This window comes from Vibrio sp. 1F279 (assembly GCF_041439815.1).
GTDB classification, from domain to species: Bacteria; Pseudomonadota; Gammaproteobacteria; order Enterobacterales; family Vibrionaceae; genus Vibrio; species Vibrio tasmaniensis_A.
On sequence record NZ_JBGOOU010000002.1, the window covers coordinates 115,344 to 216,034 of the forward strand.

Consider the following 100,691-nt stretch of genomic DNA (forward strand, 5'->3'; position numbering starts at 1 on the left):
TGGAACTGAGCATTCCTGCCATTTACGGCATCGGTGAAAGCCTGCTCTATTTTGTGGATCGTTATGGTAAGCAGAGTATCTACGACGTCGACTTCCGATTCTATGACGATGCGGAACTGCGCATGGCCGAAGCCAATGTTGGTTTGTATGAAATCGACCACCTCACGCACAACGTTAAGCAAGGCAATATGGATGTGTGGTCTGGGTTCTATGAGCGTCTTGGTAACTTTCGCGAGATTCGTTACTTCGACATTGAAGGCAAGCTGACAGGCCTTGTGAGCCGCGCCATGACCTCACCGTGTGGCAAAATCCGTATCCCTATCAATGAGTCTTCCGACGACAAATCACAAATCGAAGAGTTTATTCGCGAATACAACGGCGAAGGTATCCAACACATCGCACTCGCAACGGATGACATCTACAAAACCGTGAAGACTCTGCGTGATCGCGGTATGGACTTTATGCCAACCCCTGATACCTACTATGAGAAAGTTGACGATCGTGTGAAAGGCCACGGGGAAGACACTGATTTGCTGCGCGACCTGCGTGTTCTGATTGATGGCGCGCCGACCAAAGACGGCATCTTGCTGCAAATTTTCACACAGACGGTAATTGGGCCTGTGTTCTTTGAAATCATTCAGCGCAAAGGCAACGAAGGCTTTGGTGAAGGTAACTTCAAGGCGCTGTTTGAATCGATTGAAGAGGACCAGATTCGTCGAGGAGTATTAGACGATGCATAAATGGATCTCGTTTCCTCATCGGGAGGGGGTGTGCTCTAAACAAGCGCACGCCGACTTCCCCGAAGAGGCAATTTATGAGCGAGAAGCGGGCCGAAGTGGATTCTTTGGCCCTGCCGCTCACTTTCATCACCAGCATGCCCCAACAGGTTGGTCGGAGTGGGAGGGGGATTTACGCCCTCGCGCTTTTGATTTTACGCTGGTGGAAAAAGCCAGCCAGATAACCCCTTGGGCGGTGCCTTATCTTTTGCACAATGCGGACTGCAAAATCCGCGTATGGCGCATGGATGAGAAGATGGATTTCTTAGTGCGTAACTCTGACGGCGATGAGCTGTTGTTCATTCACCAAGGCAGCGCCGATCTCTATTGTGACTATGGTCATCTAGCAGTGAGTGAAGGGGACTACGTGATGATCCCGCGCTCGACCAACTGGCGTTTAGAGCCAAGCGAGCCGATGTTTATCTTGATGATTGAGAATACAGACGCGGCTTACTCCCTGCCAGAGAAAGGCATGGTCGGCAATCATGCGGTGTTTGATCCGGCGGTACTCGATATCCCTTCAATCAACGATCAATTCCGCGCTCAGTATTCAGAAGATCAAACCCAAGTTCAGGTGAAACGCCACGACAAAGTCAGTGTGATCACTTATCCGTTCAATCCATTGGATGCAATTGGCTGGCATGGTGATTTGGCCGTGGTGAAAGTGAATTGGCGCGATATCAGACCGCTGATGTCACACCGCTACCACTTGCCACCTTCTGCGCACACTACGTTTGTTGGCGCAGGCTTTGTGGTGTGCACCTTTGTACCACGCCCGATTGAGAGCGATCCCGGTGCGCTGAAAGTGCCGTTCTACCACAACAATGATGATTATGACGAAGTGCTTTTCTATCACGCGGGGGACTTCTTCAGCCGCGACAATATTGAAGCAGGCATGGTGACTTTCCACCCCGCGGGCTTCACTCATGGACCTCACCCTAAAGCCTTTAAGGCAGGTCAGGCGCATAAGAAGAAGTTTACCGACGAAGTGGCGGTGATGATCGATACTCGCCACGCGCTGCAGTTCTCTGATGAACTCGATAGCGTTGAGAACAAAGAATATGTCTACAGTTGGCAAGAGAAGTAAGGGGCAACAAGGATGAAATTAGCAAGCAAGAAAAATGGCACTCGCGACGGTCTACTGATGGTCGTAAGTAAAGATCTTAAACAATGTGTAGCTGCCACCGAAATCTTCCATGCGATGCATCTGGCGGCAACCATGCAAGTAGCTTTGGATAACTGGGATAGCGTTGCTTCTCAGTTAGAAGAGTTATACACCTCGTTAAACAACGGGCATGTGACAGGCAGTGAAGTGTTTGCACCTCAGTATTGTGAATCGCCTCTGCCACGTGCTTATCAATGGGCTGATGGCAGCGCGTATGTAAACCACGTTGAATTGGTGCGTAAAGCACGTGGTGCTGAAATGCCAGAAAGCTTCTGGGTCGATCCATTAATGTATCAAGGCGGTTCAGATGCCTTTATCGGCCCTCGTGACAACATCGAGTTTGCCAGCGACGAGTGGGGCATCGATTTCGAAGGTGAGGTTGCGATTGTCACCGGTGACGTGCCAATGGGTGCCAGTGCTAAACAGGCGCACGAGTCGATTCGATTACTGATGTTGGTGAACGATGTGTCGCTGCGCGGTTTGATTCCGGCTGAGCTCGCGAAAGGCTTTGGTTTCTTCCAGTCTAAGCCTTCTTCGGCGTTCTCCCCGGTTGCGGTAACACCTGATGAGCTTGGCGAGCAATGGAAAGGCAGCAAGGTACATCTATCGTTGATATCGACCTACAACGACCAACCTTTTGGTTGTCCGAATGCGGGCGTCGATATGACTTTCAACTTTGCTGAACTAGTAGTCCATGCTGCGAAAACTCGCCCACTATCGGCCGGTGCAATCATTGGCTCGGGCACGGTTTCCAATAAACAAGGTACTGACCACGGCACCTCAATTGCTGAGGGCGGTGTAGGCTATTCATGCATTGCTGAAGTACGCATGATAGAGACGATTCGAGATGGCAAACCGTCGACTCAATTCATGTCGTTTGGTGACTCGATCAAGCTTGAGATGTTCGATGTAGCGGGTGACTCCATTTTTGGTGCGATTGACCAGAAAGTCAGTCAATATCGAGCGCTATAGTCCACGTAATAGGATTTCTGTATGAGCGAGAGCATCGTGAACAAGAACATTATACTTTACGGTTATTGGCGCTCTTCGGCTGCCTATCGAGTACGTATTGGGTTGAACCTAAAACAACTCAACTATGAGTCTAAATCGGTGCACTTGGTGCGTAATGGCGGCGAGCAGCATGACCCACAATATCGTGATCTCAACGCCAGTGAATTAGTGCCCGTGCTGGTGGATGGTGAAGTTCAACTCAATCAGTCACTGGCTATTCTTCAATATCTCGATGAACACTATTTGTGTGAAAGCAGCCCAGACTCCTTGTTGATTCCTGAGCAAATACCACAGCGCTATCAAGCGTTGGCGATGGCTCAGGATATTGCGATAGAAATTCATCCTCTTAATAACTTGCGTGTGTTGCAGTACTTGGAGCGAGAGTTGTCGTGTGAGCCAGAGGCAAAAATGGACTGGCTACACTATTGGATGAGCCAAGGTTTTTCGGCGTTAGAAGAGAAGCTGACTAAGCACAGGAAAACACATGGTGACTCGGTGTATAGCCTCTCGGATTCTCCCTGTATTGTCGATATCTGCTTGGTGCCGCAGGTGTATAACGCGCTGCGCTTTGGCGTTGATATGTCGCCGTATCCGTTAATTAACTCGATTGTCGAAGCGTGTAACCAGTTACCCGCTTTTATCGAGGCGATGCCAGAGAACCAAGCGGATGCGAATGCACCGATGTGAACGTATTGAATTCTTTTCAATGAACTGGAAACGTTATTTGGATTAAATTACGTTATAATTACGATTTGGTATATTTAAAGATATTATGTATTCATTCTTTTCAGGTTTAATTTCCAATTTTATGAATATTTATCTCATCTAGTATTAAACGGTCCGAATAAAATAAGCCTCATTATTATTAAATAAGAGGCCTGTTTAATGGGTTTATATTAGTGATGGTTATCTCTCGATAACTTTAGTAATAAACAATACCTTCGCCTTTTGTAATCAGAGTACCAGCTTCATTGGTGATTATTTTATCTAAATCAAATAATGAACCAATCGCCGCATTACCCAATCCAGCTTCAACGAATTTACAAACGGCATCAATTTTTGGCCTCATAGAACCAGCAGGGAATGAAAATTCTGCTAAACCAGCAGGCGTTGCTTGCTTCATTTCTGCTTGGTCTTCTTTACCGTAGTTACGGAAAATCGAACCATCGGTTAAGATAATAAATAAGTCGGCATGGATTTTTTCAGCCAGTAATTCAGCCGTAAGATCTTTGTCAATGACGCACTCTACGCCAGTACTCTTACCTTGCTCAATACTCACGGGAACACCGCCGCCGCCACAAGCGATAACAAGGTTTTCTGTATCTAGAAGTGTTTCAATTTGCTGAATTTCAACAATGCTTTTTGGCATAGGAGAAGGCACAACGCGTCGGTAGTACTCGCCATCAGCTTTAAACTGCATTGTGCTTTGAGCCATTAATTCTTTAGCTCGTTGCTCTGTATATACAGGGCCAACAAATTTAGTCGGGTTAGCAAACGCAGGGTCTTTTTTGCATACTTCAGTTTGCGTGACTAGCGTCGCTACGTCTAATTCAGGGTCAATGTTTCTGAGCTCTTGTTGTAACATGTAGCCCACCATGCCACAGGTTTGAGAGCCGAGTACATCCATTGGGTATGGTGTCGTCTCTGGCGAATATTCGCTATAAGCCGCGTTTTGTTCCATCAACAAACCTACTTGTGGGCCATTACCATGAACGATAACAATCTCATGCTCGCGTGCTATCGCAGCAATACTCGCCGCTGATTTGATTATATTTTCACGTTGGTTCTCAGCCGTTAATGCTTGGCCTCTTGCTAAAAGAGCGTTACCGCCTAAAGCTAATACTATGCGCATGATAATGTCTCCGATCATTTAATAATGATTTTATTTATTTTACGTAGGGATTAACCGCTTGTTTCTAATTAAATTCAAGCTTATTAATAGGAGTGACTAGTTTTTTAATTACTCTTAAGTAATTAACATGCCGAGATAGTATGGGAAAATAACTGTTCTAAATGTGATAGCTATCAAATTATCATTTCACTAGAAATGGAGCTGTGGAAACGGGAGTTATTGTAATTCGATTAAATATCCATAAGCTTGGATACAATCCAGTAGTGGACTCTTTTTTTGTATAAATGATTCGTCTTTAGTGAATATTATCTCTGGCTATAAAATGATTAATTTTCAAATTTTGTTTTAAATATGACGTTCAGATCGCATTAAGAGCTTTAGAAAAGATACGGAGCCAAATTGAAGCGGGGAGGACATTAGCTTAAATAGTGGTTTTGATTCGGTTTTTATTGGCGAAAATAGTTTTTCAAAGGCTGATTTAAGACGCAGCTCGGTCCTTTTAGGTCTAGGTATAAGTCGTATGATTCATTGAAAAAATACGATGTCTCTATTGTCATTTATTGTGCCTGAAGCGTACTTGCGCCCTACTTCTAGATTAGCCGAATGTAATTACACGTATCGGCAAATCAAGAGCGGCTTAAAGTGTTCAGTGTTTCTCCCGTTGCTTGCTTCACGAAGTTATGGGTTTTCAATCGGCAGCGGCCGTCGACGATTTAAGTCACACGGCAACGAGACGTGAAGAACTATCATGAAATGCCTGAAAGAAGGGTGTCACTAGCTAACTTGTCGGGTGACACCGCATTACATCATGGAGTAAGGTGCTTGTTATGGTGCTCTGTTGAAATTAGTTAGAGCAAATGATTACTTGTCGGAACGTTCCCCTATGACCACCTCGGCTCAAAGACGTGAAGAGATCCTTCACTACATTCAAACTCACCAAAAAGGTGAAGTTAACCATTTTTCGGAACTGTACAATGTTTCAGAGGTTACGATTCGCAATGACCTTAACTATCTAGAAAAGAAAGGCTGTTTAAAAAGGTGTTATGGCGGTGCTGTGCTCAATAATCAGTTTGCCTTTGAGCGACCACTCAATGATAAAAAGCAGCTCAACAACAATACTAAAGCGAAGCTAGGAGAGTATGCAGCATCACTGATTGTAGACGGTGACAAAGTCATTCTTGATTCAGGCTCGACTACAGAGCAAATTGCTTATCATCTGGAAGGGAAGCAAGATTTGGTTGTTATGACTAACGGTATTAACATCGCTTACCATCTTGCTAATCAAAGTAATGTATCAGTTATGGTCACGGGGGGAACTATGCGTGACAATTCTTACTCGGTACATGGGACAGGCGGCGAGGACTTTTTGACGGTTTTTCGATTCAACAAATTGTTCTTAGGGGTTGATGGTTTTGACAAGACATCTGGCATTACAACTCCTCATCAAGGTGAAGCAAACATCAATCGAAAAATGCTTGAAGCAGCACAAACTGTGATTGCAGTGACAGACTCATCGAAGTTTGATCGCCATAGCTTTTGTCTGATTGCTAGTCCTGAGCAGATCAACATGCTAATCACAGATAGCGGAATTCCTCAGACTTACGTCGACCAGCTCACTGATCTTGGTGTTGATGTGCGAATAGTGGATTAACTCAGCTTTCCAACTTCCTACCTTTTAGCCAAATCAGTGCTACAAGAACGAATAGAACCAGCCTGAACGAGGCTGGTTTTGCATTTCGCTAACCACAAAAATATCAGCAGATAATCCAGTTTGTGATCTCACGCAGGCTGGGCTTCGAAACTCCACCAATCGAGTCAGTTTCTCACTCTCTTTCACTTGTTAAATTGCGAAAGTCAGCCTTTATGGCTCTTTCAATGCGTAATCCTCAATCATAAGTGAAAGTAAATACTTTCACTTATCCTAAAGTGAAAGGTTTTTTAGCCTGAAATCGAAAGCTAATTGGCTGTGATCTAGGTTTCACTTTTTTATTATTTGTCCTGCTTTAATACCAACCAAAAGAAAGTCGAAACATTTCATGCTTAAAGTGAAATGAAACGTAAGAGGTTTCGTATATGAGCAGTGCAGAACGAAGACAGCAAATTATGGCGCACATACGTAGCCATGGCTCAGGCAAAGTGGATGAGTTTTCAGACCAGTACAATGTTTCCGCAGTCACGATTCGACATGACCTCAATTTGCTCGAAAAAGAAGGCTGCGTATTTCGTTGTTATGGTGGCGCAACGCTTAACCCTAACTTTGCATTTGACCAACCTTTGTACCGCAAAGATCAGCTTAATCGCAGTGCCAAGCAATCCATTGCTCAAGTAGCAGCGAATCTTATTCACGATGGTGAGGCGGTTATCTTAGATTCAGGTACCACAATAGGTCTTATGCCTCAGTATTTGATGAACAAGCAGCAATTGGTTGTCATGACCAATGCACTCAATACTGCTTATCAACTTAGTAAATTCGAAAACATCGACCTTCATGTTGTCGGTGGAAGCCTTCGCCGAGCGTCTTGTTCATTGATTGGAAATCATGGAGAGCAACAAATCCGCTCTTACCTTTTTGACAAGCTGTTCCTGGGCGTGGACGGATTCGATCTACAGGCTGGAGTGACCACGCCGGACTCTCAAGAAGCACAAGTTAACCGATCTATGTGCGAAGTCGCTCGCCAAATTATTGCTGTTACGGATTCAAGCAAATTTGGGCGAAAGAGCTTTTGTATGATCCGCGCAGCAAACCAAATCGATGTATTGGTAACCGATAGCAATATTCCCCACGCAACGCACCGAGCGCTCATTGAAATGGGTGTTGAAGTGATTATTGCCGATCAAACTGTTAACTAGGAATAAATATGAAAGCGTTACTTTCTTTAATTGAACAGCATAAGCAAGGCCAATCAACTGGTATTTACTCTGTTTGCTCGGCGCACCCGCTAGTTCTTGAAGCCGCCATTAAACAAGCGGCACAAGATAAACAATTGGTGCTCATAGAAGCGACGTCTAATCAGGTGAATCAATTTGGTGGCTACACCGGAATGACACCGCAAGATTTTTCTAGCCATGTGTTCTCTTTAGCTGAACGTCTCAATTTTCCTGCAGATAAAGTTGTGTTGGGTGGTGACCACCTTGGCCCAAACTGTTGGCAAAACTTATCTTCAAGTCAGGCAATGGAATATTCAGCTCAGATGATACATGACTATGTTTGTGCAGGATTTAAGAAAATTCACCTCGACTGTTCAATGCCTTGTGTTGATGACCAACTGCCTCTTAGTGAAGAACTAATGGCAGATCGTGCCGCAAAGCTGTGTGTGGTTGCGGAGCAGGCATGGAAAAGTATTGGCGGTGAAGCGCCTGTTTATGTAGTTGGAACGGAAGTACCTACTCCAGGCGGTGCACTTGACTCGCTGCAGGAAGAGTGTATCGAAGTGACTAAGCCAGAGAAGGCGTTGGCAACATTGGATGCTCATCATCGGGCATTCAGCGATGCTGGACTTGGTTATGTCTGGCCGCGAGTTATTGCTTTAGTTGTTCAGCCGGGCGTTGAGTTTGACCACCATATGGTGCACCACTATCGAAGTCATGAGGCTCAATCACTGAGTAAGATGATCGATAGTCAGCCACACCTTGTGTTTGAAGCTCACTCTACCGACTACCAGAACCCACCAGCCTACCACCAACTAGTGGGTGACCATTTCGCCATTCTTAAAGTGGGTCCTGCTCTGACATTTGCTTTGCGTGAAGCTCTCTATGGCCTTGAACGCGCCGAAAAAGAATGGCTGGGAACTCATCACTCTTCGCATTTACGTGACACCATTGAACAGGTAATGCATGAACAACCAAGTTATTGGCGCTCACACTACTCAAGCAAAGGCCACCAGCAATTCCTTGATTGCAGCTACAGCCTGAGCGATCGCATTCGTTACTACTGGACTCATCCAGAAGTGAAAGCATCGCAGAAGGCTTTATTTGACAACCTGGCTGCCAGTCCGTTGCCAGTAACGATCCTTAGCCAATATTTGCCAAATCAGGCTAAGGCCATTTCTCAAAATCAAATTGAAAACCATCCCGCTGACATCGTAATTCACAAGGTTATGGAAGTGACTGAGGTCTATTCCGCAGCCTGTTATTCAAATGCAGTGGTTTGTAAGGAGACGATTTAATGAACCTATTTTTAGGCTACGAACAGCCATGGCTAGAGCAACATAATGGTATTCATACAGCGAAAGAAATCAGCCATCAGCCACGCTTATGGCGTGCATTGGCCGATATTTTGGAGCAACAACATGATGCGGTAAGTGCATTTTTGAATCCACTGTTACAACACTCTGACTTACGCATCATTTTGACAGGTGCAGGTACGTCAGCTTTTGTTGGTGATGCAGCCGCGCCGTTTATTCAACAAGGAGTTGGTTTCCAAGTGACGTCAATTCCAACGACCGATTTAGTGTCAAATCCTGAGCAGTACCTTGACCCATCTCGTCCGACCCTGCTTGTCTCTTATGCACGCTCTGGCAATAGTCCTGAAAGCGTCGCCGCAGTGGCACTGGTCGAACAATTGGTTAGTGACTGCCACCACCTGTTTTTAACCTGTAATGGAGAAGGGAGGCTCTCTCATTATGCCCAAACTGCTGATAATGCTTACTGCATGCTGATGCCTGAAGGCTCCAACGATAAAAGTTTCGCAATGACCTCTAGTTTCAGTTGCATGTTGATGGCGACATTGACGCTACTTGGTGGGCAGTCGCCAAGCCAATGGAATGAACAAATCGCCGCGACAGCAACCTTGTGTGAAGACAAGCTAAAACAGTGGCAACCAGCTATTAAAGCACTGGCATGCATGCCTTATGAACGCCTGGTTGTGTTAGGCAGCGGTGGCTTTTCCGGCTTAGCGCGAGAAGCTTCATTGAAATCGTTGGAGCTCAGCGCGGGTAAAGTGATGACGACTTTCGATTCATCGTTAGGTTTTCGTCATGGTCCCAAATTTACCATTAACGACAAAGCATTAGTTATTCAGCTACTTTCTAGCAAGTCGTACACGCGTCAATACGATATGGACCTGTTCAATGAAATCCGTCGAGACAAACAGGCTCTCGGCCATGTTGCTATCTCAGAAGTCGCGCTCAATGAAGAAGGGGTTTTTGAACTTGGGATATTGGGCTTTGGCGATCAGTGGCTGTGCTTCCCTTTCATTTTGTTCTGCCAAATGTTGGCATGTGAAAAATCACTCCAACTTGGTTTGGGACCAGATAACCCATGCCCAACTGGTGAAGTTAACCGTGTGGTGCAAGGCGTCACAATATACCCATTCAATCAGTAAAGAGTTCTATAAGGAAATTAGACCATGCCAAATATCGTTTTAAGTCGTATTGATGAACGCCTTGTTCACGGGCAAGTAGGTGTGCAGTGGGTGGGTTTTGCAGATGCCAATATTATAGTTGTCGTTAACGATGAAGTAGCAGAAGACACTATTCAACAAAACCTAATGGAAATGGTCATCGCTGATGGTATCGCAATCCGTTTCTGGACAGTAAAAAAGGCTATCGAAACCATCCATAAAGCGGCTGTTCGTCAGCGCATTCTATTGGTTTGTCGTACTCCCAAAGATTTCCGTCAATTGGTCGAAGGCGGCTTACCAATTAGCAGTATCAACGTAGGTAACATGCACTACGCCGAAGGTAAAAAACAAATTGCTAAAACAGTTTCAGTTGATGCTGAAGATGTGGCGGAATTTGCACGACTAAAAGCACTTGGGGTGACATGCACAATTCAAGGTGTACCAACTGAAAGTGCAACTGACATTTTTACTCTTATCTAATAATAAGGACACCAATCATGGAAATAGGACTCTTACAGGCGGTGATGCTCGGCATCCTAGCCTTCTTTGCGGGCCTTGATATGTTCAACGGTCTGACTCACTTCCACCGTCCAGTAGTACTTGGTCCGCTTGTTGGTCTAATTTTAGGCGACTTGCAAACCGGTATTTTAGTCGGTGGTACGCTAGAACTGATCTGGATGGGTCTAGCTCCGCTTGCTGGCGCTCAGCCACCAAACGTTATCATCGGTACTATCGTTGGTACGGCTTTCGCAATTACCACTAAAGTTGAGCCTAATGTCGCGGTTGGTGTCGCTGTTCCTTTTGCGGTTGCAGTTCAAATGGGTATCACCCTACTGTTCTCTGCAATGTCAGCTGTTATGTCTAAGTGTGATGAGTTTGCACAAAACGCAGATACCGACGGTATTGAACGCGTGAACTATATGGCGCTTTCCGTACTAGGTTCATTCTACTTTTTATGCGCTTTCTTACCTACCTACCTTGGTGCAGAGCACGCTGGAAAAATCGTTGAAGTCCTACCAAAAGACCTTATCGACGGACTAGGTGTTGCCGGCGGCATCATGCCAGCTATTGGTTTCGCAGTACTGATGAAGATCATGATGAAGAATGCTTACATCCCTTACTTCATCTTAGGTTTCGTTGCGGCAGCTTGGGTACAACTCCCAATTCTTGCGATTGCGGCCGCCGCGACAGCGATGGCAATCATCGACTTTATTCGTAAAACAGAACCAACTCCTGTAACTGCACCCGCTGAGGACTTTGAAGATGGAATCTAATGTAAGCAACGAACTAGACCTTCGTAAACAAAACGCTGATGTGCAGCCAGCTCCTGGTGTTAGCGCAGATGAATATGAAAACAAAGAAATTGGCGCTGAGCTAACCAAAGCGGACATCAACCGTATGGCATGGCGCTCATTGTTGCTCCAAGCCTCTTTTAACTACGAGCGTATGCAGGCTTCTGGCTGGTTATATGGCCTGCTACCAGCGCTGAAGAAGATACACACAAATAAAGCTGACCTTTCTAAAGCGATGCAAGGTCACATGGGGTTCTTTAATACACACCCATTTTTGGTGACATTTGTAATGGGTATCATTCTGGCAATGGAGCGCTCAAAGCAGAACATCAACAGTATCCAAAGCACCAAGATTGCAGTCGGTGCGCCAATGGGTGGTATCGGTGATGCGATGTTCTGGTTAACACTATTACCTATCTGTGGTGGCATCGGTGCTGACCTTGCACTCCAGGGCTCAATTATGGGGGCAGTGTTCTTTTTCGTTTTGTTTAACGTGGTGCACTTCGGTCTTCGTTTTGGTCTGGCACATTACGCCTACCGCATGGGAGTAGCGGCCATTCCAGTGATTAAAGCTAATACCAAGAAGGTGGGACACGCCGCATCTATGGTCGGAATGACGGTCATCGGCGCATTGGTTGCAACTTATGTCCGCCTGTCAACAACAGCTGAAATTACCGCGGGCGACGCAGTAGTAAAACTACAAGATGATGTTATCGACAAACTGATGCCAGCGTTCTTACCACTTGTTTATACCCTGACAATGTACGCCTTGGTTAAGCGAGGTTGGAGTCCGCTCAAACTGATTGGCCTGACTGTCGCTCTGGGTGTAGTAGGTCGCTTTATGGGCTTCTTATAAAACTTACCTCCACATGATTAACAGGGGCTGAGTAATCGGCCCTAATAAGGGAAATAGAAATGATTGCAGTAATTTTATCTGGTCACGGTGGGTTCGCGTCTGGTCTAGCAAAAGCAGTATTCCAAGTCATTGGCGAACAGCCTCAGTTTAGGTTTATCGACTTCCCGGAAGAGGCAACTACATCACAGCTTGAAAAGGCAATGCGAGAGGCGATAAAAGAAATTGATTCTGGAGAAGGCATTGTTTTTCTGACTGATTTGCTGGGAGGCACACCATTTCGTACCGCATCTCTTCTGAGTCAGAAAAGAGACGACATTGAAGTGGTCACAGGGACAAACATGCAGATGGCTGCGGAAATGTTACTTGAACGCGATGAGCTTAGTCTGATCGAGTTTCGCAAGCAAGCTGTCGAATGTGGGTATAGAGGAATTACTTCATTGGCTGCGGAAATGGAACAAAGAGCACCAATTACAGATACGGTAGAAGAAGATGGGATCTGAACGACACACGAATGTGCGCAATAGCTATCGAGTTCAGCGGATATTACACGGTGAGACTTGGCTTACCAATGCCTTAATCACTATTAATGGCGAGGGGATTATTGACGCTATCGAGCCATTTGAACCTCAGAAGCATATAGATTTTATTGATTTAGGTGATGTTAGTTTACTTCCCGGCATGATTGATAGTCACGTACATGGCTCAAAGGGCTGCGATGTTATGGATGCTAGCCATGACAGTTTGAACACAATGTCACGTTACTTTGCCAGCCTTGGCGTCACAGCGTTCGTTGCTACGACAGTAACTGCGCCAGTGGCAAAAATTCGGGCTGCACTTCAACAAGTGGCTAAAAGCAAGCGACGGGGTGTTGTCGGTGCTGAAATCCTCGGTGCGTATTTAGAAGGGCCTTACTTCACGGAGAAAAACCGCGGAGCACATCCAACCACATGGTTTAGAGATCTATCTGTCGAAGAGCTCGATAAGTGGATGTCTTACAGTGATAACCAATTAATTACAGTCGCGCTTGCTCCCGAAAAGCCAGGGGCGTTGGAAGCTATCCGGTATTTACGAAAACACAATGTAAAAGTGATGCTTGGTCACACCGATGCCAGTTATGAGCAGGTTCAGCAGGCTCTAGAGGCTGGTGCGAATGGCATTGTCCATTGCTACAACGGTATGCGTGGATTGCATCACCGTGACCCCGGAGTGGTTGGAGCTGGCCTTACCCACCCCAACAGCTATGTAGAGATGATCGCTGATGGGCACCATGTGCATTCGGCAGCTATAGATATAGCACATCGCTGCTGTGGTAGACGTATGACGCTCATTACAGACTCGATGAGTGCTACTGGGATGCCTGATGGAGATTACACTCTTGGAGAGTACACGGTGCGCATGAAATATGGAGTAGTAACCACCGATAGCGGCAGCTTAGCTGGTAGCACTTTGACCTTACCGCTAGCGGTACAAAACATTCAGAAGTGGCTAAACCTGCCACTTGAACAAGCATGGTTGATGGCCTCTTTAACACCGGCTAAATCGCTAGGCTTACAACATTTATTAGGCAGTTTAGAAGTGGGTAAACGCGCTTCTATGGTGGCAGTTAAATCAGATTTCTCAATTACTAAAACTTGGGTGAACGGACATCTTGTATTCGAAACTGAATCCGTACCAAGTCAGGAGGCTTTATGTATCTAATCTCTTCTCGTGAAATGTTAAAACGTGCTCAACAAGGTGGTTATGCAGTTCCTGCATTCAACATTCACAACTTAGAAACTGTGCAGGTTATTGTTGAGACAGCATCAGAAATGGGCTCTCCAGTTATTCTTGCTGGCACACCAGGCACCTACGACTATGCAGGCACCGATTATCTAATCAGTATCTGCAAAGAAGCTGCGCATAAACACTCAATTCCGCTCGTTTTACACCTTGATCACCATGAAGATCTGCAGGATATCCGCACTAAGGTGGGCCATGGTATTCGCTCTGTTATGATCGATGGCTCTCATCATGCCTTCGACCAAAATATAGACATCGTGCGTTCTGTGGTTCAATACTGCAACCGCTTTGATGCAAGCGTTGAAGCTGAATTAGGGCGTTTGGGTGGCCAAGAAGATGATTTAATCGTTGATACTGCCGATGCGTTAATGACTGACCCTGCATCAGCTGCTGAGTTTGTTCGTCGTACCGGTATTGATTCGTTAGCTGTGGCAATTGGCACTGCTCATGGTCTGTACAAAGCAGAACCGAAACTCGACTTTTCTCGTCTGGACAAGATCCGATCTGTGGTTGATATTCCGCTCGTTCTGCATGGTGCGTCAGGTGTACCAGATGAAATGGTTCGTCGTTGCATTGACCTCGGAGTTTCTAAAGTCAACGTGGCGACTGAGCTGAAAATTGCATTCTCTGACGCGGTAAAACAGCACTTTGCTGATCATCCCGATGCCAACGACCCACGTAAATACATTACTCCAGGCAAAGCAGCGATGAAGCAAGTCGTGATGGACAAAATTCATATGTGTGGCAGTGAAGGACGCATCTAGTCGATTTTAGAAACCTTCTGCTATATCTCCTGAAGGCTGAAGATTAACACCCTCCCCCCTATCGTCGGTGTTACTTAAGGGAACCTCTAGTCAAGGCTCCCTTTTTATTTCTAGGTCACGCTCTTTTATGTCTCAACACTAGAGCGAAACAACACGCTTTATCTCTTTCAAAACCTCGGCGTTAGCGATAGCCCCGAGGTTTTCTACACTCTTACCATTGATGACCTGTTTCACTGCCAGCTCCACCAGTTTGCCAGAGCGTGTTTTTGGCACGTCGCTGATCGCAAATATCTGGCTTGGCACGTGTCTTGGTGAACAGGATGATTTGAGTTTGCTTTTGATGGCTGTCAGTAACTCATCATCTAGATCCACACCTTGCTGCAGTTGGACAAACAGCCATATCTGCTCGTTGCGGTCGATGTCTTTGCCGACGGCTATCGAATCCACAATGCCTTCAATAGTGTTCACTTGCTGGTAGATCTCGGCAGTACCAATTCGCACACCACCAGGGTTGAGTGTGGTGTCGCCTCGCCCGTAGAACAGGTAGCCACCATGCACGCTCTGTGCGACTTCATCACCGTGATGCCACACATTATCGAACTTGTCCCAGTAAGTGCTGTGGTAGCGCTCTCCGGTGTCATTCCAAAAGCCAGCAGGGAAGTTGGGGAGGGAGTTTGTACACACCAGTTCGCCACGTTCATGATTAACCTTGTGACCAGACGAATTGAACACCTTGATGTCGACGCCGAGCCCTGCCTGTTGGCACTCTCCGCGATACACAGGCGAGATTGGGTTACCTAAAACAAAGCAGCCACAAATATCCGTACCGCCAGAAATTGACGCTAAATGCAGGTTTTGTTTGATGTGTTTGTAGACGTAATCGAATTGCTCAGGGTAGAGCACTGAGCCCGTCGAGCACAGTGTTCTTAATTGAGGCAGAGAGTGGCTGTCGATCGGTGAGAGTTCCGCTTTCTCAATCGCTTCTAGGTACTTGGCTGAGGTGCCAAATGTCGATATATCAGCTCGCTGCGCTAAATCCCACAGAACGTCAGGTTGCGGATAAACCGGGCTGCCATCAAAGATCACTAAACAAGCCCCGCTGGCTAGTGCAGAAACGTGCCAGTTCCACATCATCCAGCCACAAGTGGTGTAATAGAACACGCGATCTCTCGGTTTAATATCGCAATGAAGCTGATGCTCTTTTAGGTGGTTGATGGTAGTGCCACCAACAGAGTGAACAATACACTTAGGCTTTCCGGTGGTACCGGAAGAGTAGAGCACAAACAGCGGATCATTGAAGCCGATACGAACAAATCGAAGAGGTTGTGGCTGATAGTGATGAATGATGCTGTGCCAGCTTTGGGGTGACACATCATGTTTAACGTTGTTCTTCTCTAAATCACGAGTCGGTTTCAAATAACCGATCTCACACACCTGTTTTAGCGCGTTTAAGTGCTCGATGATTTCACGGTTCTTGTCTGCCATATCAAATGTTTTACCATTGAAGGTGTAGCCATCACAGGTTAACAGTACCTTAGGTTTCACTTGGCTAAATCGCTCAATCACACTCTCGACGCCAAAATCAGGCGAAGTCGATGTCCAAATCGCACCCAAGCTAGTAGTTGCCAACATCGCAATCACGGTTTGAGGAAGATAAGGGGTATAAGCAGCAACTACATCACCTTGTTGAACACCTATATCGACAAGCCATTGTTGAACGTTAGATACTTCCTTACACAAGTTTTGCCATGTGTAGCTTTGATGCTCGCCACGCTCATTCTCAAACCAAATCGCAAGCTCGTTTGGTAACGTTTTTGATGAGTGCAGCAAGTTTTCGGCGTAGTTAACTTGAGCATTCGGAAACCACACCGCATCGCGATTCGATTTTGACTGTTGCCAACGGCTCTCGCCTTGAGTTTTGATGAGCTCTCTTTGTGCGTTATCAATACTGTCTTGCGAGCCCACCATTCCACAAAACTGCCAAACGTTCTGCCAAAACGATTCGGGATGTTCCACAGACCATTGATGAAGCTCCGTGTAGTTTTTCCATTCCGTCCCTAGCCTTAAGTCTTGTGGCTTTAATCCTGACAGAGTGAGGCTATCCATAAATCGGGTTACGTTGGCGTGTGCGATACGCTGGTCGCTAGGCTGCCAAACTGGCTTATTGCTTTCGTGCATTCCTTTACCTTTAACAAAACGTTAACGATTTCAGTCTGGTATTTAGGTTTTACAAAGTCAAAAGATCAGCAAAATAAGGGTGCGGCGGAACTGTGTAAATAAAATGTTACACGATCGCTTGTTTCGAAAAATCGCGCAAATTGGCGGATATATGGAGTGGAGATAGGCTTAAAGTGAGACATTCGAAAGGAGGTGTGTAATGACTCAATATCATTCTAAGCCCGTGAGCCAAGAGGGATGGGTTGAGTGGAGCCTCGAAGAAGACGCCATTTGGCACGACTTAGTGAAAAGGCAACTGGACGTCATTAATGACCGCGCATGCGATGCTTATTTGCACGGTTTGACCCTGCTGGATCTGCCATTAGACAGAGTCCCTCAGCTTCCAGAGATAAACAAGGTGCTAATGGAAACAACAGGTTGGCAGGTTCAGCCTGTGCCCGCATTGATCGATTTCGACCGATTCTTTGATTTGCTCGCCAATAAAAAATTCCCAGTTGCGACATTTCTGAGAACGCGAGATGAGTTCGATTACTTACAAGAACCTGATTTCTTTCATGAAATTTTCGGCCACTGTGCCATGCTCACCAATGCCGATTTCGCGGCTTTCACTGAGCATTATGGAAAACTAGGCCAAGCCGCCACATCTAAACAGCGCGCCTATCTTGCCCGTTTGTATTGGTTTACGGTTGAGTTCGGTTTAGTAAAAGAGGGACAAAAACTGAAAATTTATGGCGGTGGTATTCTCTCGTCTCCGGCGGAAACCATGTATGCATTGGGTGGTGATTTGGCGGTTCGTGAGCGGTTCGATCTGCAAACGGTGTTAAGAACGCCTTATCGTATCGACATCATGCAGCCGAAATATTACGTGATCGACGAACTGTCTGAGCTCTTCCAAATCAGTCAGGAAAACCTATTACAGCAAGCTGATCTCGCCATCGACGCGGGGCTACTACCACCACTTTTTGAACCCAAGGAACCAACACATGTTGAATGAACAACAATGCGAAGCCTGCAGTATCGACGCGATTGCCCTAAGTAAAGATGAACAACAATCTTTACTGTTGGAGTTGTCAGACTGGCAGATCATCAAAAGAGACGGCATCCCGCAGCTTGAGAAAGTGTTTAAGTTTAAGAACTACAAACAAGCATGGGCATTCAGCAACAAAGTGTCAGAGTTGGCAGAAGAAGAGTTCCACCACCCTTCGATTTTATTGGAGTGGGGCAAAGTCACCGTCACTTGGTGGAGCCACTCAATCAAAGGCCTACACAAAAACGACTTTATCTGCGCCTCACGCTGCGATGTGTTCGTGGTGAGTGAATAGACTTTTGGGTTTCGAGGAGCTGTCTTTCTTATCTCTGTGATGCGATTATCTGATTATTCAGCTCATAATGTGAGTTGAATAAGTGATACTTTCGCATCAAGGGTATAACTTCTCTCAAACTAGCTTGACCAGCATCAGCGACTTGCTGCTTTCTCGTCCTACAACCCCCACTATTGCTCATAGTATTGGTTTTATGAGGCTGCTCTATGATATATTTCTCGGCCAAGCGTATTACAGACGAAGGCTAATAATGTCTATCAACCTTTCACTCCTCCCACCCAGTGAGAAAAATAAAATCGAACTGGATAAGCAAGCATCGTTTCTTGTATGGAAACTGAAGCAAGCGAAATGTGGCCCTGAAGCCATTGTTGAAGAAGCAATGAAGCTAGGTGATCCAGAAGAAAAGACTTGGTTTGAGCAGTCTGTAGAAAAATACAAACGGGTAATGGGTGTCGCATAAACGCAGATAAACCTTACCCAGCAAAGCTGTTGAATTGAAATGACGCAGTAATTTGCTAGAATTTGCACCGTTAATTGAATCAGAGAGAAGATCCCGATGGGAAGAAGTTTTGAAGTGCGCAAGGCCTCAATGGCGAAAACTGCAGGCGCAAAAATTAAAGTTTATTCTAAATACGGTAAAGAGATTTACGTACTGGCTAAGAACGGCAGCTCTGACCCAGACATGAACCTACCTCTTAAGCACCTGATTGCTAAAGCGAAGAAAGACCAAGTACCCGCTCACGTTATCGACAAAGCGATCGATAAAGCGAACGGCGGCGGCGGTGAAGACTTCCAACCAGCTCGTTACGAAGGTTTTGGCCCAGGTGGCACAAGCGTAATCGTTGACTGTTTAACAGACAACGGTAACCGTACTTTCCAAGACGTTCGCCAATGTTTCGTTAAAACTGGCGCGAAAATCGGTGTTGAAGGTACTGTTTCTCACATGTTCGCTCACCAAGCTGTATTCCAGTTTGCAGGCGAAGATGACGAGATCATCCTAGAAACGCTAATGATGGAAGACGTAGACGTGACTGACGTTGAGCTAGAAGACGGTGTTATCACTGTATTCGCTCCAACGACTGAGTTCTTCAAAACGAAGACAGCACTAAACGCTGCGTTCCCAGACCTAACGCTAGACGTTGAGGAAATCACTTTCGTTCCTCAAACAACTACGCCAGTAGCTGAAGAAGATTCTGAGAAATTCCAGAAGTTCTTAGACATGCTTGACGACTGTGATGACGTTCAGCAGGTTTACCACAACGCTGAGCTGTAATATCAATCTATAATTGATAGCTTTGCTCTTGTGAGTAGAATGTAGAATACAAAAAACCGAGCCTAGTGCTCGGTTTTTTTATGGGCGTAATTCAGACGTTTATCCGTGAGCATGACTCTTTGATCGCAGCCCCTTGATGGCAGCTTCTAGATCATAGCTCCTAGAGCATAAGCCCTTGATCATCGTTCCGTGACCTCAGGTATGCAAAGCGCTCTCGGGCGACAAATCCATGCTGAGAGTTTTCTGATCAAAGGAAGCACGGTGAGGTTGAGCGTGATAGCACACGGCCAAGCAATGAAAAAGCTTTGCAGCCAGATTGGCGGCCACTCGGGGCTGAATCCCATTTTGTAGCCAGAAATTAACCCAGACATGATGGTCGCCATGGTCAGGGAGGATAAAATCGCGGTTACCCAAAATTGTTTGTTGTTCATACTGTGTTCTCCCGTGATTTTCTGTTGTTGATGAGATAAGGTTACATCTATCCATTAATGAGAAAAATAGGCACATATAGAAGTATGAATTCCATATTTGGAAACATTGATGATCTGTTCTTATTCTGTGCAGTGGTTGAAGAGGGCTCTTTGCTATCGGCTTCTAAACGGCTGCAACTCCCAGTGTCGACTATGTCGCGTAGGCTAACCGCATTGGAAGATCGCCTGAATATCCGACTTTTAGAAAAGAAAGGTCGTGAGCTGGTGGCCACCAAAGACGGCGAGGCGGCCTTTTCTGCACTGAGCAGCGGCATGGAGTCGATTCATCAGGGCTTTAATAGCTTGCTAGAAGAGCGTGACGCTATTCAAGGCAAGATAAAGCTCGCCGTACCTCACAACTTCTATAGTGGCTTTTTAAGGTCGATGGTAGAGCAATTCCTCACTCAATATCCGAACGTTCAGCTCGATCTTACCTTGAGCCAGCAACAGTTTATCCCGCAGACCGACCGTGACTTACTGATCACGTTTAAGATCTCAGAGATGGAAGGCATGATTGCTCGTCCACTTTTCAAAGCCAAACACGGATTTTTCGCGAGCCAAGAATACTTAGATTCGCGTGAGACGATTGAAAAGCCGGACGACCTAGAGCTTCAAGACTGGATCAACGTTGATGATGTGTTTGATATGCCGCTCTACAAATCCGACCGCTTAGAGCAGATGATCACGATTAAACCCAAGTTCATCGTCAACGATATTCATGCGGTGGCGGCCGCAGCGCAAAAAGGTTTGGGGCTTGCTTCATTGCCTTTTCGTCATGTATCCCCTGAGATGAATTTGATTCAAGTGCTCCCTGAGTATCATCGGGGTGATCGCCAAGCGTATTTAGTGTACAAAGAAAGAAAATATCAGCCAAAGGCTTTGACCCTGCTTATTGATGCGTTGATTGAGAGTGTTCGATCTTTTCATAGCGATGACTTGGTCAAATAAAAGGAGAAAGAAATGAAAGTAAGTTTTATCGGGCTAGGCGTTATGGGCTTCCCAATGGCAGGCCACCTAGTCAAAGCCGGTTTTGAAGTAACGGTGTTTAACCGCACTCACAACAAAGCATTAGACTGGGCTGATAAACACCAAGGTAAAACGGCAGAATCTGTGGCTGAGTGTGTCGCAGAAGCTGACGTGGTATTGGTTTGTGTAGGTAATGATGACGACGTTCGCAGCATGACAACCAGCGAAATAGGCGCATTGGCAGCGATGAAGCCAAACGCAATTCTTGTCGATCACACCACAACGTCGGCAGTTCTGTCTGAAGAGCTTGAAGTGGCTGCGAAGCAAGCAGGTATTCGCTTTATGGATGCACCAGTGTCTGGTGGTCAAGCGGGTGCAGAAAACGGCGTGCTAACCATTATGTGTGGTGGCGAACCAGATCTATTCAACGACCTTCAACCTGTATTCGAAGCTTACGGAAAATCGTCGGTTCTGATGGGTAAAGTCGGCCAAGGCCAACGCGCAAAAATGGTTAATCAGATCTGCATCGCGGGTGTATTGAACGGTTTATCTGAAGGCTTGGTACTTGCTGAAAAATCAGGTTTGGATATCCCAACTCTGGTTGATTGCCTTAAAAATGGCGCTGCCGGTTCATGGCAGATGGAAAACCGCGCGACCACAATGGCGCAAGATAAATTCGATTTCGGCTTTGCCATTGATTGGATGATCAAAGACTTAGGTTTCTGCCTAGATGAAGCAGAACGCCAAGGCATCCAACTTCCTTTGACGGAAAAGACCAACAACGCCTACAAGACACTGTCTGCCCAAGGACAAGGTCGCATGGATACATCAGTATTGATGAAAGCTGTAGTTGAAGAGACGAAAAAGTAGAAGAAACTAAGAAATAGAAGAGTTTGAATAGTAGACGAGATTAAGTAGAGAGACTAAAAGTCGTCGAAGCTTCGCCCTGTTTTGACAAAATAGCCGCTAACTAGCGGCTATTTTTTGTTTTTAATCAAAAAGTAAAATAACATATTTTTCAACAATGTAAGTGGTTGTAAGCTTATTTTGGTTGAAAGTCCATCAGCACCGTTCGCGTGCTGCGAGATCTGTATCAATTTCGCTTCACTCTATGCTGGTGAATTGTTTAATTGATCAAGTTATGTTGCTATTCCATTACAAAATAGTTGAGGAACGATCGCAGTTTGAACTGGTCTATTTAGGTTGGTTGGTTATAAGTCAATGATAAAATCATTAAAAAGCGTGATACAATTATCATTATTAATAAATTCCCATACATTATTTTTCAGGGTTATATGAAATCAATATCAACAAAGCTTCTTCTAGTTCCACTGTTCTTTTCTATCTTTTTAGTTGTAAGCAACTTAAAAAGCGAAGCTACTTCAAATGAGGTTATGGACAGTTTTCACTCTGTGTACGAGGACCGAGTCATTCCGTTATCTGATTTGAAAAGTATTTCGGATTTGTACGCGGTAAGCGTGATTGATGCGGCGAATAAATACCATGTGGGAATGATAGAGCAGACGGCTTTTTATTCTGGTGTTTCTGTTGCGATGAAAGAGGCTCATGAGCTATTCCTTCATTATCTGGCAACGCAGCTAACAAGAGAAGAAGAGGGGTTGGCAAAAGAGCTTCAACTTAAAATAGACAAGGTGGAGCGAGAAGTACCATTAATTCTTGATAAACATAGAAATATGATGATTGATGATTCTGAGATGATCACTAAGCTTTATCTCCTTGTTGATGATATGGGAGGCGTTCTTGGTGAATTGATCTCATTGCAATTGGACGTCGCTAAGGAAGAATTAGCCCATTCTGATTCAGTTTTAGAGTCCAACTCTTCTTTCTCATGGTGGCTGGTTCTTTTCTCTTCTATCGTTGCTTCTGGCTCATCTTATTTCCTAGTGAAAAGAGAATTGAGAAATTTACCATTGATCGTAAATTGGATTAGAGCCCTTGAGAATGGACGTTTATCGGACGTTAAATTGAAAGAGGGTGGAAATGAGCTCGACACTATTTCAGATTCTTTGTCTCAACTGTCTGCAAAATTGAATGATATCCTGTCACAGGCAGGTGTAAGCATGAATTCAATTAACCAAAAGCAAGAAGAGTCTTTAGCTCTGATAGAGCGATCCCAGAGTAACTCTTTGAATGAACTATCATCGGTAGAGCAAATCGCGACGGCCGCGACTGAGTTATCTTCAACAGCGAGAGACGTTGCTGACAACGCACAAAGAGCTGAGCAGTCAGCAATGGAAGCGAATGACATTATTCAGCTAAGCCATGGAACATTGAAAAACTCAACTGACACGACAGAAGAAATTTCTGAATCAATATCAGAAACTCAAACGGTCGTGAATTTACTTAGAGAGCACTCAGAGCGTATCAGCAGTGTTGTTGAGGTAATTAAGAACATCTCTGAGCAAACCAACTTGTTAGCGCTTAATGCCGCGATTGAAGCGGCTAGAGCCGGTGAGCAAGGAAGAGGGTTTGCTGTTGTTGCTGATGAAGTAAGAGCTTTGGCTGGGAAAACTCAGCAGTCCACTATCGATATCCAAGAGATCATTGCGCAGTTACAAGACCAATCTAAGCAAGCGGATGAATCTATGGTGAAAAACGTTGAACTGATGCGCTTAACAAAGTCTACGACCGATGAGCTTGCTCAATCTTTTCATTCGATATCAGAAAAGGTTTTAAGTATTTCAGAAGTGAATGCCATTGTTGCTACGGCATCAGAAGAGCAAAGTGCCGTTACGACAGATATATCGACACAGCTTGAAAATATGAACGTACTGGTTCAACAAAATATTGAAGGCATTGATCAATCAGCTCAAGCAAACCAAAGCGTTGTTGAAGTGACGAAAGAACTCAACTCAGAACTAAGCTATTTTAAGTTAGACAAATAACCAGTCGATGCTAGTGTGCTTTTTCTTTAGAAATTAAGCTCCCTTGATTTAGATGTAATAATTGAGACCATGACAAGATAGCCGCCATTGAGCGGCTATTTTTTTGTCTGGTATATGTGTAGCTGGATGTATTACTTGGCTTAAATTGGCCGAATAAATCGTTTTGTCTTAACTCAATAACTCTCTTCATAGATTAATTTTTCGTGCGCAATCGTGTGCATTGCGCTTGATTACATTTGCTTACATTTAGATAATCCCCTTGCTGTTAATGTCTCGACTAGAGCAAGGCTCGGACTTGATCCAAAACAGTAAAATATTTTTGAGTACTTTTGGGAGTAAGGCATATGAATATAAGAAGGCGAGATTTCCTTAAATCAGGCTTGATAGGTGGTTCAGGTTTACTTATAAGCACCTCTGTTCCGGCTCTTCCGAGATTCTCGTTCGCTGAGAAAACAGGTGTAATGACAGTCTCTTTCTCTGGCACAGCTTGCACTCGTGATGAAGGGGAAGTATCCCGTGAGGAAAGTGACAAAAATATCTACCTTCCTTCAACAGGTTATATTCCCGTTAGAATCATCAATGAGCTGAAAGGTGTTGGAATGACGGTCAGAGGGGCTGGTGAGAATGACTGGGCTCATACCAGAGATACCAGTGAACCGCTGATGGTCAACGGTCCACTTAACGCGCCAGATGAACTGCTGTCTGATATTTCTAGCTATATTAGCGGAAACCAGTATACCAAGTATAAGGAGTCCCTTGCGGGTTGGACTATGCCTGCGTTAGCACTGCACGGAGCAAACTTGGCTGCGGCAAGTGAAGGTGATGTGTTTAACCTAATCGGTCATAGCCGGGGAGCCTGTGAAGCTATCATGGCTGCTTGGTTCTTATATGCATATGGTGACGAAAAAACACGTAATACGCCAGTTAATATCTTCGCAATAGATCCGGTTCCTGGGCCTGGCACATGGTGGAGTATTCTTACTCAACTGCCTCCAAACGTCGTTAACTACGTAGGCGTTTATTCTTGGGATCAATCATACAATCTAAACGTGCAAGATCATGCCTTCCAAGCCCTAGTTCCTCGGCCAAATGGAAGGATGAGAAACGAAAATAACGATATCACAATCCACAGTCAGTCATGGTGGGACTGGATAAAAAGGTATCCAGGCTGGGCAAGCATGGCAAACGATGTACAACAAGCCGATCCTCTTGCTCCAGATAGTAACCGACCTCAACCTGTTGGTTATGAGCTCTATGCCTGCCGTGGCAGACACGGCACAGTAGCCGGGAATACTACCAGTGATGGTTATTATTCTGCTGATAAGGTAAGTGCAACGGTAGCTCCTGTCCCTGAGCTAATCTACAAAATGGCTAGAGGTTACCTGACCCAATGGGGAACCGATTTTTCTGTTCCTTGCGCTGTTGAAAAAAGTGTTACAGAGCTAAGAAAAGAAATTCATACCTTCCATCGTGAGTTCGACATTATGGGAGGAGGAGAAACTCGTAATAGTAACTCCCTTCCCGGAAGGCCGTATGTTCGAAGAATCTCATCAATTTGGGGGCGTAACCCGAACGATACCTATTATATGGACGATGTAGTTGGCGATCCTCCATATAAACTCGCTTATCCGGTAACTACAGAGCGAAGCAACAAAGGGTGGGTTGACTGGAAGTTTTTATGATCCCCAAATTAATCGATGGCAGAGTTAAATCGAAATCCGCTTGTAAATTGACAAGCTGTTTATAAACAGCAGGTTAAGGTGAAGATGAGTAAAATAGAGTTAATCAAAGAAGAACTATCAAAAAACGACCTTTTCTACCATGACAGTGATATGAACTATGTCAGGTTACTTGATACTCCCAGTATATGGGGGATGTCGTTTGGTCCAGAGATAATGCCTCGTGCTATTGAACGTCAGGGGGAATTTGAGCGGGCAATTGTTGAGGTAGTACAGAAGACTCGTTATCGGTGTGACATCTCGTCGCTAAACAGCCCAGATCCTGATTGGGCGAGAGCGATTCTGGGAGCAATAGATACCGCACTTACGGAGCCTATGGGCCGAAACGAATCACCACAATTCCGGTTCATATTTGGTCAGACGCCACTCTACCCTATCAATGAGCCAGATAATCTTATCGATTTCAAAGCTGCTCTGGTTCGCTTAATCAGAGCGCGCTCAGCATATTGGGAGATCATGCCTGAATTCGTTGTGGGTAGGTTCTACCAAAGAGCGACTGGCTCTTGGATGTCAGCACAGAAGAAATTTCTTCCGGAGTCATTAATTTCTGATTCTGATACAAAAATGACTTGGAATCACACCAAAATTATAGCCTGTGATGGTGTTGAGTCTTTGGTTGGTGGCCATAACCTGAATATGGATCTTTTCCGAAGCTATCCACCTGTCCATGATGTTTCTGTTGTTGTTCATGGTGCGGCCAGTTTAGGTTCTCAACTGTTCCTTAACGAACTATGGACGGCGGATACATTTCTGCTTACTAAGGAATCATTAGATACTGATGACTTCACTTGGTACAACAGGGATAGCGAACCCAACTATCCACATGATCCTCTTATGATTAGTTATGTTCAGGATTACATACAGGAAAAACAGAATAGTATTCTAGAGGTCCATGAAACCGGTATTCAACCTGGAGTCGATCCTCAACCTCCAGCTTTACCTCCGTTGCCTTCAATTAATCAAATCGAAAAGTTTGATTTGCGCTCAGTCTCAGACTTAGATGCTAACGTTTTTGAAGAGCGTCAGGTGTACCATTCATACGATAAGCTAGAGGACTACAAAAAGTCCGACCGTATACTCACGGTCGGTAAGTATTGGACAGGGCCTAACCGAGATACCGATTTTAAGATAGGCTCGGAAATCATGAAAAAGAGCCTAATTTTAAATGCGAAAAATGTTATCCGTATGTCGCAGCAGGATGTGATCAGTGCTTGGAAAAAGAACTGGAAAGATCACGTTGTATGTCATTGGATTATCGAAGCATTGCTGAAAAATGAAGGGCTAACTGTTCAGATCGTTGTATCGTCCCTAGATGCAGGCGCAGGGGCTGAAGGCGATCAATACTCATTTGGATCGGGAGCGGTACGGACATTTGGTTTGATGGAGTATTACATGACTCACGATGCCGATACCGATCAACTCCTTGATGACAGTGATGGTAAGCGTCAGGACGCTTTATCTCGTCTCTTTATCGCGCCGTTCTTTTTTACCGATAAAGTACCGGAAGATAAGACGACTGAAGGCGATACGTACAAATGGCCAAATCTTCCAGAGCAGGGAAAAACAGCAACACTCAAGGCTCAGCCATTGTCAGAGAGACCACCGGAGCAAGGAGTGATTGGGCATCCATTTTGGACGACAGTGAGTGCGAGTGGGTTCTTTTATGGGGCTGTTGATTCAGCTCCCGGTAATCATTCAAAAGTAATGATTGTCGATGATGAGGTTTGTATCGTCGGTTCGGATAACCTTTATCCTGGTAATTTGGCCGAGGTCAATTACCTTATTGAAGGTGAACCTGTTAACGATTTACTTGAGTCTTACTGGAAACCTTTGTGGAAATACTCAGGACCGCATGCTTACTCAGGTTAGTTTGTTGTAACTTAAGGAGGCGCATAACGCGCCTCTCTTATGCCTGCTTCAGCGTCTACATAGATACGATCGCCTTACGATATTTGGTTAAGAAAGAGACCGTTAGCCCTTGTTTATTCAGTTGGGCATGTTTACAGGTGGACACAAGTTCTTGCTTCTTGTTTATCGTTCCCACCATTCACACCCTCGCTCAACCATTCACTCCTGGTAATTACCATTCGTCGCATTGATAAAACGGCATGACAAATTCTAGTTAACCTTTCAGCGTCAACATTTGAAAGGGATTAGAAATCATGGCTATTTCACGCATTGCTCACTTACATACTTCAAGCTCTACCACTTCTCTGCTTAAGCGTTCATTACTGATTGCGCTTGTTTCGTTTGCACCGTCATTGGCTTTGGCGAACCCAAGTTCAGACGTGCTCGATATCTACAACCAAGCGGCGCAAGGCAATGAAGACTTGGTTGAGGTGGCGTACGAACGCCTTAACGACACGCTGCAACAAGATGGCGCGACACCACTGACTTTGGTGTATCTAGGAAGCACAGAAACCTTAATGGGGCGTGACGCGTTCTTGCCTTGGAACAAGATGAAGTATGTGGAAAAGGGCTTATCAACCATTGATAAATCATTGGTTCTGCTTAAAAGCGAAGATCAACCGATTCATGAGCAACCTCGTATTCAAGGGCTGCCAGATTCTTACCTGACTCGTGCAATGGCCGCCGTTACATACACCTCTCTGCCAGACATGTTTAACCACTTTGACCGTGGTTATGACTTGTTCCTCTCGTTACTCGCGGAAGATGATTTCCAACAACAACATTTCGCTGCGACTTCGTGGATTTACCGTTACGCCATTACTGCATCGATTCGTGCTGAAGATCTTAAGCAAGCACAAGCGTGGCTAGAACAAATGGAAACTGCCGATGCTGGCAACATCGAAACTATGACGGCGAAGGCCCTAATAGCGAAAGCCAAGTAACAGTTGCGAATGCTAAATAGCGGTTTACTCAAGCTCAACAACAACTGCGAACGCTTAAGAATGATGGGTAATCAGAGGACAATGGAATGATTGAATTTAAAGGTATCAGCAAAGCGTATGTGACTGGCGGTCAACGTGTTGATGCATTAAACGGGGTCGATGGACACATCCAACGCGGTGAAATGGTGGCGTTATGTGGGCCATCAGGTTCTGGTAAAAGCACACTTTTGAATATCCTTGGCTTGTTGGATATGGACTATCAAGGTGAGATACATATTGATGGTCAACCGTACCCAACAGAACAGATCGCCGCTGCGCGTTTTCGTCGTCAGTCACTGGGGTTTGTTTTTCAGCGCTTCAATCTTGTTCCTGTGATGACGGCGCTTGAAAACGTCGCTTACCCATTGATGTTGAACCAATGTTCCAAGCAAGAACAGCAGGCCAGAGCACAGCAAATGCTGGAGCGTGTAGGGCTAGGAGATTACGTTCATCATCGTCCAGACAATTTGTCTGGAGGTCAGCAACAACGTGTCGCGATAGCCAGAGCGTTGATCCACAACCCAAGCTTGGTGATTGCCGATGAGCCGACCGCGAGCCTAGACAGTCACACCGCCAACCTTGTAATCGACATTATGAAAGAGCTCGGCCACGAAATGGGCACGACTTTTATTGTCGCAACGCACGACCCAAGAATGGCGCAGCGCTGCGATCGAGTCATTGAACTTATCGACGGTCAACTGGCGCTACAAGCCGCAACTACGGAGGCGATTTCATGGGCAAGTTAACACAAAGAATGAGCACGTTTTTACTTCCAACTTCGGTGCGTTTGGCTTGGCTTAATTTATTGAGAAACGGTCGACGCAGTTTGTTGTCGGTGTTGATCATCGCGATTGCGGTATTTGCATTGACCAGTGCCGGTGGTTATGGGCTTTACACCTACGAATCTTTGAGAGAATCGACCGCTCGAGATACTGGTCATCTTACTTTGAGCACGCCGGGATACTTTGAACAAGATGAAGACATGCCGCTGAGCAATGGTCTAGACAAGGTTCAAGCGCTAACCAAGAGCATTATTGGCGATAGTGATGTGCGTGGTGTACAGCCGCGAATCTATTTTAGTGGTTTGGTTTCTAACGGCAGAAAATCGACCATTTTTATGGGAACGGGCGTGAATGAGCGCGAGTTCGACATGAAAGGTCCTTTCCTTGATGTGCGCAGCGGACAAACCCTGTCGGATGTGAAGTCGCTAAGATACGACAGCCAAGAGCCACAAGTGATGCTGGGAATCGACCTTGCCCGTAACCTCAAAGTTGCGGTTGGCGATTGGGTGACCTTGCTCGCGACCACCAGTGATGGTGCTTTGAATGCTTTTGATTTTAAAGTGCAGGGTATCTATTCGACTGGGGTTCCTGAGTTGGATAAGCGTCAGCTGTATATTCATATCACGACTGCTCAAGAGCTTTTGGCCTCAGACAAAGTCAGTACCTTGTCGGTGTTCTTATTTGAAACCAACAAGACCTCGACCGTTCAACAGCGTATTCAAACTGCTTTAGATCGAAATAGCGCTAGCCAAAACGATCAAGGCACAGAGATCGAGATCACTCCGTGGCAAGATCGCGCGTTTTTCTACACCAAGGTTAAAGATCTTTACGACCGGATCTTCGGCATCATGGGTGCTGTTATGGCATTGGTGGTGTTCGTATCTTTGTTTAACACCATGACCATGTCGGTGACAGAACGTACTCGTGAAATCGGCACTTTGTCGGCACTCGGGAGTTACCCCTCTGAAATCGTCACAGGCTTCTTAAAAGAGGCAGGATTACTGGCACTGATTGGCAGTGCAATAGGCGCGCTAGTGAGTGGTTTGGTGTCGGTGTTACTGCTGGTGGTTGATGTGCAAATGCCACCACCTCCGGGTCGAACCGAGGGCTACCCACTCAACATTTACTTCTCTTTTGAATTAGTTGGTTATGCCACCTTAGGTGTGCTGACGATATGTTTGCTGGCTGCTTATTTCTCTGCTCGCAAAGGCGTGAATAAGCCAATCACGGAGGCACTGGTTTATGTGTAAATTAACTCGTTCATTCAATAGCTTGGGTTTGGCTTTCGCGTTGGGCTCTGTTTTGGCTTTGGTTCTAGCATCAACACCGAGTTGGGCCGTCGATTCACAACAAGTTACCGAGATGATTGCTAGGGCAGACAGCTATCGCTTGAACAGCGCCCAAGCGTCTAAGGTGGTCTCATTAGTTGCTCTATATCAAGACGAGCAACTGGATAAAACCCGAGAGTATAACGTCTACACAAGACCAAACCGAGAGTCGTTAGTGGTCTTTAAATCTGCTGTTGAGGCAGGTCAGAAGATGCTGATGATTGAAGATAATTATTGGCTATTGATGCCGAAATCGCGCCGACCAATTCGTATCACACCGATGCAAAAATTGTTGGGCGAAGCCTCGGTTGGCGATATCTCTACGCTGACGTGGAGCGAAGATTACCAAGGTGAGTGGGTTGCCGAGCAACAAGTTGAGACGCTGACTGGCGAGGCACTCGATACCCATCACTTAAAGCTCGCGGCGAAAACCAAGGGGGCGAGTTACCAGTCGATTGATCTGTGGTTAACAGCAGATCGTGCATTCCCAGTCAAAGCGGATTTGTACCTGCGTTCAGGAAAATTAGCCAAGCAAGCGTGGTTTACTGAAGGCGTGCGAGATGGATTACCAACAGTGGTGTCGATGACCTTACTTGATAAGATTCAGCCAAGTAAGAAAACCGTAATTGAGTACCGCGAAGTGAGCGAGCAAAGCTTGGCAGATAAATACTACAACCCTGCTTACTTATCGCGTAATAGTGTGTCTGGGCTTTAGGTGGGTGCCATGAAAGCTATCAATCGCAAGTCTCACATCAAGTCTCGAGTTGCTACTTTGATTGCTTTGTCTTGCGTGAGTCACACGATTCAAGCGGGCGATCTGAGCCTAGCGTGGGATTGGCAACTGAGTGCAGAAGCCGTTGAGTCGAGAGAGTCGCCATTCAGCCCTTTAGCGTCTGATAATTGTCAGTCATTCAATGGCTTGCTGGATCTAGAGGTTGGATATGGTAATTGGCTTGGTCTGTTCGCAGTGAAAGCCAACGATATTCTAAGCAACAACCCTCAAGGACAAGAGGCGAGCTTTGAGTCTGAATTCATTGTGCGTGAGTTGTTTTGGCAAGGTGGTGTTGAGCTGTCTAATTCTATAGTCGGTGATCACTACCTCGATGTCACTCTTGGCAAGGTTCGCCTAGATTGGGGCGTGGGTTATGGCTATCGACCGTTAGACATCATCAAGCCTTATCGCCAGAACCCAGTCGGTATTGTCGCAGAAGAGGGGGCGGGTGTAGCTTCGGCGTCATTGTTCGATATGACGGGTGAGTGGACACTGCTTTACAGCGACTCTTCATGGACTTCCCAAGATGTGAATGAATTCGAAAAACAGAACCAGCAGCAAGGGTTTGGAGTGCGTCGTTACAACTTGGTAGGCGATCACGAATATCAATGGGTCGCTTATTACGACGATGTACGCATCGGCTTACTTGGAGCTAGCTTGGTGTCGGTATTGAACCTCGCTTGGGAGTTTCACGGCTCTGTGATTTATCAGCGACAAAGCCTTGGCTACAGTCAACCCAACTCACAGCATAAACCGGTTTATCTTGAAGAGCAGGGCGAGGCTTATCAAGCGTTAGCAGGATTAACATGGGCCAATGACACGGGCCACAATGTGGTCTTGGAATACTGGTTTGATAGCCGCGCTTGGAGTCATTCTGAGTGGCAAAGCGCAATAGAAAATGCAGAATCTTTGTCTATCAATTCGATGACAGCATCACTGGCTGGTTCTTACGCTCAAGGTTATCAACACGCCAATTTGGTTCAACATAACATCATGTTTCACTGGTCATTGGATTCGACGCATGGCTGGCTTGAAGATATCACGCCAACATTCGATGTCATGTTCTCTCCACAAGACGGTGGCTTTATTGCTACTCAGTGGCTCAACTATAAGGCTTTAGATAATGGCAATTCATCGTTGGATTTGGAACTTGCTGCACGCTTTCTAGGCGGTAAAAGTGATTCTGCTTACGCCAACTTACCCGATAGTCATATGATTCTTTTAAATATCAAAGGACGATTTTAATGAACACTTTTCCAAACCGTCAGGCTTCATGGATTAAAAGCTTTACGCTAACCACTCTGTTTTGTTTCGTCATTGCCGTCACCACACAAACGATTTGGGGCGGTGATTTTATGGTCAATCTGGCGATCAGTTTTGGTTTTGGCTATAGCGCTGTGGGATCTTCTTTTATTTTGGTTAAGTTGTTTAAAACCGAATCCAGAGTATTTGAAGTCGGTATCTCAATGGTGATCGCGATGACCTTTGGCACCTTGAATGCGCACTACTGGTTAAACGGATATTTCGGGGCAAATATCTCCGACCTCAAATCTGTAGTCTTGCTCGGTGTGATCTTCTGTTCGGTTTGCTATTACTATTTCTACACCAGAGAGCAGCAGTTACGTGCCGATAACGAATTGGAAGTCGCTAAGCGTCGTCAGGCAGACCAAGAAAAGGTGGTGGTGCTAAGTCAGCTTAAGCAATTACAAAGCCAAATTGAACCGCACTTTCTGTTCAACACGCTTGCGACTATCAATGTATTGATTGAGAGTGACAGCGATAAGGCCAAGTTGATGCTCGAAAAACTGACTGACTTATTGCGTGTAACCCTGAAAAATAGCCGCACTGAGCAATCGACTATCGCACAAGAGGTCGACTTGTTAGACGCTTATCTTAATATTCAGAAGATACGCTTGGGTGAGCGCTTAGCGTTTTCGATTGAAACACACGAGATTAGTGATTTTCAGGTGATTCCACCCTTCTTGATTCAACCCTTAGTCGAGAATGCACTCACGCACGGTATCGAACCTCAAGCGGCTGGTGGCCAAGTGAATATCCGCATTACTCAGCAAGCTCAGCAACTAAAAATTGAAGTGTCAGATAATGGCGCTGGGCTGAAAACGTCTTCTGCGAATACGGGGCACGGTGTTGGATTAAGCAATATTCGTCAGCGAATCGAAACCCTTTATGGTGATAAGGCGAGTCTAACGATTACTGAACCTGCTGAGGGCGGGGTAGCATCGACGATCTTGTTGCCGTTGACTGACGCAGCAGCTTAAAATGACAGACCCTAAAGCACAGAAAAGTGACGGAAAATAGACGATTTACAGTGTGAATTTAAAGGATTAACCATGAATAACCCAGCAATACAGCCGAGCGTAACAGCTATTATCGCAGACGATGAAGCACTATTAAGGCACCATCTCGACAAGAGTTTGGCTGAGGTTTGGCCGGAGCTAGAAATCGTCAGCAAGGCACAAAATGGTTTAGAGGCGATGCAGAGTATTCAGCAGCTTAAACCTGATGTGGTCTTTCTCGATATTCGTATGCCTGAGCTGGATGGAATCTCGCTGGCGAAACAATTGAACAAGTTAAATTCACCACCCTTGGTGGTGTTCATTACGGCTTATGATGAATACGCGGTCAAAGCCTTTGAGCACAATGCGATGGATTACCTGCTGAAACCAATCAACGAAGAGCGCTTACTGGCCACATGTCAGAAGGTTCAAGCGCGTCTGTCGCAATCAGGTATTACGCCAGAGCAACCTGATATCACGGCGTTAATGGCTCAGATTCAGCAGTTATCACAATCGACTTCTCAGCAAGCACAGCCCCTTTATCAACAGCAGAAGAAGCATCTAACGTGGCTCAAAGCCAGTGTTGGAGAAGACATTCACCTAATCGCCGTTGATGATGTTGCTTACTTCAAAGCGGAAGACAAATACGTGTCGATATTCAAAAAAGGCCAAGGCGGTTCGCTAGAGGAGTTTATTCTTCGCGTATCGCTAAAAGAGCTTATCACCCAGCTTAACCCCGATGAGTTTTGGCAGATTCACCGCTCGGTGGTGGTGAAAGTGTCGGCCATTGATAAGGTGAAGAAAGGGCTCTCTGGTCAGATGTCGGCTTATGTGTCGGGCGAGAAGCTGTCGATCAGCCGTGCCTCGCAAGTTCTGTTTAAAGGGATGTGAGAAACCTGTTTAAAGGAATCCAATAAATCAGCTTAAAGAGATAAACGAATTTAAGAGGACCTGATACCCCGATCTACAACCCATGACGATCAGCTTATGTAATTTATAAAGTTAACAGTTTCGCGCATGTTTAGGTTGTCTCTCAAAATTTAAATAACTGAATTTATATGAAATTATTATGCTTTTGCGATCGGATATATTGGAGGAAAGCCCTTCAAAGAGATCGTTATGAAAGCATACTATTTAGTCGTCGTATTGAGCTCCACATTGCTAGGTTGCAGTTCTACTCCTCAGCAACAAACGTTATTGAAATCCGATCCATACTGGGTCAAAGGAGAGTTAGATAACGGATTAACCTACCATGTCTACCCTGACCAAGAACAACCTGTCTCGGTACGCTTACTAGTGCATGCCGGATCTTTGCAAGAGAGCGAACAACAGAAAGGGTACGCCCACTTTGTTGAGCATATGGCGTTTAATGGCAGCAAGAACTTTTCAGGAAATGAGGTGGTCGAGCTATTTGAGCAATCTGGTGCCAGTTTTGGTGCAGACTTAAATGCTTATACTTCTTACCAAGAAACCCTCTATAAATTAGATCTGCCTGACAATAAGAACCTAGATAAAGCGCTGGCTTGGTTTAGAGACATTGGCGATGGTTTATTGCTGTCCGAAGCTGAAATTGAAAAAGAGAAAGGTGTGATACTTGGGGAATTTCGATACACGCGAGTTGAAGATAAGCCCCTCTCGTTTAAGTTCTACGATCATCTGGTTGAAGGGACGACTTACCAAAGTAACGATCCCATCGGCAATAAAAAATCCGTTTCTAATGCGAATGTTCAAGAATTAAAGAACTATTACCAAACTTGGTATCAACCTCAGTTAACTGAAGTGATTGTCTCTGGTGATATCACACTGGCAGAAGTGATCCCTTTGATTGAAGACACTTTCTCTGATTGGCAAAGAGGCACAACACCGGTTCCCGTGAAGAACACGTCAGTGGATTACAATACTCAAGATTTTGTGGCGTATGGATCTGGTGTCGAGCCTCCGAGCATCGGGATAGTCATTGATCGTGGGGAAAGAGTGACACAGAGCCATGAGCAACAACATCAGCTTTGGTTAGATGATATTGCTCAACAACTTATCCAACAAAGGTTGAATTCTGACTTTGTTGACGCTGCGTTACCTGTGCAGTGGGTTGCTTCAACACCCTACTTATTAGAGTACCAAAGGTATTCGATTACTACTGTCGGTTTTCCTGTTGATAGCCGAGAGCAAAGTCAGCAGCAGTTTGTTTCTACTCTCGCCTCTTTGCGTGATTATGGCGTAAGTGAATATGAGTTGGCGAGTGTGCATCAGCAATACCAAGCGAACCTCGATGACATTCAATTAAACTGGGATCAAATGGATGCTGTGGCTCATGCTGATGGTAAATCGACAGCATTGGTGATTAACCAGCCTGTTCAATCACAGCTTGATTATAAGTCGAGTTTGAAAACGTTTCTTGCGAATACGGATCTCGAGGCTGTGAATGATAACTTAGATGATTTGCTTTCTAGCCCTTACATTTTGGGGTTAGGTTTATCTTCTAAGGAAGACATGCTAGCAATGGATAACGAGCTAAAAGATGTCAGAAAAGCCTATAAAAAGACAGGTAATAAACCACTGCTTGTTACCGCAAGTTCTGCGTTTAGCGTGCCAGCGTCTCAAGGCGACATTGTGAAACAACGTCAGGAGAGTGAGGATCCTAACTTACAGCAATGGACATTGAGCAATGGTATCGAGGTTTGGTATTTACGAAACCCTGAGGTGGGTAATAATGTTGGTGTTTATTATGCGAGTGAAGGTGGAAAAGCAGCCCTAGATTCTTCTTTATTTCCTGCGTCAGAGGTGGCGATTTCAGCATCGATCCGTAGTGGTGTTGGAAAATTCAGTGGATCGGAATTAAATACCCATTTGAAACGCAAAGACATCCAAATTTATTCCTTCATCAACTTTACTCATCATGGGCTGGAAATAAGCACTAAGAAAAAGACGCTCGCAGAAGGCTTAGCTGCGCTGTATACCATTGTGACCGCACCTAAAATTGACAGCGATCAGCTTGAGGCTGTGAAATCTGAATTTGCACAAGATCGCACGGCTTATCTAGAAACCCCAGTGGGTCAGTTTATGAAAATGGTTAACCATAATAGCTATCAAGATAGCAGTCGTCATATCATGCTGGAAAGTGAAGATATTGAAGCCGTGACATCTCAAGATATACTTGACGTTCAGCACCAACTCTTTCAGAAGTTAAGAGACAATACGCTTGTCATCGTTGCTGATATTAAGCCATCTGAAATTAAGCCTCTCGTACGCCAATATGTTGCTTCATTGCCATTGGAAGCCGTTGTGTCTCCTGATTATCAAGTTGCCTATAGCACTGATTCGAAAGAACGAATCGATATATCGATCAATAATGAAGACAGCAGCCAGTACTTATTGCGTATTATTTCTCAGCAAGCTCGAGAGAAAACAGCAAAGGATGTGTTCATGGACGATATGCTGCAGCGCGTGTTGTCGAGCCGCCTAACGGCTTATGTTCGCGAAGAATTAGGCTTGGATTATGCGCCTTTTGTGTATTCGGTATCTCAAGACAGTGAGCCAAGTTATGACTGGTTGGTCGGCTCTTTAGCTGCGCCTGAGAACTCAGATAAGATAGAACAGGCGATTGATAAAGTTATTGCTGAAGCCGTTAAAGGCATTTCTGAAGATGAGACTCGAACCGCTGCTAAACAGCTAGTGGCTGACCTCACGCCACTTCAATATAAGCCTACTCAACAAGCTTGGTTTATTTCACGTTACTTAATTCATGACTACGGTGTTGAGGCACTGTTTGACTTACAGGGAACGACAGATTCAATTTCTAGTAAAGATATGACGGAGTATGCTAAAGAAATTTTTGGAGATAACAGCTACCAGTTGAAGAACTTGTTAAGGCCAAAAAGTTAAGCCCATTGAGAGAGTGACCTTGTAGAAAAGTCGCTTTCAACCTTAAATCTAAGATATCGAACCTAAGCCAAATGCACCGTCATTTGGCTTTTTTATTTGGGTTAGGGTTAGTCTTTAAACTCGTTACTTTTTAATTCATCACTTTCAAGCTTGTCACTTTTAAACTAGTTACTGACTTTTAAATGCTCGTAATTTGCGCCTTATATAACTGAATGCAATTTATAAAATAAAGATCTAGATCACAAAGATACTCATCCGGTTCAATATTAAATAATAATCGTTAACTCAATCTGTATATTGTCGATGAATGACATTAAGAGGTTGTTATGAAAACATATTATTTAGCGGCGGCTGTATGCCTCACCTTGGTTGGCTGTAGTTCAACATCAAGTATCACCGAAACCTTAATCCAGCCGGATCCGGCATGGACATCAGGCCAGCTAGAAAATGGCCTTACCTACCATGTTTATCCAGATCACGAAGAATCCGTATCTGTTCGTTTAGTTGTGCACGCGGGTTCGTTCCAAGAGACTGACCAACAAGAAGGTTATGCGCACTTTTTGGAGCACATGGCATTCAATGGCAGTAAAAATTTCTCTCAAAATGACGTGATTCGTCTATTCGAAGATGCAGGCGCTAGCTTTGGCGCTGATATCAATGCCTACACTTCTTACCAAGAAACTGTGTATCAATTAGATTTACCTGACAATGTCCAATTACAGTCTGCCCTGACGTGGATGCGAGACATTAGTGATGCTCTGGACCTATCAAGTTCAGAAGTCGAAAAAGAGAAAGGTGTGATTCTTGGTGAGTTCCGTTATGCACGCTTAGACGACAAGCCATTCGCAGAACAGTTTTTAGACCACTTCATTGAGGGTGGTCAGTATGAAGGCCAAGATGCACTTGGTACTAAAGAGTCTGTACTCAGCGCGACTTCCCAAGGGCTAAATAACTTTTATCAGACTTGGTATCAACCTCAGAACGTTGAGGTGATTGTCTCCGGTGACATTGACACAAAAACCGTCATTCCATTAATTGAACAGAAGTTTTCAGATTGGCAGCGAGGACAAACTCCCAAGCCAGTAAAACAAAGAATTACCACCTTTAATGAAGGTGATTATATTGAGTATGCAGAATCGGAAGCGCCAAGTATCTCTTTGATGATCAACCGAGGGGCAAGTGCGGTAGACACTCGCGCGCAACAGCATCAACTTTGGCTTGATGAGACAGCACAGCAACTGATCAGGCAGCGACTTAATACCAAGTTCAATGATGCGGCTTTGCCAACTCAATGGATAAGTTCCAAACATTATTCTATGGAATATCAGCGCTATTCATTGGTGGATGTTGGCTTTCCTGTCGGCGCTCGTGAGGTGACTCAAAAGGAGCTAATCGCCACATTGGCATCTCTGCGTGATTATGGCGTCTCTGAAAATGAGATAATTAGCGAACAGCATTATTATCAAGACTTGCTCGATAATGTTGAGATCGATTGGGACAATATGGACAGCGTGCAGCACGCTAACCAGAAAGCGACGGCTTTAGTGAACGAACAAATCGTGCAATCACAACGAGACTATGAAGCGAGCCTTGAAGAGTTTGTCGCAAACCTCGATCTTGATGCGATTAATGCCAATATTAAGGCTTTGCTTTCTAGCGACTATTTTGTAGTGGTTGGTATGAATGAAAGTGAATATAAAGTCGCCGTTACCCAAGCCATCGAGAGCTTGAAAGCAACTTATAGCGAAAAGGGTGCCAAACCGTTGTTTTCGGTGACCAGCAGTGCTTTTGCTGTTCCTAGTTCGCAAGGCGATATTGAGTTAGTGGAACAGATGTATGTAGACCCATATGTTCAAAAGTGGACGCTTAGCAATGGTATCGATATGTGGTATCTGCGTGACTATCTCGCAGGCGATGACATAGGTATTTACTACACAAGCTTAGGTGGTAAGGCCGCACTCGATCCTAAGTTATATCCAGCGTCAGAGTTAGCTCTTGCTGCTATCGGTAGAAGTGGTGTTGGCAGTTTTTCAGGAACGGAGCTTGATGCGCATTTGGATCGTGAAGATATTCAGGTTTATCCGTTTATCGATTTTACTCACCATGGCGTCGAATTTAAGCTCACCAGTAATGGCTTAGCGGAAACTTTTGCTGCACTCAACGCGATCGTTACATCAGTCAAGGTATCGCCAGAGCAACTGGAGGCGGTTAAGCAAGAGTTCATTCAAAATCGAGATTCTTACTTAGCAAGCCCTACTGGTCAGTTCGCATATGCAATGAACCAAAATACCTATCAAGCGGACAGTGATCATGTGCTGCTCGATAGTAAAAGTGTGGAAACGGTTTCTGTTGAAGAGATAAAGAGCGTCCATCAGCAGTTGTTTGGTCAATTCCGAAATAATCAGCTGGTTATTGTGGGCGACATTGATCCAAGTGAACTGAAACCTCTGGTTCGCCAGTACTTGGCTTCTATTCCATTGGAAAAAGCCGTTGTGCCTGACTTTAACGTCGCGTACAAGCACCCATCTAAAGCGCGTATTGATTTGTCGGTCAACACGGCTAATAGCACTGAGTACATGCTAAGAGTCATTGCGGAGCCTTCCGAGCAAACTGGAATAGTAAGAGGGAAAACGGCGAAAGATATCTTTATGGAAGACATGCTGCAACGCCTGCTTGTTACTCGTTTAGACGCGTACATACGTGAAGATTTAAGTCTAGATTACTCACCTTATGCTTACTGTGTATCGCAAGATGGTGATACAAGCCATGACTGGTTTATTGGTGCGCTGATCGACCCTAAAAATGCCGATAAGATAGAGGTCGCGATTGATAAAGTGATTGGAGACCTTCTGAAGGGCGTATCAAATGATGAGATTAGAGCGGCAGGCAAGCAACTAGAAGCGGACTTTACGCCTTTAGATACTAGTGTTGTTGATCAAGCATGGTTCGTGTCTCGTTATCTTTTGCACGACTATGGTGTAGAAGCCTTGTTTAACGTGAAAGCGACGGTTAACTCAATTTCTCGTGAAGATATGAATCAACTTGTCCAACGCATCTTTGGTGAAAATAGCCGTAAGGTTAAGAACATCATGCGTCCTAAAGCCTAAAGCCTAAAGCCTAAAGCAGACTGAAACACTTAACCCAAAGCCAAGCGCACATCGCTTGGCTTTCTTGTTTTTACACCATTCATAATATCTATGCACCAAGCTTTGTTGAGCTCTTTTTGAGGTATATAAATCTAAATGCCGTGAGTGCCTAATCGGTTGCATCGTATCATTTTCTAAAAAAATGTTTTAAATCAAGACAGCGTTTCATTTGTATTGTAGATTGACGATCTACGAGAATGTTGTTTGGATATTAGATTGCTTAAATTAGGTACCCGATTAGTCTTAATGTTGTTTTTACTGAGCTTTGGCTTAGTGAACTCTAACGGCTATTCGTTCCCTTCTAAGCCATTTCAAATTCATTCGGCTCAAGAGCAATCTTCACAGAATGAACAATCTTCCTCGATAAAACAGTGTAAACAAGCCGCTACGGATAACCCGTCGAGCTACTTCGAGTGCAACAAAGCTCAGTTTGGCACCGATCCTTCTGGTGACAGTTCCAACTATCACGACACTGAGTCGAGCCTCCAAGCTGCAAACTTCAGACGTATGCTCAGTAACGAGCAAGAAAGTGTGGCCGATCTTGAGCCTGCTTATCATCTACTGATTGACTTCTCTCCCCCCTTAATACTGGCTTCCCTGCTCTTCAACACGCCGTTGTTGGATTCCAAGCTGCACTGGACAAGTATTGTGAGTTCTCCGTCTTCCCGGCTTTCGGGGTGGAAAGAGGGCAACATCCAATACTCGCATTTCCGAGGACTTCTTAGCTAATCGTTTGACCCTAAATTGGTCGTATCGATGGTCGCCTAGTGCCCATTGAACTCGCCAGTTAACCAAGACAAACATAGCGACATCAGCTTTAGCATCACTACCATTCAATCAGCTTGTTCTGGTTTCAGCTATCGATCGTGTTCGCAAAACATTAGTTATACCAATCGTATTAAATAACTGGTCATCCTAGCTGGTTAAAACGCTCGTTCACTGCTTTTTTCCGGTGCTATTTTTGAGCTCGTATTTACGGTGATTGGTAAAAAGAAGAGATCTTGACTGTGAAAAAACGCATTCCAAGAAAACAAATCAACCACTATTCAAAGTGGAAATACGCGGTGCTTATCGCCACCATTATCATCATGGTTCTGAGTGCTTTACCTTCTTGGTATGGCGAGAATGCATCGGTTCAAATTAGCAATCGCTCTGAGCAGACAATCGATGCGACTCAAATTACTCAATACCTTGCAAGCGAAGGCATCCAAGCCAAATCTGCATTTCAAAAAGACAAACGTTTAGTCGTGATCTTAGAAGATGCTGAACAACAAGCGAAAGCCAAAGAGGTGCTTAATGAGCGCCTATTGGATAACGCGACAGTTGCGCTAGCGATGGAGCCAGCAGCACCAAAATGGTTGACTGACATGGGTTTTGCGCCGATTCAGCTAGGTCTTGATTTACGTGGTGGTGTTCAGTTCTTATTAGAAGTGGACATGGAACCGGTTTATCACGCACAAGCTCAAGCGATGGTCGACGAGATCACCAGCGAAGTGCGTTATGCCCGCGGCAAAGTGGTCAACAACCAAGTTCAGTTTGATTTCCGTACCGACGCCGATTTCGAAAAAGCCCAGAAGCTGATTCGTCAAGAGTTCCCACAATGGCTACGTAACCGCTCAGACAAGTCGCTAACGTTAACTCAGTCTGAAGAAGAACAAAGAACGCTACGTAACCTTACGGTTCAACAAAACCTGCAAATCATGCGTAGCCGTATTGAAGAATTAGGCATCACGGAAGCATCGATTCAACGTCAAGGTGAAAGCCGTATCCGTATCGAGTTGCCGGGTGTACAAGACCCTGCTGCAGCGAAAGACGTGATTGGTGCTACTGCTTCATTGGCGTTCTATTCGGTGTATGACAATGCCACTCGCAGTACTCAAACCCTGAAAGATTCAGACGGCAACCGTGTGGTCGTCGACCGCAAGGCAGTGTTGAGTGGCGAACATATTATCGATGCTCGCAGTGGCATTGGTGAGATGGGCAGTGCAGAAGTCAACATTACGCTGGATTCTTCTGGTGGTAAGAAAATGTCTGAGTTTTCTCGCCATAACATCGGTAAGCCAATGGCGACCGTGTACAGCGAATACAGCCGTGACAGAGCCGGTAACAGCGAAAAAACCAGTGAAGTGATCAGTGTGGCGAACATCCAATCTCAACTGGGTAGCCGCTTCAGAATCACAGGAGCAGGCAGCATGGCAGAAGCACAAGAGCTTGCTCTACTGCTACGTGCAGGTTCATTAACAGCGCCTGTTACCATCATTGAAGAGCGTACCATTGGCCCATCTCTGGGTGCTGAAAACGTAACTAACGGCTTTGCTGCTTTGGCTCTTGGCCTTGGTCTTACTCTAACGTTTATGGCGCTATGGTACCGCCGTCTTGGTTGGGTCGCGAACTGCGCATTGGTGGTTAACATGACCACATTGTTTGGTTTGATTGCGCTGTTACCGGGTGCGGTATTAACTCTGCCGGGTATTGCGGGTTTAGTACTGACCGTCGGTATGGCGGTAGATACCAATGTGCTTATCTTCGAGCGTATTCGAGACAAGATGAAAGAAGGGCGCAGCTTTGCTAGCTCTATCGACCGTGGTTTCGATAGCGCATTCTCGTCAATTTTCGATGCTAACGTCACCACCATGATCGTTGCTGTGGCTCTATATACCATTGGTAATGGACCGATTCAGGGCTTCGCTCTGACACTGGGCTTAGGTCTTCTAACCAGTATGTTCACAGGCATTTTTGCTTCACGAGCGATCATCAATTTGGTTTGGGGGCGTGACCAACGCCACGATGTAAGGATTTAAGCATGAGTATTTCAAATATGACTATTTCAAACAGCAGCATGACTCGCCTTCGTAAGGTGATGTCTGTGATTTCTATTGTGCTGTTCATGAGCTCTGTGATGCTGGTGGCAGTGAAAGGTTTTAACTGGGGCTTGGACTTTACTGGCGGTGTGGTTGCCGAGGTTCAGCTCTCTGATCAAGTAACCAAAGATGCGTTAAAAACCAAACTTGATACGGCTTTCCAACAAGACGTACAAGTGGTTGGTATGGCAGAACAGGATCGCTGGACAATTCGTTACAGTCAACTGACAGACGCTCCACAGCCAAACTTAGTGGATGCTTTGTCTTCTGTAAGTGACCAAGTAAAAGTGCTTAACAGCAGCGTGGTTGGCCCTCAAGTGGGTCAAGACATGGTTGACCAAGGTGGCTTGGCGGTATTGGTGTGTTTCCTAATGATCATGCTGTACCTGAGTGTACGATTTGAATGGCGTTTGGCGTTGGGTGCTCTTGCTGCGATCATCTATGACGTGACGCTTATCTTAGGTTTGTTCGCTTTTACTCAGTTTGAGTTCAACCTGACTGTATTAGCGGCCGTGCTAGCGATTCTCGGTTACTCATTGAATGACTCGATCATCATTGCTGACCGTGTGCGTGAAATGCTTCGCGGCAATCCAAACGGTGATACTGACAACCTGCTTAACGAATCAGTTAAAGCGACCTTCTCACGCACCATGGTGACTTCAGGAACGACGCTGATCACCGTATCTGCGCTTTGGCTACTTGGTGGCGCTGCGCTGCAAGGTTTCGCGATTGCACTGGTTGTAGGTATTGTCAGCGGTACGTGGTCTTCCGTTTCGGTCGGTATCACACTGCCCAAGTTACTTGGCCTACAGCCTTGTCACTATCAGGTGAAACCAGTAGTAGAAGTTGAGGGTGAGTATCCTTAGTTTCCTGATTGCTTAAGTTTTCTAATTGGATAGCGCTCAGCCTTAGTCCTCATTGACTAACGAGTGAGTTCAGCAAAGCCTTTTGTTTGTAGCAAGACGAAGGGCTTTATTTTTATAAGAGTCAGTCAGTTAGTTAAAATAGAGGCTATTTCAAAAAACAATGGATTGAGCAGGCAAGCCCTCATTATATGAAGTATGTTTATATGACGTCAGTAGAAATGAGGCAAGGGAATGGAATATCGACATCAATGTCATGTAGGCGACCACGGTGATGCACTCAAGCATCCAGTATTGAGTGCACTGGTTAAATCATTAATGCAGCAACACTCTCGCCTCAATGTTATCGACACGCATTCAGGCACAGGGTGTTATGACCTCACTACAGCGCCAAGCAATCACGCCGGTGAGTTCGCTGAAGGGGTCGGGTACTTGTGGCGAAACAAAGCTTATCTTCCTCCAGCATTCGCTTCTTTTATGTCGGTGTTGGAATACTACAATCCGAATCAACTTATCTCTCTGTATCCGGGTTCTGCCGCCATTACCTATCAACAAGGCCGTAGCCAAGATAGCTTCTATTTTTCAGATATTCAGCAAGATGAAGCTGATTTACTGCAAACTAATATTGAGAAGTTACAACGTGACCTTGATGTCTCAAGCAAGCTGACTATTTCCGCGGGTGATGGGCTTAAAGCGCTGCCTGATGATGTAGCAAAACACGATGATCATCACCTGATTGTTATCGATCCTCCCTATGAAACCGATTCTGAATATCTCGCGGTGATCGATGCCTTGGTTAAGGCGTATCAGCAGTCTGAGAAGGTATCTGCCTTGATTTGGTACCCACTTTATACGGATGACAAGAGCTCACTGATTCTGAATCACTGTGTTACTGCTGTGAAAGATGGTTTGCTGCCAAGTCCGATTAAGTCGGAGCTTCGCCTTCGAGACCCTAAGGATGATGATCGCCTAATCGGCAGTGGTTTGTTGTTATTCAACCCACCACAAGGCATTTCAGGAATAGTCGCAGATACGCTTGATTATTTACACAGCCAACTCTCGACCAATGGTGAAGGCTACTGGCAAATGAGAAGCCTATAGATCTGATTTTTATGGGTTTTATGATGATTTTCGAGATGTAGATCGCTAAATTATTTCAATCTGTATGGTTTAAATTGACCAAACTCTAACTTTTATCGATTGATTTATCGCGATGAATCATATAAAAATAGTACATCAATGCGCACAGGTGCATACTGGCTCATAAGTTAAATAATTACCCAAATTAATATCAGATTGTGGTTTACCCCCTAAACTGCATAAGGCTCGCACTAGTCACGCGAGCCTTTCTTTTGCCTGAAAGAAATCTATTTTCAGTTTACTGGGTGACAGAGTTGCACTTGGGGCATTTGTATTTGCCTAAATCGTGGAACGTTGAAGGCAGTTCGGATTCGATAATTAATTTTTCATCGTCGTGGTAGCATTTAGTACAAAAAGGCCCTGACGCTCGCCCTTCTTGAGGTGTTTTCAAAAAGTAATGTCCGTTTGTAAATACTACTTCTTCATTTTGGTTTAGTTTCTCTTTTAACTCTTTGATAGCCGTTTTCAGTTCTTGGTTTTCCTCTCTCAACTCAGATGCAGCGATTTTTGCATCAGATAGGGCTTCAATGAGTTCTGCTAGTTTTAACCTGACTTCAGCGTCCTTTAGCGAAGAGTCAATATTCCTCAATTCTTTCGTAATATCTAGTGCTGTTTTTATCGACGTTATTCCCGCAGAGATACTTGCTACATCAACCATTTTGAATTCCCCTGATAGTTTCAGATAATAATAAATCGAGTTGTTTATATTTTACCGTACATCAATAAAAACAAACTATAACAGGATCTTAAAGCACAGGGTATGAATCAGAATTATAGTTATATTAGCCTGCATGTTTCATGCAGGCCTTTCTAATTACGCCAACGCTGGGTAATCGGTATAGCCTTTTTCGTTGCCGCCGAACAGAGTGGCGCCATCAAGATCGGATAGTTCACTGCCGTTTTGTAGGCGTGAAACGAGGTCTGGATTCGCAACGAATGGGCGACCAAATGCGACAAGGTCAGCGTAGCCTTTGCTTAACACTTCCTCGGCGCGTTCTGGTGTGTAGCTGCCAGCGACGATGATGGTGTTAGAGAACAACTCTCTTAGCTCGACACGGAAGCTTTCAGGTATCACAGGCGCGTCATCCCAGTCTGCTTCTGATAGGTGCAAGTAAGCGATATCACGTGCTTGCAGCGCCTTTGACGCTTCTAAAATCGTTGGCACGATGTCTGGGCAGTTCATGTCTTTGAAGGTGATGAATGGAGCTAAACGAACACCCACCTTATCGGCACCAATCGCTTCAATTACCGCATCCACGACTTCAATTAGAAAACGAAGTCGGTTCTCGCGGCTACCACCGTAGTTGTCGGTGCGCTTGTTCGAATTAGTTCTTAGGAATTGATCGATAAGGTAGCCATTACCACCGTGGATTTCCACGCCATTGAACCCTGCCTCGACCGCTTTCTTCGCTGACTTAGCAAAATCTTGAACCACACGATCGATATCGGCTTGGGTCATTTCTCTTGGTTGAATGCAATCCACCATGTTGCCATTTCCATTCTCATCAGAAATCCAAACTTGAGTTTCTACCGGAGCCAGTGCCGAAGGCGCGATTGGCAGTTCACCTTTTTGGAAGGTTGGATGAGATACGCGCCCCACATGCCATAGTTGGCAGAATATCGCTGCGCCTTGTTTTTTAGCGGCAGAGGTGACACCTTGCCAGCCTTTCACTTGTTCGCTTGTGTAAACGCCGGGTGTGAATGAGTACCCTTGAGAGTCATCTGAAATTTGTGTGGCTTCAGTGATGATAAGCCCTGCACTTGCTCGTTGTTGGTAATAAGTCGCCATCATGTCGTTTGGCACGTTTCCAGGTTGGCTAGTGCGAGCGCGTGTCATGGGTGCCATAACCACACGGTTTTGTAGTTCTAGATCTTTGAGTTCTGCTGTTTCGAATAATTTGCTCATGGTATTTACCTTGTATCGGTCATGTATTGATTGATTTAGCGTGCGGTGGTCACTATTTCGATTCCGCAGGGCTGAAGATAGAGTCGTTTTGTGGCTTTTCAGCTCGGTTGGCTTTTGCAATAAGCAACAAACCAATCACTGGGACAACAACGGCTGCGAATGGAATCATTCCTGCGCCTAGTTGGCTGTCGAGTACCATGCCGCCTAGGAAGCCACCGAAGGCATTGGCCAAGTTAAACGCTGAGATATTCGCGGTTGCTGCTAGCTCTTGGCCTTCGCCACCGTGGTTCATTACTCGAAGCTGCATGGCAGGAACGTTCGCAAATGATGCAATACCAAAGATAAATGCAGCGGTAACGAATAGGATTTTGTTGTCTACAACAAGGCCAACCACAACCAATGAAACGATCATCGCGACGGCCCAAAACATCGATGCTTTGCCTAAATCTTTGTCAGAAGAGCGTCCGCCCAAGGTGTTACCGATGATTAAGCCGACACCAACAATCACTAAGATCCAAGTTACTGATTCTTGACCGTAACCCGTGATGTGCATGGCGATAGGCGCAAGGTAGCCGTAAAGCGTCATGAAGCCAGACCAAGCAAAAGCGGTGATCGCCAAGCTGATGAGAAGCATTGGATTTTTGAATGCCAACAGCTGAGTTTTGATGTCTTTCGCTTCGCTGTGACCTGAAGATTTTATTGAGGTTAAGATTGAAATCATGGCGATGGTGCCAAGTGCTGCCACGGTAAAGAAAGTGGTGTGCCAACCGAATTGCAAGCTCACCCAAGTTCCTGCGGGAACCCCAAGAACGTTAGCGAGCGTTAAGCCAGCGAACATCTGGCCAACAGCACGACCTGCCATTTTCTCAGACACTAAATTGGTCGCGACAACTGCACCTATGCCATAGAAAGGACCTTGCACTAAGCCTGCGATAACGCGGCTTGCAAGTAGAAGTGGGTAGCTAGGAGCTAAGGCTGACAAGATATTGCCGATGATGAACAAAGCCATTAAGCCAATCAGTACCATCTTTTTGTTAAAACGTGCGAGGTAGATGGTTAAGATTGGGCCACCAATAACGATAGCCAATGCATAAGCACTGATTAGGTAGCCAGCTTGACCTTCGGTGATCGAAAGGGATGTGGCAATTTGTGGAAGGATGCCTGCAATAACAAACTCAGCCGTGCCGATGGCAAAAGCTGCGAGTGTCAGTATCCAAACTTGGAATGGGATCTTTTCTTTATAGTTCGCTTCTGGTTTCATAGTGCAGTACCTGTGTTAATTCTTTTTTGTTAGGACGTTTACATACACGCCCTAACGATTGTTCTTTGCTTCTTTGCGGAGTGTTAGCCGAGTAGAGCGCCGCCATCGATGTCGATGATTGACCCCGTTACGTATGGGTTGTTAATCGCGAATTGATAGCCCATTGCGATATCTTTTGCCTCTCCGACTTTGCCTGCCGGTAGGTTGTTTTTGGCGTTGTCGTACATGGTTGAACGAGCTGAATCGTCCATGTTTTTGTAAGCTTCAGTCATGGTAAGGCCGGGGCTGACGGCGTTGACTCGAATCGGTGAAAGTTCTTTGGCAAGCACTTTAGTTACGCTCTCTAGCGCGGCATTAATTGCGGTTTTTACGTAAGTACCAGCAACCACTTTGCGTGACAGCATGCCCGTGGTTAGTGTGATTGAGCCGTTTGGAGTCATGTAACGTGCGGCGTGCTTGGCTACGTTTAAGCTTCCCCAAAACTTGGTATCAAATGCTGCTTTTGCGTCTGCGATAGCAAGGTCTGTCACTTTTCCTGCGGGAGCGTATGAACCCGCGGTTATCACCAAGTGATCAAATGCACCGATCGATTCGAAGTATTCACAAACCGATTTCTCATTGCTGATATCAACGCCTGTGTGTCGGCTGGCAATGTGTACTGTGTTGTCTTCGTTTCTCAATTGCATTGCTAATGCTTTGCCGATACCTGATGTCCCACCAATGATGACGAATGTGTGCTTTTCTTGGTTTGTAAGTTCGTTGTTCATGTTCTGAATTCCTGCGTGTTCTGCTGATGGTTGTCATTATATTTATTCGACTAAATTTGATAATTGGCTAAAATATAAAATCATTATTCGGTTAATCTGAATAGTGTGAATGGGTATTCAAATCGAGCATTAAGATCGAGAAGTAAGACGAAGAGGTGGAAGCGAGAATCGTATGGATAAGTTTTCAGATATGGCGATGTTCGTGAGCATTGTTAAGCATCACGGGTTAGCAGCGGCGGGGCGTGAACTGGGTTTATCGCCTGCGACCATGACAGCAAGGCTGCAGGCGCTTGAAGAACGATATGGTGTGAAGTTGTTGAATCGAAGTACGCGTCATGTGTCTTTGACCGACTCTGGCGAGCTGTATCACAAGGCATGTTTGGAGATTTTAGACAACGTCAGTGAGGCCGAAAACCTGATTCAAAATGGCGTAAAAGAGGTTAAAGGCTCGCTAAAAATCGCCGCGCCAAAAGACATCGGAAAGCAGTACATTCTTCCTATTCTTTCGGAGTTTTGCCAGCAGTATCCGGACGTTATTCCTTACCTGTACTTGAACGATAACCTCTCGAACATTGCTGAATCTGGTATGGATATCGTGGTCCGTTATGGTGAATTGGTCGACAGCAGTTTGGTATCCAGACGCTTATCACCAAGCCGCCGTGTACTGTGTGCTTCCCCTGAATACCTCGCCAAACACGGGACGCCGTTGACGCCACAAGACTTGGTTGAACACGACTGTTTAGCCATGCTGCGTAGCAATGAAGAGCTCAAGACATGGCACTTCCAAGATCATGATATGAAGAAGTCGGTGACGGTGGTGCCGAAGCGATTTTCAGACGATGGCGAAGTGATTCGGTACTGGGCATTAAAAGGTGAGGGCATTGTGCTTAAATCGGTGCTGGATGTGCAAGACGACATCAATAACCAGCGCCTTGTGACTCTGCTTAATGGCTACATGAAGAACTTCAATACCGCGATGTCGGTGTCGAGTGCCGACTTGAATGTGGTGTACATCAGCAAGAAATATCAGCCGAAGCGTATCCGACTGTTTTTGGATTATCTGTTTGATAATTTTAATGACTTGGTCGAGAAATAAGGCAGAGATTAATTATCGTTAATCTATTGAAAATGAAACCTCAATGACGATAGATCTATAGTGACTTTGAAGCTTTATTGATCAAATAAACTTTATTAACGAATTGCAGTTTACCCCCTAAGTTGCATCTGGCTCGCATTAGTCACGCGAGCCTTTCTTTTTTTGGGCGATAAGTGTTTGGTTTACGATAATATTTATCTCCGATAAAGGGGGAAGTAGTGAAAATACTAATTATCGAAGATGACACCACCACAAGAGAATTTGTGGCCAAAGGTCTTGAAGAACATGGTTATGCGGTCGACCAAGCAGAAGATGGCAAAAAAGGCTTAATGATGGCGTTAAGCTCCGAGTATCAACTGGTGATTCTTGATCGCATGTTACCGTATTTGGATGGAATGAAAGTTCTCTCTGCAATCAAAGCGACAGAAGAAAATTTACCGGTATTAATTTTGAGTGCCATGGACAGCGTGGAAGATCGCGTGAATGGCCTTCAAGCAGGAAGTGATGATTATCTGATAAAACCTTTTGCTCTTGCTGAGCTTGTTGCACGAGTAGACATCATTATCAATAGAACTAAACGTCAGCCCGTTACTGAGACAAATTTGATATATGACTGCTTAGAAATCGATTTACGCGCTCATAGAGTAGTGTGTAAAAACCAAGATCTCCAATTGCAGCCGAAAGAGTTTCAACTGATTCAGTATTTCGTTGAGCACAGTGAGCAAGTTGTTTCAAGAATGCGCTTGTTTGAGGCTATTTGGAGCTACCACTTTGACCCGAAAACCAATGTCATTGATGTTCATGTCGCCAATTTAAGAAGGAAGCTTGAAGAAGCAGGTTGCCCTGATTTGCTTCATACAGTGAGAGGGGCAGGTTATGTCCTTCGTCGATGATTACTCCCTCACTCGCTCCTCTGTATTTAGGACTCTAGTCGGTTTGTTTGTGTTGGTGACAGTGATTAATGTCATCGTGATTAGGCAGGTATACAAAGACTCAGATGCGTTCCATCGGGCACAACTCATTCGACAGCTGCAAGATGAGTCATCCGAATTCAGTTATGCAGCCAATCAAAGTAAAGAGGACGTTGAAAGGTTACTTGCCGTAAAGCAAACATCCGACACTAATTTTTACTATCGCCTTTCTGAGCGAACAAGCCCTTTACTAACCACGTCTTATCCTGTTGTTTCGCTTATGTCTGAAACCGCCAACATTAGCATTGGAGATACGCATCGCTTGGTGATTGGTATTGATAGACAGGCGGTAGAAGAGTATCGAAAAACTCTAATCCCGATTGTATTTTCGGGCATTGTACTTCCTATTGCCGTTATGCTGATCGCGGCTCTGTTTTTTACGGTTCTGATCTTAAAGCGTTTAGAAAGAGTCAACCAAGCGATGAATCGAGTGCTGTGTGGTGAAAAAAGCGTAAAAATCCCCGTATCCAAACAAGATGATGAATTTGATATTTTGGCGATCCATCTCAACTTCATGATTGAGCAAATGGCTAAAAATGAAGAGTCATTGAAGTCGTTAACAGTAGGCATGGCTCATGATATGCGCACTCCCATGGCTCGGCTAAAGTTACGCTTAGAAGAGGTATTATCGGATTCAACATTGACCGACGAACATCAAGAGCAATTCTCGGCTTGCCATGATGAGTTGGAACTCATTCTATCGCTATTCAATAGCATGTTAGAGATCACTAAGCTGAATAGCGGGCAAACGTTGATCGCCACAGAGCGTGTAGATCTTGGGAAAATAGCTCAAGATGCGATCGAGTTTATCAGCCCTATTGCTGAAATGAAGCAACAGAGTTTGGTTTGTCGGCTAGACCAAGAGTGCGAAGTATTGGGGGATAAAAGCCTACTGTTTAGGGCTGTCTTCAACTTGGTTGAAAATGCAGTGAAATACACACCGGAAAAGGGCGAAATTGAAGTGGTGGTTGATTACTTTGGTGTCACGGTGGCGGACAACGGTATCGGGATATCAGATAAAGACAAGATGAATGTGTGTCGGCCTATGTTCCGTGCTGATAAAAGTAGAACGGAATTTGGCAATGGCCTTGGCTTGTCTCTGGTTGATGCCGTAGTAAAGCGTCACCATGCCCATCTTATTTTAAGAGATAACACCCCAGGATTAAGGGCTCGCCTCTATTTTGAACGTTAACTTTAGTGGATGTTTGTAGGCTGCCCAGCACCTTAATCCTTATTGTAGCTTTATCTTTGCGTAAAAGCTTTAAGGATGTTATCCACTACGGAGTTACTTTCTAAATAGTACTCTAACGAAACGTATGGGGATTTTTCATAAACCGAGCATGAAGCACCAACTCGTAAATCTCCAACCATTTTCGAGTAGCTCGACTTGCCAGGCTCAAATTGAAATACTGGATAGTGCTCCTGAAATTTTTCTATTAAGGAACCTAATGCAGCAATACACTCATCCTTACTAATAAAAGCTCGCTCAACTTTAACTCGCCCCACCAATTCAGACTCGTTATCTATTGTAACTTCGAAGTCTGATAGAAAACTAAGCTTAGTTTCGTTCTCAAGCGCTAAAGGCACTCGAAAGTTAGTAACTGGGCTATCAGTTGTAATATTGAAATTCTCCAGAGGTTTCACTGGGAAAGAACTGGCAACTTTGACTTCAAATAAAGGTAAACCTTCACCTTGAATCACTGTATCTCGTTCAGCAGAGTTGAAACCACCACCCAACATGAAACCGAGGATAATCATGCATACCATGACTAAAGCTATTTGTATCTTGTTCATCTGATTCCTTTAACTATGGATAAAGCTCAGTTAAATGCATGCTAATTGAGGTACTTCTGCCAATGTTGCTGACCTTTCAAAACTACCCTGTAATCTTCGTAGTCCAAAGAACTATAGAGATTTTTAGCTGCAACATTATCATTACTGACCTCTAGTGTGATTTTTAGGTAATCATTATCACGGCAATACTGTTCGATGCCATTCAGCAGCGCCTTGCCAACACCTTTACCACGAAAGCTATCCGACACCATAAAGTCATGGATATTCATCACCCTTTGCGCACGATAAGTTGAGAACGACTCAAAACAAACCGCAAAACCGGCAGGCTTGTTGTCGACAAAACTGATGAATCCGTGGAAATAAGGCAATGCAAACAGCTGAGCAATTACGGAGGGATCTAGTTCAACTGAGAATCCAGATAGATACTCTCTGAATAAAGTTTCGAATATACCTTTATCCCCAATGCTTTCTGTTTCGATACGACTCGTTGTGATTTTCATATTTATTTCCACCAAAGCACATAACACCTGTATAAAACGAGAACAAGCCATACTCTTGTAACAATGGTCACTCACTGGAGTAACTCCATGACTTAAAATGCCACAAACCCTTTAAAAACAACATTTACCAACTTGAGGCAGCAAGGTGAACGACCCGAGACAAATTGATGCTGATTCTAGTGCAGTTCGGCGCTTCACCACCTATGAACTCTAGTCGTTATCATGAGATACCACGTGTCGGAGTAACTCGTCCCACATAGCCGAAAGATACGAAAAATAACTAGCTGGTTGATAAGATTGCTATCGCAACCTTATCTTGGCCTCGCTCGCCTTGAGAAAAGCCTCAAAGCGATGTGCCCTTCAAATGCAATTGTACAATTTACTTAATAAAGTGGCTTCGGGCTTGTTCAACACTCGGGATTTAGTGTTGGCTGCGCAACACCCTAATCCTTATTTATTAGCTATGTAGTCAATTTTTTCAATTTAGCCTCTTTAACTAGCCTTTTACTTTCTAGTTTAGCAATCGCCTCTTGATAGTTTTTAAGGTTGTCATATCTTTTCCACCAACGATATGCGACGCCGACAAACGCAGACCAAAGAGTAAGTGAAGCGATTTGTGGAATGCGTAAAAGGTTTCCTAGACCAGCCAGATCAAATGCAAGTGGTATTAAGTTAGCCAAGCCGAAAAGAAAAAACATGGCAAAGATTCCTTTGAAAGACGAGCGGCTCATTTCAACACTAGACTTTCTGATTTTTCCAAGATGTTCGATTTCAAAGTCGATAAGATCAATGTCATCTTTGAGGCTCTTAGCTCTCGACTTTTTAAATACTGCAACAACAAACATCACTATTACAGTCCCTAAAATACCAATAAGCAGACTCTTAACATCCGTCTCGTTCATACTATCATTTTTCCTTAAATAGCTAACGCTCGCCATAATACGCCACAACACATTACGACAATGTTGATAGACCACCAAAAACACCAAAGCCAATTAATACCTAAAATGCCGAGCGTTGGTGGTGTTTTAATAGACTTGTTAGTCCTATTTTGATGCTAAGAATGCAATGCCCGCAGCAAGGCACGTAGCTATAGCCACATTTTTAACAGGACTTTGCTCTGTTGGGGTAAGCATTGAAGCCAGAGCAGCAGCACCGCCAGCAGCTTGGACAACTGAATTATCTGATCTCAGTAATGCACCAACACCAATTGCTGAGATTAAATATTTTTGTACTTGAGTGCTTTCTTTCTCTAGGCCACACGACGTCCTTACAAAGTGCTCACAGTTCTCTGAGAATAGGTTGTAAGGGATACCTAAGTACTTTCTCGCTGTTTGTACCGCTAACGTTGGATTGTCCGGTTTTATAGAGCTTATTTGGATACTTTTATTATCAGCGAAAGAGGTTAATTCTATTTCTTCAACTCGGTGGAATGTTTTAGAATTATGGATAACAGTATCATTACCAACGTAAATGCCGTAATGCTTAAAACCTGTATATTGAATTTTTAATACTTGCCCTAGTTCATACATCGTTGACTTCCTTATATTCACACAACATATATGAACATGAGGTCGTATTGGGGTGATTCAAGGCTGGAGTTCAAAAATAGGGCTAACATTTTAATATCGCGCGGGCACGAATTCATCCGCTCAACATATCAAGATTGTTGCTTATTGCCAGTTGGGTGCTATGTCTATGACATAAAGCTGTTCTATTGTTTAAGTACTAAACCGTGACCGTGCAAGCACATAATACCGCTGTCGTAAGGCATGTCATCACTCCGAAATGGTCTTTGAATTAGCGATTAATCAACGCCTTAAAAGCGGTTGTTCGTGCTTACACATTGTTAAGACCCTGTCTGTTTCTTTCCCATAATATCTTTACGCTGAGAGTGCAAAAAAGGCCAAAGCGAATCGCTTTGGCCTGAGTGTTTTAATGTGCATAGCAACGTGTGCTGTGGTTTAGCGACGTTGAGGTTAACTCGGAAGTGGAACCGAGGTTAGATCTTGGCTTTTAGGGATTTGAGTCATCGCATGAGCGATCTCCTCTGCCTCTGTGCCAATAATAACCTGAAGGTTGTTAGCCCCAATCTTTACCACGCCCATTGCGCCAATCGCTTTCAGTGTCGCTTCATCAACAATACTGATGTCTTTAAGTGTTAAACGCAGTCTTGTGATGCATGAATCAATACTGGTTAGGTTGGCATGCCCCCCTAGCGCTTTTAAGTATTGCGCCGCTTTCTCATTCGATGAAACTTGGTTTACTTCTGCTACGTCTACATCTTCACGTCCCGGTGTTTTTAAATCGAACTTTAGGATGGCGAAGCGGAATATTGAGTAGTAAATCGTCGCAAAGAACAGACCTTGAAGTATCAACATGTAAGGTTTGACTGCGAGTGGAAGATTGTAAGACAACACGAAGTCAATTAACCCGCCACTGAAGGTAAAGCCAGCGATCCACTGCATGCTGGCAGCAATGTATAGCGACATAGCGGCAAGAAGCGCGTGAATAACATAAAGCACAGGTGCTACAAACATGAAGGCAAACTCAATCGGTTCTGTTACGCCGGTTAAGATAGCGGTTAGCGCTGAAGCACCTAGAATACCGCCGACTTTCTTTTTGTTTTCTGGTTTTGCACAGTGGTACATCGCTAAACATGCCGCCGGCAAGCCATAGCCCATAACAGGGAAGAAGCCACCTTGATAAATCCCCGTTACACCGAGTTCGCCAGTACCCGACCAGAATTTAGAAATGTCATTGATGCCCACTAAATCGAATAGGAAAACTTGGTTAAGTGCGTGATGCAAGCCAACAGGAATAAGTAAGCGGTTAAAGAAACCATAGAGGCCAGCGCCTGTCGCACCCATCTCAGAAATAGAGATGCCGAACTCAACCAGTGCTCCGTAGACGACAGGCCACACATAAACCATGACTAAGCTAATACTAATCGCGGCCAGAGAAGTGATGATTGGAACGAAACGCTTGCCACCAAAGAACCCGAGAGCCGCAGGCAGTTTTATGGTGTGGAATCGGTTATATAGAGTGGCGGCGACAATACCTATCATGATGCCGGTGAATGCACTCACCGCTGCATTGGAGGCGATAAGTTCAGATGCGCCCATTTGGTCAACAGGGACACCGGTGATTTGTGAGATAACATTCACGTTACCCACGATCATTTCCACGATGAGCAGACCTAATAGGCCAGAGAGAGCGGCAGCGCCGTTATTGTCTTTCGCTAAACCATAAGCGACACCAACTGCGAATAACCACGCTTGGTTATCCATGATTCCTTTACCACCGTATACGAGTATGGTTGCTAAGGCGCTGTTAGCTCCCCAACCTGATGGGTCAAGGGCATAACCTAGCCCTAGCATCAAACCACCAGCAGGCAGTACGGCGATCGGCACCATCAGTGCTTTGCCGATTTTTTGTAAGTATCCAAGTATGTTCACGTTTTTTCTCTCTCTATTTTTATTGATAGGGAGAGCTTACTTGCATAAGGATTAAGGATCGGTTGTGCTTAGATTAACGATTATTAATGTAGGGCGATGTCGTTGTAAAACTGAGAACTATTGAAGGTTTTATGGATAAGTTGATTGTTCTAAAAATGCTAAATTCAAAGCTTCCTTACGGACAACGTAAACAGTTCTCGTTAAGATAGCTTGACCACATGGACGTGATTGGAGAGATAAAAATGAAACAGGTCGGAGATACGGTTATCAAACCTTTTCACAAGGCAGCCTGCCATTGTGGTGCGGTTGAATTAGAGCTCAGCTTACCTAACGGGATAGAAAAACCACGCCGTTGTGATTGTTCTATCTGCCGTCGTAGAGGGGCGATTGTAGGCTCTGTGGCGCTGGATGGTATCAAGATCCTCAAAGGTGCTGAGCATCTCAAGCTTTATCAATTCAATACCAACACCGCGAAGCATTACTTCTGCTCAAACTGCGGTATCTATACTCATCACCAACGCCGTTCTAGCCCAAATGAATATGGATTTAACATCGGTTGTTTGGAAGGAGTAAACCCTTTTGATATTGGCGATGTGGTGACTAATGATGGTGTCAATCACCCTGCTGATCGCTAAATAACTCGTCGTTTGAGAACCAATTATTTGATAACTAATGGATAGAGGAAGGGATTATGTCTGAATATAGTGCGGTGATTCGTTGGGCTCGTGGTGACGATGAAGCCTTTAGTGACAACCAATACAGTCGCGGTCATACGTGGGAGTTCGATGGTGGTATCACTGTGCCAGCTTCATCTTCTCCTCATGTTGTGCCACTGCCGTTTTCGGTGGAAGCGAATGTCGACCCAGAAGAAGCGTTTATCGCGGCACTTTCTAGCTGCCATATGCTGACGTTTTTGGGCATTGCTGCAAAGCAGAAGTACGTGATCGACTCTTATGTGGATGATGCGATTGGTGTGCTGGAAGAAGATGAATCTGGCCGCTCGTCTATCACTAAGGTGACTCTGCGACCTGATATTGTGTTCTTAGGCACTAAGAAGCCAACTGCCAAACAGCTCGACAAACTGCATCATTTAGCGCACAAAAACTGCTTTATCGCGAACTCGGTCAAGACTGAAATTGTGGTCGAGATGCGAGATTAATTTAAATTAGTCACAAGATTTCTCTGGAAGCTTCGTCTTTTGAGCCTTGTCATCGTCTTAAGGGTATTCAGGCAATCCAGTTGATTGCAAAAGAACCAAACACACTATTTGAGGAACCCTCCATGACAGCGTTTAACAGTGCATCGAATTACGGTGAACATGCGTTTATCAAAAGCAAACCAGAGATGCTAGAGAGCATTTACAACACCACCGATGTATTCCCATATTGGGTTGCCGATATGGACTTTAAGGTAGCGGAACCGATCACTCAAGAGCTTAATCGCTTGGTTGAGCGTGGTGTGTATTCGTATGAATTTCATGAACAGGCGGTGTTTGAGGCGCTATCTCTATGGTATTCAAAGCGTCATGGTTTAAATCTGTCTTCAGACAAATTCGTTCAGGTTCCGGGAGTGTTACCAGGCATCGCGTTGTTACTGCGCCAGTTTACTAATGAGGGTGATGGTGTACTTATTCATACGCCGGCTTACCATCAGTTCGCTAATTTGGTGAATAAAGCAGGTCGTCAGGTCGTGAATAGCCCGTTGATTAATGACAGACAGAGTTATCAGATTGATTTTTCTGGTATGGAGCAACAGATCATCGAACAGCAAGTGAAGACGATGATTTTCTGCAATCCGCATAATCCGACTGGGCGAGTGTGGACACCTCAAGAAATTGAACAAGTCATCGAGATCGCCAAGCGCCACGATGTGCTGATCATCAGCGATGAAATCCACTCAGACATTATCTTTGAAGGTCACGCTTTCACGAGCTTGACCAGCTTTGATTACGACAAGGTCATCACCTTGATTGGCTCTCCGGCGAAAACCTTCGGCATGCACAGCATCTCAAACGGCTATGTGTACACCAACAACAATGAGCTATTTGAAGCGTTCAAAACCAATGTCGCGGCGATGTATCTTGACCATGGTAATGCCTTGACGACGATTGCTGCCTTCGAAAAGGGTGAAGAGTGGTTGGATGGTATGTTGGCGTATCTGCAAGACACAGTTAAGTGGATTTCCGAATTTGCAGAGCAGCGAATTCCTCAGTTAAAAGTCTTCCAACCGCAAGGCACTTACCAAGTGTGGTTTGATTTTTCTGAGTTAGGTTTCTCGGAAGAAGATTTAAAGAACGTGGTGTTTGAACAAGCTAAAATGGGATTAACACCGGGTGGCTGGTTTGGCGCTGAGAGTTATCATTTTATGCGAATGAACATCGCCACCTCGCGTGACAATATTGAGCAATCATTTACTGCGTTGGCTGATGCGATTGAGGGTTTTGAGCGAGGAAGCCAGGAGAGTTCAAACTGCTGCGATAAAGGCGATTCAAAAAGTTGCTGCTGATTATCCATGTTGAATTGAAAATGCTTAGCCGCTGATACTGAACATTAGGCTCTATAGAACGAAAAACCGCGAGGCTGCTTAGCGCATGACTGGCGGTTTTTTTGTGTCTGTGTAATCCTAAGCATGATTTTATTGAGATGAAATTGAAGTGTTGAGTGGTAGTTCGAGAGCACTTGAATGATTGGTAGAGATTGGTTGGCAGAGAGTTATGTTTAGCGTCCCACTGAATAGTTTTGTACATCGTGTGAGTGATAAAAGCCAAGTGATGGCGAATGCGACTGAGTGTGGATGCCAGTTGAAGCGAGTTCGACGTTCACGCAACTGGCTGTTGGTGGCTCAAGATCATCAACTCATTGAATTTAAAACCATGTTAACTCATGAAAAAGACGATTGGATAGCAACTGCAATAGACAAAGTGCTGCCTAAGCCTGTGGTGTGTTTGGCATCGTTGTTAGCCGCTACGCCCTCGATGACGGTCGCGCAGTTAGTGATGGAATCAGGATGTTCATTGGTAGAAGCAAGGCGTGCTATTGATGAGCATGAAGGGTTGTAAGCGCAAACGATAAGTGAATCGGTCGTGTTGTGAAAAGAGAATCGCGAGCAGCAAAAAGCCCGTAACGATATTACGTTTTTCAGCGCAATATCGTTACGGGCTTTATCATCTGTGCTTGTGCTGCTTAAGCTAAGCCATGTGGCTTATAAAGCGTTTACTCGATTAAGAGTTAGCGACTTTTACACGAATCGTGTTGCTGCCAAGCTTTGACATGTTCAGCTTGTTTAGTGCCGCTTTCGCTTCTTCGTGCTCTGGCATTTCAACAAATGCAAAGCCTTTAGATTCGCCAGTGTTTTGGTCTAAAACTAGGCTGCACTCTTTTACTGAGCCGAACTCAGAAAATAGAACACGGATGTCTTGCTCAGCAGTAGAGCGCGATAGGTTACGAACTAGAAGTTTCATAATAAACCTTGAATATGAATTTACGCCGAGCATTGTCGCACACTTTCATGCTCACCCTCACAAATAATTAGCTCGAATAGCTCTGTTTACCTGTTCGACGCTCTCATTAGCCGTTAACCGCGGTTTATCGTGATATCTGATACAAATCCATGCTCAGTGCTGGTTAACGCCTGTTGCAGCATTTGAGCGGCTTCTTGAGCTGTCATAAAGCTTGAAGTATCCATCGCTTTGCCACTGGTTCCCCAAAACTCTGTCGCCATTCCGCCGGGATAAACCGCAACGATTTTCATCGGGTGACCTTTGAGCTCCAACCTTACCGATTCGATAAAGCCTTTTACTGCCCATTTTGCTGCGCAGTAGGTGGACTCTTCTGCTTTAGCGCCTTGAGCTGCGGTCGACATCACGACCGCAATGGTGACGGGTTGATCTTTGTAACGCTGAACCAGCTCACGAATCAGAAATATCGACGATTCGATATTGTTTTTTAGCATGTCGCTGATCGCCGCTGGATCTTGCTGTTCTATCTTACCGAAGTATCCACTGCCAGCGCTGTGAACCACCAGTTTTGGTGTTTCTGGCAATGCATCAAGCAGTTCGCTCACGGAGTTCGGGTCACATAGATCACAGGTTTGGCTAACGGTATCTGCTGGCAGGCTTTTCGCTAATTCAGCTAAACGCTGTGAGCTGCGACCAGTGATCATTAAGCGCTGATGGCTGTTTGATGTGTTCGTATATTGCTTAGCTAAAGCTGCGCCTAAACCGCTGCTTGATCCGGTGATTAAAATCATGGGGACTCGGAATTGTTGAATGGAATCGAGATAGTAAGGCTTTGAAAGCGTGTTTTCTGAGATCTAAGACCAAGATGCTGAGGCTCATGACTAAGATTGCTCGATAGAGTTGAGGTTTGAGAAAGTAATGTAAGCCAGGAAGGAAAAAAGAAGGAGTACTAAAAAGTAAAAACGCCGGCATAGGGCCAGCGCTTTTGAAAATCAGATTACTCGTCGTCGAACTGTTTAGTCGTGAACGCGTCTTCGATTCGGTTAAGCTCTTCTTGTTCTTTTGCTCGCTTCTCTTCTTGAAGAGTTGCTCTTGTTTCGTTGAAACGTTTTTTCTCTGACTTAGTCAGGAATTTTACAGCTTTTTTGTTGGTCAGTGCGTAAGCAACTACGTCTTCGCCTTTTTCTCTGCGGTCGTTTACACGTTGTGAGAAACGTTCATTGTCGCGAGCTTTACGCTCCGCTGAGGTCAACTTGCTCATGCTTTAAAGCCTTTTCAATTATTCATGGTAGGGAATCTACGCTTAGCGAAACCAATGGGGAAGTGCTCATAATTGGTGGAACTGTGTACCACGTTCGCTCAACTGAGTTTAGCCCATTTGTATGCTGGTGGCGCATCTTAGCACAAAGGCTTGAGCATACAGGTATGCTATTCGAGGGATTAAACAGAACAACCCACAATTTTCTGTTGTGGGTTGAGATTGCATTGCGGGCTGAGATTATATGTCGGGCTGAGATTGTCTTTTGGGGTCGAGGTTATCGCTGATGGATCTGAGAATCAGAAACGACGTTTTTTAAAGTTTCTCGATATACAAAATCACTTCACCGACTTTAAAGCCGAACTTAGACATCTCAGTTTTGTTGAACAGGCGTTTGTCGTCCATTAAGAACATCCAATCATCAAGCACCACTTCATAGGTGCTACCGTCTACTTCGATTTCTAAATCATATTTCCAATAAAGCGCTGAACCTTGGGTCTCTCCATATGCCGTGCCAACGACATCGTTGGCAGTGCCTGTGTAGGTGTTGTCACCGGTTTTGATGAGGTTCCAAACGCGAGTTGAACGCTCACCATCAGCAAAGGAGAACCACTCTTTGATTTCTCCGTTGTCTCCGTCCCAAGTAGCGATGAGCTTGGCATCAAAGCGGCGCAGTAAGTTACCAGAACGGTCAAGCACGATGCCGTAGGCCATCAATTCACCGTCAAAGAAGGTTTCCAGCTTGAGCTCTGGAGTGGTGTCTGCGTGATTCTCTAAACTTGCAGAGCCACAACCTGTTAGCCAAGTGAGTGAAAACAGTGCCAAAGCAAATTTTATTGTTGTTTTTGGATTCATTTGTTCAAACCTAATAGTTGTTTGCGTAGACCGGGCTCAGAGGTGTTTTCAGATAACCAAATGGCTAGGAAAGCGTCACCAAACTGCTTGTCTTGAATGATACCGATAGGCTGCTCATCGAAGTAAAAACGACTCACGTTGTCTTCGGTTACGCGGATAGTGAGTGTGCTTCCTGCTTCTACGTTGGGCCACATCTCGTATAGAGGCTTCAACCAACGTTGGATATTGTTGTTGGAGTAACCAAGTTTGCTCCATTGATCTTGGGTAGCATCAACGAGGTCTTTGCTGTCAATCGCACGGTAATATTCAAGCTTTAACGCGCGTTCAGAATTGGTTGGGGTCGCGTAGAATTCAGCTGAGTAGAGTGTCCAAAACAGGTAGCTCATCTCACCTTGGCCGCGTTTGCTTAGATTATCTACAGCGGAAGCTTTAGCGCTTCCTGCGAATAGCAGTGCCGCGCAAATGAGGGTTAAGGTGACTAAGCTAAATAGTCGATTTCTTGATTGCTCGCTTGCTTGTGTGCGAACGCGACTATTATCGCTCTTAGAATTGAGCGCTTGCGTAGGGTTGCGTGGAAAAGCCATAAGTCACCTCGTTGTTGCCATTTTGGGTTGTACTAAGTTGGAGTAAGCGGCCACCAGTAAGGGCAACAAAATCCCCCAACTTAATGCAAGGGCAGCTAGCACCGATGCATCTGGCCAAGTAGTAAGAAGGGCGCCTGCTTTGATGCCTCCCCAATAACTACTAGTACCTGCTACGAACCCTATGACAAACAAGATCACTTTTGAGCATTTTAAAAGCCAATTCAGGCTGTGATTGAAACTGATTAAGAACATGATCCACAGGCAAATGAGCCAAACTGGAAACCAAGATTGATTAGCAATTTCAGAGTCGACGGCAAAAATACCGAAGTGGAGCATGAGGCTATCAAGCAATAGCCCCAATGGTAATAAGACGAGTATTTTCAAGTCGCTACTGCGAGTTGGAGAGAGAAGGAAGTGAACCACCACGATCAATGGCGTGACGAACGGGGCTTGCGCGGTAAAGAAGGCGCTGCAAACCCAGGTCGCTTGAAACAGAACGAGATTAATAATCCAAAACCGTTTCATCTTTTGCTCCAAAGTAACGAGGTTTTCTTGCGACAAGGTGATGAGTACTGATCACGCGCTCTAGGAATGCCCCTTCGCAGTAACAGAAGTAGAAAACCCAAAGGCGTTTAAACTCTTCTGAATAGCCTAATGACTCGAGCTCTTCCCAGCTGTTTTCAAAGGCGACGTTCCAGTCGTTGAGTGTTCGAGCGTAGTGAAGGCCAATGTCATCAATTTCTTGGACGACAAGGTCTGTACTGGTCGCTAGGTGCTGGGTCATCACGGCAACCGAAGGTAGGCAACCACCGGGGAAGATGTACTTCTGAATAAAGTCGACGCCTTTACGGTATTTATCATAACGACTGTCGGCAATGGTAATCGCTTGAATCAGCATTTTTCCTGAAGGCTTCAACAGAGAAGAGCACTTTTCAAAGAAGGTTTGCAGATATTCATGTCCGACCGCTTCTATCATCTCGATAGACACCAACTTGTCATACTCACCAGAGAGGTTGCGATAATCCTCTTTCAGTAGGGTGATTTTGTCGGTTAAGCCGAGTGCTTTGACTCGCTGTTCTGCCAGCTCGTGCTGAGCATCTGAAATGGTAGTGGTCGTAACGTGACAGCCGTAGTGCTGAGCCATAAATATCGCTAATCCGCCCCAGCCAGTGCCTATCTCAACCACGTTATCTGATTCAGACAGCTCTAAACGCTCACAGATGGTTTTCATTTTGTTCTGTTGTGCTTTCGACAGAGTTAACGCATCTTCGCTGTAGATAGCAGAAGAGTATTGCATTGAGCTGTCTAGGAAGCGCTCATATAGCTCGTTACCGATGTCGTAGTGGGCGAGAATGTTACGTTTAGAGCCTTGCTCTGTGTTGGCGTTCTTACGGCGTAGCAGTAGATTTTTGATTCGTGAAATCCATTGCGTCTTGTCATCAAGCTCGTCTAACTGTGCTTGATTTCGAGCCATGATTTGAATGACTTTGGTGAGATCTGGGCTGGTCCATTTTCCATCAATGTAGGCCTCAGATGCACCAATACTGCCGCTCATTACTACATCTCGATAAAAGCTCGCATCATGGATAACGATTTGAGCGCTTAAGGTCGCTTCTCTGTTTCCGAACACCGAATGCTTGTCTCGTTCTATTACTTCGAGTTTTGCGAATTGCAGACGTTCTAGAACCTTGAAAATTAGAGCTCGATATTTGCAGTTGCTTGAAACAGCAACGGCTTTAGCTTGTTGTTCTACGTTGTTGTTTTGTTTTGCAAGCTGTTCCATGGAAACCTCGCTGAGAAATTGTTTTAAATTTAGTTTTACTGGCTGAGGGTTAGAACTGCTGGTCTCGTTAGGCCAACCCAAGCCTTCAATTTAGACGTCTTTAAGGCGTTTTAGACGCTGAGTCTGGATGCGCCACAAACGGTACTTTTTTCAGAAATAATTTGAGAGCCTGAAAATAGATACCCATTACAACCTTGATTGTCATTGCTGGGATCCGCAGTACCGTTTTCCTAATGTTTGCTTTTGTTACCGACTGCTTTGAGAGTGCTAGTGTGGCATCAAAAATCTTGTCGCTACGATGACTCTCGATGTGTACTAACGTCCGTTTCGTTGGTGGCTTTATTTTCCACAAGTAGTTCATGTCTAAATCCATGAACGGTGAAACGTGAAACTCTTTTTTTACTTTCAACTCTTTGTGCATGTCGATGAGATAATAGTGTCTTTCTCGCCAAGGCGTGTTGCTCACTTCGGCCAACATGTAGCGACAATCACCAGTCTCGTCGTAACAGAAAAAACAGTTGATTGGGCTGAAATAAATCCCTAAACAACGGCACTGAGCCAGCATCGTCACACGGTTTGATTCAGACCAAACCCCACCAAGATGTTGTACTTTGGATGCTATACGTTGCTTGAGTGGTTTAGGTTCATCAGTCGTGACATTTTCTTTTTTTTCAGCGAGATAATCCGATTCGACAAAGCGAATCGGGTTGTACCACTGAGTACCGAATAAGCGACTGCGAGTGGTTGTTTGAGGGATTTCATCGAGATCTAATCCCATCATGTACAACTGGTAGCTAAATTCATGAGTAATATCGCCAAAGCGGCGGTGGCGTACGTTGCCCCAGTAAATGCCGCTGAGCTCTTCACTCTTTTCGGATGCTATCCCCATGTCGGATATGATGGTGTGAGTGTTCATCGTACTGAACTCGTGCTCAAATCTAGGCCAAAGCGCTTAGTCACATCGAGTGCACTGTGGACACCGTCTTCATGGAAGCCGTTGTACCAGTATGCGCCGGCGAAGTGCGTCTGGTTTTTGCCACAAATCTGCTCACGCTTGTGCTGAGCTTCGACCGTGTTCGAATTAAGTACCGGGTGATGATAAACAAAGCTGCGAATGATTTTTTCTGGGTCGATGGCTTCGCTCTGATTCAAGGTGACGCAGAAGGTGTCCTGGCTTTCGATGCCTTGCAGAATGTTCATGTTGTATGTCACACAGGCAGGTCGTTTACTATCGCCATCCAACATGTAGTTCCAACTTGCCCATGCAAGCTTTCTGTCTGGTAACAATCGGGTATCGGTGTGTAGAACCACTTCATTACGGCTGTATGGGATCTCGCCTAGAACCTGTTGCTCTTGCTCTGTCGCATCGCCGAGTAAACGTAACGCTTGGTCTGAGTGACAAGCAAATATCACTTCGTCGAAGTCTTGTGTAGCGCCATCTTCAAATTCAATCGTGACGCCCGCTTCATTGCGAGTGACTTGTTTGATCGATGTGTTCAAAGCGACGGATTTGTTCAAGCGTGAAAGGATGATTTCAACGTAAGAGCGCGACCCTTTAGGAATTACATACCATTGTGGACGGTTCGCGATGTCGAGTAGCCCGTGGTTGTAGAAGAATTGAATGAAGAATTTAAGCTCAAATTCTTCCATTTCCTCTAAGCTTGTCGACCAAATTGCTGCGCCCATCGGTAGGATGTAATGCTGGCTGAAAAAGTCGGAAAACTGGTTTTCACGTAGGAAGTTGCCCAAGGTAACATCCGGTGTGAACTCGTTACTTTCGAATTGAGCCTTACACAGTTTGTTGAACTTGAGGATGTCAGACACTAAAGACCAGAACTGAGGTTTGAAGATGTTACTCCTCTGCGCGAATAACGAATTGATGCTATGGCCGTTGTATTCGAATTTAGTTGTGGTGTTGTGTACGCTGAAGCTCATTTCGGTCGGTTGCCTTTCAACACCGAGTTGTACGAGTAGCTGATTGAAATTCGGGTAGGTTCGATCGTTGAATACTATGAAACCTGTATCTATCGAAAACGCCGAGCCTTGATGTTCAATATCAACGGTAGCGGTGTGGCCCCCAACATAATCGTTCTTTTCGAATACGGTCACGTCGTGGTGCTTATCTAATATGTGTGCGCAAGTCAGTCCAGAGATGCCTGAACCTATAATGGCGATTTTCTTCATTGTTATACCATCCTTGAAGCGAGTTTTTGCCAAACTGGAGTTGGAAGCATTCTTAGTAGCTTCATCAACATGATGAATCGTCTTGGGAAATCGATTTCACTCTTTCCTTGAGCAATACCATTTACGATTCGCTGAGTTGCGGCCTCACTACTAATAATCATAGGCATAGAGAAGGTATTTCGCTCGGTTAATGGCGTTTCAACAAAGCCTGGGTGCACAATTGAGACATGAATATTGTGCTCGGCCAGATCAACCGACAGTGTTCTGCCTAAGTAGGTGAGGGCTGCCTTTGAAGCGCCATAAGCCTCGGCTCTTGGCAAAGGTAAAAAGCTGGCGCTGGAGCTTACTAAAACCAAACGGCCGCCCGGCTTAATGTTTTTTAACCAGGCTTTAAGGGCGTAGCCAATTGAAATTAGATTGATGTTGATGACGCGCTCGAAAAGCTCGGCATCAAAATTCACGGGGTCGTTGATGTACTCACAATCACCCGCGTTCAAGATCAGTAGGTCGAGCTGCTTATCTTGTTCGAGTGCAGGGAAATTGTGGTAATCGGTCAAATCAAAACAGAGTGGGTCAATTGACGAGTGCGATAAGTCTGTCTCGTGAGAATCAACTAAAGCTTGCAGTTTGTCTTGATTACGGCCGCAAGCAATCACCTGATGCCCTTGTTGAGCATAATCTATAGCGAGTGATTGGCCGATACCTGAGGTCGCGCCTGTGATCATAATACGCATTATCGGCTCGCTCTTTTTTTGATGGATTTGATCGCGCAACCTAATACTGGGATGTGCTCGTACAGCATAGAACCCACATCCAGATAATCGCGATGATAAACCACTTGGTTGTCCAACATTTTAATATGGCTGTGCCCTTGAACTTCAATCGGCTTTTGCCCATTGAGTTGTTTGTGAGCGAATTGCATTGTCCAATAAACGGATGCTTCATCTTTCACTTCAAAGGTGTGTTCGATGTGGAAGTAACAGCTAGTGACTTGTGTGTAAAGGTTCTCGAAGTAATGCGTTAACGCGACAATCCCACTGACATGATGCAGTGGGTCTTGGAATTCGATATCAGGGTGATAAACCGTCTTTAGCACGTCGAAATTGTCTGTTCCGAGTTCTCGATACATGTTGAGAAAGTTATCAAGCCATAGAGAGTTATCCATAATATTCACTCTAATTATTTGAAAAAGGCTAAGGCTCTCAATCGTGCTTCTTTGTGTTCAACGATGGGTTGCCAGTATTCGCTGTTAATTCCATTTTTTGCAATGTAATCATGTGGAAAATGCACATGCTTGTCAGGAATATTTTGCAGCTCTGGAATGTACTTACGAATAAAAATTCCTTTCGGATCAAACTTTTCGCTCTGGGTGATCGGATTGAAAATTCGAAAGTAGGGTTGAGCATCACAGCCAGTACTTGAAGCCCATTGCCAACCGCCATTATTGGCGCTGAAATCACCATCGATAAGGTGCGACATAAAGAAGCGTTCGCCCCAGCGCCAGTCAATCAGCAGGTGTTTGGTTAGGAAGCTTGCCACCACCATTCTTAGCCTGTTGTGCATCCAGCCTGTCTCAACCAATTGACGCATCGCTGCATCAACTAATGGGTAGCCTGTCTTACCCTCACACCAAGCTTTAAAACTAGGGTTGTCGTGATACCAATCTAAGCCGTTGTATTTCTGCTGAAAGTTCGCACCTTTAACCAGTTTAGGATGGTGGAACATCAAATGCTTATAAAAATCTCGCCAAATCAATTCATTAAGCCAAGAAAAGGCTGGCAACTGAGTATCAAATAACAAGTCAGGCTGTTGTTGAATCAATTGAATCGCTAACCAACGAGGGCTGACTGCACCAATAGCCAAGTAAGGAGATAAGCCCGATGTCCCCTTTACTGATGGAATATCTCTAAGGCGAGAATAGTCATTAACTTTATTGGCTAAAAAATTGGGAATCACATTCTCAAGGACGTTTTGGCTTAGTGGCCAACGCTCCGAATCGGTACGCGGAAAGTCAAAATCGTAGTCAGCGGAGATTCTTAAGGCTTTTGAGTCGTCAGAAAGTTGTGATTGTGGACGCTGAGTTTGTTGAAGCGGTGTTTGTTGAAGCTTAGCGGGCGTGACAGGTGCTGGGCTGCAAATGATACCTTTCGCTTGCACTTCTTTTAACCATGCGTTTTTGAAAGGTGTGAAAACCTTGAACATCTCACCTTGTTTATTCAGTACGCTACCTAATGGCAGAATCGTATCGCAGTCGGTTATTTTCAGTTTGATGCCGCTTGCGATTAAGTGTTTGTCTCTTAACTGCTCATCCACTTCCGGCTCTGAATTGGCATACACACATGTCGCATCGACCTGTTTGCACAAGTTGATGAGTTGAATAGCTTGATCGTTAAAGTCTGTGGCTTTGAGGTGCAGCAGAGTGATACCGAATTCAGCGAGTTGTGACTCGAACTGTTTCAGGTGGCGATAAATGAAGTCCGCTTTTATCGGTGCCAGGTGATGTTGTTGCCATTGCTGCGGGGTTGAAATAAAAACGGCGATAGAGACGCCGTTTTCAACTGCAGAGACGAGCGCTGGGTTATCGTGAATCCTCAGGTCTCGTCTTATCCATAGAATGTCGCTCAATATCCGTATCTCAGCTTAAGTTCTTGTGGGTGCGGGTTTAGATAAACTTGTGATTCTAGGTACTCGTTTGGGTATTCCATCAGATAGTGATTAATCAGCGTCAGTGGAACTAACAGAGGAACCAGCCCTTCTCTGAATGATGAAATCTGATTGGTGAGCTCTTGTTTGTGAGCGCTACTCAGTTGTTTCTTAAAGTAACCTTGCAAGTGATGCAGAGTATTAGCATGACTGCCGCGATTTGCATGATGCGTTAGCGCCGTCATCAGACCTTCGATGTACTTTTCAGCCAACTCATCGATCTCTAAATCGTTACTCGCTAAAAGTTTGCCTAGGCTCTTGTAGCCTTCAATGTGGTGGCACATCACTAGATATTTGTGAGCGCTGTGAAATTGAATCAGCTTATGTTTGGTTACGCCTTCATCGACAAGATCGAGCCACTTTTGATATGTGAAAACACGAGTCATAAAGTTTTCACGCAGAATTGGATCGTTGAGGCGACCATTCTCTTCTACTGGAAGGAGGGGATTGCCTTGCATAACCTGTTGAGTAAACAAGCCAACACCTGTCGACTCAGAACCACGCCCGTGGTGGTGGTAAACCTTTACTCGCTCCATGCCACAGGTTGGGCTTTTCTGACACACAATGAACCCTGCGATGTGTTGATTGTTCTTTGAATAGTTTTGCCCAAACTCGATCAGTTCATCGGTGACATCGCCAGAACCATCAGGTCGAGAAACATGAATAATGTCGTCTAACATTCTTGTTTGACGGATCGTAGGACGAGGCGTTGGAAGTCCAACCCCCATCTCTGGACAAACTGGCTCAAGCTCTACGTAGTCTGCAAGATCGTCTGTGCAAAAACGAGAACGCTTATGGCCAGTATCGAACCGAACTTTATGACCGGCGACACATGCACTAATGCCTATTTTTATTTTTTTATCCATTGGTCAATTCCTTACACTCATTGCTCGTTGTTATTCTTATATTGTGTGTTTTGTTGCTTATTAAACATTACTTTAGTTCGGTTTTTACTTTTCTTACTAGCCAACTCTATGAGTCTTGTGACGTACCCGATAAATCTTTTGAAGCTAATAAATGTATTTACCCAGTGGGTTGAACAGTTGGCTCACCCCTTTAGTGAAATACAAGGCATCACTTGAAACGGTTAAACACACACAGCCTTCTTTAGTCGCAGGTTGGTGGGTGTGTTCTCCATCTAACCAGATGAAATCGCCTTTGTTGTAGACACCCATTTCGTCTTCGAAGCTGCCTTCTAAAAGAAGCGTGATCTCGAAGCCTTTGTGAGTGTGACAAGGCACCTGTCCATCCTTATCTATATGCAGCAAGCTGGTATGGTGTGATTCGTCATCAAAATCAAGTCGTGCGCGAGAAATCTTGCCCAAGTTCAACCAGTCTTTTCTTGCGACTGAATTGAGTGCGCGAGGAATCGTGAAGGTTGTGTTAGACACAGTCTCTTGTTGCGCTTCAACAACAACTTCGACAGCCTGAGACAAATCAGCTGTGATCTGGTCAATAGCATCAAAATCGAACTCCCCATCGTCAGATAGGAACGCATCCATTTCGCTGTCAGACCGTTTTAGCCCTGCTGTATCGCTTTCAAAGACTGAGTCAGCGGCTTGCGCCGTCAACATGCTTACTTGTTTTTGACAGTGTTCACAAAGCTCTACATGGCTAGAAACAATCAGAGAAACCGAATCCGCTAGATTGCCATCGACAAAATCTTTCAAGATTGCCGCATTTGGGTGATGTTTAATCATGGTCTTGTTCCCCCATGTGAACTTTTAGTTTGGCGAGTGCGAGTCTTAGACGTGATTTAACAGTTCCAAGCGGGACATCGAGTTGTTGGGCGAGCTGCTCTTGCGATAACTCTTGGAAGTAGACACCTTTCACAATGGTTTTTTGAGCGAGAGGCAACTTTTCGATTTGAGTCATTACATGACGGCTCATTAGATGATCGCCAAACTGAAGCTGATCACTTTGTGATTCGGCTACCATGGCGTCAATTGGCCAAATGTCGTCAGCGATGGTTTGCTCTGCTTTCGCTTTTACCTTTCTTAACATATCAAAGGCGGCGTTCCGCATAACGGTATAAACCCAAGTGGTTGCTGCGCCTTTCTCTTCGTTGTAGAGATGCGCTTTCTTCCAAACGTTGGTCATCGTGTCTTGGACTAGCTCGTTGGCAGCGGCTTCACCGCCCAACTTACTGATGCCAAAACGCTTGATTTTGGGAGCAAAGAATTTAAACAAGCAAGTAAATGCCTGCTTATCTCTGTCTGAACCAACCAAAATCAGCCAGCTTGAGAGCTCTGTAGGTACCTTACTTTCGGTAGGTAGTTTGTTGTCGGGGATAATGACATGCTCCTTGCCGTTCCCTGTTCTTCTGCTTTCCACTTGCATAGTAATCAACCATCATGCGAATTTGATAGACACTACGTGGAGAGTGAGAGTAGGGATCACTTTATTTTAAATTAATTTCTACTATACAAAATTATAGTGAATAAAAGTGCTTATTGCCCTGTAATGATTTGATTCAAAAAGGGAACTAAAGACGGAAAACTAGCGGGTTCTGTGAATTTGGTTTTCTTTTCCAATGGGATAGGCATCATTTCGAGGAGTCGAGCACAGATCCATTGAGGACTTTCAAAGTCAGGAGTGGGGTAAAGTGCTCTGATTGAATCGTGTTCTAGAAACAACTCGACAAGAAATGCAGTCACCACGTTCGGCACCTTATAGCTGTGTTGCGGCCAGTGAGGCAACGGGCGGAAATCACTTTTTATTAAATCATCTGTGTCGCGGAAGGACGAGTGAAGCTGGACCAACTGTTCGCCTTCAACATCGATTTCCAAGATTTGATCATCGGACATATTGAAATCGACAATAGACACTTTTGTCCCCCAAGAACTCAGACGTTCGGAGTTGGTGTCGTCCTGAGTCGCAATGATGAAGCCGTCTCCTTGCGCAGCCTGAGCGACCATTTTCAAATACTTGGGCTCGTAAATACGCAGTCTTTGTCTGCCCCTTGGCAAAATGAATAACGGGAGAGGAAACACCGCAAGCTCTTGAGAAGTCTCTACGGGTGTTTCTGATTCGGTTTCTATCCGTGTGATCTTCTCAGCTGAATTCGGCACATAGCACTCCTTAGTTCATACATGATTGAGTCTGTACGGATTTGATTCGTACGTAATTCAGAGATGTATACGCGTGCTCGTTGAAGTTCGATCAATGTGGGGTGATGTATTGAACAGGAAGTTAGAGAGAGGGAGACATGGTTTTTTGTCGCGTTTATTCGCAATTTAATCGGTTTAACCTTTTTTAACTTACGGCATTAGGTAATATGGGTTAAGAATTAGTCAATGGGTAGATAACAAGTGACACGCTTATCTTACGTTGTTTATCTCTTAGTTCTTCTTTACCTGACATCACATCAAAGGAATGGTCATGATCGTTATTTATGGTATCAAAGAGTGCTTAAATCCGATTAAGTTACAGCTTTCTAATGTCTTACAACAATGTTTGAACAGTGAGATGGGGTTACCTGATGACAAACGAGCGCATCGGTTTGTACCATTAGAAAGAGATGATTTCTTTTATCCCGAAGGGCGAACAGAAGCTTATACCGTCATAGAAATTAATATGATGGAAGGGCGAGCGGTGAATACCAAAAAGCGCCTGATTAAGAAGATATTTTCTGAAATAGAAAAGCAGCTGTCTATCTCTCCCATTGATATCGAGATCACCATCAAGGAGCAGCCATCGCATTGCTGGGGCTTTCGAGGAATGACTGGCGATGAAGCCCAAGATCTTAAGTATAAAGTAAAGGTCTAGGGTTTAAGCTCCTAACTCCTAACTCCTAATACGTAAGACAGAAGGCTTAAGCTAACCTATCTAGTCGTGGTTTTGGAGTTTGATGCCAAAGCCGTTAGATGGGCTGAGTTTGGACATATGAATTATAGGTAAATGATTCATGGACAAAGCCCTAAAGGGACTAGTTTCTTTGTTTTCCGCTGTATGTCACTACAGTTCGTTTGCGACAGTGGCAAGTTTGTTTTAGAGTGCAACTCTTCTCAGCATTTTTAGATTAGTTATGGTTAGAATCAACACGAATTTAATTCAAAAGATACTCATTACACTGCCTTTGTTTTGGATTGTTACCGTTCAGGTGTGGCTAGGTCAGGGGAGTAAGCCACTTGTGGGTATCACTTTATTGATAGCGGCCTGTTGTGCTCTTTTGTACCGAAAAAACAAGGAGAAACATGACTGGTTTGAAGATGGCTGGGTGTGGATACTGCTCTTGCTCTCTATTTTTTCCACTATATCTTACGAGTTGCATGGCTTCAGTAGTCAAGAACTAAGGGCAACTTTGATTGCTCTGGTATTTTTCCTTTTTTATCGAAATGGCTTTGTTAAGTTATCAGATATACAGAACTTATGCTTCACTTCTGTTGTCAGTACAACTGTCCTCGTTGCTTATTATATCTTTTTTCTCTCCGGGGATCGGGGGACCTTGCCGTCTAATGCTCTTGTTATAGCTTCAATTCAAGGTTTCTCTGTCATTTTATTGCTCGCACTTGGCTGTGTTTCGTATGAAGGAAAAAAAACCAAAGCAATAGCTATCTTGGCATTTATAGGCTTTTTATCAATGTTTTTGGTGGGGTCAAGAGGACCTCTACTAGCCGTTATTTTTATTGGTTTAGTTGTCCTATTCAAAATGATGATGCAGCATCGTCAGTACAAGGCGCTGCTTGGTATTAGTGCCATGGTCGTTTTTTCTGTGTTTTTGATGTCGAAATATGACGTGGTAAGTGAACGTATTGACTATAGCTTGCATGAGTACCATGAGATATCACAAGGCAACATGGATACTTCCATAGGCTTAAGATTACAAATGTATCAAGCAGGGTTCGACTTCTTTGTGGATAGCCCCTTGCTCGGCATTGGAGGCGATAAAGAAGCGCAATTAGATAAACTCTCATTTACTCCAACAAATTCGGGAAAGAGGTTTATCGTTAATGCACACCTGCATAACAATTATATTGATAAAGCAGCGTCATCTGGCTTGGTAGGCATTGCCCTTCTCATGCTTAGTTTGATGTACCCTTTGTTTAATTCTAGATACAAGCTATCGCCTATTGTATTGTTACCGGTTGTTTATTTTTCTTTCATGTGTCTATTCGATTCACCTTTCAGGAATGGTGATTTAGCTGTGATGTACTTTGTGTTTATTGGAGTACTACTAAAACTACAAGTGAGAACAGAAGCGTAATGAAACCGGTATATTACGCCAATTTCATTGTGGGTAGTTTTAGGCCGTTTATTGATTTAAGGTTATAACGAATAAATAATGAATAAAAATTTCAGGTATGACATCAATGCATTACGTGCATTAGCTGTCTCAATCGTCGTCATTTTCCATTTTTTCCCGGGTTTTATCACTGGCGGCTTTTTAGGTGTGGATGTGTTTTTTGTCATTTCAGGCTTCCTGATGACAAAGATTATCATGTCGAGTTTGGAAACTAATACCTTCTCATTAAAGGGCTTTTACTTAGCGAGGGCAAAACGCATTATTCCTGCTTTAGCGGTCATGTGCCTTGTTGTGTTACTCGTTGGCATTATTTACCTAGACCCTTGGGCGTTAAGAAAACTAGGTAAGCATATTCTCACCAGTGTCGGGTTTGTTTCTAACCATACCTATTTAAAAGAGTCGGGATACTTTGATGTGGCCGCGCAAAGCAAGTGGTTGCTTCACACTTGGTCTTTATCCGTAGAATGGCAATTCTATGTATTATATCCTCTCGTTTTAATGGCGACCTACAAGTTATTCGGAGCTAAAGGTGCAACCGTTGCTATTGGAACGACTCTAATAGGAAGTCTAGCTTATAACTATGCGTATTTGGGGAGTTCGGCTTCTTATTACACATTACCGTCTCGTGCATGGGAACTGCTCGCAGGTTCGGTAGTTGCTTTGAAAAGAGAGCGCATTGAATTCAAAAAATCCAATGTTCAGTTATTGCTGTTAGTTGCTATTGCCTCACTGTTTATATCTCCTTTCATGATCGACAGCAGCACACTTTGGCCGAGTCATGTGACGCTTATTCCGGTCATTGCTACCGCGATAATTCTGCTTTTGAATTTGGACCTCAATTTTACCTTTCATAAATCACGGCTGATACAAGGGGTTGGGTTATGTTCCTACTCAATTTATCTCTGGCATTGGCCTATTAGTGTTTTCATTAAGAACCTCACGAGCAACACTATTACTCACAATATAGTTGGAGTAATGGTATCGGTATTGATGGGGATCCTTTCATTTAAGTTCATTGAAAGTTACCGACCTAAGGAGACACGCAAAGGCGGTAAGTTCTTTTTGAACTATTACCCTCTCATTCTTGCTTCCTTTATTGCCTTGATAGGGCAGGTTATTTATGAAAGTGAAGGATTACTTTGGCGCCTGGATAAAACACAGCTCGTCATTGCACAAAGTGTCTATGACCGGAATCCACGAAGCGGAGAGTGCCACGTCGAATTTGGACCATCTCCTGAGTGTCACTATGGCTCAGGACCCGTATCCGCGATTGTTTTAGGCGATAGTCATGGCGCATCGATAGTGAGAAGTGTTGAGGCGTCAGCACCTAACGATACATCGGTCATCGACTGGACGAGAAGCGCATGTCCGACGATTTCAGGTATCAAAAGAGTGCTTTCAAGTGGTGAGTTATCAGAAGAGTGTGGGGATTTTGTCTCAGCATCGTTAATTAAAGCTAAAACTAATTACCCTAACGTTCCTGTTGTTGTCATTAACAGAATGGGTGGCTATCTTTATGGTTCGAATGAAGATGGGTGGCAAAGTGAGAACGAAAAGATCAGTTTAATCGCAGGAGATAAAAGGTTTCAGACCAGATCGGAAGAGTACCTGAACTCAATCTTATCCAGTTTTGAAAAGACCATGTGCGAGCTTAGTCAATCTAACCCTGTTTATTTGGTCAAGCCAATCCCTGAGCTTAAGAAAGATGTACCTAAAACTATGTATAAGTATTCGATTTTAAATCAATCTGATATTTCGGTTTCTATTCCTCTTGAAGAGTACCGACAAAGAACCGCATTGATTACGAAATCTTATGAAAAAATCAGCCAAAACTGTCGAGTTACTCTTATAGACCCTGAACCGATATTTTGTGATGATCAGCAGTGCCTAGGGGATATCAACAATCACCCAACATACGTTGATGACGATCACCTGAATGAATTTGGTGCTGGCCAACTTATTCCTCAATTTCGCGAAAAAATATGGGGTCAATCAGCTCCGTAGGAAATGCTCATTCGCCCTTATTGTTTACACGAGAGAATAAGGGCGTTTCTGTGTTTGGAGCTATTGTGTTGGTCTTAAATGATTCGTTTAGGTAGCGATGTTTAAGATAAATTTCGGTTCAAGTGAACCATTGTGCTATACTCCGCGCCCCAATCCGAATTGGCTTGTTAAATCTTAGGAAATTATTATGAGTGTTAAAAACGAACTTCAACAAATTAACAACCGTCTAGACAAGTGTCGCAACAAGTTAGCGGCTGCTAAAACTCGTAATGATCGTCCTGTTGTTCGTCAATTTGAAGATGAGATTAAGAAGCTAACCAAGAAAATCGCTCAGCTGAAACATAAAGAAAGCTACGATGTGAACCAAGAGCGTAAGTCTCTGGTTGATATGCCATTTAAGCGTGAGATTACTAAGGCTGAACAAGCGGATATGGGTAAACTTAAAAAGTCTGTTAAAGGATTAGTAATTGTTCACCCAATGACCAAGATCGGTAAAGAGCTTCGCATTGAGGTTATGACGGGTTACGCACCGAAAAAATTCTAATTGCCAGTGATGGTGATGAAAAAGGAGCTAGCAATAGCTCCTTTTTGCTTTTTTAGGTAGTAAAAAAGCAGAGTCAGCGGTAAGAATACTCACGCCGTTTTCAACTTTTTAGAGGTGATTGTTGTCACAAATCCTTTTATCTCCTATAAAAGTTAACGTGCCACTAACATGGCACCAAGTGAACGCAGTAATGTGTTCGCTTTTCGAATCTACAATTTCTCTCCAGTTTGTATAAATATAGGTAGAGCAGCACAGATAATTACAGATAAAACTAGACTCGTTAAGGAAGATGAGAACGTAAAAAAATAGAGGTTATATGAATCAATTAATTTCAATTGGACCACTAGAATCCTTCCTAATCGCGATTAGTGTTTTGTTTCTAGGTCATTTCGTCAATGCAAAGCTTCCTGTTCTCAAAAAGTACAATATCCCAGAGCCCATTGTCGGCGGCTTGATTGTCGCTTTTGCTATTACAGCCCTGCACTTTAACGGCCTTGATCTTGAGTTTTCTTTGCCCTTGCAGAACACATTTATGTTGATGTTCTTTGCAACGGTCGGCCTTGCAGCTAACTACACACAGCTGATGAAAGGTGGTGCCAAGGTATTCCTATTCTTAGGGGTGGCTTCGGTTTACATCATTATCCAAAACGGTGTAGGCGTAACCTTAGCAACGACACTAGGCCTTGAGCCCTTGATGGGTTTGATTGCTGGCTCTATCACCCTTTCGGGTGGTCACGGTACAGGCGCGGCTTGGTCTCAAACTTTTGCAGACACGTTTGGCATTGCAAATACGTTAGAAATCGCAATGGCTTCAGCGACCTTTGGTTTGATCATCGGTGGTATTATCGGTAGCCCAGTGGCGCAAAAGCTGATTGATAAAAACCAGCTTGAATCTGAGTACGGCACTGGCACACAAACCCACGAGCGTTTTCCTGAGCTTGTTACTTACAACGAGTATGAAGAAGACAAAGTAACAGCGAAGAAGGTGATTGAAGTATTGTTCATCCTTCTTATCTGTATCACAGGTGCGAAGTACCTAGAGCAGTGGGTGGCGACTTTTGAAATTTCTTGGTTGATGATTCCTGACTTCGTTTACGCGTTGTTTATCGGTGTGTTCATCACTAACGTTTTTGAAGTGACTAAGCTACATAAAACCAACAGTGAAACGGTCGATATTCTTGGTACGGTGTCATTGTCGCTGTTCCTAGCGATGGCGCTAATGAGCCTTAAGCTTTGGAACATTTTTGACCTTGCGATTCCGTTTTTGGTTATCCTTGCGGTTCAGGCGGTGGTGTTAGGTATCTTCTCTTACTTTGTAACGTTCAAAGTAATGGGTTCTAACTACGACGCAGCGGTTATGGCGGGTGGTCACTGTGGTTTCGGCCTAGGTGCAACACCAACAGCGGTAATGAACATGGGTTCTTTGGTGAACCGATTCGGCCCGTCGCCACAAGCCTTCATGGTTGTACCAATCGTGGGTGCCTTCTTTATCGATATCGTTAACCTGATCATCCTTCAAGGTTACATCTCGTTTATCGGTTAATGTTCGTCTTTGCTTAAATGCGATGAGCTAATTGCACTAAGATGAACACAAGAAAGCCAGTCTGTTGACTGGCTTTTTTTGTATTAGCGCTTCTAGAACCTATGCGGGTGAGCTTGCTTGTAGCTCTTTAAGGAGAGGAAATGCGGCTTTGCTGTGCTCTCCAGTGACAATGAATCCAACCAACTGGTTATCTTCATTGAAGCCTTTAGCGACAATGCCTTTAGGATCGAATCGAGTTTCCCAGCTCTGAGCAGTGTGAATATCGCGCCCTGCGAGCTGAATAGGATAACTCGGTGTTTTCACCTTGGTGATCATATGAGGCAAGCTGAGCTTTGCTTCGCCCACTTTGCTCTCTCCGTTACCCATAGCCAGCTGCTTAGCCAATACGTTTGCAGACAAAATAGCGGGCTGAAGATAAGCCATCACACGCCCCTCTATTTCGGCGCAGTCACCAATCGCATACACATTTTCGACACTGGTTCTCATGATGGTATCGACCACAACCCCTTTGTTTACTTCTATTCCCGCTTGTGTGGCTAACTGCGTGTTTGGTCTTAGCCCTGCTGCGGCAATCACGATATCGGTTCGTATCAATCGAGAAGAATTGGTTTGCAACCTCACTCCATCAGAAAGATACGTTGCGCGACACACTGCAGAATCGGTTTCGACGGTAACACCTGCTTTTGTCAGTTCCCTTTCCAATTCAAGCGAAACGAAAGGTGGCACTAGGTTATTCAATAGATAACTTGCGGGTTCGATAATCGTGACATCTTTACCCGCAGTTTGAAGGTCGAATGCGAGCTCGACCCCAATCAAGCCTCCACCCATCACGGTGATGCGTTGAGCGCCATCGATCTGAGCTTTGTGTTTATCAAACTCTTCCAAACTATTTAACGTAATGGTTGCGCTGCGTTTAAGCCCTTCCGTTGGTGGTATAAAAGGCGTCGCGCCGGTCGCTAATACCAACTTTGAATAGTGGATAGATTGGCCATCAACATAAACACACTGCTGCTCAGTATCTATCTCGCTCACAAGTGCTTTGGTTTTGATGACCACGTTGTACTGCTCTGCCAATTGTTGAGCGTTATGTACTGCCAGTGTTTCCGGCGTTTGTTCCTGACTGAACGCGTGCGAAAGATTCGGCTTACTGTACTCAACCCCGGTATCGGCGGTGATCATAGTAATCGTGATATCTTGGTCAAGCTTACGTACCATCTTGATGGTTTGTAGGGCCGCGAAACCGCCACCCACAATAACAATGTTCGACATGCTACTTCTCCACAAACACTTCTTTGCCTAAATGGCATTCAGGGCAAAGGAAATCATCAGGTACTTGCGCCCAAGCAGTTCCAGGTTCGACGCCTTGGTAGGGTTCGCCCAATTGTGGGTCGTACACCCATTCGCATACTGTGCAACGCCAGCAAGTGCAGTCTGCACTGTGTACTGGCTTATCTTGAGCGACTTCTGGTTTCAGCTCTGTTGTGTCTTTGAGCTCGGCAGTGGTGTTTGCCGGTGCTGGTGTGGCTTCAAGCGGTGTTACATTACGTGATACTTGTTTCGGTGTGCTCACTTCATCTGCTTCTACACGCCAAACCTCGGCCAGTGTCATGCCGTAATCGATACATTGGCGAAGAGCGTCTGTGTCTGGTTTCCAATGGATGTGTTGCGGCGCACTCACCTCGAAGTTTGCTTCACGTAGTCGAGCGTCGATACGTTTTACTGCGCCGCCTGTCCAACCTGAAGAGCCAAATGCTGCGGCTCTTTTTCCTGCAAAACGTAAGCCGTGGATCTCTTCTAGTAGCGCAGCGATTTGCGGCATCATCACATTGTTCATGGTCGATGAGCCGACTAGAACCCCTTTTGAACGGAAGATATTGGCAAGGATGTCATTCTTATCGTGCTTAGAGATATTAAAGACTTTGATTGCTGTTTCTGGGCTGCCTTTACGGATACCTTTTGCGATTGCGTCAGCCATCATGCGAGTGTTGTTCGACATGGTGTCGTAAACAATCGTGATACGATCTTCTTTGTAGGCTTTAGACCACTCGTAGTATTGCTCAACAATTTGCGTCGCGTTGTCGCGCCAAATACAGCCATGAGAGGTGGCGATAACATCAATAGGCACACCTAAGCTCAATACTTCTTCTATCTTCGCTTTCACCAAAGGCGCGAAAGGTGTGAGGATGTTCGAGAAGTAACGCAGACATTGATCATGAAGCTCGACTTGGTCTAGCTGATCGTTGAATAGGTTTTCATCACAGTAGTGCTGACCGAACGCATCGTTGCTGAACAGGATTTCGTCACCTGTGAGGTATGTTGCCATTGAGTCTGGCCAGTGCAGCATTTTCATCTCAACAAAGATGAGTTGCTTACCGTTACCGACATCGAGCGTGTCGCCAGTTTTAACGGTTCGGAAGTTCCAGTCCGGCTGATGGTGATGGCCAACAATCGAGTTAACGCCAGCTTCTGTGCAGTAGACGGGTGTGTTTGGAATTTTGGCTAATAGTGCTGAAAGGGCACCTGAGTGGTCTTCTTCAGCATGCTGACAAATGATGTAGTCGATCTCGTTGATGTCGATTTCCATCTCAAGGTTTGCAAGGAATTGTTCAGTAAAGCGATGATCAACGGTATCAACAAGCACCGTTTTCTCTTCACGAATCAGGTACGAGTTATAGCTGGTACCTTTGTTCATGTGGTATTCCTTACCATGGAAGTGTTCTGTTTCCCAATCGTGGACGCCAACCCAGTGAACATTTGATTTAACGTGAATAGTCATAATGATAATACCTTATTTAAATATCTAAGGTCATCATTGCACTAGTTGTGCCATGTTTTTAAGTGCCTGTTTTCAATGTGTTTGTTTGGGGTTTATGTTATCTGGTGAGTCATTTTGACGTGCTGAGTTTTATGGTTAAAATGAATCTTAGGTGTCTTTATGACTTTGTGAATTTATAGCGGTTTGGCAAGAAAATTAATGATGTTTGCTCAGAAAGAGCAGGGTGAGGAACATGTTTCAACAAAGGGGATTATAGCGTAACTCCTGCGCTTCGCGAATTAGAACACGTGGATTGATCAAGTATTGGTGATCTAAAAAGCGGCTGGAATGGCTAAAGCTGAGATAGAAAGGATGGATGCGAAATACAGACATGAAAAAGGCCAGACGAGTGTCTGGCCAAAACAAGGCAGTGTAATTTAACAGTCTGAAGTGCTGTTGAAACTATATTTTGTAAAACGAAAAAGCGTTTTAAAAATTAAAGCGTTGTAGCAGTTAAGCGTTGTAACTGTTTAACGTGTTATAGCTGTTGATTCATTCGTCATCTTAATTAACGAGTTAAAGCGTCGTCACGATTTCATCAAGAGCTAGACGTGCTTTTGGTTTACCGTGGTTATAGTCTTCACCGTCTTTGTGGTAGCCGATTGCTAGCGCTACATCAACAACGTGACCGTCTAGTTCGTCAGCAAACTCTTCACCTATCATAGCGGCATCTACGCCTTCCATCGGTGTTGAAGCAATACTAAGGCGTGCTAGCGTGTGCATTGTGTTACCTAGTGCGATGTACACCTGAGACTTAGTCCAGTTTCCGTTGAAACCAGTCTCATCTGTGTTCATTTCTGCGAATGCGTAAGCCCCTAAGAACTGCTCGTACATTTCAGCAGGTAGGTGACCAGAGCTTACTTCTGTGTCAGCACGCTTTGCGAATTTCTCTTTAGTGTACTTAGGATCGTGAGCAAACAGGATCGTATGTGACGCTTCTTTCGCATGCGGTTGGTTAAACTGGAACATGTTCTCGAAAGTATTGTGGAAGCGTTGTTTTGCTGCGTCACTCTCAATGATGATGAATTTCCAAGGCTGAGAGTTGATAGAAGAAGCTGACAAACGAAGTGCTTCTTTGATTACTTCCATGTCTTCCACAGAGATGCGCTTTTCTGCATCGTATTTTTTAGCTGTGTAGCGAGTGTTTAGATCTGAAATGATTGGATGAGTCATGTTGAATCCTAATATCTATCAATATAAATGTTGTAGGGTTTTATGTTCGGTAACGTCAACAATAAACGGATAACGCATTTAGGCTATATCTCTATAGAAGTCGTTTCTAGAACAGTCAGCCTCTAAAAGGCTGAACGCTTAAATGGCTATCGAACATGCCCCAATAAATCGAGTATCTGCGGTAGCTCAAGTCGATGGGTGTAAGATAATAGAAGATTGGCTTGGGAAAAATAGCGAACACATCAAATCACTATGGTTAACAATGTCCATAATGATCTGATTAGTGTGATCTGGATGTGTATTGGTTTTCGAAAATCAGCCAGTTAGTAGGCTTTGATTCCATATTGGCGCAATAAAGAAGGAAGTACGCTGTCGAGGTTTGGGATATCTTCAGGGTTAAGTTCAATCAAGCTAAAACCGTGCTCTTGGTAAACTTTCTTGGTCGCATTTCGTTTGTCTTCTTCTATAGGGCCTGAATCTGTTCCCCAGAACTGAATGTATACCTTGCCGCTTGGCAGGTAGAAATCGCTCATTACTTCTTTTGATATCGGGAGCGGACGTTCATAGGCATGAACCACTCCCGCCATATAAAGCCAGTTATCGATGATCAGCTCTCCCTTTGAACGTACATAATGTCCGTCTAAGGTTCGGTGTTTCGCCTCAAATTTCTGACGAAAGCTAGAAAACGAGACATCGGTAGAGTGGCTTTCAGCATCATGCCCTAGAAATTCGACAACAGACTGCTTCAAACGTTTATTGCGAACCAATGAATCGTGCCATACCACAAATAGGTTTTGAGTCGCTTTATCTTCCCTTTGCTCACCGCCTGCTTTTAAGCCTGTTGAGGTGACATGCCAACCATCTTCTTCACGTGTTATCCAACCAAGCTCGCTGAGCAACAGGTTAATTTTTTTTGCGCTAAGTTGAAAGGCACTGCCTAGTTGAGTTGCCGTTAGCGTTTTTCCAGAGAAAGAATCTAGGTCGATGAGTAGTTTTTCTGGCCAGACAATAAAGACACCAAACTTCTTGTGTTCGACATACTCCCCACCAAAGCTTTCGCCTCGTTCTGTGAGTACCCAACGCTCCTGTGAACGCACGATATAGCCAGCTGTTTTCAAATCACTGAATAGAGCCTTCGCTTCTATCCCTTTTTGTTTGGCTAGTGCTGATGTGGAAATCTTGTCTGGCATAGTCAGTTTCTCAATTAGCAGTAGAACTGCTGATTAATGTTGAGGGGCTGTTGTATAGAATAGGGAAATACAATAACACAACTGTTGATACTAACTGCAGTTCACTGGTCCATGTTTTTAGTGAGTATTCGCTCTCATTTTGAATGTTAAGCAAAATGCGGTCTAACTTGTAATTAAATTACAGCTTTAGGTTTTTTCTCATCTTGGTGCATATTTATCATTCGTAATACGATGTTCTTTTATACGGCTTATATGGATCTTAGATTCTATATTTTATTAAGTGTGATTTGTGTCACCATTTATTTTTAAGTGTTACAAAATAAAGTGTGATGTGGATCTTGTGTTAATGATATTCACTCTCATTAATTTGGCTTTGTAATTTAAATTCATAGTGTTTTTGTGATACAAGGTGCACTCGTTAACCCGAAAGTGTTTTTTGCGTGTGATGGTTGTCACTAAAATTGGGCTGAGGTGCATTTTGAAAATGTTGTGATACATTTTAATCGACTTTTGAGTACACACTTTCGGTCATTTGACCAACCAATACATTACGGGGTTCTACCTATGTTATCACCAGAAGCAAAGATTAAGGTTCAAAACTTTGGTCGTTTCTTATCCAATATGGTAATGCCAAACATCGGCGCATTCATTGCGTGGGGTTTCATTACTGCACTATTCATCCCAACCGGTTGGTGGCCTAACGAAACGTTAGCATCAATGGTTGGCCCTATGATTACATACCTATTGCCACTGTTGATTGGTTACACTGGTGGTAAAATGGTTGGTGGTGACCGCGGTGCGGTAGTGGGTGCCATCACGACAATGGGTGTTATCGTTGGTACTGATATCCCAATGTTCATGGGTGCAATGATTGTAGGTCCACTAGGTGGTATCGCAATTAAGAAGTTCGATGAAGCTGTTCACGGTAAAGTGAAGAGTGGTTTCGAAATGCTAGTGAACAACTTCTCTGCGGGTATCATCGGCATGATCTGTGCGATCATCGCGTTCATCGTGATTGGTCCTGCGGTTAAGATTCTGTCTGGCGGACTTGCTGCTGGCGTAAACGCAATGGTGGAAGCGGGTGCACTACCTCTAGCATCTATCTTTGTTGAACCTGCGAAAATTTTATTCCTAAATAACGCAATCAACCACGGTATCTTCTCTCCACTAGGTATCCAGCAATCTGAAGAGATTGGTCGCTCAATCTTCTTCCTAATCGAAGCAAATCCAGGTCCTGGTTTTGGTCTTCTACTGGCTTACATGGTGTTTGGTACAGGTAGCGCAAAGCAATCTGCGGCTGGTGCATCTATCATCCACTTTTTAGGTGGTATCCACGAAATTTACTTCCCTTACGTTCTAATGAACCCACGTCTAATTCTTGCGGTAATCGCAGGTGGTATGGCTGGTGTATTCACTAACGTAATGTTCGATTCTGGCCTTATTTCTCCAGCATCACCAGGTTCTATCTTCGCAGTCTTACTGATGACGCCAAAAGGCTCTTACATCGGCGTGATTCTATCGGTTATCGCAGCAACGGCAGTATCGTTTGTTGTAGCGTCAATCCTTCTTAAAACATCAGCGCAAGATGATGAGGAAGATTCACTAGAGAAAGCTTCAGCACAAATGAAAGACATGAAAGCGTCTTCTAAAGGTGCAGCAATGGGGGCAGATATCAACCTAGCTGACGTGAAAGCAGTATACGTAGCGTGTGATGCGGGTATGGGTTCAAGTGCAATGGGTGCAGGTCTACTTCGTAAGAAAGTTGAGGCAGCGGGCCTAAATATCACGGTAACTAACTACGCAATCAACAACTTACCAGCTGATTCACAAATTGTTATTACGCATAAAGATTTAACAGACCGTGCACGTAAAACCATTCCTGGTGCAATGCACATGTCTCTGAACAACTTCTTAGATGGCGCAGTATACGACAACCTAGTAGCAGAACTTGTTGAAGCACAAAGTGGTGAAGCGAAGGTAGAAGATCCGGCTCCTACGGCAGCACCAGCTCAAGAAGGCAACAAGCTTGCACTGACTAATGACAGCATCTTCCTTGGCCTTAAAGCGACTCAGAAAGAAGACGCAATCAAGTTTGCTGGCGAACAATTAGTAAAACTTGGCAACGTATCACCAGAATATGTAGACGGCATGTTTGCTCGTGAAGAGCTTGTGTCTACTTATCTAGGTGAGTCTATCGCAGTACCACACGGCACAATCGAAGCGAAACAGTACGTACAAAAAACCGGCATTGTTTTCTGTCAGTACCCTGAAGGTATTCAATGGGGCGGAGATGAAGATGATATCGCGAAGATGGTTATCGGTATTGCCGCACAAGGCGATGAGCACAACATGGTGCTGATGGCTATTACCAATTCACTCGATGATGAAGACGCTGTGGAATGCCTACAGAACACAGCAAACCCTGCTGATGTTCTACGTATTCTCAACGGAAACTAACAAGCTCTAGTCAAGCTCCTGAGTGAAGGAGGCCAGTATCCCCCTACTGGCCTCATTTCCGGTCTCAATCTTTATCTGTAGATAAAGGTTCGGTCTGAATAGGTCACTGCTTAATGCCTAGGACGTGATTGAAAGCGGCATGTGTTTGAGTGGTTAGCTATTTAGATTCAAATATTTATAAGGTCAAAATTATGAAAGCGTTACATTTTGGTGCAGGTAATATCGGTCGTGGTTTCATTGGTAAGCTTCTTTCTGATGCTGGTATGAAGGTTACGTTTGCTGACGTAAATGAAACGGTTGTAAATGCGTTAATTGAACGCCAAGAATACCCAGTTAAGATTGTTGGCGAAGAGTGTGTTGTCGAAGTTGTTAAGAACGTGTCAGCAGTAAACTCAGCGACAAGCGCAGTAGTAGATTGCATTGCTGAGTCTGATCTTGTGACGACAGCAGTGGGCCCTACGGTTCTTAAAATCATCTCTAAGTCTATCGCTCAAGGCATTGAAAAGCGTGCAGCTGCAAACAACACTGCACCAATGAACATCATCGCGGCAGAGAACATGGTTCGCGGTACTAGCCAATTAAAAGCAGCCGTGTTAGAGCACCTTTCTGATGAAATGAAAGCGTTCACTGAAGAGCACATTGGCTTTGTTGATTCAGCGGTTGACCGTATTGTTCCACCGGCAGAAGCGGGCGAAACAGACCCTCTAGCGGTAACGGTTGAAACGTTCAGCGAGTGGATCGTAGACCAAACACAATTCAAAGGTGAGATTCCAAATATCCCAGGTATGGAATGCACTGACAACCTAATGGCTTTCGTTGAGCGTAAACTGTTTACGCTAAACACAGGTCACTTAGTAACGGCATACCTTGGTGTGCTTGCCGGTCATGAGACTATTAAAGATTCTATCGAAGACGACGTAATCCGCGCTGAAGTAACAGCGACGATGGAAGAGAGTGGTGCGGTTCTGATTAAGCGTTACGGCTTTGATCCAGAAGCTCACGCTGCCTACATCCAAAAGATTCTCGGTCGTTTTGCTAACCCGTTCCTACGTGATGAAGTAGACCGTGTTGGCCGTCAACCTATTCGTAAGCTGAGCCCACAAGATCGCCTAGTTAAGCCTCTAAACGGTACATTAGAGTACGGCCTACCGAATGCTCACCTAGTAAAAGCAATCGCTGCTGCGTTCCATTACAAGAACGAAGACGACCCTCAAGCGGTTGAACTTCAAGCAATGTTCGCAGAAAAAGGCTTTGCTGAGACATTAGCGCATTATTCTGAGCTGAATAGTGACTCAGAAGTTGTTAAACTAGCGGAAGAAGCTTATCTAGCATTGAAATGATAAACCATCAAAGTGCCACACCAGTGGCACTTTATTCTTTTAGAGCAACCATGCCCATACATACAACACACGAATCAGAGTTACTTGAAGAACTAGCCGAATCAGCTGATGCTGCGGAGTGCCTGTTGTGCGCCTACGATGTCTTAGAAGACATGCTGGACGCTTTGTTGAAAAGTATCTTCTATAAAGATGACTACGCAGTAAAATTTGTTGTTGACCCTCTCCTCACCACCGATGGCCCTTTAGGGGAAATTCTGGTTCGAACAAAATTATTGTTAGGGTTAGGCGTGATCAGTAAAGAGGTGTATGACGATATTGAAGTTTTCGTTACTCTAAAAGAGTGGGTAAATATTCAAGAAGGTGAGGTGAATTTCTGGGACCAAGATGTCGTTTTTGAACTTAATCGTATCAATGCTATTCAAAAAATGATGCCAATCGACTACGCCCCGGAGTTGGTCGAAGGCATGTCTGATGATATGAAGCGTATGTTTTTAGAGCGCCATTTTCAAAAAGTGCGCTCTACGATAGTGCTAGCGGTTAATGATATACATCAGCAGTTAGCGAAAGAGAATGTGCTGACCTCTTAAGCTATCTCTAGGTAGTGAAAGTAAGCTCGGTGCTATTTATTATCTACTTTTGTCAACCACAGATCACACTGATCGATGAGCTCTTGCAAAAATTGTGTTGGGTTCGCAAGTTTCTCATTTCCTTTTACACTTGTTGTCGTTACCTGCCAAAAACTCAGTGAGACTAGGTTTCTTTTGTATAGGAACTCATTTAACTCTGCTGATGAAAGCGCAAGGGTCTCCCCAAACACATCATATAACTGTTGTATAACTGGCTTTAGCTCTGTGATAGTGCCTTTCAGAAACTGCTCTGAAGTCAGGTTTTCAATGGCTTGGGTATCACTAGAACTGTTTTGTTTACAAAGTGCTCTAATCGACTGGTAGAGTGAGTTTTCCAATCTTTGTACTGAAAGCAGAGCTTTTCCAAGTAGAGATAGTTGTTCATTGCTTAGATTAGTTGTGTCTGTCATTTAAGTCAGTTCCTAATAAATTGAAGTCTGTTTTACCTGAATTTTGAGCTAGCTTGTTCGGGCGTATAGGTGTCTGCATTGAAAATAATATAGTCACCGCTTATCAATTTTTCACATTGAATTTGTCCTTTAAAGCCAATGCTGCACAGTTTTTTTAGCAAGTGTGGCTTGGCGTTATCGTAGACAATATTTAAAAAAGGAAGGTGGTTAGAGTGAACTACGTTATGTAGATTAAACTCTTCTAATGCCTCTGAGAGGTGATCACTGTCAGTCAGTTCGATGACCTCGACAATTTCATTCAACAACATGTCTATTTCCATATTTTTTAGTTGATAGCGATTGTGACATAAAAAAAAAACCACTTCCGATAGAAGAAGTGGTTTTAATTCTACAATCAAGATCTACATCAAATTATAGGTCTTGAATGTTCTCAGCTTCTAGCTCTTGGAAGTAGCGAAGAGTCTTAACTTTTAGCTCTTGTTGAGCTGGCTCATCAGCAACGATGATAGCTTTACGGTGCATCTGTAGAGCGGTAACAGTCCACATGTGGTTTACAGAACCTTCGATAGCCATTTGAAGCGCTTGCGCTTTGTTGTGGCCTAGAGAAAGGATCATTACTTCTTCAGAATCTAGAAGAGTAGCAACACCGATAGTTAGTGCGTATTTAGGAACTTGGTTGATGTCGCCATCGAAGAAACGAGAGTTCGCGATACGAGTGTCTTCAGTCAACGTTTTGATACGAGTGCGTGAAGATAGAGAAGAACCTGGCTCATTGAACGCGATGTGACCGTCGATGCCTACGCCGCCCATGAACAGGTTGATTTTTCCGTATGAACGGATTTTTTCTTCGTATGCTGCACAGTGAGCATCGATGTCTTCAGCTTTGCCGTCTAGCAGGTTGATGTTTTCTGCTTGAATATCAACGTGGTTGAAGAAGTTTTCGTGCATAAATGTGCGGTAAGACTCTGGGTGGTTTGGTTCGATACCAACGTACTCATCCATGTTGAATGTTACAACGTGCTTGAAGCTTACTTCGCCAGCTTTGTAAAGTTCAATTAGCTCAGCGTAAGTAGTTAGAGGTGTGCTACCAGTAGGAAGACCTAGTACAAATGGACGCTCAGCAGTTGGAGCGAATTTGTTGATCGAATCTGCGATATGACGAGCAGCCCATTTACCTACTTTTGCTTTGTTGCTTAATGGAATAAGTCTCATTGATTTTGCCCCTAGAAATTAAATATTATAGTGTTCTGAAACATTAATTCGCATTATAAAATAAGTTGTCAGATTCCGCTATTGTTTTAGGTCAAGTTTTTGCCTTTTTGATCATATCTGTGATTGGAATTCTCAAAATTGCACAATTATTGTATGGATATTTGGTGGCGTTAAACAAGATTAATACGTTTGTCATATATCGTCGGATGGATTTGATTCAGGGGCTGAAGGATCAACAAACTTTATTGGATGAAGGGTAAGGGGGCAATGAAAATACGATCAAAGTATGGTGGCTATGTGGCACTGCCGTACAAAAAATAAGGAAGTTTCGCCGACAGGCGTGAATTATCATTGGGTATATTTAAGAATAGTGATTATTCAAAGGTATCACTATGAATTGTATATAAATATTGGTAAAACTGGACAGGTTGGCTAAACTTATTAATTACGAAGAAGATGCGAGTTTATTTTAAGTTCCCGCTAATCCGAGATGAACCCAAAAAAAGCTCAAAGTGATGAGGTATCACTTTGAGCTGTTTTACTAATCTTCTAACACTAACTCTCTTTCGTATTCTTCCCGAGAAACTTCGCTGCGTTTGCAGCCGTTTAGGGTATGAAAGCGACGGCGTCCACGAGCCAGTTGAATGTACTTCAACCAAACACGCTCTAACTTGGACTTCGCCTTATGAGGGTGAGACAACACTTTGATGAAGTGTTTTTCTTCTGAGTTGCTTGGCGAAAGTTCGCCAGTCTCAAGTGCATGCATAGTGTCACCAAACAAGGTTAGGATTTCCTCTTCTGAAAGAGTAAAATCACCCGACTTAGCAAACCCTCGTGGGAATTTAATGGTGTCATAAAAACGTTTTTTTCCGTGTCGGAATTCGGTCTCAGACATATCAGCCTCAGTAATGTGGTTAGATAGAAATTAGTGTTTATTGCTCACGCGAAAATATTGTTAAAAGGCTAAAATAGGAAACAAAACGTTTTTGCCTTTACGATAAACAATCCTAGATCGGCTAGTTAGCAGATTTATTACAGAGATGTATTTTTGATGGATGTGAAAGTATTTAGAACCTTTCTTGAGGTTGCAAGGGTGCGACATTTTGGGCGCGCAGCTGAAAACTTGTATTTAACACAAGCGGCGGTAAGTGCGCGGATCAAACAGCTTGAAGGCTACTTTGATACTCAGCTCTTCATTCGTGACCGCAATAACATCAAGCTGACCTCTTCTGGTGAGCGTTTGATTGGTTATGCTGAAGTGATGGTATCCACCTTACAACAAGCCAAATTTGAGCTGTCGTTAGAGAGTGGAAAAGCGTTGCAGTTAACACTGGGTGGCACACCGAATATCTGGGATGCGTATCTACAAAACTGCTTAAGTGTGGTGACCGACTCTTTCGGTGGCTACGGCTTTATGGCCGAGGTGATGGGGCGCGAGCAACTGAACCGTAATTTGTTAGAACGAACCTTAGATATGGCTTTCGCTTTTGATCAGATCAAAGCGGAAGAGCTGAACTGTAAAAAAGTCGCTGATTTGGTTTTGGTGTTGGTATCAACGCAGCAAGATGACCTGGAATCTGTATTCCAACATAAATACGTTTATGTCGATTGGGGAACGCGCTTCGGTTCTGAACATGCCGAGCGTCATCCTAAAGTTCCAGCACCTTATCTACGTACCTCAACGGCTCGTATCGCTTTAGATTTTATCTTAGAGAAAGGTGGCAGTGCGTATTTACCTGTTTCTATGGTTGAACCTTTTATCGAGTCGGGTCAATTGCACAAGGTCAAAGGGGTTGAAGACTGGTATCGCCCAATTTACCTGAGCTACCGTAAAAGCAGTACTTCGGTTGATGCTATTATTCAGGTTGAGAAGTTGGTTAATGAAATTGACCCTTCGACTGCCTACACGTTGCAACAAGCCGCTGAACAAACACCAGAGTAACAGCTGTTTCTGTAACCAATATGCTTTGTTGATTAAATAAAAATGGCTCCTAACTAGTTACATAGTTGGGAGCCATTTTTGTTTTTAAACCAGAAATGTACTTCTTTCGGAACTAGAGATCGTTTCTAATTCCATAAATATCGTTTAAGCCTGGTATGTGTAGCCTTTTTTAAAAGCCCTATCACTTCAAAGCACTATTCTTCGAAAATTCTAGAGATTCATTAGATTCTCAATAGACTCTTCAAGAGAGTGTGACAGGTATGAATGGATTTGATTGCCATCCGTTGCGTCAATCTCAATTTTAGAAATCCCCTTACTCGCTTCGTCTTCAAGAAAGCTGAGAGACTGCTCGACTGATTGACTGGTGAGAACCTGCTGGTTTGATAAAACAATACGACACGTGTGAAGAACCATAGCCTTTTCCTTTTTATATTCGACAGGTCTCTGCATCTTAGTGTGCTAAGTACCTATCGTTGACGTTGTGAGAAGAGTTTCTTCTCAAGGTTAAATTTAGTCGAATTGCGTAAAAAGAAAACCCTTTTTTGTGATTTATCTAACCTTCAGTTCCGAAAGTGGCTAGCGACAATGACAGTTCACGGTAAACTTTTAGGTATCGGAGTAAAAATTATGGCAAATGGGAAGAGCACAGCATGTCGAGAAATATTCATCACAACAGTACGTTAACGAGTGAGCAGTGTCATTTAGCTCGATACGCGCGAGATGCTCGCTTTGATGGGATGTTTTTTACGGCGGTAAAAACAACCGGAATTTTTTGTCGTCCGATTTGCCCGGCAAGCCCGCCCAAAGAAGAAAATGTCGAGTATTTTTCTCATCAAGCTCAGGCATTGAAAGCGGGTTATCGCCCTTGTTTACGTTGTCGTCCAGACAGCGCGCCTTTTTCTCCGGCTTGGAAAGGTGTTGAAACGACTTTCTTGCGTGCTTTACAGTTGATTGATCATGGTGCGCTGAACTCAGGGTCAATCGTCGACCTTGCCACTCGATTAGGTATTTCAGACCGCTATTTACGAACCTTATTCGATAATTACATCGGCGTATCACCAAAGCAATATAGCCGTTATAGCCAATTGATGTTTGCCAAGCAGTTACTGCACACCAGTAGCATGAGCATTACCGATGTCGGCTTTGCGAGTGGCTTTAATAGCACGCGCCGCTTCAATGATGCCTTTCAAAAAGAGCTGCAGCTCTCGCCAAGTCAAATCCGAAGAGCTAAGCCAAGTAACAATCTAAGTAATCATATCCAACTCAGTTTCCATGGCCCGTTGGACTGGGATCATTTGCTGGGCTTTTATCGACGACGAATGATCGAAGGCTTAGAAGAGGTGGGCGACGGTTATTACCAACGCACAGTGAACGTGAACGGCTCGAAGGGCTGGTTCAAGGCCACTTTAGCCAAAGAGAGCAGCTTGGATATTGAGTTTGAGTTGGATGATATGAGCCAATTAAGAAGTTTGATCGCCAATATTCGACGTATGTTCGACCTTGATGTTGATATCAGCAAAGTTGAAGATTTCTTTAGCACCATTGATCCCAACTTGGTGGCTAAGAGTGGTATTCGTATCCCTGGTGTGTGGAGTGCTTGGGAAGCCGGAGTAAGAGCGATTCTCGGGCAGCAAGTCTCGGTAACAGCGGCCATTGGTCAGCTTAACTTGTTGGTGCGAGAGCTCTCTGGTTCATATCAGGTTTCTGATTTACAAGAGCAAGCTAATTCACAAGATTGCTCTGACTTACAACAAATAGCTGATGCATCAGAGAAAGCGTATTTCCCAACACCTAAACAAATAGCTGATGCTGATGTGAGCTTTCTAAGAATGCCTGGAAGTCGTAAGGAAACCTTAAAGCGTTTTGCCCAATACATGGTCGACAACGAAGCTGAGCATCCTTCTAAGTGGATTGATCTCAAAGGTATTGGTCCTTGGACGATTCAATATGCGCTGCTGCGCGGGCTCAGTGAACCTAACCACTTGCTAGTAGGCGATTTGGTGGTGAAGAAATTCATCGAGCATCGCCCTACCATTAATGCAGAGAGTGTTTCGCCTTGGGGAAGTTACGCCACGTTCCATTGTTGGAATCAGTCTTAAACGATGTTTCAAGTGGAATAGAGAGACCTCTCTGATATAGAAGCAATGAACAAACATCAGAATTACCAAGCTAGGAGATATCATGACTAACCGTTTTACTTACTACGAGAGCCCTCTGGGCGCCGTGACGTTACAGGCGAACGATGAAGGGCTGCTCGGCCTTTGGTATGAAACTCACACTACCAAACCTGAACAGTTAGGTGTTCAAGATGATAGCTTTCCGATCTTCGCGTTGGCTATCAAACAGCTCAATCGTTATTTTGCTGGTGAAGCAATCCAGTTTTCTGTGCCGATCGCAGCCAAGGGTACTCCATTTCAGCTGTCGGTTTGGCAGGCGCTTACTACCATTCCTTATGGAGAAACATGGAGCTATGCTCAATTGGCCGATGCAATTGGTAACCCTAAAGCGGTGCGTGCAGTGGGTTTGGCAAATGGCAAAAACCCTGTGTCTGTGATTGTGCCGTGTCATCGTGTGATAGGTAAAAATGGAAAGCTGACGGGTTATGCGGGTGGCGTAGAACGTAAACAACGCTTGTTAGTGATTGAGGGAAGAAAACAAACTTAGAAAGCTACTTAGCTAGCGACTTGAAACTCTGTTCTGTCGGTTAAGGTTGAAGGTTTGTACGACTGAGGAGGAATATTAAGAGGCCTCAAGCGTGACTCTGCAATAAAAACGTGACTTTGCAATAAATTCGCCACTTTCTGGAAAATAATGATTTGGTTGCATATTATTTAGCCATGTTTTTTAGGCAAGGATGCCCAAATGAATAACCATCACTTTCTGATAATAGCTTTCACTAGTGTGTTATTGCTGACCGGTTGTTTAACTGATACTAGTCGCCCCTTTGAAGTACCGCAGCTTGTTTTGTTCAAAGGGATGTATGAGAACGCGGACGATAACAGCTATCTACTTTTTGAGTCAGGACAAATGACCTATCAAACAATCGGTAACACGGTCACTAGAACTTATCGTATTGAAAATGATTTGATTAACATTGAGTTGAATTCAGGAAATAGCCGAGTGGATTCTGGGCTGATGATGCGTATTCAACAAGAAGGAGCGGTGTTAACCTGCAACCAGTGTCCAGCAGTGCAGTTAAGCAACGTCTGGACACGTGTTGATACGCCTTTAGTTGATATGCCTTAGACTAGAACATATCACCGTTCAGCCATAGGTGAGCGGCGATACTGACCCCATAACCAATCATGATTACTGGCATCCATTTCAAATGGCCAAAGAAGGTGTACTTACCATGTGCAGCCCCCATTAATGCCACACCAGCGGCACTACCAATAGACAATAAGCTGCCGCCAACGCCCGCGGTTAGGGTGATCAGTAGCCAGTTGCCCATCGACATTTGGGGTTCCATGGATAACACGGCAAACATCACCGGAATGTTATCGACAATAGCCGATAAGATCCCCACCATGACGTTGGCCCAAATTGGATCCCACTGGCTATACATCACGCCCGAAGCTAATTCCAAGTAACCAAGTAGACTCAAGCCACCGACACACATTACCACGCCGTAGAAGAACAAAAGCGTGTCCCATTCGGCATGAGAAACTCTTCGAAATACATCGAACGGCACAACAGAGCCGAGTCGCTTCAGGGCGCCTTCATCGTTATTGGCGATCGCTACCGCCTTTTTCTTGGCGAGTGAGTTGGGCAAAGTCTTGCGTAAGTAATAGCCAAAGAACTGCAGATAGGCGAGCCCCATCATCATGCCCATTACTGGAGGGAAGTGGAGTACGGCATGGAAAGCAACAGCGGTCGCTATTGTCATAATAAACAAGAATACGATGCGCCTCGCACCACGTTTTAATTCAACGTGTTGATGGACTGTGTCGGGCTGAGTGGTGGGTACAAAGTAAGACATGATCAACGCAGGGACGAGGTAATTCATCACCGAAGGAATAAACAAAGGAATGAACTCACTAAAACTCACATAACCAGCCTGCCACACCATGAGCGTTGTGATGTCTCCGAATGGACTGAATGCACCGCCAGCATTGGCGGCTATCACGATATTCACGCAAGCTAGGTTGACGAATTTAGGGTTAGAACCTGCCACTTTAAGAACCACAGCGCACATCAGTAGAGCTGTCGTGAGGTTGTCGGCGATAGGTGAGATAAAGAAGGCCAGAATACCGGTTATCCAGAACAAAGAGCGAAAGTTAAAGCCTTTGCCTACCATCCACGCTTGCAGCGCATCAAACAGTCTCCTCTCTTCCATGGCGCTAATGTATGTCATGGCGACGAGTAGAAAGAGTAATAGCTCGGCATATTCCAGCAGGTTGTGTTCGAGCGCTTGTTTAGCGACTTCAACAAGGTTGTGTTCTTGGTAAGTGAAACCAATGATTATCCAGATCAGGCCTGCAGCAAGCAAAACGGGTTTGGACTTTCGGAGCTTTAGGTATTCTTCCATCATCACCACGATGTAGGCGACAACGAAAATGGTCAGCGACAAGTAGCCAGCGAACGAGCTAGTTAGCTTGAGCGGTTCTCCTAACTGAGAAGTGGCAGCGCCTGCTACCGTGGAAAAAAATAACAAAGAGAGAACAGCAGAAAGCTGGATACCTAACATGGATTACGCTCCGAAGTTAATAAGTTATTAACACGGGTAAAAGCGTAGACCTAAATAACCATGTGCAGTGTGATAGATATCTTAATAATTCAATAGATTATATAGAAAACAGTAGATTGGGTGAAAACGTGAGATCACGATGAAAGATTTCTTTGAGCTTTCTATTCGAAGCCTGATTATTGTGGCGATTATGTGCGTTTTTGGTTGCGGTGTTGAAGCTAGGTTTGTTTAGTTTTGTATGAGAAATATTCTAATTTTTTTAGCGTATACCTCTACTTTAAAATTTGAATCACAGTTTTATATGTTGCTTTGGTTCTTTTATTTAAACCGATGCACTATTTGATTTTGGTCATTAACCTTTTGATCATTAGTTTGCACTATCTATACGTGTTCTGTTCCACATAAACGAGATGTATAGAGGTCCTTATGACTAATCCAACCAAAACCGATCGTAAAGTCACGATCGGCAGCTATATCGCACTCGCGTTCGCGATTGTGTTCTTTTCAGGCTTAATGCAGTCCAATGAATGGTATGGAGTGCTCGATTTTACGACGCTCAACGGTTCATTTGGTAAGGTCGCTTACGATGTGAGTGAGTCGGCTGATGGTATCCAAGCGGCAACGACGTCACTGCGTGGTAAAGGCGGTAGTGGTGCGCGCGACGGTTTCATTTTTGCATTGACACTTATTCCGACCGTGATGTTTGCATTGGGCATGATTAACGTACTTGAGCACTACGGTGCACTGGACGCGGCTCGTAAACTACTAACTCCACTACTTCGTCCTTTAATGGGCATTCCAGGTAACTCAGGCTTGGCACTGATTGCTTCTCTGCAAAGTACCGATGCGGGTGCTGCGATGACACGTCAGCTCAAAGATGAAGGGCATTTGACTAAGCGTGAAACCGATGTGTTCACCATGTTCCAGTTTACTGCGGGTGCGGCGATCGTTAACTTTTTCTCTTCAGGTGCGGTGTTGTTCACTCTAACGGCGATGGATGGTTCTTTGGCAGTGACATCGTCAATAGGTCTTGCTGTTGCGGTGATGTTTATCTTCAAGTTTGTTGGTGCGAACTTATTCCGCCTTTACCTCAATATTACTGAAGGTAAAGAAGACAAAACAAAATCAAACAAAGAACAAAAACTGGAAGAGGAAGTAGCATAATGAGCGAAGTTAAAGCAAAGAAACCAATGGTTACTGATATTTTCGTTGAAGGTGCTAAAAAAGGCTGGGTTATCGCGACAACCTCTACAGTACCTAATGTTCTGATGGCGTTTGTGATTATTAAGGCGTTGCAGATTACTGGTGCACTGGATCTGATGGGTAGTGTGTTTGCACCTATCATGGCGGTATTTGGTTTACCGGGCGAAGCGGCAGCAGTATTGATTGGCGCGTGGATGTCGATGGGTGGTGCAGTCGGTGTGGTTATCACGCTATTTGACCAAGGCATTCTGAACGGCAACCATATTGCTATCTTGGCGCCAGCTATCTACTTGATGGGTTCTCAGGTGCAATATATGGGACGCATCATGGGACCAATTGGTACTGAAGGTCGTTATATCCCTGTGATGATCGCGATTTCAGTATTGAATGCGTTTGGTGCTATGTTTTTGATGAACATTATTTTGTAACGTGGCTTTGAACGGTTAGCTACTATTTGAACGGTTAGCTACTAATAGCTTTTCGACGTTGAAAAAAGAAACCCCGTTTGGTTTTCACCAAACGGGGTTTATTCTTTTTCGTAGCCATCCTGCTACTGACGTTGTTACTTATTTTTTAATAAGGTCACGTATGCTCCTTGCATCGTTCCTTGATTTGGCTAAATCCTTTAACCTATCCAATCCATCGCCTTCCTAGCGGTGTCCATGCTAACTCATCATCCTGACAAGTGACTCTATCCTAGAGTAAAACTTCCTTGCTGATCACTCATCCTAAGCCATCAAATCTTCATCCTGAAGATACCTAATCCGTTAGGCTTTTCCTGTTCCTGCCAACTCCCTGTCGACATGAGTATTAAACACTTTGGAGGCTTTATTCGCAATTAGCCTTAGGAAATAAATATCCTCGTTAACTAAAATAAATATGCGTGGATTCATATAAAACAAGGGGTTGGGTTTGTAATTTTACTTTTTTCTGCGAAGCTTGACTGTGATCTCTTACGTTCGGTGTGAGAGATCTCTTACAAATTTTCGGGCGCGAATATCATTCGTTGTCGAACTCATCCGTCGATAGGTGAGCGAAATACGCTCAACAAACTCAAAGTAATAGGAAAATATAATGGTTACAGCACTTTACGCAGCCTTGCTGACGGTCGTAATGATTTGGTTGGCGATAGAAGTCATTAAGCAAAGACGAATCAATCTGGTTGCTCATGCAGATGGCGGTGTTGAGTCGCTACAGATAGCACGTTCCGCACAAAGTAATGCAATGGATTACATCCCAATTACGGTTATTTTGATGGGCTTTTTGGAGATGAATGGTGCCAGTGTGTGGCTTATTCATGCCATTGGTGTTGCATTTATTCTGGGGCGTGTGATTCATGCAAAAGGTATTCTGGCAAAAAACTTAAAGGGTAGAAAAGTGGGCATGGTGTTGACGCTTATCTGCATGATCTCTTTGATTGTCCTAAACTTAGCTTACCTACCTTTTGATAAAATGTTCTAGGGAGCATTATGGCATTGCGCCTTCCTCCTGCTTGGGCGATTGTCCTTGCAGGTCTCATACTGAACGTCATGGCTATTGTCATGTCGAGCTTGGTGCTCGACAAGATTGAAGCGGAAAAATCGGAATACAACGATCGTAAATACGGCAATGTGTACTCTATACAATTGGCCTGGAATACGATCGAAACCTTAGAGCGCAAGCGTGAAGCCATTCTGATCCACCTAGATAAACCCTCAACAGAAACCGCTCAACCTGCCACCATCCTCGATGAAGCGCTGCGCGGCCAACTCCGGAGTTGGGTGAGTGAGGAGGTGCCAGCCATCTCGTTGGCTAATTTACCCAAGCTTATGATGCTGATAAACAGTGCTCAAGAAGCCCAACGAGCACGAATTGATGACTACTATTTGGATAATCTGACCTTGGTTGAATTAATCCAAAGGCTCGATGAAAAAATGGCTTTCTACAAGAATATCGCCCTGTTTCTTCAGGTGTTTGGTTTAGCACTTATCTTAGCTCGCGACCTCGCTAGAAGGCCTTAGTATTTATCTATTTACTTACTTACTTACTTACTTACTTACTTACTTACTTACTTACTTACTTACTTACTTAC

The 100,691-nt window shown here is 44.4% G+C and carries 97 protein-coding genes (1 of these 97 only partly in view); 59 read left to right on the forward strand and 38 right to left on the reverse strand.

Annotated features, from left to right (window positions below; genetic code table 11):
• The 4 genes in view from hppD to maiA are tightly spaced (at most 21 nt apart) and all read left to right on the forward strand, a layout consistent with a single transcriptional unit that may run on beyond the window.
• Window positions 1-740: the 3' portion of a 4-hydroxyphenylpyruvate dioxygenase gene (gene hppD, locus ACED60_RS02280; RefSeq protein ID WP_371726834.1), read on the forward strand. The gene continues 334 nt to the left of window position 1, outside the view; 740 of the gene's 1,074 nt are visible here — the last part of the coding sequence; its start codon lies beyond the left edge, outside the window; its stop codon occupies window positions 738-740.
• A complete protein-coding gene (locus ACED60_RS02285) occupies window positions 733-1,863 on the forward strand; it encodes a homogentisate 1,2-dioxygenase (RefSeq protein ID WP_371726835.1) in 1,131 nt (376 codons plus the stop codon). The genes hppD and ACED60_RS02285 overlap by 8 nt, the downstream gene beginning before the upstream one ends.
• A gap of 12 nt (window positions 1,864-1,875) precedes the next feature.
• Window positions 1,876-2,913, forward strand: a complete 1,038-nt coding sequence (locus tag ACED60_RS02290) for a fumarylacetoacetate hydrolase family protein (protein ID WP_371726836.1) — start codon at window positions 1,876-1,878, stop codon at window positions 2,911-2,913.
• 21 nt (window positions 2,914-2,934) lie between these two features.
• Window positions 2,935-3,639: a maleylacetoacetate isomerase gene (gene maiA, locus ACED60_RS02295; RefSeq protein WP_371726837.1), complete on the forward strand. Its 705-nt coding sequence runs from the start codon at window positions 2,935-2,937 to the stop codon at window positions 3,637-3,639.
• A 235-nt stretch (window positions 3,640-3,874) separates the two neighbouring features.
• On the opposite strand, the gene ACED60_RS02300 is transcribed toward maiA, so the two are convergent.
• Window positions 3,875-4,804 carry a carbamate kinase gene (locus tag ACED60_RS02300; RefSeq protein ID WP_371726838.1) on the reverse strand — a complete coding sequence of 310 codons (930 nt, stop codon included), beginning with the start codon at window positions 4,802-4,804 and terminating at the stop codon, window positions 3,875-3,877.
• Window positions 4,805-5,687: 883 nt separating this feature from the next.
• On the opposite strand from ACED60_RS02300, the gene agaR (ACED60_RS02305) reads away from it, so the two are divergent.
• The 10 genes from agaR (ACED60_RS02305) (at window position 5,688) to ACED60_RS02350 (ending at window position 14,836) form a co-directional block, all read left to right on the forward strand.
• Window positions 5,688-6,455, forward strand: a complete 768-nt coding sequence (agaR, locus tag ACED60_RS02305; protein WP_009846031.1) for a transcriptional repressor AgaR — start codon at window positions 5,688-5,690, stop codon at window positions 6,453-6,455.
• Between the two features lie 422 nt (window positions 6,456-6,877).
• Window positions 6,878-7,654 (forward strand): transcriptional repressor AgaR, encoded by a 777-nt coding sequence (gene agaR, locus ACED60_RS02310; protein WP_009846032.1) that lies wholly within the window; start codon window positions 6,878-6,880, stop codon window positions 7,652-7,654.
• An 8-nt stretch (window positions 7,655-7,662) separates the two neighbouring features.
• Window positions 7,663-8,970 carry a D-tagatose-bisphosphate aldolase, class II, non-catalytic subunit gene (locus ACED60_RS02315; protein WP_009846033.1) on the forward strand — a complete coding sequence of 436 codons (1,308 nt, stop codon included), beginning with the start codon at window positions 7,663-7,665 and terminating at the stop codon, window positions 8,968-8,970.
• Window positions 8,970-10,127 (forward strand): SIS domain-containing protein, encoded by a 1,158-nt coding sequence (locus ACED60_RS02320; protein WP_135442233.1) that lies wholly within the window; start codon window positions 8,970-8,972, stop codon window positions 10,125-10,127. The genes ACED60_RS02315 and ACED60_RS02320 overlap by 1 nt, the downstream gene beginning before the upstream one ends.
• Window positions 10,128-10,151: 24 nt before the next feature.
• Window positions 10,152-10,625 carry a PTS N-acetylgalactosamine transporter subunit IIB gene (gene agaV, locus ACED60_RS02325; protein ID WP_009846035.1) on the forward strand — a complete coding sequence of 158 codons (474 nt, stop codon included), beginning with the start codon at window positions 10,152-10,154 and terminating at the stop codon, window positions 10,623-10,625.
• 17 nt (window positions 10,626-10,642) lie between these two features.
• Window positions 10,643-11,419 carry a PTS N-acetylgalactosamine transporter subunit IIC gene (agaW, locus tag ACED60_RS02330; protein ID WP_009846036.1) on the forward strand — a complete coding sequence of 259 codons (777 nt, stop codon included), beginning with the start codon at window positions 10,643-10,645 and terminating at the stop codon, window positions 11,417-11,419.
• On the forward strand, window positions 11,409-12,293 hold the full coding sequence (gene agaE, locus ACED60_RS02335; RefSeq protein WP_135381095.1) for a PTS N-acetylgalactosamine transporter subunit IID: 885 nt from the start codon (window positions 11,409-11,411) through the stop codon (window positions 12,291-12,293). The genes agaW and agaE overlap by 11 nt, the downstream gene beginning before the upstream one ends.
• 59 nt (window positions 12,294-12,352) lie before the next feature.
• A complete protein-coding gene (gene agaF / locus ACED60_RS02340) occupies window positions 12,353-12,793 on the forward strand; it encodes a PTS galactosamine/N-acetylgalactosamine transporter subunit IIA (protein ID WP_009846038.1) in 441 nt (146 codons plus the stop codon).
• Complete coding sequence (gene nagA / locus ACED60_RS02345; protein ID WP_009846039.1) at window positions 12,783-13,991, forward strand: N-acetylglucosamine-6-phosphate deacetylase; 1,209 nt, start codon at window positions 12,783-12,785, stop codon at window positions 13,989-13,991. The genes agaF and nagA overlap by 11 nt, the downstream gene beginning before the upstream one ends.
• Window positions 13,982-14,836, forward strand: coding sequence for a tagatose bisphosphate family class II aldolase (locus tag ACED60_RS02350; protein WP_009846040.1), 855 nt, complete (start codon window positions 13,982-13,984; stop codon window positions 14,834-14,836). Before nagA ends, ACED60_RS02350 begins: the two co-directional genes overlap by 10 nt.
• Window positions 14,837-14,974: 138 nt before the next feature.
• Here ACED60_RS02350 and ACED60_RS02355 read toward each other — a convergent pair whose 3' ends face one another.
• Window positions 14,975-17,014, reverse strand: coding sequence for an acetoacetate--CoA ligase (locus ACED60_RS02355; protein ID WP_371726839.1), 2,040 nt, complete (start codon window positions 17,012-17,014; stop codon window positions 14,975-14,977).
• 199 nt (window positions 17,015-17,213) lie between these two features.
• On the opposite strand from ACED60_RS02355, the gene phhA reads away from it, so the two are divergent.
• The 4 genes from phhA (at window position 17,214) to ACED60_RS02375 (ending at window position 19,609) form a co-directional block, all read left to right on the forward strand.
• Window positions 17,214-18,008, forward strand: a complete 795-nt coding sequence (gene phhA, locus ACED60_RS02360) for a phenylalanine 4-monooxygenase (RefSeq protein ID WP_012601282.1) — start codon at window positions 17,214-17,216, stop codon at window positions 18,006-18,008.
• Window positions 17,998-18,336: a 4a-hydroxytetrahydrobiopterin dehydratase gene (locus ACED60_RS02365; protein ID WP_371726840.1), complete on the forward strand. Its 339-nt coding sequence runs from the start codon at window positions 17,998-18,000 to the stop codon at window positions 18,334-18,336. Before phhA ends, ACED60_RS02365 begins: the two co-directional genes overlap by 11 nt.
• A gap of 250 nt (window positions 18,337-18,586) precedes the next feature.
• A complete protein-coding gene (locus tag ACED60_RS02370) occupies window positions 18,587-18,796 on the forward strand; it encodes a DUF3283 family protein (RefSeq protein WP_139683639.1) in 210 nt (69 codons plus the stop codon).
• Between the two features lie 96 nt (window positions 18,797-18,892).
• Entirely contained in the window at window positions 18,893-19,609 is a 717-nt protein-coding gene (locus ACED60_RS02375; protein WP_009846045.1) for a YebC/PmpR family DNA-binding transcriptional regulator, read from the forward strand.
• A gap of 179 nt (window positions 19,610-19,788) precedes the next feature.
• Here ACED60_RS02375 and ACED60_RS02380 read toward each other — a convergent pair whose 3' ends face one another.
• Entirely contained in the window at window positions 19,789-20,040 is a 252-nt protein-coding gene (locus ACED60_RS02380; protein ID WP_012601276.1) for a DUF2798 domain-containing protein, read from the reverse strand.
• A gap of 84 nt (window positions 20,041-20,124) precedes the next feature.
• Between ACED60_RS02380 and ACED60_RS02385 the strand changes: the two genes are divergently transcribed.
• The 18 genes from ACED60_RS02385 (at window position 20,125) to rlmJ (ending at window position 45,613) form a co-directional block, all read left to right on the forward strand.
• A complete protein-coding gene (locus ACED60_RS02385; RefSeq protein WP_371694797.1) occupies window positions 20,125-21,027 on the forward strand; it encodes a LysR family transcriptional regulator in 903 nt (300 codons plus the stop codon).
• 12 nt (window positions 21,028-21,039) lie between these two features.
• Window positions 21,040-21,915 (forward strand): NAD(P)-dependent oxidoreductase, encoded by an 876-nt coding sequence (locus tag ACED60_RS02390; protein WP_371726841.1) that lies wholly within the window; start codon window positions 21,040-21,042, stop codon window positions 21,913-21,915.
• A 425-nt stretch (window positions 21,916-22,340) separates the two neighbouring features.
• Window positions 22,341-23,951 (forward strand): methyl-accepting chemotaxis protein, encoded by a 1,611-nt coding sequence (locus ACED60_RS02395; RefSeq protein ID WP_371726842.1) that lies wholly within the window; start codon window positions 22,341-22,343, stop codon window positions 23,949-23,951.
• A gap of 344 nt (window positions 23,952-24,295) precedes the next feature.
• Window positions 24,296-25,633: a Tat pathway signal protein gene (locus ACED60_RS02400; RefSeq protein ID WP_371726843.1), complete on the forward strand. Its 1,338-nt coding sequence runs from the start codon at window positions 24,296-24,298 to the stop codon at window positions 25,631-25,633.
• A gap of 84 nt (window positions 25,634-25,717) precedes the next feature.
• Window positions 25,718-27,559, forward strand: coding sequence for a phospholipase (locus ACED60_RS02405; protein WP_371726844.1), 1,842 nt, complete (start codon window positions 25,718-25,720; stop codon window positions 27,557-27,559).
• 293 nt (window positions 27,560-27,852) lie between these two features.
• On the forward strand, window positions 27,853-28,542 hold the full coding sequence (locus ACED60_RS02410; protein ID WP_371726845.1) for a hypothetical protein: 690 nt from the start codon (window positions 27,853-27,855) through the stop codon (window positions 28,540-28,542).
• 86 nt (window positions 28,543-28,628) lie between these two features.
• On the forward strand, window positions 28,629-29,327 hold the full coding sequence (locus ACED60_RS02415; protein ID WP_371726846.1) for an ABC transporter ATP-binding protein: 699 nt from the start codon (window positions 28,629-28,631) through the stop codon (window positions 29,325-29,327).
• Entirely contained in the window at window positions 29,315-30,613 is a 1,299-nt protein-coding gene (locus ACED60_RS02420; RefSeq protein ID WP_122046539.1) for an FtsX-like permease family protein, read from the forward strand. Before ACED60_RS02415 ends, ACED60_RS02420 begins: the two co-directional genes overlap by 13 nt.
• The gene (locus tag ACED60_RS02425) at window positions 30,606-31,406 is read left to right on the forward strand and encodes an outer membrane lipoprotein-sorting protein (protein WP_371726847.1); all 801 of its coding nucleotides are present in this window, start codon (window positions 30,606-30,608) and stop codon (window positions 31,404-31,406) included. The genes ACED60_RS02420 and ACED60_RS02425 overlap by 8 nt, the downstream gene beginning before the upstream one ends.
• Window positions 31,407-31,415: 9 nt before the next feature.
• Entirely contained in the window at window positions 31,416-32,708 is a 1,293-nt protein-coding gene (locus ACED60_RS02430) for a hypothetical protein (RefSeq protein WP_371726848.1), read from the forward strand.
• The gene (locus tag ACED60_RS02435; RefSeq protein ID WP_371726849.1) at window positions 32,708-33,742 is read left to right on the forward strand and encodes a sensor histidine kinase; all 1,035 of its coding nucleotides are present in this window, start codon (window positions 32,708-32,710) and stop codon (window positions 33,740-33,742) included. The genes ACED60_RS02430 and ACED60_RS02435 overlap by 1 nt, the downstream gene beginning before the upstream one ends.
• 72 nt (window positions 33,743-33,814) lie before the next feature.
• Window positions 33,815-34,651, forward strand: a complete 837-nt coding sequence (locus ACED60_RS02440; RefSeq protein WP_371726850.1) for a LytR/AlgR family response regulator transcription factor — start codon at window positions 33,815-33,817, stop codon at window positions 34,649-34,651.
• Window positions 34,652-34,879: 228 nt separating this feature from the next.
• Window positions 34,880-37,642 (forward strand): M16 family metallopeptidase, encoded by a 2,763-nt coding sequence (locus tag ACED60_RS02445; protein ID WP_371726851.1) that lies wholly within the window; start codon window positions 34,880-34,882, stop codon window positions 37,640-37,642.
• Between the two features lie 326 nt (window positions 37,643-37,968).
• Window positions 37,969-40,749 carry a M16 family metallopeptidase gene (locus ACED60_RS02450; protein WP_371726852.1) on the forward strand — a complete coding sequence of 927 codons (2,781 nt, stop codon included), beginning with the start codon at window positions 37,969-37,971 and terminating at the stop codon, window positions 40,747-40,749.
• A gap of 285 nt (window positions 40,750-41,034) precedes the next feature.
• Complete coding sequence (locus ACED60_RS02455) at window positions 41,035-41,517, forward strand: hypothetical protein (RefSeq protein WP_371726921.1); 483 nt, start codon at window positions 41,035-41,037, stop codon at window positions 41,515-41,517.
• A gap of 272 nt (window positions 41,518-41,789) precedes the next feature.
• Window positions 41,790-43,589 carry a protein translocase subunit SecD gene (gene secD, locus ACED60_RS02460; protein WP_371726853.1) on the forward strand — a complete coding sequence of 600 codons (1,800 nt, stop codon included), beginning with the start codon at window positions 41,790-41,792 and terminating at the stop codon, window positions 43,587-43,589.
• Window positions 43,590-43,591: 2 nt separating this feature from the next.
• Window positions 43,592-44,515: a protein translocase subunit SecF gene (gene secF, locus ACED60_RS02465; RefSeq protein ID WP_371726854.1), complete on the forward strand. Its 924-nt coding sequence runs from the start codon at window positions 43,592-43,594 to the stop codon at window positions 44,513-44,515.
• Between the two features lie 231 nt (window positions 44,516-44,746).
• Complete coding sequence (gene rlmJ, locus ACED60_RS02470; protein ID WP_371726855.1) at window positions 44,747-45,613, forward strand: 23S rRNA (adenine(2030)-N(6))-methyltransferase RlmJ; 867 nt, start codon at window positions 44,747-44,749, stop codon at window positions 45,611-45,613.
• A 277-nt stretch (window positions 45,614-45,890) separates the two neighbouring features.
• Here the strand turns inward: rlmJ and ACED60_RS02475 are convergent, their stop codons facing one another.
• From ACED60_RS02475 to ACED60_RS02490, 4 genes are all read right to left on the reverse strand, one after another.
• Entirely contained in the window at window positions 45,891-46,310 is a 420-nt protein-coding gene (locus ACED60_RS02475; protein WP_248392427.1) for a hypothetical protein, read from the reverse strand.
• Between the two features lie 156 nt (window positions 46,311-46,466).
• Entirely contained in the window at window positions 46,467-47,558 is a 1,092-nt protein-coding gene (locus ACED60_RS02480) for an alkene reductase (RefSeq protein WP_371726856.1), read from the reverse strand.
• Between the two features lie 52 nt (window positions 47,559-47,610).
• Window positions 47,611-48,819: an MFS transporter gene (locus ACED60_RS02485; RefSeq protein WP_371726858.1), complete on the reverse strand. Its 1,209-nt coding sequence runs from the start codon at window positions 48,817-48,819 to the stop codon at window positions 47,611-47,613.
• Window positions 48,820-48,902: 83 nt separating this feature from the next.
• On the reverse strand, window positions 48,903-49,586 hold the full coding sequence (locus ACED60_RS02490; protein ID WP_371726859.1) for an SDR family oxidoreductase: 684 nt from the start codon (window positions 49,584-49,586) through the stop codon (window positions 48,903-48,905).
• A 172-nt stretch (window positions 49,587-49,758) separates the two neighbouring features.
• Between ACED60_RS02490 and ACED60_RS02495 the strand changes: the two genes are divergently transcribed.
• From ACED60_RS02495 to ACED60_RS02505, 3 genes are all read left to right on the forward strand, one after another.
• Window positions 49,759-50,682, forward strand: coding sequence for a LysR family transcriptional regulator (locus ACED60_RS02495; protein ID WP_371726860.1), 924 nt, complete (start codon window positions 49,759-49,761; stop codon window positions 50,680-50,682).
• 218 nt (window positions 50,683-50,900) lie between these two features.
• Window positions 50,901-51,575 (forward strand): response regulator transcription factor, encoded by a 675-nt coding sequence (locus ACED60_RS02500; RefSeq protein ID WP_139683619.1) that lies wholly within the window; start codon window positions 50,901-50,903, stop codon window positions 51,573-51,575.
• Window positions 51,559-52,845 carry a HAMP domain-containing sensor histidine kinase gene (locus ACED60_RS02505; protein WP_135442285.1) on the forward strand — a complete coding sequence of 429 codons (1,287 nt, stop codon included), beginning with the start codon at window positions 51,559-51,561 and terminating at the stop codon, window positions 52,843-52,845. Before ACED60_RS02500 ends, ACED60_RS02505 begins: the two co-directional genes overlap by 17 nt.
• Window positions 52,846-52,895: 50 nt before the next feature.
• Here ACED60_RS02505 and ACED60_RS02510 read toward each other — a convergent pair whose 3' ends face one another.
• The 5 genes from ACED60_RS02510 to nagE form a co-directional block, all read right to left on the reverse strand.
• Window positions 52,896-53,447, reverse strand: a complete 552-nt coding sequence (locus ACED60_RS02510; RefSeq protein ID WP_122046525.1) for a hypothetical protein — start codon at window positions 53,445-53,447, stop codon at window positions 52,896-52,898.
• Window positions 53,448-53,488: 41 nt separating this feature from the next.
• Entirely contained in the window at window positions 53,489-53,947 is a 459-nt protein-coding gene (locus tag ACED60_RS02515; protein ID WP_371726861.1) for a GNAT family N-acetyltransferase, read from the reverse strand.
• 461 nt (window positions 53,948-54,408) lie between these two features.
• Window positions 54,409-54,849, reverse strand: coding sequence for a hypothetical protein (locus tag ACED60_RS02520; RefSeq protein WP_122046523.1), 441 nt, complete (start codon window positions 54,847-54,849; stop codon window positions 54,409-54,411).
• 144 nt (window positions 54,850-54,993) lie between these two features.
• Window positions 54,994-55,479 carry a lecithin retinol acyltransferase family protein gene (locus ACED60_RS02525; protein WP_371726862.1) on the reverse strand — a complete coding sequence of 162 codons (486 nt, stop codon included), beginning with the start codon at window positions 55,477-55,479 and terminating at the stop codon, window positions 54,994-54,996.
• Window positions 55,480-55,926: 447 nt separating this feature from the next.
• Window positions 55,927-57,405: an N-acetylglucosamine-specific PTS transporter subunit IIBC gene (nagE, locus tag ACED60_RS02530; RefSeq protein WP_371726863.1), complete on the reverse strand. Its 1,479-nt coding sequence runs from the start codon at window positions 57,403-57,405 to the stop codon at window positions 55,927-55,929.
• Between the two features lie 242 nt (window positions 57,406-57,647).
• On the opposite strand from nagE, the gene ACED60_RS02535 reads away from it, so the two are divergent.
• The 4 genes from ACED60_RS02535 to ACED60_RS02550 all read left to right on the forward strand — a co-directional run bounded on the left by ACED60_RS02535 (window position 57,648) and on the right by ACED60_RS02550 (window position 60,463).
• The gene (locus tag ACED60_RS02535; RefSeq protein ID WP_135381908.1) at window positions 57,648-58,040 is read left to right on the forward strand and encodes a GFA family protein; all 393 of its coding nucleotides are present in this window, start codon (window positions 57,648-57,650) and stop codon (window positions 58,038-58,040) included.
• 56 nt (window positions 58,041-58,096) lie between these two features.
• Entirely contained in the window at window positions 58,097-58,564 is a 468-nt protein-coding gene (locus ACED60_RS02540) for an OsmC family protein (protein ID WP_009846073.1), read from the forward strand.
• 122 nt (window positions 58,565-58,686) lie between these two features.
• A complete protein-coding gene (locus tag ACED60_RS02545) occupies window positions 58,687-59,910 on the forward strand; it encodes a MalY/PatB family protein (protein ID WP_371726864.1) in 1,224 nt (407 codons plus the stop codon).
• 208 nt (window positions 59,911-60,118) lie between these two features.
• Window positions 60,119-60,463: a ribosome recycling factor family protein gene (locus ACED60_RS02550; RefSeq protein WP_371726865.1), complete on the forward strand. Its 345-nt coding sequence runs from the start codon at window positions 60,119-60,121 to the stop codon at window positions 60,461-60,463.
• Window positions 60,464-60,625: 162 nt separating this feature from the next.
• Here the strand turns inward: ACED60_RS02550 and ACED60_RS02555 are convergent, their stop codons facing one another.
• The 16 genes from ACED60_RS02555 to ACED60_RS02630 all read right to left on the reverse strand — a co-directional run bounded on the left by ACED60_RS02555 (window position 60,626) and on the right by ACED60_RS02630 (window position 73,300).
• Entirely contained in the window at window positions 60,626-60,865 is a 240-nt protein-coding gene (locus ACED60_RS02555; RefSeq protein WP_009846076.1) for an RNA-binding protein, read from the reverse strand.
• A gap of 113 nt (window positions 60,866-60,978) precedes the next feature.
• Window positions 60,979-61,653: an SDR family NAD(P)-dependent oxidoreductase gene (locus tag ACED60_RS02560; RefSeq protein ID WP_009846077.1), complete on the reverse strand. Its 675-nt coding sequence runs from the start codon at window positions 61,651-61,653 to the stop codon at window positions 60,979-60,981.
• Between the two features lie 206 nt (window positions 61,654-61,859).
• Window positions 61,860-62,123, reverse strand: coding sequence for a hypothetical protein (locus ACED60_RS02565; protein WP_009846078.1), 264 nt, complete (start codon window positions 62,121-62,123; stop codon window positions 61,860-61,862).
• Between the two features lie 312 nt (window positions 62,124-62,435).
• A complete protein-coding gene (locus tag ACED60_RS02570; RefSeq protein ID WP_371726866.1) occupies window positions 62,436-62,975 on the reverse strand; it encodes a DUF3833 domain-containing protein in 540 nt (179 codons plus the stop codon).
• Complete coding sequence (locus tag ACED60_RS02575; RefSeq protein ID WP_102257690.1) at window positions 62,972-63,559, reverse strand: chalcone isomerase family protein; 588 nt, start codon at window positions 63,557-63,559, stop codon at window positions 62,972-62,974. Before ACED60_RS02575 ends, ACED60_RS02570 begins: the two co-directional genes overlap by 4 nt.
• 3 nt (window positions 63,560-63,562) lie before the next feature.
• Window positions 63,563-64,084 (reverse strand): DUF2878 domain-containing protein, encoded by a 522-nt coding sequence (locus tag ACED60_RS02580; protein WP_102257689.1) that lies wholly within the window; start codon window positions 64,082-64,084, stop codon window positions 63,563-63,565.
• Window positions 64,062-65,342: a class I SAM-dependent methyltransferase gene (locus ACED60_RS02585; RefSeq protein ID WP_371726867.1), complete on the reverse strand. Its 1,281-nt coding sequence runs from the start codon at window positions 65,340-65,342 to the stop codon at window positions 64,062-64,064. Before ACED60_RS02585 ends, ACED60_RS02580 begins: the two co-directional genes overlap by 23 nt.
• Before the next feature lie 100 nt (window positions 65,343-65,442).
• Window positions 65,443-66,258 (reverse strand): DUF1365 domain-containing protein, encoded by an 816-nt coding sequence (locus ACED60_RS02590; protein WP_102257687.1) that lies wholly within the window; start codon window positions 66,256-66,258, stop codon window positions 65,443-65,445.
• Entirely contained in the window at window positions 66,255-67,526 is a 1,272-nt protein-coding gene (locus tag ACED60_RS02595; protein WP_371726868.1) for an NAD(P)/FAD-dependent oxidoreductase, read from the reverse strand. Before ACED60_RS02595 ends, ACED60_RS02590 begins: the two co-directional genes overlap by 4 nt.
• Before the next feature lie 2 nt (window positions 67,527-67,528).
• On the reverse strand, window positions 67,529-68,260 hold the full coding sequence (locus ACED60_RS02600) for an SDR family NAD(P)-dependent oxidoreductase (protein ID WP_371726869.1): 732 nt from the start codon (window positions 68,258-68,260) through the stop codon (window positions 67,529-67,531).
• Window positions 68,260-68,691 (reverse strand): nuclear transport factor 2 family protein, encoded by a 432-nt coding sequence (locus ACED60_RS02605; protein ID WP_017085002.1) that lies wholly within the window; start codon window positions 68,689-68,691, stop codon window positions 68,260-68,262. The genes ACED60_RS02600 and ACED60_RS02605 overlap by 1 nt, the downstream gene beginning before the upstream one ends.
• Before the next feature lie 14 nt (window positions 68,692-68,705).
• On the reverse strand, window positions 68,706-70,151 hold the full coding sequence (gene phrB, locus ACED60_RS02610) for a deoxyribodipyrimidine photo-lyase (protein ID WP_371726870.1): 1,446 nt from the start codon (window positions 70,149-70,151) through the stop codon (window positions 68,706-68,708).
• On the reverse strand, window positions 70,148-71,095 hold the full coding sequence (locus tag ACED60_RS02615) for a DUF523 and DUF1722 domain-containing protein (protein WP_017100712.1): 948 nt from the start codon (window positions 71,093-71,095) through the stop codon (window positions 70,148-70,150). Before ACED60_RS02615 ends, phrB begins: the two co-directional genes overlap by 4 nt.
• 144 nt (window positions 71,096-71,239) lie before the next feature.
• Window positions 71,240-71,929: a ChrR family anti-sigma-E factor gene (locus tag ACED60_RS02620; protein ID WP_009846089.1), complete on the reverse strand. Its 690-nt coding sequence runs from the start codon at window positions 71,927-71,929 to the stop codon at window positions 71,240-71,242.
• A complete protein-coding gene (locus tag ACED60_RS02625) occupies window positions 71,922-72,569 on the reverse strand; it encodes a sigma-70 family RNA polymerase sigma factor (RefSeq protein ID WP_009846090.1) in 648 nt (215 codons plus the stop codon). The genes ACED60_RS02620 and ACED60_RS02625 overlap by 8 nt, the downstream gene beginning before the upstream one ends.
• Before the next feature lie 110 nt (window positions 72,570-72,679).
• Window positions 72,680-73,300 (reverse strand): LON peptidase substrate-binding domain-containing protein, encoded by a 621-nt coding sequence (locus tag ACED60_RS02630; protein WP_371726871.1) that lies wholly within the window; start codon window positions 73,298-73,300, stop codon window positions 72,680-72,682.
• A 310-nt stretch (window positions 73,301-73,610) separates the two neighbouring features.
• Between ACED60_RS02630 and ACED60_RS02635 the strand changes: the two genes are divergently transcribed.
• The 5 genes from ACED60_RS02635 (at window position 73,611) to gltS (ending at window position 79,565) form a co-directional block, all read left to right on the forward strand.
• The gene (locus ACED60_RS02635; RefSeq protein ID WP_009846092.1) at window positions 73,611-73,997 is read left to right on the forward strand and encodes a tautomerase family protein; all 387 of its coding nucleotides are present in this window, start codon (window positions 73,611-73,613) and stop codon (window positions 73,995-73,997) included.
• Window positions 73,998-74,256: 259 nt separating this feature from the next.
• Window positions 74,257-75,435, forward strand: a complete 1,179-nt coding sequence (locus ACED60_RS02640) for an O-antigen ligase (protein WP_009846093.1) — start codon at window positions 74,257-74,259, stop codon at window positions 75,433-75,435.
• 78 nt (window positions 75,436-75,513) lie between these two features.
• On the forward strand, window positions 75,514-77,478 hold the full coding sequence (locus tag ACED60_RS02645; RefSeq protein WP_371726872.1) for an acyltransferase family protein: 1,965 nt from the start codon (window positions 75,514-75,516) through the stop codon (window positions 77,476-77,478).
• A gap of 187 nt (window positions 77,479-77,665) precedes the next feature.
• On the forward strand, window positions 77,666-78,022 hold the full coding sequence (locus ACED60_RS02650) for a YibL family ribosome-associated protein (protein WP_009846095.1): 357 nt from the start codon (window positions 77,666-77,668) through the stop codon (window positions 78,020-78,022).
• Between the two features lie 316 nt (window positions 78,023-78,338).
• A complete protein-coding gene (gene gltS, locus ACED60_RS02655) occupies window positions 78,339-79,565 on the forward strand; it encodes a sodium/glutamate symporter (RefSeq protein WP_371726873.1) in 1,227 nt (408 codons plus the stop codon).
• Window positions 79,566-79,664: 99 nt separating this feature from the next.
• On the opposite strand, the gene norW is transcribed toward gltS, so the two are convergent.
• The 4 genes from norW to ACED60_RS02675 all read right to left on the reverse strand — a co-directional run bounded on the left by norW (window position 79,665) and on the right by ACED60_RS02675 (window position 84,743).
• Entirely contained in the window at window positions 79,665-80,834 is a 1,170-nt protein-coding gene (norW, locus tag ACED60_RS02660; RefSeq protein ID WP_135381922.1) for an NADH:flavorubredoxin reductase NorW, read from the reverse strand.
• Window position 80,835: 1 nt separating this feature from the next.
• Window positions 80,836-82,341: an anaerobic nitric oxide reductase flavorubredoxin gene (gene norV / locus ACED60_RS02665; protein WP_371726874.1), complete on the reverse strand. Its 1,506-nt coding sequence runs from the start codon at window positions 82,339-82,341 to the stop codon at window positions 80,836-80,838.
• A 555-nt stretch (window positions 82,342-82,896) separates the two neighbouring features.
• Window positions 82,897-83,553 (reverse strand): NAD(P)H-dependent oxidoreductase, encoded by a 657-nt coding sequence (locus ACED60_RS02670; protein WP_371726875.1) that lies wholly within the window; start codon window positions 83,551-83,553, stop codon window positions 82,897-82,899.
• Between the two features lie 323 nt (window positions 83,554-83,876).
• Window positions 83,877-84,743 (reverse strand): hypothetical protein, encoded by an 867-nt coding sequence (locus ACED60_RS02675; RefSeq protein ID WP_009846100.1) that lies wholly within the window; start codon window positions 84,741-84,743, stop codon window positions 83,877-83,879.
• Window positions 84,744-85,307: 564 nt separating this feature from the next.
• Here ACED60_RS02675 and ACED60_RS02680 point away from each other — a divergent pair.
• The 3 genes from ACED60_RS02680 (at window position 85,308) to ACED60_RS02690 (ending at window position 89,127) form a co-directional block, all read left to right on the forward strand.
• A complete protein-coding gene (locus ACED60_RS02680) occupies window positions 85,308-87,200 on the forward strand; it encodes a PTS mannitol transporter subunit IICBA (protein ID WP_371726876.1) in 1,893 nt (630 codons plus the stop codon).
• Between the two features lie 191 nt (window positions 87,201-87,391).
• Window positions 87,392-88,540 (forward strand): mannitol-1-phosphate 5-dehydrogenase, encoded by a 1,149-nt coding sequence (locus tag ACED60_RS02685; protein ID WP_065679363.1) that lies wholly within the window; start codon window positions 87,392-87,394, stop codon window positions 88,538-88,540.
• A 50-nt stretch (window positions 88,541-88,590) separates the two neighbouring features.
• Window positions 88,591-89,127 (forward strand): MltR family transcriptional regulator, encoded by a 537-nt coding sequence (locus tag ACED60_RS02690; protein ID WP_371726877.1) that lies wholly within the window; start codon window positions 88,591-88,593, stop codon window positions 89,125-89,127.
• A gap of 32 nt (window positions 89,128-89,159) precedes the next feature.
• Here the strand turns inward: ACED60_RS02690 and ACED60_RS02695 are convergent, their stop codons facing one another.
• The 4 genes from ACED60_RS02695 to ACED60_RS02710 form a co-directional block, all read right to left on the reverse strand.
• Window positions 89,160-89,576 (reverse strand): glucosamine-6-phosphate deaminase, encoded by a 417-nt coding sequence (locus ACED60_RS02695; RefSeq protein ID WP_371726878.1) that lies wholly within the window; start codon window positions 89,574-89,576, stop codon window positions 89,160-89,162.
• A 32-nt stretch (window positions 89,577-89,608) separates the two neighbouring features.
• Complete coding sequence (locus ACED60_RS02700) at window positions 89,609-89,884, reverse strand: hypothetical protein (protein WP_009846105.1); 276 nt, start codon at window positions 89,882-89,884, stop codon at window positions 89,609-89,611.
• 103 nt (window positions 89,885-89,987) lie between these two features.
• The gene (gene nagB, locus ACED60_RS02705; RefSeq protein ID WP_102257676.1) at window positions 89,988-90,788 is read right to left on the reverse strand and encodes a glucosamine-6-phosphate deaminase; all 801 of its coding nucleotides are present in this window, start codon (window positions 90,786-90,788) and stop codon (window positions 89,988-89,990) included.
• A gap of 541 nt (window positions 90,789-91,329) precedes the next feature.
• Window positions 91,330-91,683 (reverse strand): DUF413 domain-containing protein, encoded by a 354-nt coding sequence (locus tag ACED60_RS02710; RefSeq protein ID WP_371726879.1) that lies wholly within the window; start codon window positions 91,681-91,683, stop codon window positions 91,330-91,332.
• Between the two features lie 156 nt (window positions 91,684-91,839).
• On the opposite strand from ACED60_RS02710, the gene ACED60_RS02715 reads away from it, so the two are divergent.
• Window positions 91,840-92,730 carry a LysR family transcriptional regulator gene (locus ACED60_RS02715; RefSeq protein ID WP_029225450.1) on the forward strand — a complete coding sequence of 297 codons (891 nt, stop codon included), beginning with the start codon at window positions 91,840-91,842 and terminating at the stop codon, window positions 92,728-92,730.
• Window positions 92,731-92,940: 210 nt separating this feature from the next.
• On the opposite strand, the gene ACED60_RS02720 is transcribed toward ACED60_RS02715, so the two are convergent.
• Window positions 92,941-93,144 carry a hypothetical protein gene (locus ACED60_RS02720; protein ID WP_004732734.1) on the reverse strand — a complete coding sequence of 68 codons (204 nt, stop codon included), beginning with the start codon at window positions 93,142-93,144 and terminating at the stop codon, window positions 92,941-92,943.
• Between the two features lie 236 nt (window positions 93,145-93,380).
• Here ACED60_RS02720 and ACED60_RS02725 point away from each other — a divergent pair, with 236 nt between their 5' ends.
• The 3 genes from ACED60_RS02725 (at window position 93,381) to ACED60_RS02735 (ending at window position 95,976) form a co-directional block, all read left to right on the forward strand.
• Window positions 93,381-94,829 (forward strand): AlkA N-terminal domain-containing protein, encoded by a 1,449-nt coding sequence (locus ACED60_RS02725; RefSeq protein WP_371726880.1) that lies wholly within the window; start codon window positions 93,381-93,383, stop codon window positions 94,827-94,829.
• An 82-nt stretch (window positions 94,830-94,911) separates the two neighbouring features.
• On the forward strand, window positions 94,912-95,394 hold the full coding sequence (locus tag ACED60_RS02730) for a methylated-DNA--[protein]-cysteine S-methyltransferase (RefSeq protein ID WP_371726881.1): 483 nt from the start codon (window positions 94,912-94,914) through the stop codon (window positions 95,392-95,394).
• A gap of 198 nt (window positions 95,395-95,592) precedes the next feature.
• Complete coding sequence (locus ACED60_RS02735; protein ID WP_012601209.1) at window positions 95,593-95,976, forward strand: hypothetical protein; 384 nt, start codon at window positions 95,593-95,595, stop codon at window positions 95,974-95,976.
• A 1-nt stretch (window position 95,977) separates the two neighbouring features.
• Here ACED60_RS02735 and nhaD read toward each other — a convergent pair whose 3' ends face one another.
• Entirely contained in the window at window positions 95,978-97,417 is a 1,440-nt protein-coding gene (gene nhaD / locus ACED60_RS02740; RefSeq protein WP_012601208.1) for a sodium:proton antiporter NhaD, read from the reverse strand.
• A 426-nt stretch (window positions 97,418-97,843) separates the two neighbouring features.
• Between nhaD and ACED60_RS02745 the strand changes: the two genes are divergently transcribed.
• The 4 genes from ACED60_RS02745 (at window position 97,844) to ACED60_RS02760 (ending at window position 100,620) form a co-directional block, all read left to right on the forward strand.
• A complete protein-coding gene (locus tag ACED60_RS02745; protein WP_371726882.1) occupies window positions 97,844-98,581 on the forward strand; it encodes a nucleoside recognition domain-containing protein in 738 nt (245 codons plus the stop codon).
• Entirely contained in the window at window positions 98,581-99,048 is a 468-nt protein-coding gene (locus ACED60_RS02750; RefSeq protein ID WP_004737023.1) for a YjiG family protein, read from the forward strand. The genes ACED60_RS02745 and ACED60_RS02750 overlap by 1 nt, the downstream gene beginning before the upstream one ends.
• A 646-nt stretch (window positions 99,049-99,694) precedes the next feature.
• Window positions 99,695-100,081: an MAPEG family protein gene (locus tag ACED60_RS02755; protein ID WP_009846114.1), complete on the forward strand. Its 387-nt coding sequence runs from the start codon at window positions 99,695-99,697 to the stop codon at window positions 100,079-100,081.
• An 8-nt stretch (window positions 100,082-100,089) separates the two neighbouring features.
• On the forward strand, window positions 100,090-100,620 hold the full coding sequence (locus ACED60_RS02760; RefSeq protein WP_009846115.1) for a hypothetical protein: 531 nt from the start codon (window positions 100,090-100,092) through the stop codon (window positions 100,618-100,620).
• Window positions 100,621-100,691 lie beyond the last annotated feature (71 nt).

Bases quoted from the DNA above. Each gene is read 5' to 3' on its own strand.
- ACED60_RS02670 (WP_371726875.1), bottom strand. From the start codon at position 83,553: ATGACTCATCCAATCATTTCAGATCTAAACACTCGCTACACAGCTAAA.
- ACED60_RS02290 (WP_371726836.1), top strand. From the start codon at position 1,876: ATGAAATTAGCAAGCAAGAAAAATGGCACTCGCGACGGTCTACTGATG.
- phhA (WP_012601282.1), top strand. From the start codon at position 17,214: ATGACTCAATATCATTCTAAGCCCGTGAGCCAAGAGGGATGGGTTGAG.
- ACED60_RS02620 (WP_009846089.1), bottom strand. From the start codon at position 71,929: ATGATTAAACATCACCCAAATGCGGCAATCTTGAAAGATTTTGTCGAT.
- ACED60_RS02515 (WP_371726861.1), bottom strand. From the start codon at position 53,947: ATGAAAATCACAACGAGTCGTATCGAAACAGAAAGCATTGGGGATAAA.
- ACED60_RS02595 (WP_371726868.1), bottom strand. From the start codon at position 67,526: ATGAAGAAAATCGCCATTATAGGTTCAGGCATCTCTGGACTGACTTGC.
- ACED60_RS02690 (WP_371726877.1), top strand. From the start codon at position 88,591: ATGCCCATACATACAACACACGAATCAGAGTTACTTGAAGAACTAGCC.
- ACED60_RS02560 (WP_009846077.1), bottom strand. From the start codon at position 61,653: ATGATTTTAATCACCGGATCAAGCAGCGGTTTAGGCGCAGCTTTAGCT.
- ACED60_RS02380 (WP_012601276.1), bottom strand. From the start codon at position 20,040: ATGAACAACAAACAATTTTGGGTAACCGCGATTTTATCCTCCCTGACC.
- ACED60_RS02520 (WP_122046523.1), bottom strand. From the start codon at position 54,849: ATGAACGAGACGGATGTTAAGAGTCTGCTTATTGGTATTTTAGGGACT.
- nagA (WP_009846039.1), top strand. From the start codon at position 12,783: ATGGGATCTGAACGACACACGAATGTGCGCAATAGCTATCGAGTTCAG.
- ACED60_RS02320 (WP_135442233.1), top strand. From the start codon at position 8,970: ATGAACCTATTTTTAGGCTACGAACAGCCATGGCTAGAGCAACATAAT.
- ACED60_RS02535 (WP_135381908.1), top strand. From the start codon at position 57,648: ATGAAACAGGTCGGAGATACGGTTATCAAACCTTTTCACAAGGCAGCC.
- ACED60_RS02590 (WP_102257687.1), bottom strand. From the start codon at position 66,258: ATGAACACTCACACCATCATATCCGACATGGGGATAGCATCCGAAAAG.
- ACED60_RS02700 (WP_009846105.1), bottom strand. From the start codon at position 89,884: ATGTTGTTGAATGAAATTGTCGAGGTCATCGAACTGACTGACAGTGAT.
- ACED60_RS02720 (WP_004732734.1), bottom strand. From the start codon at position 93,144: ATGGTTCTTCACACGTGTCGTATTGTTTTATCAAACCAGCAGGTTCTC.
- secF (WP_371726854.1), top strand. From the start codon at position 43,592: ATGAGTATTTCAAATATGACTATTTCAAACAGCAGCATGACTCGCCTT.
- ACED60_RS02760 (WP_009846115.1), top strand. From the start codon at position 100,090: ATGGCATTGCGCCTTCCTCCTGCTTGGGCGATTGTCCTTGCAGGTCTC.
- ACED60_RS02350 (WP_009846040.1), top strand. From the start codon at position 13,982: ATGTATCTAATCTCTTCTCGTGAAATGTTAAAACGTGCTCAACAAGGT.
- ACED60_RS02315 (WP_009846033.1), top strand. From the start codon at position 7,663: ATGAAAGCGTTACTTTCTTTAATTGAACAGCATAAGCAAGGCCAATCA.
- nagB (WP_102257676.1), bottom strand. From the start codon at position 90,788: ATGAGACTTATTCCATTAAGCAACAAAGCAAAAGTAGGTAAATGGGCT.
- ACED60_RS02650 (WP_009846095.1), top strand. From the start codon at position 77,666: ATGAGTGTTAAAAACGAACTTCAACAAATTAACAACCGTCTAGACAAG.
- ACED60_RS02485 (WP_371726858.1), bottom strand. From the start codon at position 48,819: ATGAAACCAGAAGCGAACTATAAAGAAAAGATCCCATTCCAAGTTTGG.
- ACED60_RS02375 (WP_009846045.1), top strand. From the start codon at position 18,893: ATGGGAAGAAGTTTTGAAGTGCGCAAGGCCTCAATGGCGAAAACTGCA.
- norV (WP_371726874.1), bottom strand. From the start codon at position 82,341: ATGACTATTCACGTTAAATCAAATGTTCACTGGGTTGGCGTCCACGAT.
- ACED60_RS02365 (WP_371726840.1), top strand. From the start codon at position 17,998: ATGTTGAATGAACAACAATGCGAAGCCTGCAGTATCGACGCGATTGCC.
- rlmJ (WP_371726855.1), top strand. From the start codon at position 44,747: ATGGAATATCGACATCAATGTCATGTAGGCGACCACGGTGATGCACTC.
- ACED60_RS02490 (WP_371726859.1), bottom strand. From the start codon at position 49,586: ATGAACAACGAACTTACAAACCAAGAAAAGCACACATTCGTCATCATT.
- ACED60_RS02730 (WP_371726881.1), top strand. From the start codon at position 94,912: ATGACTAACCGTTTTACTTACTACGAGAGCCCTCTGGGCGCCGTGACG.
- ACED60_RS02410 (WP_371726845.1), top strand. From the start codon at position 27,853: ATGGCTATTTCACGCATTGCTCACTTACATACTTCAAGCTCTACCACT.
- ACED60_RS02445 (WP_371726851.1), top strand. From the start codon at position 34,880: ATGAAAGCATACTATTTAGTCGTCGTATTGAGCTCCACATTGCTAGGT.
- ACED60_RS02585 (WP_371726867.1), bottom strand. From the start codon at position 65,342: ATGGAACAGCTTGCAAAACAAAACAACAACGTAGAACAACAAGCTAAA.
- ACED60_RS02750 (WP_004737023.1), top strand. From the start codon at position 98,581: ATGAGCGAAGTTAAAGCAAAGAAACCAATGGTTACTGATATTTTCGTT.
- agaE (WP_135381095.1), top strand. From the start codon at position 11,409: ATGGAATCTAATGTAAGCAACGAACTAGACCTTCGTAAACAAAACGCT.
- ACED60_RS02625 (WP_009846090.1), bottom strand. From the start codon at position 72,569: ATGCAAGTGGAAAGCAGAAGAACAGGGAACGGCAAGGAGCATGTCATT.
- maiA (WP_371726837.1), top strand. From the start codon at position 2,935: ATGAGCGAGAGCATCGTGAACAAGAACATTATACTTTACGGTTATTGG.
- ACED60_RS02540 (WP_009846073.1), top strand. From the start codon at position 58,097: ATGTCTGAATATAGTGCGGTGATTCGTTGGGCTCGTGGTGACGATGAA.
- ACED60_RS02395 (WP_371726842.1), top strand. From the start codon at position 22,341: ATGAAATCAATATCAACAAAGCTTCTTCTAGTTCCACTGTTCTTTTCT.
- ACED60_RS02285 (WP_371726835.1), top strand. From the start codon at position 733: ATGCATAAATGGATCTCGTTTCCTCATCGGGAGGGGGTGTGCTCTAAA.
- ACED60_RS02565 (WP_009846078.1), bottom strand. From the start codon at position 62,123: ATGAGCAAGTTGACCTCAGCGGAGCGTAAAGCTCGCGACAATGAACGT.
- ACED60_RS02455 (WP_371726921.1), top strand. From the start codon at position 41,035: ATGTTGTTTTTACTGAGCTTTGGCTTAGTGAACTCTAACGGCTATTCG.
- ACED60_RS02605 (WP_017085002.1), bottom strand. From the start codon at position 68,691: ATGGATAACTCTCTATGGCTTGATAACTTTCTCAACATGTATCGAGAA.
- ACED60_RS02680 (WP_371726876.1), top strand. From the start codon at position 85,308: ATGTTATCACCAGAAGCAAAGATTAAGGTTCAAAACTTTGGTCGTTTC.
- ACED60_RS02300 (WP_371726838.1), bottom strand. From the start codon at position 4,804: ATGCGCATAGTATTAGCTTTAGGCGGTAACGCTCTTTTAGCAAGAGGC.
- ACED60_RS02685 (WP_065679363.1), top strand. From the start codon at position 87,392: ATGAAAGCGTTACATTTTGGTGCAGGTAATATCGGTCGTGGTTTCATT.
- ACED60_RS02405 (WP_371726844.1), top strand. From the start codon at position 25,718: ATGAGTAAAATAGAGTTAATCAAAGAAGAACTATCAAAAAACGACCTT.
- ACED60_RS02480 (WP_371726856.1), bottom strand. From the start codon at position 47,558: ATGAGCAAATTATTCGAAACAGCAGAACTCAAAGATCTAGAACTACAA.
- ACED60_RS02710 (WP_371726879.1), bottom strand. From the start codon at position 91,683: ATGTCTGAGACCGAATTCCGACACGGAAAAAAACGTTTTTATGACACC.
- ACED60_RS02505 (WP_135442285.1), top strand. From the start codon at position 51,559: ATGTCCTTCGTCGATGATTACTCCCTCACTCGCTCCTCTGTATTTAGG.
- ACED60_RS02415 (WP_371726846.1), top strand. From the start codon at position 28,629: ATGATTGAATTTAAAGGTATCAGCAAAGCGTATGTGACTGGCGGTCAA.
- agaW (WP_009846036.1), top strand. From the start codon at position 10,643: ATGGAAATAGGACTCTTACAGGCGGTGATGCTCGGCATCCTAGCCTTC.
- ACED60_RS02355 (WP_371726839.1), bottom strand. From the start codon at position 17,014: ATGCACGAAAGCAATAAGCCAGTTTGGCAGCCTAGCGACCAGCGTATC.
- ACED60_RS02570 (WP_371726866.1), bottom strand. From the start codon at position 62,975: ATGAATCCAAAAACAACAATAAAATTTGCTTTGGCACTGTTTTCACTC.
- ACED60_RS02635 (WP_009846092.1), top strand. From the start codon at position 73,611: ATGATCGTTATTTATGGTATCAAAGAGTGCTTAAATCCGATTAAGTTA.
- ACED60_RS02435 (WP_371726849.1), top strand. From the start codon at position 32,708: ATGAACACTTTTCCAAACCGTCAGGCTTCATGGATTAAAAGCTTTACG.
- ACED60_RS02475 (WP_248392427.1), bottom strand. From the start codon at position 46,310: ATGGTTGATGTAGCAAGTATCTCTGCGGGAATAACGTCGATAAAAACA.
- ACED60_RS02725 (WP_371726880.1), top strand. From the start codon at position 93,381: ATGTCGAGAAATATTCATCACAACAGTACGTTAACGAGTGAGCAGTGT.
- agaV (WP_009846035.1), top strand. From the start codon at position 10,152: ATGCCAAATATCGTTTTAAGTCGTATTGATGAACGCCTTGTTCACGGG.
- ACED60_RS02645 (WP_371726872.1), top strand. From the start codon at position 75,514: ATGAATAAAAATTTCAGGTATGACATCAATGCATTACGTGCATTAGCT.
- norW (WP_135381922.1), bottom strand. From the start codon at position 80,834: ATGTCGAACATTGTTATTGTGGGTGGCGGTTTCGCGGCCCTACAAACC.
- ACED60_RS02615 (WP_017100712.1), bottom strand. From the start codon at position 71,095: ATGGATAAAAAAATAAAAATAGGCATTAGTGCATGTGTCGCCGGTCAT.
- gltS (WP_371726873.1), top strand. From the start codon at position 78,339: ATGAATCAATTAATTTCAATTGGACCACTAGAATCCTTCCTAATCGCG.
- ACED60_RS02580 (WP_102257689.1), bottom strand. From the start codon at position 64,084: ATGAAACGGTTTTGGATTATTAATCTCGTTCTGTTTCAAGCGACCTGG.
- ACED60_RS02400 (WP_371726843.1), top strand. From the start codon at position 24,296: ATGAATATAAGAAGGCGAGATTTCCTTAAATCAGGCTTGATAGGTGGT.
- ACED60_RS02545 (WP_371726864.1), top strand. From the start codon at position 58,687: ATGACAGCGTTTAACAGTGCATCGAATTACGGTGAACATGCGTTTATC.
- ACED60_RS02525 (WP_371726862.1), bottom strand. From the start codon at position 55,479: ATGTATGAACTAGGGCAAGTATTAAAAATTCAATATACAGGTTTTAAG.
- ACED60_RS02430 (WP_371726848.1), top strand. From the start codon at position 31,416: ATGAAAGCTATCAATCGCAAGTCTCACATCAAGTCTCGAGTTGCTACT.
- ACED60_RS02675 (WP_009846100.1), bottom strand. From the start codon at position 84,743: ATGCCAGACAAGATTTCCACATCAGCACTAGCCAAACAAAAAGGGATA.
- ACED60_RS02550 (WP_371726865.1), top strand. From the start codon at position 60,119: ATGTTTAGCGTCCCACTGAATAGTTTTGTACATCGTGTGAGTGATAAA.
- ACED60_RS02715 (WP_029225450.1), top strand. From the start codon at position 91,840: ATGGATGTGAAAGTATTTAGAACCTTTCTTGAGGTTGCAAGGGTGCGA.
- ACED60_RS02600 (WP_371726869.1), bottom strand. From the start codon at position 68,260: ATGCGTATTATGATCACAGGCGCGACCTCAGGTATCGGCCAATCACTC.
- nhaD (WP_012601208.1), bottom strand. From the start codon at position 97,417: ATGTTAGGTATCCAGCTTTCTGCTGTTCTCTCTTTGTTATTTTTTTCC.
- ACED60_RS02510 (WP_122046525.1), bottom strand. From the start codon at position 53,447: ATGAACAAGATACAAATAGCTTTAGTCATGGTATGCATGATTATCCTC.
- ACED60_RS02695 (WP_371726878.1), bottom strand. From the start codon at position 89,576: ATGACAGACACAACTAATCTAAGCAATGAACAACTATCTCTACTTGGA.
- agaR (WP_009846032.1), top strand. From the start codon at position 6,878: ATGAGCAGTGCAGAACGAAGACAGCAAATTATGGCGCACATACGTAGC.
- ACED60_RS02640 (WP_009846093.1), top strand. From the start codon at position 74,257: ATGGTTAGAATCAACACGAATTTAATTCAAAAGATACTCATTACACTG.
- agaF (WP_009846038.1), top strand. From the start codon at position 12,353: ATGATTGCAGTAATTTTATCTGGTCACGGTGGGTTCGCGTCTGGTCTA.
- ACED60_RS02745 (WP_371726882.1), top strand. From the start codon at position 97,844: ATGACTAATCCAACCAAAACCGATCGTAAAGTCACGATCGGCAGCTAT.
- ACED60_RS02555 (WP_009846076.1), bottom strand. From the start codon at position 60,865: ATGAAACTTCTAGTTCGTAACCTATCGCGCTCTACTGCTGAGCAAGAC.
- ACED60_RS02425 (WP_371726847.1), top strand. From the start codon at position 30,606: ATGTGTAAATTAACTCGTTCATTCAATAGCTTGGGTTTGGCTTTCGCG.
- ACED60_RS02420 (WP_122046539.1), top strand. From the start codon at position 29,315: ATGGGCAAGTTAACACAAAGAATGAGCACGTTTTTACTTCCAACTTCG.
- ACED60_RS02440 (WP_371726850.1), top strand. From the start codon at position 33,815: ATGAATAACCCAGCAATACAGCCGAGCGTAACAGCTATTATCGCAGAC.
- ACED60_RS02390 (WP_371726841.1), top strand. From the start codon at position 21,040: ATGAAAGTAAGTTTTATCGGGCTAGGCGTTATGGGCTTCCCAATGGCA.
- ACED60_RS02385 (WP_371694797.1), top strand. From the start codon at position 20,125: ATGAATTCCATATTTGGAAACATTGATGATCTGTTCTTATTCTGTGCA.
- ACED60_RS02575 (WP_102257690.1), bottom strand. From the start codon at position 63,559: ATGGCTTTTCCACGCAACCCTACGCAAGCGCTCAATTCTAAGAGCGAT.
- ACED60_RS02735 (WP_012601209.1), top strand. From the start codon at position 95,593: ATGAATAACCATCACTTTCTGATAATAGCTTTCACTAGTGTGTTATTG.
- ACED60_RS02495 (WP_371726860.1), top strand. From the start codon at position 49,759: ATGGATAAGTTTTCAGATATGGCGATGTTCGTGAGCATTGTTAAGCAT.
- agaR (WP_009846031.1), top strand. From the start codon at position 5,688: ATGACCACCTCGGCTCAAAGACGTGAAGAGATCCTTCACTACATTCAA.
- ACED60_RS02755 (WP_009846114.1), top strand. From the start codon at position 99,695: ATGGTTACAGCACTTTACGCAGCCTTGCTGACGGTCGTAATGATTTGG.
- ACED60_RS02370 (WP_139683639.1), top strand. From the start codon at position 18,587: ATGTCTATCAACCTTTCACTCCTCCCACCCAGTGAGAAAAATAAAATC.
- ACED60_RS02450 (WP_371726852.1), top strand. From the start codon at position 37,969: ATGAAAACATATTATTTAGCGGCGGCTGTATGCCTCACCTTGGTTGGC.